The sequence below is a fragment of the Vogesella sp. AC12 genome (assembly GCF_024437575.1).
Lineage (GTDB): Bacteria > Pseudomonadota > Gammaproteobacteria > Burkholderiales > Chromobacteriaceae > Vogesella > Vogesella indigofera.
The window spans coordinates 60,549-154,516 of record NZ_JANFNU010000006.1; the positions used below are offsets into that span (position 1 = coordinate 60,549).

Annotated in this window: 91 protein-coding genes and 1 tRNA gene (1 of these 92 only partly in view); 62 read left to right on the forward strand and 30 right to left on the reverse strand. The window is 64.9% G+C overall.

Features of this window, described 5'->3' with window-relative positions:
• Window positions 1-2,373: the 5' end (the start) of an NAD-glutamate dehydrogenase gene (locus NOM55_RS11020; protein WP_255908614.1), read on the reverse strand. 2,430 nt of this gene lie to the left of the window's left edge; the window shows 2,373 of its 4,803 coding nt (coding positions 1-2,373); it begins with the start codon at window positions 2,371-2,373; its stop codon lies off the left edge, out of view.
• A gap of 532 nt (window positions 2,374-2,905) precedes the next feature.
• Between NOM55_RS11020 and NOM55_RS11025 the strand changes: the two genes are divergently transcribed.
• The 11 genes from NOM55_RS11025 (at window position 2,906) to NOM55_RS11075 (ending at window position 11,336) form a co-directional block, all read left to right on the forward strand.
• Window positions 2,906-3,670: an ABC transporter substrate-binding protein gene (locus tag NOM55_RS11025; RefSeq protein ID WP_047966141.1), complete on the forward strand. Its 765-nt coding sequence runs from the start codon at window positions 2,906-2,908 to the stop codon at window positions 3,668-3,670.
• Window positions 3,671-3,740: 70 nt separating this feature from the next.
• On the forward strand, window positions 3,741-4,505 hold the full coding sequence (locus NOM55_RS11030; RefSeq protein ID WP_047966142.1) for an ABC transporter substrate-binding protein: 765 nt from the start codon (window positions 3,741-3,743) through the stop codon (window positions 4,503-4,505).
• Between the two features lie 81 nt (window positions 4,506-4,586).
• Window positions 4,587-5,276 (forward strand): ABC transporter permease, encoded by a 690-nt coding sequence (locus tag NOM55_RS11035; RefSeq protein WP_047966143.1) that lies wholly within the window; start codon window positions 4,587-4,589, stop codon window positions 5,274-5,276.
• A complete protein-coding gene (locus tag NOM55_RS11040; RefSeq protein WP_255908615.1) occupies window positions 5,273-6,004 on the forward strand; it encodes an ABC transporter permease in 732 nt (243 codons plus the stop codon). Before NOM55_RS11035 ends, NOM55_RS11040 begins: the two co-directional genes overlap by 4 nt.
• A 9-nt stretch (window positions 6,005-6,013) precedes the next feature.
• Window positions 6,014-7,141, forward strand: coding sequence for a succinylglutamate desuccinylase/aspartoacylase family protein (locus NOM55_RS11045; protein WP_255908616.1), 1,128 nt, complete (start codon window positions 6,014-6,016; stop codon window positions 7,139-7,141).
• Window positions 7,138-7,953 carry an ABC transporter ATP-binding protein gene (locus NOM55_RS11050; protein ID WP_047966145.1) on the forward strand — a complete coding sequence of 272 codons (816 nt, stop codon included), beginning with the start codon at window positions 7,138-7,140 and terminating at the stop codon, window positions 7,951-7,953. Before NOM55_RS11045 ends, NOM55_RS11050 begins: the two co-directional genes overlap by 4 nt.
• Before the next feature lie 103 nt (window positions 7,954-8,056).
• Window positions 8,057-9,031, forward strand: a complete 975-nt coding sequence (locus NOM55_RS11055; RefSeq protein WP_047966146.1) for a GlxA family transcriptional regulator — start codon at window positions 8,057-8,059, stop codon at window positions 9,029-9,031.
• Between the two features lie 153 nt (window positions 9,032-9,184).
• On the forward strand, window positions 9,185-9,646 hold the full coding sequence (locus tag NOM55_RS11060; RefSeq protein WP_238377256.1) for a MarR family winged helix-turn-helix transcriptional regulator: 462 nt from the start codon (window positions 9,185-9,187) through the stop codon (window positions 9,644-9,646).
• Window positions 9,647-10,183, forward strand: a complete 537-nt coding sequence (locus NOM55_RS11065; protein ID WP_255908617.1) for a cytochrome b — start codon at window positions 9,647-9,649, stop codon at window positions 10,181-10,183.
• A gap of 20 nt (window positions 10,184-10,203) precedes the next feature.
• Window positions 10,204-10,746, forward strand: a complete 543-nt coding sequence (locus NOM55_RS11070) for a YceI family protein (RefSeq protein WP_047966149.1) — start codon at window positions 10,204-10,206, stop codon at window positions 10,744-10,746.
• Window positions 10,747-10,766: 20 nt separating this feature from the next.
• Window positions 10,767-11,336: a YceI family protein gene (locus tag NOM55_RS11075; protein WP_120812017.1), complete on the forward strand. Its 570-nt coding sequence runs from the start codon at window positions 10,767-10,769 to the stop codon at window positions 11,334-11,336.
• A gap of 69 nt (window positions 11,337-11,405) precedes the next feature.
• Here the strand turns inward: NOM55_RS11075 and NOM55_RS11080 are convergent, their stop codons facing one another.
• Both NOM55_RS11080 and NOM55_RS11085 read right to left on the reverse strand, forming a co-directional pair.
• Window positions 11,406-13,226: a HAMP domain-containing sensor histidine kinase gene (locus tag NOM55_RS11080; RefSeq protein WP_255908618.1), complete on the reverse strand. Its 1,821-nt coding sequence runs from the start codon at window positions 13,224-13,226 to the stop codon at window positions 11,406-11,408.
• Window positions 13,223-14,869, reverse strand: a complete 1,647-nt coding sequence (locus tag NOM55_RS11085; protein ID WP_255908695.1) for an EAL domain-containing response regulator — start codon at window positions 14,867-14,869, stop codon at window positions 13,223-13,225. The genes NOM55_RS11080 and NOM55_RS11085 overlap by 4 nt, the downstream gene beginning before the upstream one ends.
• 300 nt (window positions 14,870-15,169) lie before the next feature.
• On the opposite strand from NOM55_RS11085, the gene queC reads away from it, so the two are divergent.
• Genes queC through queE form a run of 3 tightly spaced genes read left to right on the forward strand, consistent with a single transcriptional unit; the run spans window position 15,170 to window position 17,520 of the window.
• A complete protein-coding gene (gene queC / locus NOM55_RS11090) occupies window positions 15,170-15,862 on the forward strand; it encodes a 7-cyano-7-deazaguanine synthase QueC (protein ID WP_255908619.1) in 693 nt (230 codons plus the stop codon).
• 1 nt (window position 15,863) lies between these two features.
• Window positions 15,864-16,874: a 6-carboxytetrahydropterin synthase gene (locus tag NOM55_RS11095; protein ID WP_255908620.1), complete on the forward strand. Its 1,011-nt coding sequence runs from the start codon at window positions 15,864-15,866 to the stop codon at window positions 16,872-16,874.
• A 10-nt stretch (window positions 16,875-16,884) separates the two neighbouring features.
• On the forward strand, window positions 16,885-17,520 hold the full coding sequence (gene queE / locus NOM55_RS11100) for a 7-carboxy-7-deazaguanine synthase (RefSeq protein WP_255908621.1): 636 nt from the start codon (window positions 16,885-16,887) through the stop codon (window positions 17,518-17,520).
• A 73-nt stretch (window positions 17,521-17,593) separates the two neighbouring features.
• Here the strand turns inward: queE and phhA are convergent, their stop codons facing one another.
• Window positions 17,594-18,484, reverse strand: coding sequence for a phenylalanine 4-monooxygenase (gene phhA, locus NOM55_RS11105; protein ID WP_255908622.1), 891 nt, complete (start codon window positions 18,482-18,484; stop codon window positions 17,594-17,596).
• Between the two features lie 135 nt (window positions 18,485-18,619).
• Here phhA and NOM55_RS11110 point away from each other — a divergent pair, with 135 nt between their 5' ends.
• The gene (locus tag NOM55_RS11110) at window positions 18,620-19,099 is read left to right on the forward strand and encodes an Lrp/AsnC family transcriptional regulator (RefSeq protein WP_238377257.1); all 480 of its coding nucleotides are present in this window, start codon (window positions 18,620-18,622) and stop codon (window positions 19,097-19,099) included.
• 1 nt (window position 19,100) lies between these two features.
• Here the strand turns inward: NOM55_RS11110 and NOM55_RS11115 are convergent, their stop codons facing one another.
• The 3 genes from NOM55_RS11115 to NOM55_RS11125 form a co-directional block, all read right to left on the reverse strand.
• Window positions 19,101-19,991, reverse strand: a complete 891-nt coding sequence (locus tag NOM55_RS11115) for a DMT family transporter (protein WP_255908623.1) — start codon at window positions 19,989-19,991, stop codon at window positions 19,101-19,103.
• Between the two features lie 83 nt (window positions 19,992-20,074).
• Window positions 20,075-22,708 carry an aminopeptidase N gene (gene pepN / locus NOM55_RS11120; protein ID WP_255908624.1) on the reverse strand — a complete coding sequence of 878 codons (2,634 nt, stop codon included), beginning with the start codon at window positions 22,706-22,708 and terminating at the stop codon, window positions 20,075-20,077.
• A 79-nt stretch (window positions 22,709-22,787) separates the two neighbouring features.
• On the reverse strand, window positions 22,788-24,575 hold the full coding sequence (locus NOM55_RS11125; protein WP_255908625.1) for a M61 family metallopeptidase: 1,788 nt from the start codon (window positions 24,573-24,575) through the stop codon (window positions 22,788-22,790).
• A gap of 442 nt (window positions 24,576-25,017) precedes the next feature.
• On the opposite strand from NOM55_RS11125, the gene ccoN reads away from it, so the two are divergent.
• The 7 genes from ccoN to NOM55_RS11160 all read left to right on the forward strand — a co-directional run bounded on the left by ccoN (window position 25,018) and on the right by NOM55_RS11160 (window position 30,688).
• Window positions 25,018-26,442, forward strand: a complete 1,425-nt coding sequence (gene ccoN, locus NOM55_RS11130) for a cytochrome-c oxidase, cbb3-type subunit I (protein WP_047966160.1) — start codon at window positions 25,018-25,020, stop codon at window positions 26,440-26,442.
• 18 nt (window positions 26,443-26,460) lie between these two features.
• Entirely contained in the window at window positions 26,461-27,075 is a 615-nt protein-coding gene (ccoO, locus tag NOM55_RS11135; protein WP_047966161.1) for a cytochrome-c oxidase, cbb3-type subunit II, read from the forward strand.
• A gap of 3 nt (window positions 27,076-27,078) precedes the next feature.
• Entirely contained in the window at window positions 27,079-27,264 is a 186-nt protein-coding gene (locus NOM55_RS11140) for a cbb3-type cytochrome c oxidase subunit 3 (RefSeq protein ID WP_047966162.1), read from the forward strand.
• Window positions 27,261-28,175 (forward strand): cytochrome-c oxidase, cbb3-type subunit III, encoded by a 915-nt coding sequence (ccoP, locus tag NOM55_RS11145; protein ID WP_255908626.1) that lies wholly within the window; start codon window positions 27,261-27,263, stop codon window positions 28,173-28,175. Before NOM55_RS11140 ends, ccoP begins: the two co-directional genes overlap by 4 nt.
• 151 nt (window positions 28,176-28,326) lie before the next feature.
• A complete protein-coding gene (gene ccoG, locus NOM55_RS11150; RefSeq protein ID WP_120812045.1) occupies window positions 28,327-29,751 on the forward strand; it encodes a cytochrome c oxidase accessory protein CcoG in 1,425 nt (474 codons plus the stop codon).
• Window positions 29,752-29,753: 2 nt separating this feature from the next.
• Window positions 29,754-30,275, forward strand: coding sequence for a FixH family protein (locus NOM55_RS11155; protein WP_255908627.1), 522 nt, complete (start codon window positions 29,754-29,756; stop codon window positions 30,273-30,275).
• Window positions 30,272-30,688: a YbaY family lipoprotein gene (locus NOM55_RS11160; RefSeq protein WP_255908628.1), complete on the forward strand. Its 417-nt coding sequence runs from the start codon at window positions 30,272-30,274 to the stop codon at window positions 30,686-30,688. The genes NOM55_RS11155 and NOM55_RS11160 overlap by 4 nt, the downstream gene beginning before the upstream one ends.
• A gap of 75 nt (window positions 30,689-30,763) precedes the next feature.
• Here NOM55_RS11160 and NOM55_RS11165 read toward each other — a convergent pair whose 3' ends face one another.
• From NOM55_RS11165 to NOM55_RS11185, 5 genes are all read right to left on the reverse strand, one after another.
• On the reverse strand, window positions 30,764-31,867 hold the full coding sequence (locus NOM55_RS11165) for an alpha-hydroxy acid oxidase (protein WP_255908629.1): 1,104 nt from the start codon (window positions 31,865-31,867) through the stop codon (window positions 30,764-30,766).
• Between the two features lie 112 nt (window positions 31,868-31,979).
• Window positions 31,980-32,369 (reverse strand): hypothetical protein, encoded by a 390-nt coding sequence (locus tag NOM55_RS11170; protein ID WP_047966167.1) that lies wholly within the window; start codon window positions 32,367-32,369, stop codon window positions 31,980-31,982.
• 118 nt (window positions 32,370-32,487) lie between these two features.
• Window positions 32,488-33,249 carry a hypothetical protein gene (locus NOM55_RS11175; RefSeq protein ID WP_255908630.1) on the reverse strand — a complete coding sequence of 254 codons (762 nt, stop codon included), beginning with the start codon at window positions 33,247-33,249 and terminating at the stop codon, window positions 32,488-32,490.
• An 84-nt stretch (window positions 33,250-33,333) separates the two neighbouring features.
• Complete coding sequence (locus NOM55_RS11180) at window positions 33,334-34,722, reverse strand: tryptophanase (RefSeq protein ID WP_255908631.1); 1,389 nt, start codon at window positions 34,720-34,722, stop codon at window positions 33,334-33,336.
• A 434-nt stretch (window positions 34,723-35,156) separates the two neighbouring features.
• Window positions 35,157-37,976: an EAL domain-containing protein gene (locus NOM55_RS11185; protein WP_047966170.1), complete on the reverse strand. Its 2,820-nt coding sequence runs from the start codon at window positions 37,974-37,976 to the stop codon at window positions 35,157-35,159.
• A gap of 348 nt (window positions 37,977-38,324) precedes the next feature.
• Here NOM55_RS11185 and NOM55_RS11190 point away from each other — a divergent pair, with 348 nt between their 5' ends.
• The 6 genes from NOM55_RS11190 to NOM55_RS11215 all read left to right on the forward strand — a co-directional run bounded on the left by NOM55_RS11190 (window position 38,325) and on the right by NOM55_RS11215 (window position 43,263).
• Window positions 38,325-39,644 (forward strand): TRZ/ATZ family hydrolase, encoded by a 1,320-nt coding sequence (locus NOM55_RS11190; protein WP_255908632.1) that lies wholly within the window; start codon window positions 38,325-38,327, stop codon window positions 39,642-39,644.
• Window positions 39,645-39,653: 9 nt separating this feature from the next.
• Window positions 39,654-40,352, forward strand: a complete 699-nt coding sequence (gene ubiG, locus NOM55_RS11195; protein WP_047966172.1) for a bifunctional 2-polyprenyl-6-hydroxyphenol methylase/3-demethylubiquinol 3-O-methyltransferase UbiG — start codon at window positions 39,654-39,656, stop codon at window positions 40,350-40,352.
• A 53-nt stretch (window positions 40,353-40,405) separates the two neighbouring features.
• Window positions 40,406-41,149: a tRNA adenosine(34) deaminase TadA gene (tadA, locus tag NOM55_RS11200; RefSeq protein WP_255908633.1), complete on the forward strand. Its 744-nt coding sequence runs from the start codon at window positions 40,406-40,408 to the stop codon at window positions 41,147-41,149.
• Window positions 41,149-41,763 (forward strand): L,D-transpeptidase, encoded by a 615-nt coding sequence (locus NOM55_RS11205; protein ID WP_255908634.1) that lies wholly within the window; start codon window positions 41,149-41,151, stop codon window positions 41,761-41,763. The genes tadA and NOM55_RS11205 overlap by 1 nt, the downstream gene beginning before the upstream one ends.
• Window positions 41,764-41,765: 2 nt before the next feature.
• Entirely contained in the window at window positions 41,766-42,182 is a 417-nt protein-coding gene (locus tag NOM55_RS11210) for a DUF2721 domain-containing protein (protein ID WP_047966174.1), read from the forward strand.
• Window positions 42,183-42,591: 409 nt separating this feature from the next.
• The gene (locus tag NOM55_RS11215; protein WP_255908635.1) at window positions 42,592-43,263 is read left to right on the forward strand and encodes a GntR family transcriptional regulator; all 672 of its coding nucleotides are present in this window, start codon (window positions 42,592-42,594) and stop codon (window positions 43,261-43,263) included.
• Between the two features lie 58 nt (window positions 43,264-43,321).
• Here NOM55_RS11215 and NOM55_RS11220 read toward each other — a convergent pair whose 3' ends face one another.
• Complete coding sequence (locus tag NOM55_RS11220) at window positions 43,322-43,816, reverse strand: dihydrofolate reductase (RefSeq protein ID WP_255908636.1); 495 nt, start codon at window positions 43,814-43,816, stop codon at window positions 43,322-43,324.
• Window positions 43,813-44,607, reverse strand: coding sequence for a thymidylate synthase (locus NOM55_RS11225; RefSeq protein WP_255908637.1), 795 nt, complete (start codon window positions 44,605-44,607; stop codon window positions 43,813-43,815). Before NOM55_RS11225 ends, NOM55_RS11220 begins: the two co-directional genes overlap by 4 nt.
• A gap of 139 nt (window positions 44,608-44,746) precedes the next feature.
• Between NOM55_RS11225 and flhB the strand changes: the two genes are divergently transcribed.
• From flhB to NOM55_RS11255, 6 genes are read left to right on the forward strand one after another with little or no spacing between them, the layout of a single operon-like run.
• Window positions 44,747-45,910, forward strand: a complete 1,164-nt coding sequence (gene flhB, locus NOM55_RS11230; RefSeq protein ID WP_255908638.1) for a flagellar biosynthesis protein FlhB — start codon at window positions 44,747-44,749, stop codon at window positions 45,908-45,910.
• Between the two features lie 24 nt (window positions 45,911-45,934).
• Window positions 45,935-48,016, forward strand: a complete 2,082-nt coding sequence (flhA, locus tag NOM55_RS11235; RefSeq protein WP_255908639.1) for a flagellar biosynthesis protein FlhA — start codon at window positions 45,935-45,937, stop codon at window positions 48,014-48,016.
• 6 nt (window positions 48,017-48,022) lie between these two features.
• Window positions 48,023-49,468, forward strand: coding sequence for a flagellar biosynthesis protein FlhF (flhF, locus tag NOM55_RS11240; protein ID WP_255908640.1), 1,446 nt, complete (start codon window positions 48,023-48,025; stop codon window positions 49,466-49,468).
• A complete protein-coding gene (locus NOM55_RS11245) occupies window positions 49,465-50,328 on the forward strand; it encodes a flagellar synthesis regulator FleN (RefSeq protein WP_255908641.1) in 864 nt (287 codons plus the stop codon). The genes flhF and NOM55_RS11245 overlap by 4 nt, the downstream gene beginning before the upstream one ends.
• Window positions 50,329-50,330: 2 nt before the next feature.
• Complete coding sequence (locus NOM55_RS11250; RefSeq protein WP_255908642.1) at window positions 50,331-51,071, forward strand: RNA polymerase sigma factor FliA; 741 nt, start codon at window positions 50,331-50,333, stop codon at window positions 51,069-51,071.
• A gap of 29 nt (window positions 51,072-51,100) precedes the next feature.
• A complete protein-coding gene (locus tag NOM55_RS11255; protein WP_047966182.1) occupies window positions 51,101-51,850 on the forward strand; it encodes a flagellar motor protein in 750 nt (249 codons plus the stop codon).
• A 123-nt stretch (window positions 51,851-51,973) separates the two neighbouring features.
• On the opposite strand, the gene NOM55_RS11260 is transcribed toward NOM55_RS11255, so the two are convergent.
• From NOM55_RS11260 to NOM55_RS11300, 9 genes are all read right to left on the reverse strand, one after another.
• Window positions 51,974-53,170, reverse strand: a complete 1,197-nt coding sequence (locus NOM55_RS11260; protein WP_255908643.1) for a tryptophan--tRNA ligase — start codon at window positions 53,168-53,170, stop codon at window positions 51,974-51,976.
• A gap of 34 nt (window positions 53,171-53,204) precedes the next feature.
• Window positions 53,205-53,843, reverse strand: coding sequence for a site-2 protease family protein (locus NOM55_RS11265; RefSeq protein WP_255908644.1), 639 nt, complete (start codon window positions 53,841-53,843; stop codon window positions 53,205-53,207).
• Window positions 53,844-53,861: 18 nt separating this feature from the next.
• Complete coding sequence (locus tag NOM55_RS11270) at window positions 53,862-54,482, reverse strand: L-threonylcarbamoyladenylate synthase (RefSeq protein WP_047966185.1); 621 nt, start codon at window positions 54,480-54,482, stop codon at window positions 53,862-53,864.
• A gap of 3 nt (window positions 54,483-54,485) precedes the next feature.
• Window positions 54,486-55,358 carry a 3',5'-nucleoside bisphosphate phosphatase gene (locus NOM55_RS11275; RefSeq protein WP_255908645.1) on the reverse strand — a complete coding sequence of 291 codons (873 nt, stop codon included), beginning with the start codon at window positions 55,356-55,358 and terminating at the stop codon, window positions 54,486-54,488.
• Between the two features lies 1 nt (window position 55,359).
• On the reverse strand, window positions 55,360-55,554 hold the full coding sequence (locus NOM55_RS11280) for an oxidoreductase-like domain-containing protein (protein ID WP_255908646.1): 195 nt from the start codon (window positions 55,552-55,554) through the stop codon (window positions 55,360-55,362).
• Window positions 55,551-55,766 carry an RNA-binding S4 domain-containing protein gene (locus NOM55_RS11285; protein ID WP_120812230.1) on the reverse strand — a complete coding sequence of 72 codons (216 nt, stop codon included), beginning with the start codon at window positions 55,764-55,766 and terminating at the stop codon, window positions 55,551-55,553. Before NOM55_RS11285 ends, NOM55_RS11280 begins: the two co-directional genes overlap by 4 nt.
• A 201-nt stretch (window positions 55,767-55,967) precedes the next feature.
• Window positions 55,968-56,513 carry an ATP-binding protein gene (locus NOM55_RS11290; protein WP_255908647.1) on the reverse strand — a complete coding sequence of 182 codons (546 nt, stop codon included), beginning with the start codon at window positions 56,511-56,513 and terminating at the stop codon, window positions 55,968-55,970.
• A 275-nt stretch (window positions 56,514-56,788) separates the two neighbouring features.
• Window positions 56,789-57,787, reverse strand: a complete 999-nt coding sequence (locus NOM55_RS11295; RefSeq protein ID WP_255908649.1) for an asparaginase — start codon at window positions 57,785-57,787, stop codon at window positions 56,789-56,791.
• Between the two features lie 107 nt (window positions 57,788-57,894).
• A complete protein-coding gene (locus tag NOM55_RS11300; RefSeq protein WP_255908650.1) occupies window positions 57,895-59,217 on the reverse strand; it encodes a sodium-dependent transporter in 1,323 nt (440 codons plus the stop codon).
• Window positions 59,218-59,615: 398 nt separating this feature from the next.
• Here NOM55_RS11300 and NOM55_RS11305 point away from each other — a divergent pair.
• A tRNA-Gly gene (locus NOM55_RS11305) sits at window positions 59,616-59,689 on the forward strand.
• A gap of 41 nt (window positions 59,690-59,730) precedes the next feature.
• A complete protein-coding gene (locus NOM55_RS11310; RefSeq protein ID WP_120812092.1) occupies window positions 59,731-61,905 on the forward strand; it encodes an AsmA family protein in 2,175 nt (724 codons plus the stop codon).
• Between the two features lie 301 nt (window positions 61,906-62,206).
• On the opposite strand, the gene NOM55_RS11315 is transcribed toward NOM55_RS11310, so the two are convergent.
• Window positions 62,207-64,174, reverse strand: coding sequence for a cation:proton antiporter (locus NOM55_RS11315; protein WP_047966191.1), 1,968 nt, complete (start codon window positions 64,172-64,174; stop codon window positions 62,207-62,209).
• 98 nt (window positions 64,175-64,272) lie between these two features.
• Between NOM55_RS11315 and NOM55_RS11320 the strand changes: the two genes are divergently transcribed.
• From NOM55_RS11320 to NOM55_RS11400, 17 genes are all read left to right on the forward strand, one after another.
• Complete coding sequence (locus tag NOM55_RS11320) at window positions 64,273-65,253, forward strand: KpsF/GutQ family sugar-phosphate isomerase (RefSeq protein WP_255908651.1); 981 nt, start codon at window positions 64,273-64,275, stop codon at window positions 65,251-65,253.
• 8 nt (window positions 65,254-65,261) lie between these two features.
• Window positions 65,262-65,786: a 3-deoxy-manno-octulosonate-8-phosphatase KdsC gene (gene kdsC, locus NOM55_RS11325; protein WP_255908652.1), complete on the forward strand. Its 525-nt coding sequence runs from the start codon at window positions 65,262-65,264 to the stop codon at window positions 65,784-65,786.
• Window positions 65,783-66,346: an LPS export ABC transporter periplasmic protein LptC gene (gene lptC, locus NOM55_RS11330; protein ID WP_255908653.1), complete on the forward strand. Its 564-nt coding sequence runs from the start codon at window positions 65,783-65,785 to the stop codon at window positions 66,344-66,346. The genes kdsC and lptC overlap by 4 nt, the downstream gene beginning before the upstream one ends.
• Complete coding sequence (gene lptA, locus NOM55_RS11335) at window positions 66,336-66,845, forward strand: lipopolysaccharide transport periplasmic protein LptA (protein WP_047966195.1); 510 nt, start codon at window positions 66,336-66,338, stop codon at window positions 66,843-66,845. The genes lptC and lptA overlap by 11 nt, the downstream gene beginning before the upstream one ends.
• Window positions 66,842-67,570 carry an LPS export ABC transporter ATP-binding protein gene (gene lptB, locus NOM55_RS11340; protein ID WP_047966196.1) on the forward strand — a complete coding sequence of 243 codons (729 nt, stop codon included), beginning with the start codon at window positions 66,842-66,844 and terminating at the stop codon, window positions 67,568-67,570. The genes lptA and lptB overlap by 4 nt, the downstream gene beginning before the upstream one ends.
• A gap of 3 nt (window positions 67,571-67,573) precedes the next feature.
• Window positions 67,574-69,019, forward strand: coding sequence for an RNA polymerase factor sigma-54 (locus tag NOM55_RS11345; RefSeq protein ID WP_255908654.1), 1,446 nt, complete (start codon window positions 67,574-67,576; stop codon window positions 69,017-69,019).
• A gap of 62 nt (window positions 69,020-69,081) precedes the next feature.
• Window positions 69,082-69,402, forward strand: coding sequence for a ribosome hibernation-promoting factor, HPF/YfiA family (gene hpf / locus NOM55_RS11350; RefSeq protein ID WP_047966198.1), 321 nt, complete (start codon window positions 69,082-69,084; stop codon window positions 69,400-69,402).
• A gap of 162 nt (window positions 69,403-69,564) precedes the next feature.
• Window positions 69,565-70,029, forward strand: coding sequence for a PTS IIA-like nitrogen regulatory protein PtsN (gene ptsN / locus NOM55_RS11355; RefSeq protein ID WP_047966199.1), 465 nt, complete (start codon window positions 69,565-69,567; stop codon window positions 70,027-70,029).
• Entirely contained in the window at window positions 70,022-70,978 is a 957-nt protein-coding gene (hprK, locus tag NOM55_RS11360) for an HPr(Ser) kinase/phosphatase (protein ID WP_047966200.1), read from the forward strand. The genes ptsN and hprK overlap by 8 nt, the downstream gene beginning before the upstream one ends.
• Window positions 70,959-71,801: an RNase adapter RapZ gene (gene rapZ / locus NOM55_RS11365; RefSeq protein ID WP_255908655.1), complete on the forward strand. Its 843-nt coding sequence runs from the start codon at window positions 70,959-70,961 to the stop codon at window positions 71,799-71,801. Before hprK ends, rapZ begins: the two co-directional genes overlap by 20 nt.
• Window positions 71,802-71,808: 7 nt before the next feature.
• Complete coding sequence (locus NOM55_RS11370; protein WP_255908656.1) at window positions 71,809-72,171, forward strand: NusG domain II-containing protein; 363 nt, start codon at window positions 71,809-71,811, stop codon at window positions 72,169-72,171.
• A complete protein-coding gene (locus NOM55_RS11375) occupies window positions 72,152-72,679 on the forward strand; it encodes a Gx transporter family protein (RefSeq protein WP_047966203.1) in 528 nt (175 codons plus the stop codon). Before NOM55_RS11370 ends, NOM55_RS11375 begins: the two co-directional genes overlap by 20 nt.
• Entirely contained in the window at window positions 72,666-73,292 is a 627-nt protein-coding gene (locus NOM55_RS11380) for a flavin prenyltransferase UbiX (RefSeq protein ID WP_120812112.1), read from the forward strand. The genes NOM55_RS11375 and NOM55_RS11380 overlap by 14 nt, the downstream gene beginning before the upstream one ends.
• A complete protein-coding gene (locus NOM55_RS11385) occupies window positions 73,279-74,778 on the forward strand; it encodes an NAD(P)H-hydrate dehydratase (RefSeq protein ID WP_255908657.1) in 1,500 nt (499 codons plus the stop codon). The genes NOM55_RS11380 and NOM55_RS11385 overlap by 14 nt, the downstream gene beginning before the upstream one ends.
• On the forward strand, window positions 74,775-75,674 hold the full coding sequence (locus NOM55_RS11390; protein ID WP_120812118.1) for a DMT family transporter: 900 nt from the start codon (window positions 74,775-74,777) through the stop codon (window positions 75,672-75,674). Before NOM55_RS11385 ends, NOM55_RS11390 begins: the two co-directional genes overlap by 4 nt.
• Window positions 75,675-75,752: 78 nt before the next feature.
• A complete protein-coding gene (locus NOM55_RS11395; protein ID WP_170152175.1) occupies window positions 75,753-77,282 on the forward strand; it encodes a sensor histidine kinase in 1,530 nt (509 codons plus the stop codon).
• Between the two features lie 15 nt (window positions 77,283-77,297).
• Window positions 77,298-78,878, forward strand: a complete 1,581-nt coding sequence (locus NOM55_RS11400; protein ID WP_047966208.1) for a DUF3369 domain-containing protein — start codon at window positions 77,298-77,300, stop codon at window positions 78,876-78,878.
• Window positions 78,879-78,948: 70 nt separating this feature from the next.
• On the opposite strand, the gene adk is transcribed toward NOM55_RS11400, so the two are convergent.
• From adk to NOM55_RS11430, 6 genes are read right to left on the reverse strand one after another with little or no spacing between them, the layout of a single operon-like run.
• Window positions 78,949-79,605: an adenylate kinase gene (gene adk, locus NOM55_RS11405; RefSeq protein ID WP_255908658.1), complete on the reverse strand. Its 657-nt coding sequence runs from the start codon at window positions 79,603-79,605 to the stop codon at window positions 78,949-78,951.
• Between the two features lie 32 nt (window positions 79,606-79,637).
• Window positions 79,638-80,408, reverse strand: a complete 771-nt coding sequence (gene kdsB, locus NOM55_RS11410) for a 3-deoxy-manno-octulosonate cytidylyltransferase (protein WP_255908659.1) — start codon at window positions 80,406-80,408, stop codon at window positions 79,638-79,640.
• The gene (locus NOM55_RS11415) at window positions 80,405-80,587 is read right to left on the reverse strand and encodes a Trm112 family protein (protein ID WP_047966211.1); all 183 of its coding nucleotides are present in this window, start codon (window positions 80,585-80,587) and stop codon (window positions 80,405-80,407) included. Before NOM55_RS11415 ends, kdsB begins: the two co-directional genes overlap by 4 nt.
• A complete protein-coding gene (lpxK, locus tag NOM55_RS11420; RefSeq protein WP_255908660.1) occupies window positions 80,568-81,542 on the reverse strand; it encodes a tetraacyldisaccharide 4'-kinase in 975 nt (324 codons plus the stop codon). The genes NOM55_RS11415 and lpxK overlap by 20 nt, the downstream gene beginning before the upstream one ends.
• A gap of 38 nt (window positions 81,543-81,580) precedes the next feature.
• On the reverse strand, window positions 81,581-82,003 hold the full coding sequence (locus NOM55_RS11425) for a biopolymer transporter ExbD (protein WP_047966212.1): 423 nt from the start codon (window positions 82,001-82,003) through the stop codon (window positions 81,581-81,583).
• 11 nt (window positions 82,004-82,014) lie between these two features.
• Window positions 82,015-82,626, reverse strand: a complete 612-nt coding sequence (locus tag NOM55_RS11430) for a MotA/TolQ/ExbB proton channel family protein (RefSeq protein WP_047966213.1) — start codon at window positions 82,624-82,626, stop codon at window positions 82,015-82,017.
• A gap of 363 nt (window positions 82,627-82,989) precedes the next feature.
• Between NOM55_RS11430 and xseA the strand changes: the two genes are divergently transcribed.
• The 9 genes from xseA to NOM55_RS11475 all read left to right on the forward strand — a co-directional run bounded on the left by xseA (window position 82,990) and on the right by NOM55_RS11475 (window position 93,895).
• Window positions 82,990-84,345, forward strand: coding sequence for an exodeoxyribonuclease VII large subunit (gene xseA / locus NOM55_RS11435; RefSeq protein WP_255908661.1), 1,356 nt, complete (start codon window positions 82,990-82,992; stop codon window positions 84,343-84,345).
• Window positions 84,346-84,481: 136 nt separating this feature from the next.
• Window positions 84,482-84,952, forward strand: a complete 471-nt coding sequence (locus tag NOM55_RS11440) for a DUF4442 domain-containing protein (RefSeq protein ID WP_120812140.1) — start codon at window positions 84,482-84,484, stop codon at window positions 84,950-84,952.
• A gap of 107 nt (window positions 84,953-85,059) precedes the next feature.
• On the forward strand, window positions 85,060-86,586 hold the full coding sequence (gpmI, locus tag NOM55_RS11445) for a 2,3-bisphosphoglycerate-independent phosphoglycerate mutase (RefSeq protein WP_255908662.1): 1,527 nt from the start codon (window positions 85,060-85,062) through the stop codon (window positions 86,584-86,586).
• Window positions 86,583-87,881, forward strand: coding sequence for a peptidoglycan DD-metalloendopeptidase family protein (locus tag NOM55_RS11450; protein ID WP_255908663.1), 1,299 nt, complete (start codon window positions 86,583-86,585; stop codon window positions 87,879-87,881). Before gpmI ends, NOM55_RS11450 begins: the two co-directional genes overlap by 4 nt.
• Before the next feature lie 23 nt (window positions 87,882-87,904).
• A complete protein-coding gene (locus NOM55_RS11455) occupies window positions 87,905-89,308 on the forward strand; it encodes a S41 family peptidase (RefSeq protein ID WP_047966217.1) in 1,404 nt (467 codons plus the stop codon).
• 213 nt (window positions 89,309-89,521) lie between these two features.
• On the forward strand, window positions 89,522-90,829 hold the full coding sequence (gene argA, locus NOM55_RS11460; protein ID WP_255908664.1) for an amino-acid N-acetyltransferase: 1,308 nt from the start codon (window positions 89,522-89,524) through the stop codon (window positions 90,827-90,829).
• A gap of 88 nt (window positions 90,830-90,917) precedes the next feature.
• Complete coding sequence (locus NOM55_RS11465) at window positions 90,918-91,187, forward strand: oxidative damage protection protein (RefSeq protein ID WP_047966219.1); 270 nt, start codon at window positions 90,918-90,920, stop codon at window positions 91,185-91,187.
• Window positions 91,188-91,250: 63 nt separating this feature from the next.
• Entirely contained in the window at window positions 91,251-93,308 is a 2,058-nt protein-coding gene (gene ppk1, locus NOM55_RS11470) for a polyphosphate kinase 1 (RefSeq protein WP_255908666.1), read from the forward strand.
• A gap of 101 nt (window positions 93,309-93,409) precedes the next feature.
• Complete coding sequence (locus NOM55_RS11475) at window positions 93,410-93,895, forward strand: DUF456 domain-containing protein (protein WP_255908667.1); 486 nt, start codon at window positions 93,410-93,412, stop codon at window positions 93,893-93,895.
• Window positions 93,896-93,968: the final 73 nt, after the last annotated feature.

Consider the following 93,968-nt stretch of genomic DNA (forward strand, 5'->3'; position numbering starts at 1 on the left):
GTACACCCAGATCTCGAACATCGGGCGCGGCTGCGGCAGGAACGGAATGGCGTTGGATTCCAGCTTGAAGGAGATATAGGACTTGAACGCGCCCTGGGCATCCTTCTGCCAGAAGTTGGTACGGCGCGTGGCCAGGATCACCTGCAGGAAGCCGTTCAGGATGCGGTCTTCGTCGAGGTTGGCAACGTCGTTGAGCAGGTCTTTCAGCTCGGCCTGCAGGTTGGCCGCAGCGGGGTCATCAAACGCGCTCGGGTGCAGGCGTGCGGCGAACAGCTTCACCAGACGGCGGGTGATCTGCGGGTAGTGCGCGACGCAGTTTTCGATGTAGGCCTGGCTGAAGGTGAGGCCGCCCTGGCGCAGGTATTTCGCCAGTGCGCGCACCAGCGTGATCTCGTGCCAGTCGAGGCCGGCCACCAGTGCCAGACGGTTGAAGCCGTCGTTTTCCACGTCGCGGGCAAACACGCGGGCCAGCAGCGTCTGGAAGTTCTTCTGGACAGCCTCGTCCTGCATTGCCTCGGCGTGTGCGCCCAGCTCCAGGCCGAAGTCGCTGATCCAGACGGTCTCGCCGTTGCGCTCCACCAGATACGGATGCTCGTCACGCACCTGCACGCCCATGTTTTCCAGGATAGGCAGGCTGGCGGACAGGCCCAGCGGCTGGCCGGCATGGAACAACTTCAGGTTGTAACCCTGGCCGCGGTGGAAGGCACGATACAGTTTCATGGCCAGACCGTGCTGTACGGCGGCATCCTCGATCAGCTGGATGTCCAGCACCGCGTTGCGGGCCGCGAACTCTTCACGGTAGGCCACCGGGAAGGCGCCGCGGTAGCGGTTGAACAGCAGGTTGCCCTTCTCTTCGCCGTGCGCTTCCAGCAGCTGCTGGTGCAGTTCTTCTTCCCAGCCGCGTACCACGCGGGCGATGTCTTTTTCCAGCTCGTGCTCGTGGAACTGTGGCAGCTGGCCGCCCTGCACGCGGATGATGTAGTGCACGCGCGCCAGCGGGCTGTCGCTGATCTGCACGCTGAACTCGGCCGCGGCGCCGTTGAAGGCACTCATCAGCACTTTTTCGATCTTGAGGCGGATCTCGGTATTGAAGCTGTCACGCGGCACATACACCAGGCTGCTGACATAACGGTGGTAGCGATCGGCACGGGTGAACAGGCGCACGCGCGGGCGCTCCTGCAGGCTGACAATGCCTTCCACGATCGGCTGCAGCGTTTCCACCGGAATCTCGAACAGCTCGTCGCGCGGGTAGCTTTCCAGCACGAAGGCCAAGGTCTTGGCCTTGTAGCTGTTGTCGACGTAGTCGCAGGCATTGACGACCGATGCCACCTTCTGACGCAGCAGCGGAATGTCCTTCGGTGCCGCCTGGTAGGCGCTGGCGGTGTACAGGCCGAGGAAGCGGCGCTCGCCGATCACTTCGCCCTTGCTGTTGAAACGCTTGATGCCGACAAAGTCCATGTAGGCCGGACGGTGCAGCACGGAGCGCGATTGCGACTTGTTGAGGATGATCAGCTGCGGCTGGTGCGCCAGTTCGCGCAGCGCCGGCGGCAGTGCCTCGAAGCTTTCCGAGTATTCCTTGCCGCCCTGATCCTTCAGGAAGCCGAGACCGGAATCCTTGACGATGCGCAGGCTGTCCTGACCATCGCGCTTGACCAGGTCGTAGTCGCAATAGCCCATGAAGATGAAGTGGTTGGCGCCCATCCAGTCGAGGAAGGCGACGGCTTCGGCCGCTTCGGCGGCACGTTCGCCCTTCACGTTGTCGAGGTCGGCACGCAGCTGCGCCAGCACTTCGCGCATTTGCGGCTCGTCGTTGACCACGCAACGCAGATAGGTCAGCACCTGCTCCAGGTCCTGCTGCAGCGCATGCAGTGCGTCCGGATCGCTGATGCGGTCAACCTGCACGTGGATGAAGGACTCCAGCGGCAGCGAACGGTCTTCGGTACGCTTCAGCGCATCGATCACGCCGTTCGCGTCGCGGCCAACCGACAGCACCGGATGCACCAGCAGGTGCAGGTTCAGGTTGTGGCGGGTCAGCAGCATGGCGATGGAGTCGATCAGGAACGGCATGTCGTCGTTGACGATCTCGATCACGCTGTGGGTGCTCTGCCAGCCGTCCCGCTCGAAATCGGGATTGTAGATACGAGACTTCATCTGGCCCGGCGCACGCTTGAGCGCGAATTCCAGATGTGCATTGGCCGCACCGAACAAGTCCAGGGCGGAGAAGATCTTCAGATCTTCCGATTCGGTCTCTTCAAAGTAGAGGGGAATAAAACTACTGAGGCGGGCACTTTCCGTATCGGCCAGTTTTTGCTCTGCCACAGCTTGGATATCGGCGATCAGGCCAACAAATTCGGTCTTATTCGTAAGCGACATGTTGCTTCTCGTTTGTTATGAGGACACAGGTGTTGTGTGGACGCATTGTAAGAGCCACCACAGACAAGGCATTTCCATATTGCGACATCCCCGTACAGATTCATTGGCTGCACTGCAGCATAGAAGCGTCGGGTGATTGTCGGACAGGGTGCCAGTTGCACATTTTTCATTACAGCAATGCGACGGCAAATTACACAATGGCCCTGAGGCACCCGCCGTCATTTTCGCCAAAAAACCCAATCAAGTCCTTGATATTGCTAACATTTCCAAAACAATCAAAAACCCGGTAGAATGCGCCCCCTTGCCGCTTCGGCCCCCGGTATGACAGGTGGTGGATTGTACGTCGCCGCGTTGCGTGCCAACATTTGCCTGCCTCCCGACAGAGGGGGCGGTAAAACAACAAAACGTTATCCAGCACCAAAGGGAAGGGCCGCGACCGGCTCGAATGTCCAGGATGAGCGGTAACACGCAGCCACCTGGACACGATTCTCCTGCCCGGGGAATCCTTCATCTTTCAGAGAGATAGAGACACATGAAAAAAGCATTTGTTCTGGCCGCACTGGCCATGACCGCTTCTGCTTTCACCGCCCAGGCCGACACCGTCCGCTTCGGCATCGACGGCAACTACCCGCCGTTCGCCAAGCAGGGTGCCGACGGCAAGCTGCAGGGCTTCGACGTGGACATCGCCTACGCGCTGTGCGCCGCGATGAAGGCCAGCTGCGAAATCGTGCCGCAAGACTGGGACGGCCTGATCCCGGCGCTGAACGCCAACAAGTTCGATGCCATCCTGTCGTCGATGTCGATCACCGACGAACGCAAGAAGGCGGTCGACTTCACCAACAAGTACTACAACACCCCCAGCCGCATGATCGCCAAGGCCGGCACCAAGGTTGACCAGGCCGCGTTCAAGGGCAAGAAAATCGGTGCGCTGCGCGCGTCCACCCAGGAAAAGTTCGCCAAGGACTTCTGGGGCAAGAGCGGCGCCACCATCGTTTCCTACGGCAAGGCACCGGAAGGTTTCCTCGACCTGAAATCCGGCCGCATTGACGGCATGTTCGTCGACTCCGTGGTCGGCGATGCCGACTTCCTGAAAACCGGACAAGGCAAGGGCTTTGCCTTCGTCGGCCCGGAGTACAGCGAGAGCAAGTACTTCGGCTACGGTGCCGGCATTGCCGTGAAAAAAGGCAACAAGCAGCTGACCGAGCGCCTGAACCAGGCCATCGCCCAGATCCGCAAGGACGGCAGCTACAAGAAAGTACAGGACAAGTACTTCAGCTTTAACGTGTACGGCAACTAAGCCACCCCTACCCCGCCCTCAGCCGAAGGCGGGGTTTTCACACCTATAAAAATATCCTGTCGGAGAATCCATGAAGAAGCCTTTGCTCGCGCTAGGCACGCTTGCCCTTGCCCTGTCCGCAACCGTGTCCGCAGAAACCCTGCGTTTTGCCACCGATGCCAGCTACCCGCCGTTTTCGAAACAGGGTGCCGACGGCAAGATGACCGGTTTTGATCCCGACATCGCCCAGGCGCTGTGCGCGGTGATGAAGGCGAAATGCGAGATCGTGCCCCAGGATTTCGACGGCATCATTCCGGCACTGCAGGCGAAGAAATTCGACGCCGTGATCGCGTCGATGAACATCACCGAAGAGCGCAAGAAGGCGGTCGACTTCTCCGACAAGTACTACAACATGGCCAGCCGCCTGGTGGCCAAGCAGGGCACTCAGGTCAACGCGGCCTGGTTCAAGGGCAAGAAGATCGGCGTGCTGCGTTCCTCGATCCAGGAAAAATACGCGCGTGACACCTTTGCCAAGCAGGGTGCGCAGCTGGTGAGCTACGGCAAGGCACCGGAATCGTTCATGGACCTGAAGGCCGGCCGTGTCGACGCCGCCTTCGTCGATGCCGCCGTCGGTGACGTGGACTTCGTCAAGACCCCGAACGGCAAGGGCTTTGCCCTGGTCGGCCCCGACTACAACGAAGCGAAATACTTCGGCGTCGGCTCCGGCATTGCCGTACGCAAGGGCGACAAGGCGCTGCTGACACGCATCAACGCCGCGCTGAAGCAGATCCGCGCCGATGGCAGCTACGACAAGATCCAGAAGAAGTACTTCAGCTTCGACATCTACGGCAAGTAAGCGCCAGCAGGCAATACCGTGCAAGGTGCGGCCAGCCCAGGGTTGGCCGCAGCGTCCAGACGCAAAAACCGGAGTAATACCATGTTTCTACAGGGCTACCTGCCCAGCATCATGGAAGGCACCATTCTGACCCTGCAGGTTGCAGTGTCGGCATTGCTGGTGTCCGTGGTACTGGGCCTGATCGGGGCGATGTTCAAGATGTCGCCATCCAAGCCACTCGCGTGGCTGGCAGAAGTCTATTCCACCGTGGTACGCGGCGTACCCGACCTGGTATGGATGCTGCTGCTGTTCTTCGGCGTGCAGATGCTGATCAACGAGCTGTTCGCGCAACTGGGCTGGGAAGCACCGGAGATCAATTCCTTCTTCGCCGGCGTGATGACCATCGGCTTCATCTTCGGCGCCTACATGACCGAAACCTTCCGCGGCGCCATCATGGCGGTACCGAAAGGCCAGATGGAAGCCGGCCTCGCCTACGGCATGAGCCCGCTGCGCGTGTTCCTGCGCATCACCTTCCCGCAGATGGTGCGCTTCGCACTGCCGAGCTTCTCCAACAACTGGCTGGTGCTGGTGAAATCCACCGCCCTGGTGTCGGTGATCGGCCTCAACGACGTGATGTACCGCGCCGATACCGCCAAATCCATCACCCAGGAACCGTTTACCGTCTACGCCGTGGTCGGCTGTATTTTCCTGGCCATCACCAGCGTGTCCGATCTTGCCCTCAAGCGTCTGGAAAAGCGCTACTCCACCGGCGTACGGGAGACTGAACTGTGATCGACGTAAACCTGATTATCGAACGCTTTCCGGCTTTCCTCGGCGGCACCGACGGCGCCCCGATCATGTCCACCTCCGACGGCCTGCAACTGACGCTGGAGCTGCTCGGCCTGTCGCTGGTGTTCGGCCTGCTGCTGGCGGTGCCGATGGCGCTGATGCTGGTATCGCGCAACAAGTGGGTCGCGCGCCCGGTGTGGCTGTACACCTACGTGTTCCGCGGCACCCCGCTGCTGGTGCAGCTGTTCATCATCTACTACGGCCTGTCGCAGTTCGACTGGGTGCGCGACAGCTGGGCGTGGGAATACCTGCGCGAAGCCTACGTCTGCGCCATCCTGGCGTTCACGCTGAACACCGCCGCCTACACCACCGAGATCCTCGCCGGCCAGATCCGCAACACCCACTACGGTGAAATCGAGGCGGCCAAGGCGATGGGCATGGGCAAGTGGCTGATGATGCGCCGCATCGTGATCCCGTCCGCACTGCGCCGTGCACTGCCGGCCTACAGCAACGAAGTGGTGATGATGATGCAGTCGACCTCGATCGCCGGCCTGGTGACGCTGGCCGACCTGACCGGTGTCGCCCGCCGCGTGTTCAGTGATACCTACATGCCGTTCGAGCCGTTCCTGACCGTGGCCGGCATCTATCTGGTGATGACCTTTGCCCTGGTCTGGCTGTTCAAGAAGGCCGAGCAGCGCTGGCTGGCCTACCTGGCGCCGCGCAAGCACTAAGGAGTCGTCATGCACAGAATCGATCATCCGCTGCCGCCCATCAGCCTGAACACTGCGCGCCAGATCAGCAGTTTTCACTTTGGCCACGCCGGAGAGGGCGAGAAGGTCTACATCCAGGCCAGCCTGCATGCTGACGAACTGCCAGGCATGCTCACCGCCTGGCAGCTGAAGCAAAGGTTGGCCGCACTGGAGGCCGAGGGCCGTATCCAGGGCGAAGTGGTGCTGGTGCCGGTCGCCAACCCGATCGGCCTCGACCAGAACCTGAACAGCGTGATGCTGGGCCGCTTCGAGCTGGCCAGCGGCCAGAACTTCAACCGCCACTACCCGGCCTTTGCCGCCGACATCTTTCACGAGCTGAAAGCGGAACTGGGTCAGGACGCGAAGGCCAACACCCGCCTGATCCGCGATCGGCTGCGCCGCAAGGTCGCCGCCATCGAGCCGGCGAGCGAGCTGGCCGCGCAGCGCAAGACGCTGATGCTGCTTGCCTGTGACGCCGACGTGGTGCTGGACCTGCACTGCGACTGCGCCGCGGCGATGCACCTGTACACCGGCACGCCGCTGTGGCCGCAGTGCGAACCGCTGGCACGCTATCTCGGTGCCGCCGCCACGCTGCTGGCCGAGGAATCCGGCGACAACCCGTTCGACGAAGCCTGCAGCCAGCTGTGGTGGCAAGTGCGCGACATGGCGGCTGCGGCCAACCTTGACGCCGCCATCGACATGGCCTGCCTCGCCGTCACCATCGAGCTGCGCGGCCAGGCCGATGTCAGCCATGCGCTGGCGGCACAGGATGCCGACGCCATCATCGCCTTCCTGCAGCACCGCGGTGTGATTGCCGGCACCGCCCCGGCCCTGCCGGAACTGCGCTACCCGGCGACGCCGCTGGCCGGTTCCGACAGCCTGCTGGCGCCGCATCCCGGCGTGGTGCACTACCACTTGCAGTCCGGCACCATCGTGGCCGCCGGCGATGCCATCGCCGACATCATCGACCCGGTCAACGACCGCGTCACCACCTTGCGCGCCAGCCGTCCCGGCATGCTCTACGCCACCGAAAGCCGCCACTACGCCATTACCGGCCAGTGGCTGGCCAAAGTGGCCACCCCTGAATCCTTTAAAACCGGAAAGTTGCTATCAGCATGAAACCGCTAGAACATGATCTCGCCGTCGGCGCCGCCGCTGATGGCAACACCAAACTGAACGTCATCGACCTGCACAAGAGCTACGGCAGCCACGAGGTGCTCAAGGGCGTCTCGCTGACCGCCCACGCCGGCGACGTGATCAGCATCATCGGCTCTTCCGGCTCCGGCAAGAGTACCTTCCTGCGTTGCATCAACATGCTGGAACAGCCGCACAGCGGCACCATCGCCGTCACCGGCGAAACGCTGAAGCTGATCACCGACAAGCGCAACGGCGCGCTGAAGGCGGAAGACCCGAAACAGCTGGCGCGCCTGCGCACCAAGCTGGCGATGGTGTTCCAGCACTTCAACCTGTGGGCGCACATGACGGTGCTGGAAAACATCATCGAGGCACCGATCCACGTGCTGGGCGTGCCGAAGGATGAAGCCATCGCCCGTGCCCGCAAGTACCTGGACAAGGTCGGCCTGAAGAACGTCGAGGACAAGTACCCGTCGCACATGTCCGGCGGCCAGCAGCAGCGCGTGGCGATCGCCCGCGCGCTGGCAATGGAGCCGGAAGTGATGCTGTTCGACGAGCCGACCTCGGCGCTGGACCCGGAACTGGTCGGCGAAGTGCTGCGCGTGATGCAGGATCTGGCGCGCGAAGGCCGCACCATGGTGGTGGTGACCCACGAAATGGGCTTCGCCCGCGAGGTGTCCAACCATGTCATCTTCCTGCATCAGGGCCGCATCGAAGAACAGGGTCATCCGAAGGAAGTGCTGACCAAGCCGAAAAGCGAACGTCTGGCACAATTCCTGTCCGGCAGCCTGAAATAAGCCGTACAATCGCCGCTTGACAAGCACGCGCCATGCTGACGATAAAGTCGGCATGGCGCCTTCTTATTTGCATCGCCCTTCGCCCCATCACCAGATTGCAGACATGGTCAACGTAACTTCCGGCACCAAACCCGTCCGCTACGGCTTCTTGCTGCTGCCCAACGCGTCGATGGCCGATTTTGCCATCGCCACCGAGGTGCTGACCCGCGCCAACCAGCTGGCGGAAAAAAAGTGCTACGAGTTCCTGCCACTGTCGCTGGACGGCCTGCCGGTCACGCTCAGCAACGGCCTGCGCCTGGCGGTAGACCTGCCGCTGGCCCACGCGCCGAAGCTGGACGTGCTGGTGGTGCTGGCCGATGAAGTCGGCGTCGACATCGCCGCCGACGAGCTGGCGCGCGTGATCGGCACCCAGCTCAACGAACACACCATGCTTGCCGGCATCAACTGCGGCAGCTACTGGCTGGCACGCGCCGGGCTGCTGGCCGGCCACCGCGCCACCATCCACTGGCAGGAAATCAGCCGCCTGTCGGACGAATTCCCCGACGTGATCGTGTCGTCCAACCTGTACGAGATCGACGGCAACCGCCTGACCAGCACCGGCGGCGCCGCCACCTTCGACTTCATGATGGCACTGGTTGCGGCCAACCTTGGCCAGGAATTCGCCGCGCAGCTGTCGGAAGTGTTCAGCATGGAACGGCTGCGCCCCGGCAGCGAACGGCAGCGCATCCCGCTGGCCACCCGCATCGGCGGTAGCCAGCCGAAGCTGACCGAGGCGGTCAGCCTGATGGAAGCCAATATCGAGGAACCGCTGACCACCGACGACATCGCCTACTACGTCGGCGTATCGCGGCGCCAGCTGGAACGGCTGTTCAAGCAGTACCTCGGCACCGTGCCGTCGAAATATTATCTGGAGCTGCGTCTGAACCGCGCGCGCCAGCTCCTGCAGCAGACCAGCAAGTCCATCGTGCAGATCGGCCTCGCCTGCGGCTTCTCCAGCGGCCCGCACTTCTCCAGCACCTACCGCAGCCACTTCAACATCACGCCGCGCGAAGAGCGCGCGCAGCGCACCCAGGGCTGAGCGTCACCGCCTTGCCGCGCCGGCCCCGGCGCGGCCACCACACCCCGCGAACAGCCCCCATTTCACTCATTCAGTTTTTCTGAATAGATACTCAGAAATGCTGTGTTTTATTTTGTACTAACTAAAACTATCCTGACGAGAACCAAATCCGCGATGAACACTCCTATGCAACAGCGCAGTGTGACCCGTTCGATGGCGCTGGTACGCGAGCTGGTGCGCACCTACCAGGCGTTCGAGCAGCTGAGCAGCAGCCGCATCCGCAGCCACGGCCTGACACCGCCGCAATTCGACGTGATTGCGACGCTGGGCAACACCGCGGGCATGAGCTGCAAGGAACTCTCCAGCCGTACCCTGATCACCAAGGGCACGCTGACCGGCGTACTGGACCGGCTGCTGGACAAGGGGCTGATCAGCCGCCGTGTCGATGCCAACGACCGGCGCAGCCTGTTCGTGGCGCTGACCAGCGAGGGTGACAGCGTGTTCCGCGCCACCTTCCCGGATGTCACCGGCCACTGCGATGGCGCCTTTGCGGCACTGAGCGACGAAGAACTGAAGCAGATCACGGCCACGCTGGCCGGCCTGCGTTTGGCCATTACGGCAAAACTGGAGCCCTGAATGAAGATGAACCAACGTTACCACCCTAGCCAGATCCTGCTGCACGCGGTGATCGGCCTGCTGATCGTGCTGACCTTTGCCTTCGGCAAGTACGTGGCCGGCCTGCCGCTGTCGCCGGCCAAGTTCCAGCTGATCAGCTACCACAAGTGGGGCGGCATGCTGGTGCTGCTGCTGGTCGTGCTGCGCATCGTGCTGCGCCTGCTCAAGGGAGCGCCGCCACTGCCGGCCACCATGTCGCCGCTGGCCAGACTGGCCGCCCACGCCGGCCACCTGGCGCTGTACGTGCTGATGCTGGCGGTGCCTCTGTCCGGCTGGCTGATGAGCTCGGCCTACGGCATCCCGGTGGTGCTGTTCGGCGTGCTGCCGCTGCCGGACCTGATTGCGGCCAACCCTGCGCTGGGCGAACAGCTGGGCGAGGTGCACGAGCTGCTCAACCAGCTGCTGCTGATCACCGTGATCCTCCACGTGCTGGCGGCACTGAAACACCACTTTATTGATCGCGACGGTCTGCTGCAGCGCATGAGCCTGCGTCGTTAACCCGAAGGACGAAAGCCCCGATGAAAGCCCTGTTGATCTCCGCCGGCCTGCTGCTGGCCAGCCCGGTGTTTGCCCAGAATGTCGACCTTGGCAAAAGCCAGCTCGTGTTCACCATGAAACAGATGGGGGTGCCGGTATCCGGCAGCTTCAAGAAATTCGCCGCCAAGGTCAGCTTCGACCCGGCCAAGGCCGACAAGGGCAGCGCCGACATCACCATCGACGTGAACAGCATCAGCCTGCCCACCGCCGACGCCAACGCCGAAGCCCGCAAGAAGGACTGGTTCAACACCGCCCAGTTCGCCCAGGCCCGTTTCGTGTCCAGCAGCATCAAGCCGCTGGGCGGCAACCGTTACCAGGTCAGCGGCAAGCTGACGCTGAAAGGCATCACCCGCGAGCTGAGCGCGCCGTTCACCGCCACCAGCCAGGGCAAGGCCGTCAGCATCGACGGTACCCTGCCGATTTCCCGGCTCGCCTTCAAGATCGGTGAAGGCAGCTGGAGCGACACCGGCACCGTTGCCGACAATGTCGACCTGCGTTTCCGTCTTGTAGTAGCCAACCCTTGATCCACCCCGGAGTGATAACCATGATCCGTACCACCCTGTTTGCGACCCTCATTGCGTCTGCCGGTCTGGCATTTGCGGCCCCGGCCAGCTACACCATCGACCCGAGCCACACCTACGCCGCCTACGAAGTCGGCCACCTCGGCCTGTCCAGCCAGAGCGGCGTGTTCACCAAGATCAGCGGCAACCTGAGCGTGGACGAAGCGGCCAAGAGCGGCAACGTCGACATCACCATCGACGCCGCCTCGCTGCAGACCTTCCTCGCCGATCGCGACAAGCACCTGAAGAGCGCCGATTTCTTCAATGTCGAGAAATTCCCGACGCTGACCTACAAGTCGGACAAGGTCGTGTTCAAGGGCAACAAGCCGGCAGCGGTAGAAGGCAAGCTGACCCTGCTGGGCGTGACCCGCCCGGTCACCCTGCAACTGGTCAACGTCAACAAGGCCAAGCACCCGATGACCGGCAAGGAAAGCTGGGGCGCCAACGCGGTGGCCACCATCAAGCGCAGCGAGTTCGGCATGAAGACCTTCATCCCGGCCGTCAGCGACGAAGTGAAACTGACCATCGCACTGGAAGCCAGCAAGGCCGAATAAGCCTGCAGGTAATGGAAAAGATGAAGCCGCCAGCATGCTGGCGGCTTTTTTATTGCGGCCAACCTTGCGCTAGTGGCGCTCGTCCAGAGCGGGCAACAGCGGCAGGCGCACGGTAAAGCGCGTGCCCTCGTCTTCGCTGCTGTCCACCGCGATGCTGCCGCCGTGACGCTGTACCAGCTCCCGCACCAGCGCCAGCCCCATGCCGCTACCGGGAATGCCCAGCGCGGTACTGGCGCGGAAAAAGCGGGTGAACAGCTTGTCCTGCTCGTCCGCCGGGATGCCCACCCCCCAGTCCTGCACCGTGACGTGCACCTCGCGCCCGGCGACCGTGCAGCGCAGCGCCAGCCGCTGCCAGCGCGGCGAATACTTGATGGCGTTGGAGATCAGGTTGCCGAACACCACGCGCAGCAGCTCGGCGTCGCCATCGACGATCAGCACGTCATCGGCGGCAAACGACACCTCGATCTGGCAATCGGGATGGATGTCCTGGCTCTGCTCCACCAGCTCGGCCAGCAGCGGCACCAGCCGCACCGGCCCCTGCTGCACCACCAGCTGTCCTTCTTCCAGCCGCGTCAGCGTCAGCACGCTGTCGGCGAGGCTGACCATGTGCTTGACCATGTCGCGCAGGCGCTGGGCGCGGCCTTGCAGCTGCTCGCCGTGGAACAGCTCCGGCTGGCGCTGCAGGCGCTGCGCGATGCCGTCGATCACCGCCAGCGGGGTGCGGTACTCGTGCGACACCATGCTGACGAAGCGGCGCTGCATCTCGGCCAGCTCGCGCTCGTGCTGCAGCGTGGCTTCCAGCGCGTGCTCGCGTTGCAGGATGTGGCTGATGTCGAGGATGCTGGCCAGCACGCAGGGGATGCCGCGGTAGTCGATCAGGCAGCCGGTGAGGCTGGCGTCGAACGGACGCTGCTCGCGGTCGCGCAGCACCGCGTGAAAGTCGATCACCTGCCCTTCCTGCTGCAGGATTTCCAGGAAACGCTTGCGCTCCGCCGCGTGCTCGTACAGCGCGGCCGAGGTCGGCGTGAACTCGCTGCTGCTGCCCAGCCACATGCCGTAGCGCTCGATCGCCAGCCGGTTGGCGTAGCGGATGCGCTCCGACGCCAGCTCGGAAATCACCATCGGCAGCGGCAGCGCATCGAGAATGCCCTGCAGCTCCTCGCTGCGTTCGCGCTGCAGCTGCAGCAGCTTTTCGCGGTCGCTGACATCGTGCTGGCTGATCAGCATCGCGCTCTCGCCGGTGGCCGGATCGCGGATGCGGAACAGCTGCACCTGATGGCGCACCATGCTGCCATCGGCCAGCCGCACGTCTACCACCCGGCGCACGCCGCGGCTCTCCATCGCCGCCAGCCGCAGCTCGGCCAGCAGCTTGGGGTCCGGCAGCGAGGCCAGCAGCGCATCGCCCTCCGACGGCGGCAGCGCCAGCGCGGCGGCCGGGTTGCGCTGCAGCACCATGCCGTTGTCGTCGTACAGCGACACCATCTCGCGCACGTGGCGCAGCATCTCCACGCTGCGCACGGTATCGGCGTCGACCGACACCGGCACCGCCTCCACCTTCATCAGCTCCGGCCAGTCGTTATCGAAGCGGGCGCAGTGGCAGCGCACCTGCAGCGGCAGGCCGTGCGGGTACAGCGTCCAGTTTTCCTCCACCGCGCGCTGCTCGGCAAAGGCGGCCTGGTACACGGCAAGGCGGGTGCGCAGCACCTCGCTGCTGATGGAGAAGTCGCGCTCCTGCAGCGACGCCAGATCCGCCGCGTCCCACAGCTGCAGCGCCTGGCGGTTGGCCCACACGATGCTCTGCCGGCGCATGTCGAAAAACCAGACCGCCAGATGCAGGCGTTCCAGCAGCGGCATGGCCGCGGTCAGTGATGGCGGCAATTCGGTACTCATGGCGTCCCCAGTAACGACAGCAGTTCGGCCAGCGGCATCGGCCGGTAAAAGTGATAGCCCTGCGCAAAGCGGCAGCCCAGCTCCGCCAGCAGCGCCGCCTGCGCCGCGCTCTCCACCCCTTCGGCCACCACCACGCAGCCCATGGCGCGGCCGAGGCTGATCAGCCCTTCGATGATGCGCGCGTCGATGCTGCGGCGGCTGATGTCCATCACGAAGCTGCGGTCGATCTTGATCACCTCGGCGTGCAGCCGCTTCAGGTAGTCCAGCGACGCGTAGCCCATGCCGAAATCGTCGACCGCCAGCTTCAGCCCCAGCGCGCGCAGCGCGGCGATGTCGGCCTCGATGGCGGCGGTCAGGTAGGTCATCGAGGTCTCGGTGACCTCGATTTCAAGGTTGGCCGCCAGCGCCAGCCTTCCTGCCTGCAGCTGGGCGTTGAGAAAGGCCGGCACCCCGCGACCGAGGCTTTGCGCCGAGATGTTGAACGACAGGATGAAGTCCGGGCGCAGGCTGACCAGCTCGGTGACCGCCTCCAGCGTCTGCGCGATCACCCAGTGGTCGAGATCGGTGGCCAGCCCGCTGCGCTCCGCCGCCGGCACGAAGGCCCCCGGCGACAGCGCACCGATATCGGCATGCGGCCAACGTACCAGCGCCTCGGCGCCGACGATGCGGCCGCTGAGCAGGTCGACGCGCGGCTGGAACAGCAGGGTCAGCTCGCCGGATTTCAGCGCCTGCCCCAGGTAGCGCTCGGCATGGCGCGCCGCCTGCAGCGCCTGGTAGTCGCCGCGGCCCAGCTCGATGAAGCGGCGCGGATTGCCGGCGCTCTCGAAATTGAGATGCAGCGCGCAGGACTCCACCAGCGTGGCGGCCTCGAAGTGGCGCAGCGCCGGTGCGCGCCAGTCCAGATGGATGCACAGCGCACTGCAGGTATAGGCGACGCTGACACCGCCGACCTCGAGCGTCATCCTTTGCGCCAGCACCGCCGCCGCCTGCGGCGCGGCATCCTCCGCCAGCAGTAGCGCCCAGCAGCCGTCGGACCAGGTAAACACCTGCCCGCTGCCGGCCAGCGGCGCGAGACAGGCCAGCATATTGTGTTGCAGCAGCGGCTGTTCGGCGGGCGCCAGGCGCATGGTCAGCGCCAGATAGGTATCGACCTTGACCAGCAGCAGCGTCTGCGACGCCTGCGCCGTGCGTGCCGCGGCCACCTGCGCCAGCAGCAGCGCCCGTCCCGGCACCGCCGGTGGAGGCGGCAGGCTGTCGCCACGGCGGCGGCGCTTGACCTTGGCGGCGATGGCGGCCAGCAGCAGGTCGAAGTCGACCGGCTTGACCAGATAGTCGTCGACCTCCAGCAGGCGACCGCGCACCTGGCTGTGGCTGTCTGCCAGCGCGGTGAGCAGGATGAACGGCAGCTGCGCCAGCTCGCCACCCTGCGCCGCCATCGTTTCCACCAGCTCGAAGCCGTCCATGCCCGGCATCGACACGTCGCTCAGCACCAGATCCGGCAGCTGCTGCGCCATCAGCGCCAGCGCGGCGTGGCCGTCCACCGCCTCCAGCACGCGGTAGCCGGCGCTGAGCAGCTCCTCGCTGATCAGCTGCCGCAGGTTGGTATCGTCCTCGACACACAGAATGGTGTACACATCCGACATAGGCACTCGTCTTTTCCTTGCTGGAGCCGGCCGCGAGGCCAGCGGCCATGCATCCTGCTAATAATTCATCATATGCAACAAGCCGGCCGCGCGCCGGCTTTCTCACCGTACCACAGCCCCGTCACCCGCATACAGCGCACTGGCCGCGCCAGTGCCCGCCGCAGCGCGGCGATGCGGTGTCGCCGCAAAATGCTGCGCAAAAACGGCTTATAGTGGGTTAAAATGGCGGGTTAACCATGCCGGGAGAGACCGATCCCGTGTGTGCCATCCTACTCACCTCGACTGTTTCTCGACGGAATCATGAACAAGACATCCAAAGCCCTGGTCGTCCTTTCGGGCGGCCAGGACTCCACTACCTGCCTGTTTTGGGCGCTGCGCGAATTCGGCGCGGCCAACGTTGAGGCCGTGACCTTCGACTACGGCCAGCGCCACCGCATCGAGCTGGACGCCGCGCGCAAGGTGGCCGAGCTGGCCGGCGTGCGCCAGACGCTGCTGCCGATCGACACCTTTGCCGCCATCGGCGGCAACGCGCTGACCGACGACAGCATCGCGCCGGAACAAGGCGCGCGCGACGACGGCGACAGCACCATCCCCAACACCTTCGTGCCCGGCCGCAACCTGATCTTCCTCAGCTTTGCCGCCGCCTTTGCCTATGGCCGCGGCATCGAGCACGTGGTCACCGGCGTGGCGCAGACCGACTACTCCGGCTACCCGGACTGCCGCGAGAACACGCTGAAGGCACTGGAGCTGGCGCTGCGCCTGGGCATGGACAGCCGCGTCACCCTGCACACGCCGCTGATGTTCATGAGCAAGGCGGAAACGGTGCAGCTGGCGCAAGAGGTCGGCGCCATGGACGCGATGGCGTGGAGCCACACCTGCTACAACGGCGCCGTGCCGCCCTGCGGCCACTGTGCCGCCTGCGAGCTGCGCGCCAAGGGCTTTCTTGAGGCCGGTGTCGCCGATCCGCTCGTCGTGCGCTGCGGGGGACACTGACATGAACAGCAGCCATATCCTGGCCGGTGCCAGCTTCGAAGCGGCACGCAACCTCGCCGGCATCGGCGAGCACGGTCACAGCTTCCGTGTGCTGGCGCGCGCCGATGCTCACCCCGGTAGCGAGGCAGTACTGCATGCCGATCTGGCCGCCGCGGTGGCGCCGTTCCATTACGCCCACGTTAACGCCACGCTGGCCGACGGCAGCGACTTGTCGATCGCACGTTATCTCGCGTCGCAGTGTGGCCAAGCGGTCAGCCTGCAGCTGGCCAGCGCCGCCGATCGCGGCGTGCTGCTGGCGGAAGACGGCAGCGAGTACGTCTATGTCGATACCCGCTTCGAGGCCGCGCACCAGCTGCCGCACGTGGCGCCCGGCCACAAGTGCGGCCGCCTGCACGGCCACGGTTTCGGCGTGCGCATCGTCGCCGATGCCAGCCGCAGCAGCCTCAACGACATCCTGCTCAAGGCGTGGCCGCCGCTGTTCGCGCGGCTGAACCACAAATACCTGAACGACATCGCCGGCCTCGACAACCCGACCAGTGAGGTGATGGCGGCATGGCTGTATCGCGAACTTGCGGCCAACCTTGCCGGCCTCGCGTGGGTGGAAGTGCGCGAGACGCACACCGCCGGCAGCCAGTTCGACGGCCAGACCTACCGCATCTGGAAGGAACAGCACTTCGAGAGCGCGGTGCCGTTCGACGCCGCCGGCAACTACACCGGCCACAGCTACCTGATCCGCCTGCTGCTGCAGGGCAGCGTCGACCGGGTGATGGGCTGGGTGCTGGACTTTGGCGACGTCAAGGACCGCTTCAAGCCGGTCTACCGCCAGCTGGACCACAACCCGCTGGACAAGCTGCCCGGCATCCGTGCCGCCGACGCCGCCAGCGTGGCGGAGTGGGTGCACGGCGAGCTGAAGCCGCTGGTGCCGGAGCTGGCCCGCATCGACCTGATGGAAACCCCGCAACGCGGCGTGTCGCTGACCTTCCGCGGCGACATGCAGTGGCCGCTGCTGTAAGGAGGCGACAATGACCATCTATACCGTCAAGGAAATCTTCTACACGCTGCAGGGCGAAGGCCGCCAGGCCGGCCGCGCCGCGGTGTTCTGCCGCTTCTCCGGCTGCAACCTGTGGTCCGGCCGCGAGGAAGACCGCAGCAAGGCGATCTGCCAGTTCTGCGATACCGACTTTGTCGGCACCGGTGACGACGGCGGCAAGTTTGCCGGCGCCGCCGCGCTGGCCGCGCGCATCGCCGCCGAATGGCGCGGCACCGGCGGCCAACCTTATGTGGTGTTCACCGGTGGCGAACCGCTGCTGCAGCTGGATGACGCGCTGGTCGCCGCCATGCACGCGCAGGGCTTCGAAGTCGCCGTGGAAACCAACGGCAGCCTGCCGGCACCGGCCGGCATCGACTGGATCTGCGTCAGCCCCAAGGCCGGCGCCGACTGGGTGCAGAAAAGTGGCCACGAGCTGAAACTGGTGTTCCCGCAGCCGACGCTGCTGCCGTCGGAACTGCCGGACGACCTGCAGTTCGAGCACTACTACCTGCAGCCGATGGACAGCCCGCTGCAGAGGCAGAACACGCAGGAAGCCATCGCCTGGTGCATGGCGCACCCGGCGTGGCGGCTGTCGGTGCAGACGCACAAGGTGGTCAACATCCGCTGAGCTCGGCGACGCATGAAAAAAGCCACGACCTCGGTCGTGGCTTTTTTGTGCACTACGTTGCGGCCAACCTTGCTCAGATATCGTCGGTCTCGGCCCAGCCGGCGCGCGAGCCGCGCTGGAACACGCGGTCCTGCGGCAACACGTCGCCGGCAGCGTGCGCCGCCACCCCGTGCAGCTGCCGGTAGTAGGCGGTGAAATCGGGCGCGGTGGCGTCGAACAGCTGCTGGAAGCTGTCGATGACGAAGTAAGTCTTCTGGAAGGTGTCGATGCGGTAGCGCGTGTTCATGATGCGCAGCAGGTCGAAGCCGATGCGGTTCGGGCTGTCGCTGTCCAGGCTGTACACCGATTCCGACTTGCTGGACACGATGCCGGCACCGTAGATGCGCAGCCCCTGCGGCGTGTCGATCAGGCCGAATTCCACCGTGTACCAGTACAGCCGCGCCAAGAGCGGCAGCGCGCCGAGGTCTTTCGCCTTCATGCCGCCGAGGCCGTAGGCCTGCAGGTAGTCGGCAAACACCGGGTTCATCAGCAGCGGCACGTGGCCGAACAGGTCGTGGAACACGTCCGGCTCCTGCAGGTAGTCCAGCTGCTGCGGCTCGCGCAGCCACCAGGTCACCGGGAAGCGGCGGTTGGCCAGATGCTCGAAGAACACCTCGTCGGGAATCAGCCCCGGCACCGCCACGATCTGCCAGCCGGTGGCGGCCGCCAGTTTCAGGTTCAGCCGCGCGAAGTCCGGCACCCGGTCGGCATCGATGGCCAGCGCCTCCAGCCCGGCGAGGAATTCGTCACAGACACGGCCGGGCAGCATCTCGCACTGGCGGCGGTACAGCGTGGCCCAGGTCTGGTGGTCTTCGGCGCTGTAGCGCTCCAGCGGTTGCGGCAGGGTGAAGTCGGCGGCGTGGTCGAGGCCGACATTCTTGCGGACGGTGATGTCCGGCACGGTAAACGAGGTTGTCTCCATCATCGATCTTCTTGTGTAGGCGGCAGCAAGGCCAGAGCCAGCAGTGTAGGCGCGCTAAGCTGCGGCTTGGCCGCAACATTTGCCATCGGCACGGTTTATTTGCATACTTCCCGCACCAAAAACCGGAATATGCACAAAATGCGCAATATCGACTTCGACCGTTTCGATTACCAGATTCTGGAGGCGCTGCAAAAAGACGCGCGCGCCACCCACCAGAAGCTGGCGCAGGACATCGCGCTGTCGCCGTCGCAGATCGGCCGCCGCATCCAGCGGCTGGAAGAGTGCGGCGTGATCCAGGGCTACCATCTGGCGCTGCGTCCCGACCTGCTCGACCTGTCGGTAACGGCCTTCGCTAATGTCAGTCTAGAACGTCACGGCGAGGCGTCCATCCGCGAATTCGCCGCCGCCATCACCGACCTGCCGGAAGTGCTGGAATGTTACGCGGTGGCCGGCGAGGCCGACTACTGGCTGCGCATCGTGGTGCCGGACCTGCCGTCGCTGTCGCGTTTCGTGATGAACAAGCTGATGACGCTGCCGCTGGTGCGCAGCGTGAAATCGACGGTGGCGCTGGAGCCGATCAAGCACACCACGCGCCTGCCGCTGCCGGAGCGGCGTTAGGCTAGCGCCGCCACTCGCGCCTTAGCGCGTACAACGAGATCAGGATCAGCGCAGCGGCGATCAGCAGCATGCCGAGCGCCTCGGCGTGGCTGGGCACCTCGGCCAGTAGCAGCCATGCCATCAGCACCGCCACCGCCGGTATCGCCAGGATGCTCATGCCGGCCATGCCGGCCGACAGCCTTGAGAGCAGCAGCATCCACACCAGCCAGCCCAGGCCGCCAGCGAGCACGCCGGAGAACAGCAGCACGCCCAGCAGCGGCCAGCCCCACTGGATGTCGCGCCCGGGGAACAGCGGCAACAGCAGCGCCAGCACCAGCGTGCCCCACACCATCTGCCAGAAAGTCAGCGCCAGGGTATCGACCTGGTGCTGCGCGCGCAGCTTCTTGGCGATGATCGCCGAGCTGGCCCACACCAGGCCGCCGGTGATCGCCAGCGCGTCCGACAGCCAGTTGCCGCCGAGATCCCACGGCTCGAGGATCGCCAGCAGCCCGACCAGCGCCAGCGCCACGCCCAGCCACTGCAGCGGCGCCAGCTTTTCGTGCAGGAACAGCCGCGCCAGCAGCAGCGTCCAGAACGGCATGGTGTAGCACAGCACCGACACCTTGCCGGCACCGCCGGCCACCAGCGCCAGATTGGTGAACACCACGAAGCCGGCGGTCTGCGTCAGCCCCAGCCAGAAGGTTGGCCGCATCGGCGTCGGCGTGAAGCGGCGACCGGTGGCGCGCATGATCAGCGCCAGCGTGGCGATGGCGAGCACGGTACGGCCGAGGCCGAGCTGGAAGGCGCTGGCGTAGGCCAGCCCGAGCTTGGTGACCACCCAGTTGGCACCCCAGGCGAACCACAGCGCCAGCAGCATCAACACACTGGAAGTACGGTCAGAAACAGCAGACATGATGGATAAGGTTGGCCGCAAGGAAACAGGAAACAAAAACGGGCCGGAAGCATCCGGCCCGCGTCAGTACAGCATGGTACGCTTTATGCCGAAAGGTTTTTCGACACAATCTCGAACACATCGTTCGACAGCCCCGGTTTGGCCAGGATCTGCTGCAGGGCGGCGGTCATCTGCTGCTGGCGTTGCGGCTCCAGCTTGCGGCGGCGGTTGAAGGCCGCCACCAGCCGGCTGGCCACCTGCGGGTTGATGTCGTCCAGCAGCATGATCTGCTCGGCCAGAAAGCGGTAGCCGGAACCGTCGGCGGTATGGAAATGCAGCATGTTGCGGCCGAAGCTGCCCAGCAGCGCGCGCGCCTTGTTCGGGTTCTTGAGGGTGAACGCCGGGTGCGTCATCGCGTTCCGGACGTGGTCCAGCGTGCACGGCAGCTGGCTGCTGGCCAGCAGGCTGAAGTACTTGTCCATCACCAGCGCGTTGTCCTGCCAGCGCTCGGCAAAGGCGAGATAGCAGTCGGTGCGGACATCGCCGTCGCGGTCGCGCAGCGCCAGCAGCGCGCCCATCTGGTCGGTCATGTTGTCGGCGTTCATGCACTGCTGCTCGGCCGCTTCCTCCGGCCAGGCGTCACTGAGGCGCGTCAGCATCGCCAGCGCCAGGTTCTTCAGCGCACGGCGGCCGGCATCGTCCGGCTGGTAGTCGGCACACTGGTTGATGTCGAAGGCCTCGTGCCATTCACCGCGCAGTGCCTGCGCCAGCGCCGCCAGCACGAATTCGCGCACCGCGTGGATACGCGCCGGATCGGCGGCGTCGACCATTTCCAGGATCTCGGCTTCCGACGGCAGCGTCAGCATCAGCGCCTTGAACGCGGCATCGGCCTCGTGGTCGCGCAACACCGCGCGCAACGCCTCGACAAAGCCCTCGGCCAGCTGCAACGGGCGGCCGGCGGCGTGATCGGCGATCAGCTGCTTGAACAGGCGCTCGGCGTAGGCCTGGCCGGCCTCCCAGCGCGCGAACGGGTCGCTGTCGTTGGCCATCAGGAAGGCCAGTTCGTCGTCGCGCCAGTCGAACACCAGCTTCACCGGCGCCGAGAAACCGCGCAGCAGCGACGGTACCGGCTGCTGGCTAACGTTGACGAAGGTGAAGCTTTGCTCGGCGGCACGCACGTCCAGCACGCGGGTGGTGGCGCCGGCCTCGGCCTCGCCCTCCAGTTGCAGCGGCAGGTCCTGGCCGTCGCGGCCAACCAGGCCCAGCGCCAGCGGAATGTGGAACGGCTGCTTGTCGCCCTGCCCCGGCGTCGCCGGGCAGTGCTGCACCAGATGCAGGGTGTAGCTGAGCGCGACCGGATCGTAGTCGCCGCGCACCGTCAGCTGCGGCGTGCCGGCCTGGCTGTACCACAGCGCGAACTGCGTGAGGTCTACCCCGTTGGCGTCGGCCATCGCGGCGCGGAAGTCGTCGCAGGTCACCGCCTGGCCGTCGTGGCGCTTGAAATACAGTTGCATGCCCTTCTGGAAGCCGGCTTCGCCGAGCAGGGTATGGTACATGCGCACCACTTCGGCGCCCTTTTCGTACACCGTCATGGTGTAGAAGTTGTTCATCTCGATGTAGCTGTCCGGGCGGATCGGGTGCGCGGTCGGGCCGGCGTCTTCCGGGAACTGCAGCTGGCGCAGGTTTTTCACGTCCTGGATGCGCTGCACCGCGCGGCTGTGCAGGTCGGAACTGAACTCCTGGTCGCGGAACACGGTCAGGCCTTCCTTCAGCGACAGCTGGAACCAGTCGCGGCAGGTGACGCGGTTGCCGGTCCAGTTGTGGAAGTACTCGTGGCCGATGATCGCTTCCACGCGCTCGAAGTCGGCGTCGGTAGCGGTATCCTGCCGCGCCAGCACCGCCGAGGTATTGAAGATGTTGAGGCCCTTGTTCTCCATCGCGCCCATGTTGAAGTCGCCGACGGCGACGATCATGTAGATGTCAAGGTCGTACTCCAGGCCGAAGCGCTGCTCGTCCCACTGCATCGAACGCTTCACCGCGCCCATCGCGAACGCCACCTTGTCCTGGTCGGCCGGCACGGTCCAGATTTCCAGCGCCACGCGACGGCCGCTGGCGGTGATGTAGCTGTCCTTCAGCGCCGACAGCCGGCCGGCCACCAGTGCGAACAGGTAGGACGGCTTGCGGTACGGGTCGACCCACTTCACCCAGTGCCGCTTCTTGTCGGCCATGCCCTCGCCCACCTTGTTGCCGTTGGACAGCAGTACCGGGTACTTCTGCTTGTCGGCGATGATGGTGGTGGTGAACTTGGCCATCACGTCCGGACGGTCGGGATAGAAGGTGATCTTGCGGAAGCCTTCCGGCTCGCACTGGGTATACAGGTTGCTGCCGCCGGAGGCGTACAGCCCCATCAGGCTGCTGTTGGCTACCGGATCGATCTCGGTTTCCACATCCAGAATGAAGCTGTCCGGCACGTTGGCGATGCAAAGGCCGTCCTCGCGCAGGCTGTAGGCGTCGGCGGCCAGCACTTCGCCGTCCAGCTGCAGCGACAGCAGCGTGGCCGAGCCGTCCAGCTGCAGCACGTTGGCCGCGGTGGCCGCCGGATTGCGGTGCATGATCAGGCGCGAACGCACGCGCACCAGATTGTCGTCGAGGATGTCGAAGGTCAGGTCGACCTTGTCCACCAGATAGGACGGCACTTGATAGTCTTGCCGGTACTTGATTTGGGCTTGTTGGCTCATGCCATGTTTCCTGTGTAGGGTACGGGGCGGGTCAGCGCACTGCCCGCCCTCCTTGTTGTCTACGCGAAAGCGTCCCCGGTTAATGCGTCGGCCAGCCGGCGCCGTTGTCCTCCAGGCGCAGGCGGCAGGTATCGGCGGCGGTGGCGGCCAGCGTTACCTTGTAAGTGTTCAGTTCGTCGCGGCGGAAGGCGTGGATCTTCACCGTGTCGCCGATGCGGCAGCGGCTGATCGCCTTGTCCAGGTCGCTGACCTTCAGCCCGTTGACGGCGATGATCACGTCGCCGCCGGCCAGCCCGGCCGCCTGCGCCGCGCCGCCGTCCAGCACGCTGACGAGGCGCACGCCGAGGGCGTCGGGCGCGCTCTTCACGCCCAGGGTTGGCCGCAGTGGCGCGGCACGGAATTCGTCGACCACGCTGCCGCTGTCGGCCGGGGCGTCGGCAGGCACCATCTGCATCTGAACCCCCTGCGTGGCGAGGAGTTCCGCCAGCGGCAAATCGGCGGTGGAACGGATCGCCATGTCGAAGAACTTGCCGAGCTTGAGGCCAGTCACCTCTTCGGCCACGCGCTCCCACTCGTCTTCCGCCAGGCCCTGGCCATCGGCCAGCCACTTCTGCCATAGCGCCAGCATCACCGTGTCCAGGCTCTTGGCGCCGCCGGTTTCACGGCGGATGTGCAGGTCCAGCGCCAGCGCCGCCAGCGCACCCTTGGTGTAGTAGCTGACGATGCTGTTGGGGCTGTTCTCGTCCTGGCGGTAGTACTTGGTCCACGCGTCGAAGCTGGAGTCGGCCAGCGTCTGCCTGGTGCGGCCATTGCCGCGCGCGACGCCGGTAATGGTCTTGGCCAACAGGCCGAGATAGCGCTTTTCGTCGATCAGGCCGCAGCGTAGCAGCGCGAGGTCGTCGTAGTAGGAGGTGATGCCCTCGAACGCCCACAACAGCGTGGTGTGGCCTTCGCGGTTCAGGTCGTAGGGGGTGAACACCGCCGGCTTCATGCGCTTCACGTTCCAGCTGTGGAAGTACTCGTGGCTGATCAGGCCCAGCAGCTTGAGGTAGCCGTCGCCGATCTCGCCGTCAGCCAGGCCCGGCGCCGGCAGGTCGTCTCGGCTGGCCACCAGCGCGGTGGAGGCGCGATGCTCCAGCCCGCCGTAGATGTCGCCGCCGACGAACAGCATGAACACGTAGCGCTCGAACGGCGCCGGCTCGCCAAAAAAGCGGATCTGCCACTCGCAGATGCGCTTGGTGTCTGCGGCCAACCTTTTCAGGTCAGCCCGGTACTGGCCGGAGACGATGAACTCGTGCGGCACGCCGCAGGCCTTGAAGCGGATGCGCTCGAACTCGCCCAGTTCCACCGGATGGTCGATCAGTTCGTCGTAGCTGGCCGCCTGGTAGCGGCCGAAACCGGATTTCTTGACGTCGAGCGCCGGCAGGCTGGTGGCCACCTGCCACTTGGCCAGCGCCTTGTCCGGAGGCGGCAGCAGTTCCACTTCGCACGGCTCGTGCTCGAAGCCGTCGGCCTGCAGGAACACGCTGGTGCCGTTGTAGAAGCCGCGCTGCTGGTCCAGGTAGGCGCCGCGCACGGACAGGTCGAAGGCATACACGGTGTAGTGCAGCGTCAGTGCGCCCGTCACCGGCGCCGCCTGCCAGCTGTGTTTGTCCAGTTTCTGCAGCGCCACCGCCTTGCCGCCGCTCTCGGCGCGGATGGCCACGATGTGGCGGGCGAACTCGCGAATCATGTAGCTGCCGGGAATCCACGCCGGCAGCCGCAGCACTTGTCCTGTGGCGGCGGGCTGGCGAATGGTCTGCGAGACTTCAAACAGGTGCGCCTGCGGATCAAGCGGGCAGAGACGATAGCGGACGGCAAAGCTCATGACACAACCCCGGACTGGAAGGGAAAGTGGGGGATTCTAGCACCATGTCCTGTCTGGCGCAGGCAGGGTGGCCGCTTGATCTTCATCAAAATGGGCAAAGGCAATGACAATATAATCGCAGTGGGCAAAAAGGGCTTTTCAGCCTGACACGCCGCGACAGACAGCGCAAAAAGCCGGGTTCACCGGCGCTGTCGTCTGGCCGCTGACACCCGATTTGATTTAGAATGCCTGATTGAATAAATGGGGATTCGGGGCGCTTTCACAGCGACTGGAATAACACCGATACCGTGCACCACCAATGTGGTCACCCGGTCTTATGCCATCCACGGCCCTATGCCATCCCCGCGACTTGCCCGACTTCATTTTCATATGGGGTTACGCACCGGGGTTTCAAGTCGCTACGGTTTTACGTTCTAGTTCGCAACCTTGGAGAAAACCCTAAATGGAAACGCAATCCACTTATAACTATAAGGTGGTGCGCCAGTTCTCGATAATGACCGTAGTCTGGGGCATTGTCGGCATGCTGGTTGGCGTCATTATTGCGGCCCAGCTGGTGTGGCCGGAGCTCAATTTCGGGCCCTGGTTCCACTACGGCCGTCTGCGCCCGCTGCACACCAACGCCGTGATCTTCGCATTCGGCGGCTGCGCGCTGTTCGCCACGTCCTACTACGTGGTACAGCGCACCTGTAACGTCCGTCTGCTGTCGGACAAACTGGCTGCCTTCACCTTCTGGGGCTGGCAGGCCGTCATCGTGCTGGCTGCCATCACCCTGCCGCTGGGCCTGACCGCCGGCAAGGAATACGCCGAGCTGGAGTGGCCGATCGACCTGCTGATCACCGTGGTATGGGTCACCTACGCCATCGTGTTCTTCGGCACCATCGCCGTGCGCAAGGTCAAGCACATCTACGTGGCCAACTGGTTCTACGGTGCCTTCATCCTGGCCGTGGCGCTGCTGCACGTGGTGAACAGCCTGGCGATCCCGGTATCGATGTGGAAGTCCTACTCCGTTTACGCCGGCGCAGTCGATGCCATGGTGCAATGGTGGTACGGCCACAATGCGGTAGGCTTCTTCCTGACCGCGGCCTTCCTCGGCATGATGTACTACTTCGTACCGAAACAGGCCGGCCGTCCGGTGTACTCCTACCGTCTGTCGGTGGTGCACTTCTGGGCACTGATCTTCACCTACATGTGGGCCGGTCCTCACCACCTGCACTACACCGCCCTGCCTGACTGGACCCAGTCGCTGGGTATGGCGTTCTCGCTGATCCTGTTCGCGCCAAGCTGGGGCGGCATGATCAACGGCATCATGACCCTGTCCGGCGCGTGGCACAAACTGCGTACCGACCCGGTACTGAAGTTCCTGGTGGTATCGCTGTCGTTCTACGGCATGTCCACCTTCGAAGGCCCGATGATGTCGATCAAGACCGTCAACGCGCTGTCCCACTATACCGACTGGACCGTTGGCCACGTGCACTCCGGTGCCCTGGGCTGGGTTGCCTTCATCTCCATCGGCTCGCTGTACTACCTGCTGCCACGCCTGTTCGGCCGTGACGGCATGCACAGCACCAAGCTGATCGAAGCCCACTTCTGGCTGGCCACCGTCGGCGTGGTGCTGTACATCGCCGCACTGTGGATCTCCGGTGTGATGCAAGGCCTGATGTGGCGTGCGCTGAACGCGGACGGCACCCTGACCTACGCCTTCGTGGAAGCGGTAAAAGCAACCTATCCGTACCACTTCGTCCGTCTGCTGGGTGGCCTGCTGTTCCTGTCCGGCATGCTGATCATGGCGTACAACACCTTCCGTACCGTTGCCGCTGGTCGTCCGGTTGATGCCAAGATCCCGGCCGTTGTCGCTCACGCGCACTAAGGGACAGAAAGAACCATCATGGAAAAAATCCAGAAACTGATTGAAGAAAACGTCGCCTACCTGATCGTGCTGACCCTGCTGGTGATCAGCATCGCCGCACTGGTCGAGATCGTGCCGCTGATGTTCCAGAAGTCGACCACCCAGCCGATCGCCGGCGTCAAGCCGTACAACGCTCTGCAGCTGACCGGCCGTGACCTGTACATCCGCGAAGGCTGCTACGGCTGCCACTCGCAGATGGTGCGTCCGTTCCGTGCCGAAACCGAACGCTACGGCCACTACTCGGTCGCCGGCGAATCGGTGTACGACCATCCGTTCCAGTGGGGCTCCAAGCGTACCGGTCCGGATCTGGCTCGCGTTGGTGGCCGCTACTCCGACGAATGGCATCGCGTGCATCTGGTCAACCCGCGTGACGTGGTACCGGAATCCAACATGCCGGCATTCCCGTGGCTGGCACGCAACCTGGCCGATGCCGAGGGTGTCGCCGCCAAGATGACCGCGCTGCGCAAGGTGGGTGTACCGTACAGCGACAAGGAAATTGCCGAAGCCCAGGCCATGGTCGAAGGCAAGTCCGAAATGGACGCGATCATCGCCTACATGCAAGGCCTTGGTCTTGCGCTGAAGAACGCGCGCTAAGTCATGGACTTGACCAATCTGGCCCGCATCCTGTTCACGGTATTCTGTTTTGTGACGTTTATCGTGATCCTGATCGGTGCCTTCGGTAAAAAATCGCAGAGGCGTTATGACGATGCGGCCAACCTTGTCTTCAATGGCGACGAGGAAGAGCAGCACGGGATTGACGCCGCTAACGGAGCGAAGAAATGAGTGATTTCGTGAGTGATTTCTGGAGTATCTACATCACGGTGATCGTGATTGTAGGTATCGTCGGTTTGACGTACTTGCTGTTCAGCCAGTCGAAGACCACGGTACAAAAAGGGGAAGAAGTAAAAACCATGGGGCACGTCTGGGATGACGACCTCGAGGAATACAACAACCCGCTGCCGCGCTGGTGGATGCTGATGTTCTACATCACCCTGATCTTCGGCGCCGTCTACCTGGTGCTGTACCCGGGTCTGGGTACCTGGAAAGGCATCCGTGGCTGGACTTCCGTTGGCCAGTACAAGGAAGAAAAAGCCCAGGCGGAAGCCAAGTACCAGCCGCTGTACGACAAGTTCATGAAAATGGACGTGAAAACCGTGGCGGCCGATCCGGAAGCGCAGGCGATGGGCAAGCGCCTGTTCCAGACCTACTGCGTCCAGTGCCACGGCTCTGACGCACGCGGCGCCAAGGGCTTCCCGAACCTGACCGACAACGACTGGCTGTACGGCGGCACCCCGGAAATCATCAAGACCACGCTGGATGGTGGCCGTCACGGCCAGATGCCGGCCTTCGGCGCCGCCTTCGGCGAAGAAAAGGTCAAGGATGTGGCCAACTATGCGATGTCGCTGTCCGGCAAGAAGCATGATGCCGAACGCGCCAGCCGCGGCAAGGAAACCTTTACCGCGGTGTGCGCAGCCTGCCACGGCGCCGACGGCAAGGGTAACCAGGCACTGGGTGCTCCGAACCTGACCGACAACGTCTGGCTGTATGGTGGTACCGAGAAGACCATCATCGAAACCGTGACCAACGGTCGCAACAACCAGATGCCGGCCTGGAAAGACTTCCTCGGCGACGGCAAGGTTCACCTGCTGACCTCTTATGTCTGGGGCCTCTCCAACAAGGCCAAAGCAGAGTAATTGATGCTGCTCAATACTGCCCGCGCAAGCGGGCAGTATCTTTTGCGGCATACAATATATCTATTGGTAAAATAAATCGCCATTCAGAACAGTTCGCACAGTACATAATGAATTGTGTATTTCGCGAAATTTTCTAGCCAGGAACCGCAGCATGAGCCAAAAGCTGAAAGACATCCCGGTCAGGGTCGAGCCGGCCAAACCGGAAATGCAGACCGTGTCGCTGTACGAGGCACAGAAAAAGATCCATCCGCGCAGCGTCAGCGGCCTGTTCAACAACTGGCGCATCCTGTTCGTGGTCGCCACCCAGCTGTTCTACTTCGGCCTGCCATGGCTGCAATGGAACGGGCGCCAGGCGGTGCTGTTCGACCTGGTCAACCGCAAGTTCTACCTGTTCGGCCTCACCATCTGGCCGCAGGACTTCGTCTACCTCGCCGCCCTGCTGATGTGCTGCGCCTTTGCGCTGTTCGCCTGGACCACCATCGCCGGCCGACTGTGGTGCGGTTACTCCTGTCCGCAGACCGTCTACACCGAAATCATGATCTGGATCGAGCAGCTGGTGGAGGGCGACCGCAACAAGCGCCTCAAGCTCGACAAGGAGGCGATGGGGCTGCGCAAGCTGCGCCTGCGCGCCACCAGCCAGGGCCTGATGATCGTGTTCTCGCTGCTGACCGGCTTTACCCTGGTCGGCTACTTCACGCCGATGCTGGATCTGGTCGCCGCGCTGCCGAGCTTTAACTACGGCTCGTGGGAAATCTTCTGGATGTTCTTCTACGCCGGTTTCACCTATCTGCTGGCCGGCCACATGCGCGAGCAAGTGTGCAAGTACATGTGCCCGTATGCCCGCTTCCAGAGCGCGATGTTCGACGAAGACACGCTGATCATCTCCTATGACGAAAAGCGCGGCGAACCACGCGGCGCGCGCAAGAAGGGCCAGGACAATACCAATCTCGGCGACTGCATCAACTGCGGCATCTGCGTGCAGGTGTGCCCGGTCGGCATCGACATCCGCAACGGCCTGCAGTACGAGTGCATCGGCTGCGCCGCCTGTATCGACGCCTGCGACGAGGTGATGGTCAAGGTCGGCAGCCCGAAAGGCCTGATCCGCTACACCACCGAGGCGGCACTGGAAGGCAAGTATCCGGAAAGCGAATTCTGGTCGCGACTGAAGCGGCCGCGCGTGGTGCTGTACCTGCTGCTGCTGGTCATCATTTTCGGTGCCGCGGTCACGTCCTTGGTGATGCGCAAACCGTTCAAGGTCGACATCCTGAAGGACCGCGCCTCGCTGGTGCGCGAGACCGACGACGGCTGGCTGGAGAACAACTACAGCGTGCGCATCATCAACGTGTCGGAAACGGAACAACACTTCCGCATCACGGTCGAAGGCCTGCCGGACCTGAAACTGGTTGTCGACCGCAAGGACATCGTGGTCAAGGCCACCGAGAACGAACAGATCGACGTGCGGGTGCAGGCTGATCCACAATACGCGACCAAGGGCAGCCACAAGATCTACTTCCGGGTCGAGTCGCTACCGGATGGCACCGCCATCGAGGAAAAATCGAGCTTTATCGGAGAATGACGATGCAGAAACAAACAGGGGCGGCGCGCCCCTGGTACAAGGAGCGCTGGTTCTGGCTGTTGATGTCGGGGCCGCTGCTGGTGGTGATTGCCGGCTTTGTCACCTTTGGCATCATCGTGCGCGGCGCCGACGACATGGTCAACGACGACTACTACAAGCAGGGCAAAGACATCAACCTTGAGCTGAAGCGCGACCTGGCCGCCCAGTCGCTGGGCATCAACGCCCAGGTGATGTTCAGCGACGACATGCGCAGCGTGCGCGTGGTCGACACCAGCGCCAAGCCGCTGACTGGCACGCCGGAACTGTTGCTGCTGCACCCGACCCGGCAACAGGGTGACCAGCGCATCGCACTGCAACGCGTTGGCGACAAGCTGTACCAGGGCGTACTGAAACCGGACCAGGTCAGCCACTGGTATGTGCGGCTGCAGGACAAACAGGGCAGCTGGCGGGTACAGAGTGAATGGTTACCGGCGGAAGGCGCGATGGTCACCCTCGGCAAGGCCAGCAAGGAGCCAACCCCATGATGTACACCCCGCTTCCGCGCCGTCAGCTGCTGCTGGCACTGTCGGCCGGCCTCTTGGCCGCCTGCGCCACCCCGCTGCGACCAACCCTGGCCTATCTGAACGGCACGGTGTCGTACCGCGAGAAAATACTGTGGCCGCAGGACAAGACCCTGCTGCGCGTGCGCCTGCTGGCACTGGGCGACAGCGCGGATGCCGCGGCGGTGATCGCCGAGCAATCGCTGGAAAAGATCAGCTTTCCGGCCACCTTCGCGCTGTGCTACGACCCGCAGGCCATCGACGCCGGCCAGCGCTACGCCGTAGATGTGCGCCTGTTCGTCGACGGCGAGCTGCGCATGCACAGCGCCCGCCCCTATCCGGTGCTGGATGGCGGCACGGCGGCGCCGGACATCACTCTGCAGATGATCTCCGCCTAAAGAAACCGGCCCGCGATTGCGGGCCGCTTTGCTTTAACGCGACGGATTATTGGGGCCCACCTTGGCCGCAACGCGTCACTCCGGCCACAGCACCTCCGGTGAGATGTCGGCCAGCGTGCGGCAACCGGTCAGCGCCATCGCCACCTCCAATTCCTCCTGCAGCGTGCGCAGCAAGTGCGCCACCCCCAGCGCGCCGGCGGTCGCCAGCGCGTGAATATAGGGACGGCCGATCAGCACCGCCGAGGCCCCCAGCGCCAGCGCCTTCAGGATGTCGCTGCCACGGCGGATGCCGCCGTCCAGCAGCAAGGGCAGCGCACCGTCCACCACCTCGGCGATGCGCGGCAGCGCGTCGAGACTGGCCGGCACCGAATCCAGCACCCGCCCGCCATGGTTGGACACGATCAGGCCGTCCACGCCCTGCTGCATGGCCCGCCGCGTATCGCGTGGCGCCAGCACCCCCTTCAGCAGCAGCGGCAAGCGCGTCTGTTGCCGCAGCCAGTCGATATCCGCCCAGCCTGGCGCCACCGCCATCAGCCCGTCAAACACCATGCTCTGCCCCGCCGCCAGCGCAGGCTGATACGGCGCCATGCCCACCAGATTGGCGGCCTGTACCCGCGGCGGCAGCTGGAAGCCGGCGCGTGCCTCGGCATTGCGCACCCCGGCCAGCGGCGCATCCACCGTCAGCACCAGCGCGCGGTAACCGGCGGCCTCGGCGCGTTGCACCAGTTCCGCCACCACTGCGCGGTCATGCTGCCAGTACAGCTGGAACCACAACGCGCCCTGCGCCGCGGCCGCGACCTCCTCCAGCGGCGTGCTGGCCAGGGTGCTGACCAGCATGCTGCTGCCCATCGCGGTAGCGGCGTAGGCGGCCGCCCGCTCGCCGTCGGCATGCACCAGCTTCTGGTACGCCACCGGCGCCAGCAGCAGCGGATGGCTCAGCGACAGCCCGAACAGCTCGCTACGGCAATGGCCGCCGTGGACATCGGCCAGTACCTGCGTCTGCAACTGCCATCGCGCGAAGGCGGCAAGGTTGGCCGCATGGCTCAGCTCGTCCGCGGCGGCGCTGTCGACATAGGCACGGGCATTGGCGCTCATGTGGCGCGCGGCGTAGCGCTGGTAGTCGGCCGCGGACACCAGATCGGCGGGGATGTGATCGAGAGGGGGCAACTGGGCGGTCATGGCGCGGCGCGGGGAAAGTGAAAACCGCACCATAGCCAAATCGAGAATTACTATCAACTACAAGATGCGCGCAAGCGGCTGCACCACCAGCCAGCACCGCCGATAGCCCCGGCTAGTTGCCGGCATTGCGGAACACGTTGAGGGCAAACAGCAGCACCGCGATGCCGAGCACGATGGACGCCACGCCGGCAACCGGCTCCATGGCACGGTAGCCGCGATGGATAGCCGCCACCGCCAGCATCAGCAGCGGCAGGCCGAGGTTGTACAGCCAGAACTGGATGCGCGCCAACGGCGACGCCCCCATGGCCGGAAACTTGCGGAACAGGATGCCGAACAGCGCCATCGACACCCAGCCCAGCAGGTTGAGGTGGGCGTGCACCGGATACAGCGAGCGGTCACCGGAGGCGCCCATGTAGATGCCAAGCCAGACTCCGACCACGAAATACACGGCGGCCAGCCGCAGCCAGACGGTGCCGTGCGGATTGTTCAGCTTGATTTCCATGCTGGCAGCTCCCGGAAAACCTGCTCTGGCCCACAACTGTCGGCCGGAGCAACACTCTTGCCTAACCATAGAACAGTCCAGAGCAACATCAAACCCGGCCCGCATCGGCAACAGCACGTCATGACGCGCTGGCACAGTCCAGCAGCCGGTCGATCGCCATGCCCGGCGCAATGCAGCCAAAGCGGCCTGGCGCCTCGATCAGCAACAGGCCATGCTTGGCCGGGCGCGGAAACCAGCGTTCGCCGCTGCTGACGCGGATATCGCGCACGCCGAATTGCGCCAGCATGGCCAGCGAATAAGTCCACGACGGATAGCGCGCCAGGGCGGTGCGATACGGCGTCTGATAGGCATAGGAGGTGATGCGCTGGTCCACGCCGATGTCGCGGAAAAAACGCGTTTCGCGCTGCAGGCCGTCGCGCAGATAGCGTTCCAGCCGCGCCTGCGCCGTAGCCGGGCTACCCGGTGCAAGCTGCGCCTGCAGCTGCGCGCGGCGGTCGGCCGTGTCCGTCATGCCGCCATGAAAGGCGACGATGGCGTAATCGCCCAGCTCGCGACTTTTCGCGGCGGTGAACACGTAATTGGCACAGGCGGAATTGCAGTACGACGGCACATGCAGGTGCAGCGGCTGACGATGCAGCCATGTGCCCAGCTCCAGACCGTGCGCGAAATGACCGCCGGCACTGCTGATGACCAGCGTCGCCGGCTTCACCGTCGCCACGTCATAGAGGGCGAACAGGCGGCGATTGGCGGCGGCGGTCAGCTCGCCGTCGTAAATCAGCGCGCGGCCGGAATAGGACAGCGTCACGGTGGTGACGGCCTCGGCCGGAACCGACCAAGACAGGCTGCTGGCAAGCAGGGCAACGACTAGGGACGCTTTCATCGCACTATCGTCGCCCGATAAGCAAAAACGGACAAGCCGCACGTCATGATGAACGCCGGACTTGTCCGTTTGGGGGCGACCGCGTTAGACCGGCTTCAGCCGCGCGGTGAAGTGACGCAGGATCGGCGGCTCGTAATCGAAAGCGAGGCCGCGAATGCCGGCGGCACGCGACTGGATGTCGATCAGGCAGTCGGCGATGTAGTCCATATGGTCATTGGTGTACACCCGGCGCGGGATGGTCAGCCGCAACAGCTCGAACGGCGACGTTTCCTGCTCGCCGGTGGCCGGATTGCGCCCCAGCAGCAGCGAGCCGATCTCCACGCCGCGGATACCGCCTTCCAGATACAGCTCGCAGGCCAGCGCGTGCGCCGGGAACTGCTCGGCCGGGATGTGCGGCAACAGCTTTTTGGCATCGACGAACACCGCGTGACCGCCGGTCGGCGTCTGGATCGGGATGCCGCCGGCCGCCAGCCGTTCGCCCAGATACGCCACCTGGCCGATGCGGTAGGCGAGATAGTCTTCGTCCATGCCCTCCCGCAGACCGATTGCCATCGCCGCCATGTCGCGGCCGGCGAGGCCGCCGTAGGTGATGAAGCCTTCCATCGCCACGCAGCGCACCTGCACCGTGCGGAACAACTCGACGTCGTCCTTGAAGCAGCACAGGCCGCCGATGTTGACCAGCGCGTCCTTCTTCGACGACATGGTGAACATGTCGCCGTGGCTGAACATCTCGCGCACGATGGCCGGTACCGGTACGCCGGCGTAATCCGGATCGCGCTGCTGGATGAACCAGGCGTTCTCGGCAAAGCGCGCGGCGTCGATGATCACCGGGATGCCGTGCTGGCGCGCCAGCGCCGCCGCCTCGCGGATGCTGGCCATGCTCACCGGCTGGCCACCGGCGCTGTTGCAGGTGACGGTGACGATCAGGCCGGCGACGTTGGCCGCACCGACTTCTTCTATCGTTGCGGCCAACCTTGGCAGGTCGAAGTCGCCCTTCCAGTCGTACGGCGTGGTGGTATCCAGCGCCTTGGGCGTCAGCACATTGATGGCGCGGGCACCGGCAATCTCGACGTGGGCCTTGGTGGTGTCGAAGTGGTAGTTGGACAGGAATACCGGGCTGTCGCCCTGGCAGCGCTTGACCAGCTCTGGGAACAGGATCTGCTCGGCGCCGCGGCCCTGGTGGGTCGGCAGCGTGTACTGGTAGCCGAACACCTCTTTTACGGTATCGGCCAGCTGGTAGTAGTTGCGGCTGCCGGCGTAGGCCTCGTCGCCGGTCATGATGCCGGCCCACTGCCGGTCGGACATCGCGCCGGTGCCGCTGTCGGTGAGCAGGTCGATATAGACATCCTCGCCACGCAGCAGGAACGGGTTCCAGCCGGCCTCGGCCAGTGCCTGGCGGCGGAATTCCGGGGTGGTCTGCTTGATCGGCTCTACCATCTTGATGCGGAATGGTTCGGGAATGCGTCGTGCCATGATGATGCTCCTTGCCTTGCGGCCAAGCTTCAGGCGCACGCCGGCATGCTGCCGGAGCGGGATCGCGCGCAGGCAGGCGGCGTGGCAGCGAGGGCCGCAAGCGTCAATTCAATTGTAGGAAAGGAAAAGCAGGGGCAGCCGGATGGCTGCGGCAGGCATCAGGCGCGCGGGAAGTCGTAGGCAAGAACGATGTCGAGGGTGTACCAGTGTTCCGTCAGGCAGCCGGACATGGCGGCAGCCCGGAACGAGCAAGCGTTGCGCTTCATCGGGCAGTTTCTCCAGGGCTTGGCAACAGGTCGTGCCCATGCACGACAGACAACAGGCTACACCCGCCATCCGTCGTCAGCAAGCTGCGCTGCAACATGCGACGATAACAAAAACGCCACGAGGCAGACTCGTGGCGTGGCGGCGAAGCCGGGGCAAGACGCGACCGCTTACTCCAGTCGCGGCAGCAGGCACTTCTGCCTCAGCAGCGGCTCCACCGCCTCCGCCGACACCGGCTTGGACAGCAGGTAGCCCTGCACCTGGTGGCAGCCTTCCTGGGCCAGGAACTGCCACTGTTCTACTGTTTCCACCCCTTCCGCCACCACCTGCATGTTGAGGTTTTTCGACATGTTGATGATGGCGCGGGTAATCGCGGTATCGTCCTGATCGCCCGGAATGTCGCGTACGAAGGAGCGGTCAATCTTCAGCTTGTCGGCCTTGAAGCGCTTGAGGTAGGCCAGACTGGAGTAGCCGGTGCCGAAGTCGTCGATCGACATGCGGATGCCCATCGCCTGGATGGCGCGAATGGTCTGCACCGTCGACTCCAGGTCGTCCATGATCACGCTCTCGGTCACTTCCACATCGAGGCAGCTGCCCGGCAACTGGTATTCGGCCAGCGCGTCCTGCAGCAAGCCGACCAGATCCTGGTGACGGAACTGCAGCGCCGACAGGTTGACCCCCACCGTCATCAGCGGCAGCCCCTTGCCGTGCCATTCCGCGATCTGGCGGCAGGCTTCGCGGATCACCCAGTTGCCGATCTGCACGATATAGCCGCGTTCCTCGGCGACATCGATGAAGTGCAGCGGCCCCAGCAACCCCAGCGTCGGATGGTTCCAGCGGATCAGCGCCTCGGCGCCGATGATGTTGCCACTGCTCATCTCCACCTGCGGCTGGTAGTGCAGCACGAACTCGTGACGGTCGACGGCGTGGCGCAGCTGGCTTTCGATGGCCAGGATCTCGCGCGCACGGGCATTGAGATCGGCGGTGTAGAACTTGTAGTTGTTGCGCCCGCTGGACTTGGCGTGATACATCGCCGCGTCGGCATTGCGCACCAAGGTGTCGAAATCGCGGCCATCGTCCGGGAACAGGCTGATACCGATACTGGCGGTGATCGCCAGCGAGTGGCTGTAGACGTCGATCGGCGCGGCGAACTCGGCGAGGATGCTTTCCGCCACATGCACCGCATCGGCGGCATCGTTGATCAGCGGCAGCAGCACCAGGAATTCGTCACCGCCCTGCCGCGCCACCACTTCGCCGGCGCCCAGCACGCGGCGGATGCGCTCGGAGGCGATCTTCAGCAGGATGTCGCCGGCGGCGTGGCCCAGCGATTCGTTGATGGTCTTGAAGCGGTCGAGATCGAGCAGCAGCACGCCAAGCTTGCCGTTGTCGTGGGAGGCGTTCTGGATCGCCAGCAGCGCGCGATCCTGCAGATGACCGCGGTTGGGCAGGCCGGTGAGCACGTCGAAGTGGGCCAGGAACTGGATGCGTTCGTCGGCGGCCTTGCGCTCCGACTGGTCGCTGAAGATCGCCACGTAGTGCGTCACTTCGCCGGCCAGACTCTTCACCGCATTGATCGCCAGCCACTCCGGGTACACCTCACCGTTCTTGCGGCGGTTCCACACTTCGCCCTGCCACTGTCCCTGCTCGTTGAGCACCGACCACAGGCTGTCGTAGAACTCCTTGTTGTGGCGGCCGGAGCTGAGCACCGTTGGCCGCTGGCCCAGCACTTCGTCTTGGCCGAAGCCGGTAATCTCGGTAAAGGCGCGGTTGACGCTGCGGATGCAGACCTGCGCATCGGTGATCATGATGCCCTCGGCAGTGTTCTCGAACACCTTGGCCGCCAGCTGCATGCGCTCTTCCGCAGCACGGCGCTCGGAGATGTCACGCACCATGCGCCACACTGCGGTGATGCGGCCGTCGGCGTCGCGCATCGCCACCGTCTTGACGCTGACCGGGATGGCGCTGCCGAGGCGGTTGATGTACTCGACCTCGAACTCGTCGCAGAAACCGAAGCGCATCACCTTGTTGTCGAGGTTGTAGCGCTCCACCGCCTCGCTGTTGTCGGAGACCACCTTCCAGAAGTTCTGCAGCTTGAGCTGGTCGAGGCTGTAGCCGATCAGGCTGAGGAAGGCGGGGTTGGCGTCGATCACCTGCCCTTCCAGCGAGCTGATCACAATGCCGTCCAGATTGGACCAGAACAGCTCGCGGTACTTGTTTTCGGAGCGGCGCAGCGCGTCTTCCACTTCGCGGCGGCGTTCGATGTCCGCCTCCAGCGCCAGCGTCTTGGCCTTCAGCTCGTCGATCAGCCGCTTCAATTCGGCGCGCATCCATTCCAGATGCTTGCCGACGGTGCCGATCTCGTCCTGGCGTCCCCACTGGAACGGCTGGTCGAGCTTCAGTGCGGCCAACTGCGTGGCCTGCTCCGACAGCTGGCGGATCGGCTTCAGGAAGCGCGAGTTGAGAATGCTCATGATCAGCACGATGGACAGCAGCAGCTGCGCCGCCACGATCAGCAGCAGGTCTTTCAGCTGGTTTTTCTGGGCAATGCCCAGATGCTCGGTATCGAACTCGATATTTACCTGGCCGATTTCCTCACCGCGATAGACCACCGGTTTCTGCACGAAGGCCACGCCGCCGATACGGCGTTCGCTACGCAGCGCGGACAGGAAGATGGTATTGGACTGGGTGTCGGAAACGCGGACCGAAATGATGCGTTCGTCGTCCATTACCGACGATACCAGCGGTGCACCGGCCTGGCGGCTGAGGTTCCACAGCGGCTCCTGCATCCCCAGCGCCACGATCTCCAGCAGCCGGTTCTGGTCGACGGCCAGCTGCGTCTCCATCTTGTCGCGCTGCAGGTTGAAACTGAGGAAGCTGATCAACAGGGCGGGAAACAGCAGGCCGAGCACAACGGCAATCAGGAATGCCTGGCGCAGCGACAATCTGCCGCCAGGCTGGGAGTAATCAAACGTTTCTGCTTGTCTTGTCATATATCGGGTTGCCGCAGGGCTGCCACATTATTTTATTTTTAAGAAAAGCCTGACTGTTACCAAGCCAGTTCATTTGCCGCTCGCCACGGGTGGGGCGCTTGCAGGCCTGCAGTGACGACTGCAACGTGAATCCGCTTATGCGCCTGCGCTACAATCGTCGTACCGGATCATTGTGTCTCAGCGGCAAAGCGACTGCAAATGTTTGCCATCGCGCAGCGCAGCACGAGCCAGCTGCCGCTTTGCCTTACAATCATGCTTTATCGCGCGCGCCGGCAGCCGCAGGCGGGTTGTCGAAAGCGCACGGCACTGCCTACAATCGCCGGCAATTATTTACAGGGTCACACACCAATGTCGCATCGTCATTACGACCAACTCATCACCGCACGCTGGATTATTACAGTAGAACAAGATGGTGTCATTCTTGACAACCACTCGCTGGCGATCAGCGATGGCCGCATTGTTGCCATTCTGTCGCCGGCAGAAGTCGCCGGCGTCAGCGCCAACGAACACCTGAACCTCGACAATCACGTGCTGATGCCGGGCCTCGTCAACCTGCACGGCCACTCGGCGATGACCCTGTTGCGCGGCATGGCCGACGACAAGGCGCTGATGGACTGGCTGCAGAACCACATCTGGCCGGCAGAGGGCAAGCACGTCAGCGATGCCTTCGTGTTCGACGGTGCGCTGCTGGCGATGGGCGAGATGTTCCGCAGCGGCACCACCACCATCAACGACATGTACTTCTTCCATGCCGCGATGGCGCGCGCCGCGCTGGCCGCCGGCATGCGCACCTTTGTCGGCTGCTCGATCCTGGAATTCCCTACCGTCTACGGCCAGAACGCCGATGACTACATCAGCAAGGCGATGGCCGAGCGCAGCCAGTTCCTCGGCGAGGAGCTGGTGACCTTCACCCTGGCACCGCACGCACCGTACACCGTGGCCGACGACACCTTCCGCAAGGTCGTGACGCTGGCCGAGCAGCAGGACATGCTGATCCACTGCCACATCCACGAGACCATGGATGAGGTCAACGGCAGCGTCGAGCAATACAAGCAACGGCCGCTGGCACGGCTGGCCAATCTCGGCCTGCTGTCGCCGCGCCTGATCGCCGCCCACATGGTGCACCTCACCGACGCCGAAATCGCGCTGGTGGCCAAGCACGGCGTGTCCATCGCGCACAACCCGACCTCCAACATGAAGCTGGCGTCCGGCATCGCCCCGGTACAGAAACTGTTGGCCGCCGGCGTCAACGTCGGCATCGGCACCGACGGCGCGGCATCGAACAACAAGCTGGACATGCTGTCCGAGACCCGCATGGGCGCGCTGCTGGCCAAGGTCGGCACCCTCGACCCGACTGCGGTGCCGGCCGCCACCGCCATCCGCATGGCGACGCTGCACGGCGCGCGCGCGCTGGGCATCGAGCACAAGGTTGGCAGCATTGCCGTCGGCAAGCAGGCCGACCTGATCGCCGTCGATCTGGCACAGATCGAGACCAGCCCCAACTTCGACCCGATCTCGCACATCGTCTATGCCGCCGGCCGCGAACAGGTCAGCCATGTGTGGGTCAATGGTCGCAATGTCCTGCGCGAGCGCAAGCTGACCACGCTGGACGAAGCAGAACTGAAAGCCCGCGCCGACAGCTGGCGCGTCCGCATTCTCGGTAATTAAGGAACCAGCATGAGCAACGTTGACGAACAGGAACTCGACAAATTCAGCCAGATCGCCCACAAGTGGTGGGACATGGACAGCGAGTTCAAACCGCTACATGAGATCAACCCGCTGCGCCTCGACTTCATCGACCAGCATGCGGCACTGGCCGGCAAGGCGGTGCTGGATGTCGGCTGCGGCGGCGGCATCCTGTCTGAAAGCATGGCCCACTACGAGGCCAGCGTCACCGGCATCGACCTCGCCAAGAAATCGCTGAAAGTGGCGCAGCTGCACAGCCTGGAATCCGGCGTCAGCGTCAGCTACCGCTGTGTCGCGGTGGAAGACCTCGCCGCCGAGGCGCCGGCCAGCTTCGACGTGGTGACCTGCATGGAAATGCTGGAACACGTGCCGGACCCGCAAAGCATCGTGCGCGCCTGCGCGCAGCTGGTGAAGCCGGGCGGCTGGGTGTTCTTCTCCACCCTCAACCGCAATGCCAAGTCCTACCTGCTGGCGGTGCTGGGTGCCGAGTACGTGCTGAACATGCTGCCGAAAGGCACCCATGAGTACGCACGCTTCCTCAAGCCGTCGGAGCTGTCGCGCATGGCGCGCAACGCCGGACTGGGCGTGGAGACGCTGGCCGGCATCGGCTACAACCCGCTGACCCGCGTCTACAGTCTCAATGACGACACCGACGTCAATTACCTGATGGCCACCCGCCGCCTCGCCTGAGGCCGCACCGGCCTGCGGCCAACCTCAAGGTTGGCCGCAACCGTCTGGATAACATGACCACACCCCTGCTCTCCCCACCGCTCCCCCCCGCCGCCATCCGCTGGCTGCACGCGCTGGACATCAGCGACCGCCCGACGCTGGCGCAATGCGGCGCCGCGCGCGCCTATGCCCTGCTCAAGGCCGCTGGCCACACCGTGACACTGAAGCTGCTGTACGCGCTGGAAGCGGCGATCCGCGGCGTGCACTGGTCGCAGCTGGACGACGACGACCGCCTGCGGCTGCGCACGGCGCTGGCACAGCTGCCGCCGCAGCGACCGTTGCCGCCGCTGGCCGAGCGGCAGCGTTTCATGGCGCTGGCGCGCGAACTGGCGCAGCAGGCGGCAGCGGAAGGCGAGGTGCCGGTCGGCGCGGTGGTGGTCAGGAATGGCGAGGTGATCGGCCGCGGCTACAACCGCCCCTGCGCCAGCCACGATCCGTCGGCGCACGCCGAGATGCTGGCGCTACGCGACGCTGCGGCCAACCTTGGCAACTACCGGCTGGCCGGCTGCCAGCTCTACGTCACGCTGGAGCCATGCCCGATGTGCAGCGGCGCCATCCTGCACGCGCGCATCGACCACGTGCTGTTCGGCGCCAATGACGCCAAGACCGGCGCCGCCGGCAGCGTGCTGAACCTGTTTGCCGAGACTAAACTGAATCATCAGACCGCAATCGATGGCGGCATCGACGCCGAAAGCTGTGCCGGACTGCTGGCCGACTTTTTCCGCCAGCGCCGCCACACCGCCAGGAAGGACGCGTGATGAAACGGCTATTGCTACTGCTGCTGTGCTGCAGCGGCAGCCTACTCGCCAGCCCGGCCGACTTCATCCTGCAGCAGCAGGACGGGGCGCTGGTGGCCGCCCATGCCAACCGCCTCAACCCCGGCCAGCCGTGGCTGCATGTCAGCGTCGCCGAGCAGTCACTCACCCTTTACGACCAGCGCGGCCTGCCGCAGAAACGCTACACCGTGTCCACCGCCAAAAACGGCGTCGGCGAGCGCGTCAACAGCTACCAGACCCCGCGCGGCTGGCACCGGGTGTGCGAACGCATTGGTGATGATGTTGCCGCCGACACCATCATCTACCGGCGCAAGGTGACACCGTGGAAGTACACTCCACAACTGGCCGCCGAAAACCCGGACAAGGACTGGATCCTGACCCGCATCCTGTGGCTGTGCGGCCTGGAGCCGGGCAAAAACCAGGGCGGCGAGGTCGACAGCTATGACCGAGCCATCTACATCCACGGCGCCGGCCAGCACGTGCCGTTCGGCACGCCGACCTCGCGCGGCTGCGTGCGCATGCGCAACGAAGACGTGATCGAACTCTACAACCTGACCGCCAACGGCATCGACGTGCTGATCAGCGAAGAAAACTAGCCATGCTCAACCTGACTACCCCGGCCCTGCTGTTTCCGGCCATTTCCCTGCTGCTGCTCGCCTACACCAACCGCTATCTGGCCTTGGCCAGCATCATCCGCAATCTGTATGACGACTATCAACAGACCCCCAGCGACAAGCTGGTCCGGCAGATCGGCAATCTGCGCCGCCGCATCGCGCTGATCAAGTGGATGCAGAGCATGGGCGTGGGCAGCCTGTTCCTGTGTGTGGTGGCCATGTTCCAGATCTACACCGGTTGGCCGCAGGCGGCACAGATCACCTTCGGCACCAGCCTGCTGCTGCTGATCAGCTCGCTGGGCATGTCCTTGCTGGAGTTGCGCATGTCGACCGATGCGCTGAATATTCTGCTGTCCGATTTGGTTGCCGCCGAACGCGCGCGCGACAAGAGCCCACGCTGACGCGGCGGACAGGCAAAAAAAAAACCTCCCCAGTCTAGTGGGGAGGTAACACCCGTGTCGTACCTGCAAGGTTCCCGATGGAACACGCAATAACAAGCGACGTTATTGCTCTTGAAGCAGCTGTCTCAACCATTTCCTTGCGAGCCACTTATGATGTTAGCCCCTCATGATCCTCGCCCGGCTCTGATTTAAACAAGCGTTTGAATCGTAAGGTGAGGTGCGTTTTCACGCAAGTGCTTTTTTGGCGCCGGCGGCGAAAACGGGTGATTTTGCAACACGCGGCGCGTGCGGCGCTGCCGCGCCGGGGCGCCGGTTTGATGCTAGAATGCGGATACAGTCCGATTGCCGGACAATATAAAGTTTACAGCGCGTACCGCAACGTCCCCCGTCGAATTCATCAGGAGCTTTAATGAGCTTCAAGGCCAACGATTCCCTCACCGAACAGATTGCCCGCTTTCTCGGCAACCAGATCATCACCGGCAACATGCTGCCCGGCGAACGCATCCAGGAACTGCGCATTGCCGCAGAACTGAACGTCAGCCGCGGCTCGGTGCGCGAGGCCTTGCTGATCCTGCAGCGCCGCCACCTGGTCGACATCTATCCGCGTCGCGGCGCCATCGTCGCCAGCATGACCGCAGGCGACGTGCGCGATTTCTTCGAGCTGTGGTTCGTGCTGCTGGAACAGGCGGTATCGCATCTGGCGCACAACTGGCAGAACGACGACCTCGCCGACTTCTTCGAGCTGATGACCGCGCTGGGCGAGAGCAACCGCACCGACGATCTTGACGGCTTCTACCGCCACGGCGTCAGCTTTCTCGGCGCGCTATACCAGCATGCCGGCAACCGCTACCTGGCACAGACGCTGCACGACCTGCTGCCGCTGTCACAGCGTTGCCTGTTTGCCATCCTGCGCGCCGGCAAGAGCCGCATCGAACAGACCCACGACTTCCTCGACGGCCTGCTGCAGGCGATCATCGCCCGCGACCAGACCAGGCTGCGCCAGATGATCCAGCAGTTCGGCCACGACTACAGCCAGCTGGCGCAAGCCTCGGCCACGGCACTCGGTGCAGACGGCAGCTAAGCCGCAGCAGCCATGAAAAAGGCGGCCTCGCGGCCGCCTTTTGCTTGCACATGCCGTGTCAGGCACGGCGCCGGTAATCGACAAAGCGGTACACCAGCCCGTTGGCCGCGGTCTGCGCCGGCTGCGACGTGGCCTGCCACTCCTCGTCACGCCACGCCGGGAAAGTGGCATCGCCGACCACCTCCAGCTCGATATGGGTCAGTCGCAGCTGGTCGGCCAGCGGCAGCGCCTGGCGGTACAGCTCGGCGCCGCCGATCACGCACACCTCGTCAACGTTGGCCGCCAGCGCCAGCGCCTCCTCCAGCGAATGCGCCACCGTCACGCCCTCGTGCTGCCAGTCGGGCTGGCGGGTAATCACGATGTTCAGGCGACCGGGCAACGGCCGGCCGATGGAGTCGAAGGTCTTGCGCCCCATGATCACCGGTTTGCCCAACGTCACCGCCTTGAAGTGTTTCAGGTCTTCCGGCAGGTGCCACGGCAGGGTGTTGGCGATGCCGATCACGTTGCCGCACGCCATCGCCGCCACCAGGGTCAGGGTTGGCCGCACGCTCATACCGCCACCTCCGCCTTGATATGCGGATGCGGGTCGTAGCCTTCCAGCGTGAAATCCTCGAACTTGAAGGCAAACAGGTCGCTGACATCCGGGTTGATGCGCATCGTCGGCAACGGCCGCGGTTCGCGCGTCAGCTGCAGTTGCGCCTGCTCGAAGTGGTTGCTGTACAGGTGGGCATCGCCCAGCGTGTGCACGAAGTCGCCCGGCTTGAGGCCGCACACCTGCGCAACCATCATGGTCAGCAGCGCGTAGCTGGCGATATTGAACGGCACGCCGAGGAAGATATCGGCCGAGCGCTGGTACAGCTGGCACGACAGCTTGCCGTCGGCCACGTAGAACTGGAACAGGCTGTGGCACGGCGGCAGCGCCATCTCGTCCACCAGTGCCGGGTTCCACGCCGACACCATCAGCCGGCGCGAGTCCGGATTGCGCCGGATCATGTCCAGCAGGTTGGCGATCTGGTCGATATGGCGGCCATCCGGCGCCGGCCAGCTGCGCCACTGGTAGCCGTACACCGGACCCAGGTCGCCATTTTCATCGGCCCACTCGTCCCAGATGCGGACGCCGTTTTCCTGCAGGTAGCGGATATTGGTGTCGCCGGACAGGAACCACAGCAGTTCGTGAATGATGGAGCGCAGGTGGCACTTCTTGGTGGTCACCAGCGGAAAACCGGCGGCGAGGTCGAAGCGCATCTGGTAGCCGAATACCGAACGGGTGCCGGTGCCGGTGCGGTCGGACTTGTCAACGCCGTGCGTCAGCACGTGCTGCATCAGGTCGAGATACTGTTTCATGACAGCGCCTGTAAATTGAATGCGCCAATTCTACTCTCAACCGCAGGCGACGACACCAGCCGCGCGGCGCGCAGAGCACAGGCAAATGCGCTACCATCGCGCATCGAATCACTAATCCACAGGGTCACATCACCGCGCCATGGCTGAAGACTCAGACAAGGAAGACCGCACCGAGTCACCCTCGGCGCGGAAACTCGAACAGGCGCGCGAGGACGGCAACGTCCCGCGCTCGCGCGAGCTGAACACCTTTGCCGTCACCATGGCAGGCCTGGCCCTGCTCATCGCCACCGGCGGCCAGCTGTTCGCCGCCATGAAGGAAAGCATGATCGCCTGGTTTACCTTCAACCAGGAAAGCCTGCGCGACCCGTTGGTCATCATGGAGCGGCTGCGGCAGAGCGTGCAGGACACCCTGCTGCAAATGGCACCGCTGCTGGGCGGGCTGTTGCTGGTGGCGGCGCTGACACCGCTGCTGATCGGCGGCTGGAACTTCACCAGCAAGGGCTTCATGCCCAATTTCGGCAAGCTCAACCCGCTCAGCGGCATCAAGCGGCTGTTCTCGGTCAATGCCGCCACCGAAGGGCTGAAGGCGGTACTGAAAAGCGCATTGATCGGCGGCGTCGCCACCTGGGCAATCTGGAACGAGCGCGACGAGCTGATGGGGCTGATCAGCATGCCGCTGGATGGCGCGCTGCTGAAACTGGTGGCACTGATGGAGCACACCTTTCTGATGGTGGTCGGTGCCATGCTGCTGCTGGTGGTACTGGATGTGCCGTTCCAGCTGTGGCAGTACCACAAGAACCTGCGCATGACCAAGGATGAAGTGAAACAGGAATACAAGCAGCAGGAAGGCTCGCCCGAGGTCAAGGGCCGCATCCGCCAGCTGCAGCGCGAGGCGGCACGCAAACGCATGATGCAGGAGATTCCCAACGCCAACGTTATTGTTACCAACCCGACTCACTACGCCGTTGCATTCAAGTATGATGAAGAGATGGCCGCGCCGGTGCTTATCGCCAAGGGCAGCCTGAAGCTGGCCGAACGCATCATCAACGCCGGCCAGGAACACCGCATCGCCATCCTGCGCGCACCCAGTTTTGCCCGCGCGCTGTACTTCAACGTCGAGCTGGGCGAGCAGATTCCGTCGCAGCTGTATACCGCTGCCGCACAGGTGCTGGCCTATATTCACCAGCTGAAACACTTCGAGCAAAGCGGCGGTCTGGCCCCGGTGTTCCCCGAGCAGCTGGACGTCCCTGCCGAACTTGACCCCGAAAGCAAACGCCAGCAACATACGCCGCCAAAAACCTAACGCAGCACGTCATCGCAACGAGGCATGAACACACTGCAGGACTTCCTGAAAAAGATTGATCTGAACACCTTGGCAGGCCCGGTCCTGATCATCCTGGTTCTGGCCATGATGGTGTTGCCGCTGCCGCCGGTGCTGCTGGACATCTTCTTTACCTTCAATATTGCCGTCTCCATCATCGTGCTGATGGTGGGTATCAACACGCGCGAACCGCTGGAATTCTCCTCCTTTCCCTCGGTGCTGCTGATCACCACCCTGCTGCGCCTGTCGCTGAACGTGGCCAGCAGCCGGGTGATCCTGCTGGAAGGCCATAACGGCTCCGCCGCCGCCGGCGCGGTGATCGAATCCTTTGCCCACTTCCTGATCGGCGACAACGTTACCATCGGCATCGTGGTGTTCATCATCCTGACCATCATCAACTTCGTGGTGATCACCAAGGGTGCCGGCCGTATCGCCGAAGTCTCGGCCCGCTTCGCGCTGGACGCGATGCCCGGCAAGCAGATGGCGATCGATGCCGATCTCAACGCCGGCCTGATCGGCGAGGACGAGGCGCGCACCCGCCGCGCCAAGATCGGCGAAGAAGCCAACTTCTTCGGCTCGATGGACGGTGCCTCCAAGTTCGTGCGCGGCGATGCCGTGGCCGGCATCATGATCATCGTGATCAACATCGTCGGCGGCCTGATCATCGGCATCGTGCAGCACGACCTGCCGGTGGCCGAGGCCGCCGAAACCTATACCCTGCTCACCATCGGCGACGGCCTGGTGGCACAGATCCCGGCGCTGATCATCTCCACCGCCGCCGGCATGGTGGTGGCACGCGTCGGCACCGAAAAAGGCTTGTCGGAACAGCTGCTGGGGCAGATGTTCGCCAACCCGACGGTGCTGTACCTCACCGCTGCGGTGATCGGCATGCTGGGACTGATCCCGAACATGCCGCACGTCGCCTTCCTGATGATCGCCGCCATCCTCGCCGGCAGTGCCCGCTGGCTGGAAATCAGCGCCGCGCGCCGCGCCACGCAGCCGGCCGAAATCGAAGTGCTGCCACCGGCGGTGCTGGACCAGCCGCTGACCGAAGTCAGCTGGAAAGACGTGCAGCCGGTCGATGCCCTCGGGCTGGAGGTCGGCTACCGCCTGATCCCGCTGGTCGATCGCGAGCAGGACGGCGAGCTGCTGCGCCGCATCCGCGGCATCCGCAAGAAAATGGCGCAGGAACTCGGCTTCCTGGTGCCGCCGGTACACATCCGCGACAACCTGGAAATCCGCCCCAATGCCTACCGCATCCTGCTCAAGGGCGTGGAGGTGGGCAGCGGCGAGGCCTTCGTCGGCCAGTTCATGGCCATCAACCCCGGCCAGGTCAGCGGCGACCTGCCCGGCACCCCGACAACCGATCCGGCCTTCGGCCTGCCGGCGATCTGGATCGACGCCAGCAAACGCGACGAGGCGCAGACGCTGGGCTATACCGTGGTCGACGCCAGCACCGTGGTTGCCACCCACCTGTCCAACCTGCTGCAGACCCACGCCGCCGAGCTGCTCGGCCGCGAGGAAGTGCAGGCGCTGATCGACCATCAGGCCAAGGAAGCACCGAAGCTGATCGAGGATCTGGTGCCGAAGGTGGTGCCGATCGGCACCCTGCAGAAAGTGCTGCAGCAGCTCTTGACCGACGGCATCCACCTGCGTGACTTCCGTACCATCATCGAGACACTGGCCGATCACGTCGGCGTCACCGCCGACATCGACGAGCTGACCTCGGCGGTGCGTACCGCGCTGTCACGCGCCATCGTGCAGCAGCTGTTCCCCGGCGAACAGGAGCTGCCGCTGATGACGCTGGACCCGCAGCTGGAAGGCATCCTGCTGCAGGCGGTACAGAGCAAGGGCGGCGGTCTGGAGCCGGGGCTGGCGGAAAACCTGCTGGCCAATGCCGCGGAACAATCGGAACAAGTCGAAAACCAGGGCTTTAATCCCGTATTATTGACCCCACCGGCATTACGGCCTTTGCTGGCACGCTTTCTGCGCCGCGCCCTGCCGCAGCTACGCGTGATTTCGCATAATGAAATACCGGACAGCAAATCCATTCGTATAATTGCGGTGATCGGGGGGAGCAAAAGCTAACGCATCATGGTGGTCAGAAAGTTCTACGGCAAAACAACACGGGATGCGCTACGCCAGGTTCGCGAAGAACTGGGCGCCGATGCGCTGATCCTGTCCAACCGCCCTACCCTGGGCGGTGGCGTAGAGATCATGGCCGTCGCCGATGCCGATGTTTCCGCGCTGGCCACCACGCTGACACCGCCGTCGCAGCCGAAACACCCGCCGCGCAATGCGCCGACACCTTCTCCGGTGCCCGCGCCCGCCGCCACTGGCGGCAGCATGAACCGCGCCATCGCCCGCACCTACGCGATGCCGGTGGAGCCGCTGGAAGCGCCTGCGGTGCCGACACCGCCGCCACCACCGCAGGCGAAAGCCAGCACCGAGCCGAAACCCTTCCTCGCCCACGTGCAGGGCAACAGCCCGCCACCGAAGGCGGCGCCACAGCCGCAAGCGGCACCGGCCCGGCCTGCGGCCAACGTTGCCAGCAGCAACGTTGCCAGCAGCAACGATGCCGAGCGCGAGCAAATGGCGCAGGAACTGAAACAGATCGGCGACGAGATCAAGCAGCTGCGCAGCCTGCTGCAAAGCCAGCTGGCCGGTTTTGCCTGGTCGGACATGGAGCAGCGCACGCCCAACCGTGCCGAGCTGTTCCGCCACCTGCTCACCGCCGGCTTCAGCTCGACGCTGATCCGCCAGCTGACACAGAAGCTGCCGCCGCAGTACGAAGGCGATGTCGCGCAGAAGTGGGCGCGCTCGGCGCTGATCCACAACCTGAAATGCATGGACCCGCAGCACGACCCGATCGAGCGCGGCGGCATCTATGCGCTGGTCGGCCCCACCGGCGTCGGCAAGACCACCACCGTCGCCAAGCTGGCCGCCCGCGCCACCATGCGCCATGGCGCACAGAACGTGGCGCTGATCACCACCGACACCTACCGGATCGGCGCCCAGGACCAGCTGCGCATCTACGGCAAGATCCTCGGCGTGCCGGTGTTCTCGGTGCAGAACGAAGGCGACCTGCAGCTGACGCTGGCCGATCTGGCGCAGCGCAAGATCGTGCTGATCGACACCGTCGGCATGGGCCAGCGCGACGCGCGGGTACAGGCACAGCTGGACATGTTCAACCAGACCGGCCGCCCGGTGGAGCGCCTGCTGTTGCTGGCCGCCAACGCTGACGGCCACACGCTGGAAGACGTGGTGCGCCACTATCGCGGCGACGGCCTCGCCGGCGCTATCCTGTCCAAGATCGACGAGGCGCTGATGCTGGGGCCGGGGCTCGACGTCGTCATCCGCCACCGCCTGCGCCTGTTCTACGTCACCAACGGCCAGCGCGTGCCGGAAGACATCCACGCCGCCCATGCCGAGCTGCTGATCGACCGCGCGCTGCGCGCCGCGCAGCTGGCCTCGCCGTTCAATCCGGAAAGCGATGAAATGGCGATGCTCAATGCCGCGCAGTCCGGCTGGCTGTCATGAGCGTGCTGGATCAGGCTTCCGGCCTGCGCCGCCAGGCGCTGCACGACTACCCGCCGTCCTTCGCCTTTTTCGGCGCCGACCACTGCGGCCAGAGCACCGTCGCCGGCGAGCTGGCGGCGGCACTGGCGCTGCAACGGCAACGCCCGCTGCTGATCGAGCACCGCAACGGCCAGCAACTGGCGCGCCGCCTCGGCTTGCCGGCCGCCGGCACGCTGGGCAGCGTCGCGGTCAGCCTCGGCGATCTCAACGAGCTGATGGTCAGCAACCGCCACGGCCTGACCCTGGTCAACCTCGCCGCCAGCGTCGACGAGCGCACGCGGCTGTCGCCGCGCATCTGGCGCCGCCTGATCAACGAATTCGCGTCGGTGGAACAGGACGCGGCGCTACTGCTGCTGGATACCCCGCCGCTGAACGAAGATCCCGGCCCGTGCTGCATCGCCGACAACCTGGTGCTGGTGCTGACCCCATCCTCCGACAGCCTGATGGGCGGCTACGCACAACTGAAACGGCTGGCGCAGGACTACGCGCGCCGCCGCTTCAACGTGCTGGTCAACCGTGCGGCCAACTTTGACGAGGCGCAGGCGATCTTCAGCCGCCTGCAGCGCGTGGCCGGCGACTACCTGCCGGTCGGCCTGCGCTGGGTCGGTTTCGTCCCTGATGACAACACCATCAGAAAGAGTCAGACTTTACGGCGCCCGGTGGTGGAGGCGTTTCCGGACAGCGAGGCGGCGCACGCCTACCTGCAGCTGGCGCAGATGCTGCCGCAGTGGCACGCGCCCGACGACGACACCCCGCGCGGCACTTATCTCGAACATCTTTTAATGACAAGCAAAGCGCTTGCAGATTTGACAGGTCATTAAATATGGCAGTAGCAAACAAATGGCAGGCCTATCAGCTGCATAGTCAATCCGACGCGATCGACATCAACCAGCACGCGCCGCTGGTCAAGAAGCTGGCCAGTATGATGATGGCGCGCCTGCCAGCCAGCGTTGACATCAACGACCTGATCCAGGTCGGCACCATCGGCCTGATCGAGGCCGCGCGCCAGTTCGACAGTGCGCAGGGCGTGCTGTTCGAAACCTTCGCCAGCCAGCGCATCCGTGGCGCGATGCTGGACGAGCTGCGTCGCGAGGACTGGCTGCCGCGCCAGGCGCGACGCAATGTGCGCCAGATCGAAAGCGCCATCCACCAGCTGGAACAGCAGCTGGGACGCAGTCCGGCGGAAAGCGAGATCGCCGACAGCCTGTCGCTGCCGCTGACCGACTACCAGGCGATGCTGGCGGAGTGCAAGGGGCTGACCCTGGTGCACTTCGAAGACTTTCACGATGACGAAGGCAATGGCAGCAGGCAGATCGACAACATCGTCGACGGCGACGCCGCCACCCCACTGGACAACCTCGCCGAAGACCACTTCCGCAGCGCGCTGATCGATGCCATCAAGCTGCTGCCGGAGCGCGACCAGCTGGTGATGAGCCTGTACTACGAGCAGGACCTCAACCTGAAAGAAATAGGCGCCGTGCTGGGCGTCTCCGAATCCCGCGTCTCGCAGCTGCACAGTCAGGCCATCGCGCGCCTGCGCACGCGCCTGCGCGACTGGACCTGAACCCGCCACGCCTACGGAAACCATAGCCTGTGGATAAAATTAGCCTCATTGCCATCATCGGCGGCCTGACCGCCATCCTGGCCGGACAAGCGCTGGAAGGCGGCCACATCGGCTCGCTGATCCAGGTCACCGCCTTCATGATCGTCATCGGCGGCACCTTCAGCGCGGTGATGCTGCAGTCGACGCCGAAGCAGTTCCTCACCGGCCTGCGCATGGCCGGCTGGGTGCTGCGCCCGCCGGTGCACGACCAGGAAAAACTGATCCGCGACCTGGTCAGCTGGAGCCAGGCGGCGCGGCGCGGCGGCCTGCTATCGCTGGAAGGCTATATCAACAACCAGAAGGACCCGTTCGTGCGCAAGGGGCTGCAGATGCTGGTTGACGGTGCCGAGCCGCAGATCATCCGCGACGTGCTGGAAACCGAGATCGGCATCTTCGAGCACGCGCGCAAGCAGGCGGCCAAGATCTGGGAATCCGCCGGCGGCTACGCGCCGACGATGGGCATTCTTGGCGCGGTACTGGGCCTGATCCATGTGATGGAGAACCTGTCCGACCCGTCCAAGCTCGGCGGCGGCATCGCGGTGGCCTTTGTCGCCACCGTGTACGGCGTCGGCATCGCCAACCTGTTCCTGCTGCCGATCGCCAACAAGCTGAAAAACCTGATCAGCCTGGAGGTCAACCTCAAGGAGCTGACGCTGGAAGGGCTGATCGCCATCGCCAACGGCGAGAATCCGCGCATCATCGAGGCGCGCCTGCGCAGCTTCCTCGGCCTCAACGACTGAGCAGTTGGTCGCAATGTTGCGGCCAACCTTGTGCCGCATGGCCGACAAAAACCCCCGCCGGTTTCCACCGACGGGGGTTTTGTGTTGCAAGGTTGGCCGCAACGAGGCGGCCTGTGGCGGCGATCAGTAACCCAGCCCCATCGCCTCGCGCACTTCCTTCATCGTCTCGCGCGCCACCAGTTCCGCCTTGTGGCAGCCTTCGAACACGATCTCCTTGACCAGGTTCGGGTTGGCCAGATACTTCTCGGCGCGCTCGAACATCGGCTGCTGCTCGCGCACCACCGCCTCGATCACCGGCTGCTTGCAGTCCAGGCAGCCGATGCCGGCGCTGGTACAGCCGGCCTTCACCCACTGTTTGGTGTCGTCGCTGCTGTACACCTCGTGCAGCTGCCACACCGGGCACTTGTCCGGGTTGCCGGCGTCGGTGCGCCGTACCCGCGCCGGGTCGGTCGGCATCGCGCGGATTTTCTTGCTGACCTCTTCCGGCGTCTCGCGCATGGTGATGGTGTTCTTGTACGACTTGGACATCTTCTGGCCATCCAGCCCCGGCATCTTCGACGCCTCGGTCAGCAGGGCCTCGCTCTCCGGCAGGATGATCTTGCCCTTGTTTTCCAGATAGCCCTGCAGCCGCTCGCGGTCGCTGTTGCCGAGGTTCTGGCTGGCGGCCAGCAGCTCGCGCGCGGCCAGCAGCGCCTCGCCGTCGCCGTCCTGCAGGTAGCGGGTACGCAGCTGCTCGAACTGCTTGCCGGCCTTGCCGATCTTCTTCACCGCCGCGCGGGCCAGTTCCTCGAAGTTCGGCTCGCGGCCGTACAGGTTGTTGAAGCGGCGCGCCACTTCGCGTGTCAACTCGATGTGCGGCACCTGGTCTTCGCCGACCGGCACCAGACCGGCCTTGTACACCAGGATGTCGGCGGCCTGCAGCAGCGGATAGCCGAGGAAGCCGTAGGTAGCCAGATCCTTGTGGTTCAGCTTGTCCATCTGGTCCTTGTAGGTCGGCACCCGCTCCAGCCAGCCCAGCGGCGTCACCATCGACAGCGCCAGGTGCAGCTCGGCGTGCTGCGGCACCTTGGACTGGATGAAGATGGTGGCCTGTTCCGGATCGACACCGGAGGCCAGCCAGTCGATCACCATTTCCCAGATCGACTTCTCGATGATGGCGACTTCGTCGTAGTTGGTGGTCAGCGCGTGCCAGTCGGCGACCATGAAGTAGCAGTCGTGGCGGGTTTGCAGCTCGACCCAGTTCTTGATCACGCCGTGGTAGTGGCCCAGATGCAGGCTGCCCGTCGGGCGCATGCCGGAAAGAATGCGGTTGGCAAACATGGTGTGTCGGGTTCCGTGAGTGACAGGTTAAGGCTCAGAGCAAAAAGCCGAGCAGCTCGTAAACCATGGTGGTAAAGGGACGCAGGATCGGGGACAGCAGGCCGGTAAACACCAGCGCCAGCAGGATCCACATGCCGTACGGCTCCAGCCGCGAGAAGTTGTAGGCCAGCCGGCGCGGCAGCAGGCTCTCCACGATGCGGCCGCCGTCCAGCGGCAGGATCGGCATCAGGTTGAGCACCATCAGCACCACGTTGATGCCGATACCGGCCTGGCTCATCAGCGCCAGCGGCCGGCTGTAGTCGTTGTCCATCACGATGGCGAGCTTGAGCAGCAGCACCCACATGATGGCCATCAAAAGGTTGGCCGCAGGCCCGGCGGCGGCCACCCAGCGCATGCCGACACGCGGATTGCGCAGCGCGCCGAAATTGACCGGCACCGGCTTGGCCCAGCCGAACAGGAAACCGCCGATCACGACCGACAGCAGCGGCAGCAGCACGGTGCCGACCGGGTCGATGTGTTTCAGCGGGTTGAGCGTCATGCGCCCCATCATGTAGGCGGTGGCGTCGCCAAAGCGCTTGGCGGCGTAGGCGTGGGCGGCTTCGTGCAGGGTGATCGCCAGCAGCACCGGCAGTGCGTAGATGGCGATCTTCTGGATCAGGTTCAGTTCTTCCAAGAGGGTTTCCTTGTCGGGTTACAGGCCCAGCAGCGCCGGGTCGCCCTTGCCGCGGCGGATCAGCTCGATGCCGTCGGTCATGTCGATCACGGTGGTTGGCTCGGTGCCGCACCAGCCTCCATCGATCACCAGATCGACCAGATGTTCCAGCCGTTCGCGGATTTCGTAGGGATCGGTCAGCGCCTCGGCGTCACCCGGCAACAGCAGGGTACAGGACAGGATAGGCTCGCCCAGTTCCTCCAGCAGCGCCAGCGTCACCGGATGATCCGGCACGCGCAGGCCGATGGTGGCGCGCTTGGGGTGCAGCGTGCGCTTGGGCACCTCGCGGCTAGCCTGCAGGATGAAGGTGAAACTGCCCGGCGTCGCCGCCTTCAGCTGGCGGAACTGCGCATTGTCCACCCGCGCGTAGTTGGCCAGCGCCGACAGGTCGGCGCAGACCAGGGTCAGGTGGTGCTTGAGGTCGAGCTGGCGGATCGCCAGCAGCCGCTCCATCGCCTTCTTGTCGCCAAGATGACAACCCAGCGCGTAACAGGAGTCGGTGGGATACACCACCACCCCGCCTTCGCGGATGATCTTGGCCGCCTCGCGGATCAGCCGCGCCTGCGGCGTTTCCGGGTGGATCATGAAAAATTGCGACATCGGCTACTCCTCAACGTTGGCCGCAGCGCGGTGGATGCGTGGCGCCAGCGCCTGCCAGATCGGCTGGCAGATCGGCGGCAGGTCGGTGGTACTGCCGACATCGCGGCCGCCCTCGCCCGGGGCATGGAAATCGCTGCCGGCGCTGGCGTACAGGCCGTGCTTCTGCGCCACCAGCGCGAAGCGCAGCATGTCGTCCAGGCTGTGGCTGCCGCTGACCACTTCCAGCGCCTCGCCGCCGGCGGCCTTGAAATCGGTCACCAACCGCTCGATCAGGGTGCGGCCCATGTCGTAGCGGCCGGGATGGGCGATCACCGCCATGCCGCCGGCGCCGCGGATCCAGCCGACCGCGTCTTCCAGCGTCGCCCACTCGTGCGCCACGTAGCCGGGCTTGCCGGTGGTCAGGTATTTGCGGAACACGCTCTTGACGTCCTTCACCTCGCCGCTTTGCACCAGGTAGCGGGCAAAGTGGGTACGGCCGATCATCTCCGGATTGGCCGCCAGCCGCATCGCGCCGTCGAAGACGCCGGGAATGCCGATCTTGGCCAGCGATTCGCCCATCTGCCGCGCGCGCTCGACGCGACCGTCGCGGATCGACTGCAGCCCGGCGCACAGCGCCGCGTTGTCCGGGTCGATGCCGAGGCCGAGGATGTGCACGGTGTGACGCGCGTTCCACGTCACCGACACCTCGACGCCGTCGAGGAAATCGACGCCGGCGGCCAGCGCCGTGGCGCGCGCCTCGGCCAGCCCAGCGGTGCAGTCGTGGTCGGTCAGCGCCAGCAGGCTGGCCTCGCGCGCCGCGGCACGCTGGATCACCTCTGCCGGCGGCAGGCCGCCGTCGGAGGCGGTGGAATGAAAGTGCAAGTCGATGCTCGCCATGTCAGTTACCGGGCTTGGCCGCCTGGCGTGTCGCTTCGCGCACCTGCCAGTCCGCCAGTTGGCGGCGGTAAAGCTGCACCGCCGCATTGTAGGTGTCCCACACGCAGGGATCGCAGCCGCTGCCGCAGCACATGTCGTCGCTCGGCGCTTCCGGTGCCTCCGGCATCGGGTCGAACACGTCGTCCGTCACGCTCACGCCGCGATCACCTTGATCTCGAAACCGTCGCCGGACACCACTTGCCCGGCGCGGATCTTGTTGGTCTTGCGCAGCTCGACCTGGCCGTCGACCAGCACATTGCCCTCGGCAATGAACTGCTTGGCGATGCCGCCGGTCTCCATGATGCCGGTGGTCTTGAGCAAATCACACAACGCGATGTATTCACCGCGCAATTCAAAGATTTCGTTCATGTTCTGCACACTGTCTTTTGACAGCCTTGTGAGTGGCCTGTGCATAAGCGGCACAAGCCATTGATCAAATTAGTCATTTTTACGCTGCCCATTTTTTGGGCAATCACGCCAGACTTTCCACACCGCGACGGGACAGGGCTGTTGAGTGGCTGTGGACAAGCGCCACAAGCTCCTGATCAGACAGGGAAAAGTCGCGGCTGTTCAAAAATTGGGCAGCTGCGGCAGCCACTGCTGCAGCGCGCGCCACGCTGCGGCCAACCTTGCCTGCCGCGTCCCGGCCAGCAGCAGCGGCGTGACGCCGGCGTCGGCCAGCGCCTGTTGATACAGGCCGAACAGCCAGTCGCGCTGCTGCGGATGGCTGCGCAGCGGGTCCGGCTGCCACGGGATGTCAGGACAGGCCAGCAGCGTCAGCGCGTAGTCCTGCGGCCGGTCCAGCGCCCGCAGCGCCGGCTCGGCCTTGCCGAACGCCACCTCGGCCCAGATGCGGCAGGTCAGCACCGTGGTGTCGCACAGCAACACGCGGGCACCACTGGCCGCGGCGGCGGCTTCGGCCGCCAGCTGGCCGCGGGCAATCGCCAGGATGTCGGCGGGGCTGACCTGGTAGGCGCGCGCGGCGTAATACTCGCGCGCGTACTCCGGCACCCACGCGGCGGCGATGCCCTGCGCCTGCAAGGCGGCACACAGCTCGGCGGCCAACGTGCTCTTGCCGCAGGACTCCGGCCCGACAATGGCAAGCCGTAACGGCACGGGATAAGTCGGCAACATAAGCCACCATTATACGCTGTGCACCGGCCACACGGAAAACGCCCACACGCTGCGGGGACAGCAGTGTGGGCGGCATGTGTACGCGCTGTGGACAACTGCGCTAACTGACTGATGGCAAAGGGCAAACCGCGCACTGCACAAAAAACAGGCAGTGGCGGCGATTTACCCACGGCCGGACTGCATAGCGCTGTGGGCGGCCTGTGGACAAATACCGCAAGCCATTGATCCGACAGGCAGAAAAAGCCGTCGCCTGTTTTTTAGGCAGCCGGCGTCAGCTCGCCGCGGCAGTCTTCCGCCAGTCGCGCGCGGACTTCTGCGGGACTCAGCGGCTGCGACAGCAGCCACAGCAGCTTGGCCTGCGCCGCCTCCGGCGTCATGTCGCCACCGGCCACCGCACCGGCCTGCGCCAGCGGCTGGCTGGCCGCGTAGGCGCCGACCGCCACCGCACCGCGCACGCACTGCGTCAGGTTCAGCACCACGCAGCCCTTGGCGCTGGCGGCCTGCACCCCGGCCAGCAATTCTGCGTCGGCCGGGGTGTTGCCGTTGCCGTAGCTGAGCAGGATCGCCGCGTCGGGCGTGTCCTGCGCCAGCCAGCGGCCGAATGCCGCCGCCATCGCACCGGGCAGCAGCATGCCGCAGCGGATGTCGGGGCTGACCGGCAGCTGCGGCCGGAACGGACCGCTGGCCTGGCGCCAGCTGGCGCGGTGCCACTGCGGCTGGATGCCGAACTGCGCCAGCGGCGGCGCATTGGGGCTGTCGAAGCCGGCAAAGCTGGCGGCGTCCAGCTTGCGCGCACGCACGCCGCGCAGCAGCAGGCGGTTAAAGCTGATCGCCACCTCGTGCAGCTCGCTCTGGCAGGCGGCCTCGATCGCGTCGGCGAGGTTGCCCCAGCCGTCACTGCGCGGGTGCACCAGTGGCAGCTGCGAGCCGGTGACCACCACCGGCTTGGCCAGCCCCTGCAGGCAGAACGCCAGCACGCTGGCGGTATAGGCCATGGTGTCGGTCCCGTGGATCACCACGAAGCCGTCGAAGGCGTCATGGTTGGCCGCAATATCGGCCACCAGCCGCTGCCAGTCGGCCAGCGTGATCGCCGACGAGTCCAGCAGCGGCGCGTATTCGCGCACCTCCCAGCTCACCCCGTCGCGTGCCAGCCGCGCCAGCTGTTGCGGCAGGAAGCCGGGCACCGGCGCCAGCCCCTCTGGGGTGTGGTCCATGCCGATGGTGCCGCCGGTATAGAGAATGAGCAGTCGCTTCATCACAGGTACTCCTGACAACAATGACTAAATGATAGGCGTCGCCCGCGATGGCGGGCAGACGGAAAAACGGCGTGGCTCCGAGCCGGAGGCCACGCCGCAAGAGACGGTTACAGATTGTGCACCAGGATGCCGGCGATCAGCGCCGGCGCCACGTAGCGGCAGAAGCCGCGCATCGCCCGCAGCCAGGCCGGCACCCGCTCGCCGGCTGACAGCTCGGCCTCGATCACCGGCCACACCTTCCAGCCGACGAAGATCGCCAGCAATACCTCGCCCACCGGCATCAGCAGCTTGGAGGTGAGGAAGTCGAGCAGGTCGAAGAAGCCGAGGCCAAACACGGTGTACTCGCTCCAGATGCCCAGCGACAGCGACGCCGGGATGCCGAGCAGGAACACCAGCAGCGACACGCCCAGCGCCGCCGCCTTGCGGCCAACCTTGAACTCGTCGATCACGAAGCTGACCACCACCTCCAGCAGCGACACCGACGAGGTCAGCGCCGCCACCAGCAGCAGGAAGAAGAACAGCACCGCAAACAGCTGGCCGCCCACCATCTGCGCGAACACCGCCGGCATGGTGATGAAGGTCAGCCCCGGGCCGGCCGACGGATCGAAACCGAAGGCGAACACCGCCGGCAGCACCATCAGTCCGGCGAGGAAGCAGGTCAGCACCGTCAGCGCGATCACCCACAGCGAGGAGCTGAGCAGGTTGGCCTCCTTATCGACGTAGGAGCCGTAGGTGATCATGATACCCATGCCCAGCGACAGCGAGAAAAACGCCAGCCCCATCGCATCGACCAGCATGCTGCCGCTGACCTTGGAGAAGTCCGGGGTCAGGAAGTACAGCAAGCCTTCCATCGCACCGGGCAGGGTCAGCGCGCGCGCGATCAGCACCAGCATCAGCACGAACAGCGCCGGCATCAGGAATTTCGACAGGTTCTCGATGCCCTTCTGCACGCCGCCGATCACCACCGCCAGCGTCAGGCCGGCAAACAGCCCGTGATACAGCAGCGGCTGCGCCGGATCGGTGATGAAGCCGTTGAAGATATCGCCCAGCACCTTGGCGTCGGAAGTCAGGATCTCGCCGCCGAACGACTTGCCGATATAGGCGATGGTCCAGCCGCCGACCACACTATAGAAAGAGTAAACCAGGAAACACACCAGCACGCCGACGAAGCCGACCAGCGGCCAGCGGCCGCCGCGCAGATCGCGGAAGGTGCCGACCGCGCTGTTGCCGGCGGCGCGGCCGAGTGCCATTTCGCCCAGCATCAGCGCGAGGCCGACACTGAGACAGATCAGGAAGTAAATCAGCAGGAACGCCCCGCCGCCATTGGTGGCGGCCACGTAGGGGAATTTCCAGATTGCGCCCAGGCCGATGGCCGAGCCGGTTGCCGCCAGGATGAAACCGAGGCGCGAGCCCCATTGAGATCTAGCCATACACCACTTCTTTTCAAAAACGGAACGAAAACCGCCGGCGGATAGCCGGCTGCGCAAGAAACCGCCGGGTCGGTGAACCGGGCGGCTCGTCTGGCGCTCGTTGCAGCCGCCAGCCGGCATGATTGCTGCCGGCAAGCGGATGACTGCAGCCGGGTAGGCTGTCCGTCGCGGGCCAGGCAGGCGCAGTACCGGTTGACTGCGCGCCGCCGCCCGCTCAGGAAAGAACGCATGGCCTTGTCAGAAAGCCACGACCGCCCACGGCCATGTCGGCTGGGGCGGTCCTGTATACGGAATACAATCGGCGAAAATACCATGTCTTCCGGCGCAGGGAAACCGCTGGCGGCCACGGCTGCGTTGCAAGGCGCACCCGCTATGCGTATACTCTGCGCTCGCCTTGTGCGGGTGTAGCTCAATGGTAGAGCAGAAGCTTCCCAAGCTTACGACGAGGGTTCGATTCCCTTCACCCGCTCCATGACCGCCCTCCCCCTTTGACCGTCCCAGAACCGCACGCCCATGAACTGGAACTCCGGCCGGCTATGGCTCAAAATCTCCGTCTATACGCTGCTGACACTGGGCATCCTGTTCGTTGCCATCCTGACGCTGTTCTTTACCCGTTTTGACGCCGACAGCGCGCGCCGCAACCTGGAGCGTTCGCTGGCCGACAGCGGCCGCACGCTGAGCATCGGCGGCACCATTTCGCCGATGCTGTTGCCGTCGCCGGGGCTGGAAATCAGCGAGGTACGCGTCAGCGAACAGGACGGCAAGACCCCGTTTGCCCACGTCGCGCAGATCGAGGCGCGGCTGGCATGGCTGCCGCTGCTGTTCGGCCGCCTGGAAATCACCCATGTCGCGCTGCACGACGCGCAGCTGACCGTGGTGCGGCAGACTGACGGCAGCCTCAACTTTGCCGACCTGCTGCGCAGCCGCCCGTCGAGCAAGTTCATGTTCAACCTCGATTCGCTGGCCATCAACGGCACCCGCCTGGAATACCAGGATCGCGTCAACGGCCAGCTGCTGAAGCTGGAGGACGCCAGCCTGCTGGCCGACGAACTGCGCGCCAATGCGCAGATGGCGTTCGGCGGCCGCCTGCAAAGCGGCGGCCGGCTGGTGAACCTGTCGCTAACCGCGCCGTTCACCCGCAACGACGACCAGATCGACATTCCGCAATTCAGCGCCACCGCCATCAGCAGCAGCGAAGAGCTGGGCGAGATCCGCGTCAACGCCAGCGGCAAGCTGCAGCTGAACCTGGCCACGCTGCTGGCGCAGGGCGAAGCGCTGAAGGTCGCCATCGACACCACCAAGCCGAGCAGCCACAGCGAGATCCTGATCCCCACCGTCAGCGCCAGCCTCAGCGAACTGAGCACGCCGGCGGCCAGCCTCAGCGGCAACATCAGCTACCAGCGCACGCAGTACCGTTTCAGCAGCCGGCTGGCACAGCTGCAGCTCAACCAGAACGGCCTGTTCGCCGCCAGCAGCAATAACGACTTCTCGTGGAGCGTCGGCCCGCACTCGCTGAACATGGTGGTGCAGGCGCCGTTGAAGCTGGCGCAGTTCAGCCTGCTCAGCATGAGCCCGCTGACGCTGTCGGCACACCTGAAAACGCCGGAGCTGCCGCGCGGCCAACTGCGCGCCACGCTGCAGGGCGCGCTGGAAGGCGACCTCGCCGACAGCCGCCTCAACCTGCGCGTCAGCGGCGAGCTGGACGGCGCCAAGCTCGCCTCCACCATCACCCAGTACGGCTTTGTCGCGCCGCGCCACGAGGCGACGCTGTCGATCGGCAAGCTCGACCTCAACCGCTACCTGCCGGAACAGAAGGCGGAGCAGGCGGTGGCGCTGTTCCAGAACGACAAGCCGTTCCGCCTCGACTGGATGGACTTCATCAATGTGCAGGGCAAGCTCGCCATCGGCGAGCTGGCGGTCGGCAATTTCCGCGTCAACGGCATCAACGCGGATGTCACCGGCACCCCGCAGCAGCTGCAGCTGGACAACCTCACCGCCGACATCTACGAAGGCCACCTCACCGGCCGTGCCACGCTGTTCCGCGAGCGCATCCCGCGGCTGACGTTGCAGCAGGAGCTGACCGGGATGCAGATCCGGCCGCTGATGCTGGACCTGTTCGCCTTCAGCCGCATCGAAGGCAGCGGCAACGGCTGGGTGCAGCTGGAGGCGAAGGGGCAGTCGCTGCAGGCGCTGCGCAATACCCTCAACGGCAAGGTCGCCGCGCGGCTGGAGCGCGGCGCGCTGACCGGTATCGACCTCGTCGCCGCGCTGCGCGACCTGCCCGGCGAGAGCGAACGCTGGAACGGCCCGGTCAGCACCGCGCCGGACCAGAAAACCACCTTCTCCGCGCTGTCGGCACAGTTCGAGCTGCAGGACGGCGTGGCGCGCAACCAGGACATGAAGCTGGCGTCGTCGCTGGTCAATGTCCGCGGCAGCGGCAAGTTCGACCTGACGCAGAGCATCATCGACTACACGCTGGACGTGCAGGCCAACCCCAGCGCCTTCGCCAGGCTGGGCGGCATCAGCATCCCGCTGAAGATAACCGGCCCGCTGCAGCAGCCGGTGTACTCGCTGGATTTCAACGCCATGGTCAAGGGCAAGAAAACCGAGGGCGAGAAACAGCAGGTGCTGAAGCAGGAACTGGGCAAGCAGATCACCAGCATCCTGCCGGTCAAGCCGGCACCGTAGACGCAGCCGGGCACGAAGCATTGATTGCGGCCAACCTTGGCATCAAGGTTGGCCGCAATGCTTTGTACCGCAGGCAGACGAGGCCATCCGGCTCACCATGCTGACAGCTGCAGGCCCATCGGTACCGCGGGGTGAGCACTGGGCACGCTGCTGCTGTCGACGCTCAGCAACCGCCCGCCCGCGCCATGCGCACCGCCCTCCGCCGTCAAACCCGGCGTCGCGACGCCGCACCGCCCCTAAAAAAATGGCGGCCAACCCTGAGACCAAGGTTGGCCGCCATCTCCGGCAACAGTCCGTGCCACTAGCCCTGCAGCAGCAGCGCCTCCGCCTGCGCCAGCGCCGCCGGCCGGCCGAGCAGCACCAGCACGTCGCCTTCCTGCAATTCCGAATCCGCCGCCACGTGGGCGAGACGGACGTTGCGACGGCGGATGCCGCGCACCCCGACGCCGAGGCTGTCCAGCTTCACCCCGCCCAGCGGCATGCCGATGGCGTGAGCACCGGCCACCAGTTGCACACTGAGCAGACGCGGCTGATCGCTGTCGTCGATGCCGTCCAGTTCGTCGCTGGCGCCGCGGAAGAAGCCGGTGAACAGGCTGTAGCGCTGTTCGCGCACGGTGCGGATGCGGCGCAGCACGCGGCTCATCGGCACCCCCATCACCATCAGCGCGTGCGAGGCCAGCATCAGACTGCCCTCCATCACCTCGGCCACCACCTCGTCGGCGCCGGCTTCGCGCAGGCGGGTGATGTCGGAATCGTCGATGGTACGCACGATCACCGGCAGGTCGCGGCGCAGGTCGTGCACCATGTGGATGATGCGCTCCGAGGCATGGGTATCGGCAAAGGTGATCACCACCGTCTTGGCGCGCATCGCGCCGGCCGCCATCAGCACCTCGCGCTTGGCGGCATCGCCGAACACCACCGGGTCCCCGGCCTCGCCCGCCTCACGCACCCGCTCCGGATCCATGTCCAGCGCGAAAAAGGAAATGCCCTCCGCCTCCAGCAGGCGCGCCAGCGACTGGCCGCTGCGGCCATAGCCGCAGATGATCACGTGTTCGTCCTTGGCCATGCTCTGCACCAGCACCTGGTGCAGGTCCACCGCCTGCAGCGCCCAGTCCTGCTTGATCAGGCGGCTGCAGATGCGCTCGGCGTGCTGGATCAGGAACGGTGCCACCAGCATCGACAGCACGATCGCCGCCAGCGCCGACTGCTCCACCGGCGACGAGATCAGCCCCAGGTTGCCGGACAGCGCCAGCAGCACGAAGCCGAATTCGCCGCCCTGCGCCAGCGCCAGCGCGCCTTTCAGGCTGTCCCTGGCACGATGGCCGAACAACCGCGCCAGCAGGTACACCACCGCCAGCTTCACCGGCAGCAACAGCAGCAGCATCACGCCGATGTCGCCGGCACGGTCGAGCAGCACGCCGATGTCCAGCTTCATGCCGACGGTGACGAAGAAGAAACCGAGCAGGATGTCGCGGAACGGCTTGATGTCCTCCTCCACCTGGAAGCGGTACTCCGTTTCCGAGATCAGCATGCCGGCGACGAAGGCACCCAGCGCCAGCGACAGGCCGGCCAGCTGGGTGAGAAAGGCGATGCCCAGCGTCACCAGCAGCACGTTGATGGTGAACAGCTCGCCGGAGCGCTGCCGCGCCACCAGATGGAACCACGGTCGCATCAGCCGCTGGCCGAACACCAGCAGCAGGCTCATCACCACCACCACCTTGACCAGCGCGAGGCCGAGGTCCATCCACAGCCGGTCAGAGTTGGCCGCAAACGCCGGCAGCAGGATCAGCAGCGGCACCACCGCCAGGTCCTGGAACAGCAGCACGCCGATCGCCAGCTGGCCGTGCGGCTGCGCCATTTCCAGCCGCTCCGACAGCAGCTTGCTGACGATGGCCGTCGACGACAGCGCCAGCGCACCGCCGACGGCAAAGCCGGCCAGCGGGCTGCCGGTCAGCCACCACACGATGGCGCCGATCAGGAACAGGGTCAGCAGCACCTGCGCGAGGCCGATGCCGAACACCAGCTGCCGCATCGCCTTCAGCTTGGCCAGCGAGAACTCCAGCCCGATGGAGAACATCATGAACACGATGCCGATTTCGCCGAGGAACTCGGTCTCCTCGCCCTGCGGGATCAGGCTCATCACGCCGGGGCCGGCCATGAAACCGACCACCAGGTAACCCAGCATGGGTGGTACGCGCAGACTGCGGCACGCGGTCACCGCCAGCACGGCGACCAGCAATACCAACACGATGGGAGACAGGGAGTGCATCGAAAAAACGGCTCCAGAAGAGAATTGAATGGCGCTCAAGCAAAACTTGCACCTGCCAGGCAGTGCCCGGCGATTATAAGCTGATATAATTGCGCATTATGAAAAATGACCAAAAACAATCCTGCCTCGCGCTGGCGCGCGACGTCCTCGCCATCGAGGCCGCAGCCATTACCCGGCTGGCGTCGCGACTGGACGAGAGCTTCAGCGCGGCAGTCGCCCTGATCCTGGCCTGCGAAGGCCGGGTGGTGGTCAGCGGCATGGGCAAGTCCGGCCACATCGGCAACAAGATCGCCGCCACGCTGGCCAGCACCGGCACGCCGGCGTTTTTCATGCATCCGGCAGAAGCCGCCCACGGCGACCTCGGCATGCTGACCGAACGCGACATCCTGCTGGCGCTGTCCAACTCCGGCGAGAGCGACGAGTTGCTGGCGCTGTTGCCGGCGCTGAAGCGCAAGGGCGTGCCGATCATCGCGCTGACCGGGCGTCCGCAATCGACGCTGGCGACCGAGGCCAGCATCCACCTCGACGCCGGCGTGGAGAAGGAAGCCTGTCCGCTGGGGCTGGCGCCGACCGCCAGCACCACCGCGGCGCTGGCGCTGGGCGACGCGCTGGCGGTGGCGCTGCTCGACGCACGCGACTTCAAGCCGGAAGACTTCGCGCTGTCGCATCCCGGCGGCAGCCTGGGCCGCAAGCTGCTGGTCCACATCAGCGACCTGATGCACGGCGGCGAGGCGCTGCCGCGGGTCAACAGCGGCAGCAGCCTGAAGGACGCGCTGCTGGAGATGACGCGCAAGGGCCTCGGCATGACCGCGGTCTGCGCCGCCGACGGCCAGCTGCTCGGCATCTTCACCGACGGCGACCTGCGCCGCACGCTGGACAAGAGCCTGGATCTGGCCGGCCTGCGCATCGACGACGTGATGGCACGCCAGCCGCGCACCATCGAGTCACACCGTCTGGCCACCGAAGCGGCCAACGAAATGGAACACCACAAGATCAACGGCCTGCTGGTCACCGACCGCGCCGGCAATCTGGTGGGCGCCCTGAACATGCACGACCTGCTCAAGGCAGGCGTGGTCTGAGAGACACCATGCAAACCATTACCGAACTGGCCAAACGCACGCGACTGCTGATCATGGATGTGGACGGCGTGCTGACCGACGGCCGCATCTTCATCACCGCCAGCGGCGAAGAGCTGAAAGCGTTCAACACCCTGGACGGCCACGGCCTGCGCATGCTGCAGTCCACCGGCGTGCAGCTGGCGATCATCACCGGCCGCGACGCCCCCGGCGTCGCCCACCGCGCCCGTGGCCTCGGCATCGACCACTACTACGCCGGCGTGCACGACAAGCGCACCGCGTTTGCCGAACTGCTGCAAAAAACCGGCCTCGCCGCCGAAGACTGCGCCTACATCGGCGACGATGTCATCGACCTGCCGGTGATGAGCCGCGTTGGCCTCGCGGTGGCGGTACCGGACGCGCCCAGCTTCGTGCGCCAGCACGCCCACTTCGTCACCGGTTGCAGCGGCGGCCAGGGCGCGGTGCGCGAGCTGTGCGAGCTGATCCTGCAGGCGCAGGGCAACTACGACCGCCTGATGGCCGGCTACCTGGCATGAACCGCGCCGCCCGCCTGTTTCCGCTGGGCCTGACGCTGGGCATGGCCCTGCTCGCCTTCTGGCTCAACGTGCTGACCATGCAGCGCGGCGATGCGCCGGGCAAGATCGACCTGAGCCGCCCGGAGTACACCATCAACCGGCTGACGGCAAAGCGCTTCGACACCCAGGGCCGGCCGCAGCAATACCTGCAGGCGGCCCAGATGTGGCAACTGCCGCGCAATCCGAATGTCTATCTCAGCAAGCCGCGCATCGAAGTCTTCCTGCAGGGCATCCCCGACTACACGGTGACAGCCGCGGCCGGGCGCTACCACAAGCAGCAGAAAACGGCGGACTTCAGTGATAATGTGCGCTGGGAGCGCAAGGCCACCGCCGACGCCCCGGCCATCCTGCTGCAGACCTCGGTGCTGCATGTCGACACCGTGGCGCGCAGCGCCAGCAACCGCGCGCCACTGGTGGCCGACTACGGCACCTCGCAACTGAAATCGACCGGCTTCATTTACCAGCAGGACAGCGGCCAGCTGAACCTGCTGTCCAACGTAAGGATTACCTATGCGCCATAGTGTGCTGATCGCGCTGACCGCCCTCGTGCTGAGCGCCCCTGTCATGGCTGAAAAGGCCGACAGCGAAAAACCGATCGAACTGTCTGCCGACCGCGGCTCGCTGGACCAGAAAAAAGGCGTGACGGTATGGGAGGGCAATGTCGTGGTGGTGCAGGGCACGCTGAACTTGAAGGCGCAGCGCGTGACCGTGACCCGCGACGCGCAGGGCAACCAGCAGCTGCAGGCGCAGGGCAGCCCGGTCACCTTCCGCCAGAAGGTCGACGGTAGCAATGAATACGTCGAAGGCAGCGCCAGCAACGTCAACTACAACACTGCGGCCAACCTTGCCACCCTGACCGGCAACGCCCGCGTCAAGCGCGGCCAGGATTCGGTCAGCGGCGCCGTCATCGTCTACAACACCGCCACCGAGACCTATCAGGCCAGCGGCGGCACCGCCGCCAGCGGCAACAGCGGCCGCGTGACGGTGATCCTGCAGCCCAAAGCACAGGGCACGCCATGACCCCGAGCCAGCTTTCCATCCAGCACCTGAAGAAGACCTTCAAGAAGCGTACCGTGGTGCGCGACGTGTCGCTGGAGATCGCCAGTGGCGAGGTGGTCGGCCTGCTCGGCCCCAACGGCGCCGGCAAAACCACCAGCTTCTACATGGTGGTCGGCCTGATCGCCGCCGATGCCGGCGAAATCCGCCTCGACGGCCAGACCATCACCCACCTGCCGATCCATCAGCGCGCACGGCTCGGTCTCGGCTATCTGCCGCAGGAAGCGTCGATCTTCCGCAAAATGACGGTAGACGAGAACATCCGCGCGGTACTGGAAATTGCCGGGCTGAAGGACGAGGAGCTGGAAAACGAGCTGACCCTGCTGCTGGACGACCTCAATATCAGCCACCTGCGCGACAGCAACGCGCTGGCGCTGTCCGGTGGCGAGCGCCGCCGCGTGGAAATCGCCCGCGTGCTGGCCACCCGCCCGCGCTTCATCCTGCTGGACGAGCCGTTTGCCGGCGTCGACCCGATCGCGGTAATCGATATCCAGAAGATCATCGCCTTCCTCAAGGAACGCGGCATCGGCGTGCTGATCACCGACCACAACGTGCGCGAAACGCTGCGCATCTGCGATCGCGCCTACATCATCTCCGAAGGCAGCGTGCTCGCCTCCGGCCTGCCGGAAGCGCTGGTGCTGAACGAACAGGTCCGCCAGGTGTACCTGGGCGAACACTTCCACTTGTAAGCCATGAAACAGACCCTCCAGCTCAAAACCAGCCAGCAACTCACGCTCACCCCCCAGTTGCAGCAATCGATCAAGCTGCTGCAGATGTCGACGCTGGATCTCAGTACCGAGCTGGAGCGCTACCTGCTGGAAAACCCGCTGCTGGAACGCGCCGACAGCAGCGACAGCCCCGACGAGTCCGACAGCCCGTTGCCGGTGCTGGCGCCCAGCGGTGACACGCCGGCGTCGGACAGCGGCAGCGAGCCGGAGCGGCCGGAAGCGGAAAGCAACCGCGACGACGGCGAGCTGCTCGGCGACTGGGGCAGCAGCGGGAGCGGCAGCAGCCGCAACGATGACGACGACGAGTTCGACCCCATTCTCAACACCCCGTGCCGGCCGTCGCTGCGCGAGCACCTGACCGCGCAGATGGGTGAAACCCAGCTCAGCCAGCGCGACAAGGCGCTGATGTCGCTGCTGATCGACGAGCTGGATGACGACGGCTATCTGCCGACCTCGCTGGACGACATCGCCGCCGAGCTGCCGCTGGAGCTGGAAGTGGAAGGCGACGAGCTGGAGTGCCTGCGCAAGCTGCTGACCCAGTTCGAGCCGACCGGCATCGGCAGCCGCAATCTCACCGAATTCCTCAGCCTGCAACTGCAGCAGCACGCGGCACCGGCCGCGGTGCGTCAGCTGGCGCTGGACATGGTGCAGCAGCACCTGCCGCTCCTGGGCAACCGCGACTTCACCAAGCTCAAGAAGCTGCTCGCCATCGACGAACAGCAGCTGAAAACCGCCCACGCCCTGCTCGCCAGCCTGCGACCGCGCCCCAGCAGCGGCTTCGACCAGGGCGAGACCCACTACGTCGCCCCCGACATCCTGGTGGTGAAACGCCAGCAGCGCTGGGTGGCGCGCCTCAACCAGGGCACGCTGCCGAAGCTGCGCGTCAACCAGATGTATGCAGGCATGCTACAGCAGAAGGGCAGCAGCCATAATCTGGGCGGCCAGCTGCAAGAGGCGCGCTGGCTGGTAAAAAACATTCAACAACGGTTTGACACCATCCTGAAAGTGGCAGAATCTATTGTTGACAGACAGCAAGCGTTCTTTGAACAAGGTGAAGTGGCCATGCGCCCGCTTATCCTGCGAGACATCGCGGAAGAACTGGGTCTGCATGAGTCAACCATCTCCCGCGTCACCACGCAGAAATACCTGCTGTGCAGCCGTGGCTTGTTCGAACTCAAATATTTCTTTGGCAGTTCGGTCGATACTGACAGTGGTGGCGAATGTTCCGCCACCGCGATCAAGGCACTGATCCGGCAGATCATCGATGCGGAAGACCACAACAAACCGCTGTCTGACAGCGCCATTGCCGACAAGCTGATCGCTCAAGGTATTCAGGTTGCAAGACGTACCGTAGCCAAGTATCGTGAAGCCATGCAGATACCACCGGTCAGCCAGCGCAAGACTTTTTAGGTTGTTCATAACAAGATCGCCATGCCCAGTCCGGATATGGCACCAACAGAAGGAGTTAGGGTATGAACCTCAAGATTACCGGCCTCCACCTCGACGTTACCCCGGCGCTTCGTGACTACATCGAAAGCAAACTGGAACGCATTACCCGCCATGTCGATAATGTGATCGGTGTCAACGTGACACTGTCTGTCGACAAACTGGTACAGAAAGCCGAAGTCAATGTTCATCTGGCAGGCAAGGATATCCATGCCGAAGCCACCGAAGCGGACATGTACGCGGCCATCGACCTGCTGACTGACAAACTGGATCGTCAGGTACTGAAATTCAAGGAAAAACAGGTCGAGCATCGCGCACCGGTACCGCAAGAGCAAGCGTCGCTCTGATCAGGATTTGCCGAACAAAAACGGATAATGCAAGCACTGCTTGCTTATCCGTTCTTTTTTTGGCTACCGCTTTTTCTCCTGACGATCATCCTGCGCTTTCCACTATGGTATTCCGTGGACTCGGCGTAGAATGGCCCTCGATTTTTTCGGGCAAATGGCATTATGGGCTTGATCAGTAAAATACTCTCCGTGGACAACGTCATTGCTGACATGGACGTTTCCAGCAAAAAACGACTCTTCGAACAAGTCGGCCTGATGGTCGAAAACAGTCACGCCATCGCACGCAGCGATGTCTTCGACAGCTTGTTTGCCCGGGAAAAACTCGGCTCCACCGGCCTGGGACAAGGCGTCGCCATACCGCATGGCCGCATCAAGAGCCTGAAGGAAGCCACCGGCATCTTCATCCGCCTGAAGGCGCCGATTCCGTTCGATGCCCCCGATGGCAAACCGGTCTCGCTGCTGTTCGTGCTGCTGGTGCCGGAGCAGGCCACCGACATCCACCTGCAGGTATTGTCCGAGCTGGCGCAGCGCTTCTCCAGCAAGGCGCTGCGCGAACAGATGAACGATCCCGCCTGCGATGCGCAGAAGCTGTTTGAACTGATTTCCGACACCCCAGACCATGCCTAATATCAGTGTTCGCCGCCTGTACCAGGACAATCAGCACAAGCTCAACCTGAGCTGGGTCGCCGGCCGTTCCGGCTCCGACAACCTGATTTCGAATGATGAACAGCGGCCAACCCAGGCACTGGTCGGTCACCTCAACTTCATCCACCCCAACCGGGTGCAGGTACTTGGCCTCGCGGAAGTGGAATACCTGAACAAGCTGGAGCAGGCTGCGGCACGGACCGCCCTCGACCAGCTGTTCCACCGCACCATGGCGGTGGTGATCGTCGCCAATGCGCAGCCGGTGCCCAACCTGCTGCGCGACTACTGCCAGAGCCACAATGTGCCGCTGATGAGTACGCCGCTGGAAAGCCCGTACCTGATGGACGTGCTGCGCATCTATCTGGCGCGCGCGCTGGCGGTCTCCACCGTGATGCACGGCGTGTTTCTCGACGTGCTGGAAATCGGCGTGCTGATCATGGGCGATTCGGCGATGGGCAAGAGCGAACTGGCGCTGGAGCTGATCTCGCGCGGCCACGGCATGGTTGCCGATGACGCAGTCGAGCTGTACCGCATCGGACCGGAAACGCTGGAAGGCCGCTGCCCGGCGCTGCTGCGCGACTTCCTCGAGGTGCGCGGCCTCGGCATCCTCAATATCCGCACCATTTTCGGCGAAACCGCGGTACGCCCGAAGAAGGTGCTGAAGTTGATCATCCACCTGATGAAGGCCAACGACCAGGCGATGCAGACGCTGGACCGCCTCAACATCCAGTCCGAAACGCAGGACATCCTCGGCGTCACCGTGCGCAAGGTGATCCTGCCAGTGGCCGCCGGTCGCAACCTGGCGGTACTGGTCGAGGCCGCGGTGCGCAACTACATCCTGCAGCTGCGCGGCATCGACAGTACCCGCGAATTCATCGATCGCCACACCAACCTGCTACGGGACCAGGAACATGCAGCTGATTCTGATTAGCGGCCTGTCCGGCTCCGGCAAGTCCGTCGCCCTGCGCCTCTTGGAAGACAACGGCTACTACTGCGTCGACAACCTGCCGGCCACCATGCTCACCGACGTGGTGGCGCTGTACAGCGAACAGGGTTACCAGCACGTCGCCATCAGCGTCGACACCCGTTCCGCACCAACGTTGGCCGCATTGCCGGAGGTGATGGCCAGCCTGAAAGCGATGCGGGTCGACGTGCGCCTGATCTATCTGGAAGCCACCACCGAAGTGCTGGTCCAGCGTTTCTCGGAAACGCGGCGCCGCCACCCGTTGTCCGGCAACGGCCTGACGGTGGAGGAATGCATCCGCCTCGAGCGCGAGATGCTGGAGCACATCCACGAGCTGGGCCACCGCATCGACACCAGCCACCTGTCCGCCAACGCGTTGCGAGCCTGGGTCAAGGTACTGGTCGACGCCGATGCCGACTGCCTGACCCTGGTGTTCGAATCGTTCGGCTTCAAGCACGGCCTGCCGCTGGACGCCGATTTCGTGTTCGACGTGCGCTGCCTGCCCAACCCCTACTACGAAGTCGCGCTACGGCCGCTGACCGGCCAGGACGAAGCGATCTGCCGCTTCTTCGAAGGCGAAGCCAGCGTGGCGCAGATGCTGGCCGACATCCGCCAGCTCCTGCAAAACTGGCTGCCGCGCTTCCGCCAGGACAACCGCAGCTACGTCACCGTCGCCATCGGCTGCACCGGCGGCCAGCACCGCTCGGTCTACCTCGCCGAACAGCTGGCCAAGGCCTTTGCCGGCGAACAGGTCCTGCTGCGCCACCGCCAGCTGCCCGCCAAAAAATAAGCCGGCCATGTTCAAGGCCGGGGACTATCTGGTGCTGCTGGCACTGTGCGCGCTGCTGCTGGCGGCCTTCCTGCAGCTCGGCCGCCACGCCGGCGAGGCCGACAGCGTCATCGTGCGCCAGAACGGCACCGAAACCATCCGCCTGCCGCTGCGCCTGAACCGGCGCCATGTCGCCCACGGCCCGCTGGGGCTGACCGAAATCGAGATCCACAACGGCCAGGCCCGCATCCGCCGCGATCCGAGCCCGCGCCAGTACTGCGTGCAGCAGGGCTGGCTGCGCCACAGCGGCGACATCGCCGTGTGCCTGCCCAACCGCGTCAGCATCGAGCTGGCCGGCACGCGCCAAGCCCATGACTCGCTCGCCTACTGAACGCACGCTGCAAGCCAGCGCCGACGATCACCGCATCGCCAGCCTTGCCGCGCTGGCCATCGCGCTGGGCATGGTCGATGCCGCCATCCCGTCGCCACTGCCCGGCGTCAAGCCGGGGCTGGCCAACATCATGACCCTGTTCGCGCTGCACACCCTGGGCTGGCGTGCCGCGGTGTGGGTCACGCTGCTGCGTGTCGTCGGTGCCGGCCTGCTGCTGGGCAGCCTGTTCACCCCCGGCTTCTGGCTCAGCCTCGGCGGCGCGCTGGCCAGCCTGCTGCTGCTGGGCGCCTGCCGGGCGCTGCCCGCCCGCCATTTCAGCCTGGTCAGCCACAGCCTGCTGGCGGCGCAGGCCCATCTGCTGGGACAATTGCTGCTGGTCAGGCTGTTCCTGATTCCATACGACAATATACTGCTACTGTTCCCGCCGCTGGCGCTAGCCGCCCTGCTCGGCGGCATCGCCAACGGTCTGATAGCAAGCCATCTGGTACAAGCGCATGACAAAGATTGACACCGTTACCGTCGCCCTCACCGGCGCCTCCGGCCTGCCCTACGGCCTGCGCCTGATCGAATGCCTGCTGCGCGCCGGCAAGCGGGTGTGGGTGATGTACTCGCAGGCGGCACAGGTGGTGGCGAAACAGGAGATGAACCTGACGCTGCCGTCGCGGCCGGAAGGCTTCCAGCAGTGGCTGCAAGAGCGCTACCAGGCCGCCGACGGCCAGCTGGCGGTGTTCGGGCGCGAGGCCTGGTTTGCACCGCCCGCCTCCGGCTCCAATCCGGCCGACGCGATGGTGATCTGCCCGTGCTCGATGGGCACCCTCGCCGCGGTGGCGCACGGCATGAGCGACAACCTGATCGAACGCGCCGCCGACGTGATGCTGAAGGAACAGCGCAAGCTGGTACTGGTACCGCGCGAGGCGCCGCTGTCGGTGATCCACCTCGAAAACATGCTCAAGCTGGCCCGCCTCGGCGTCTGTATCCTGCCGCCGTCACCCGGTTTCTACACCCACCCGCAGACTATCGACGACATGGTCGACTTCGTGGTCGCGCGCATCCTCGACCAGCTGGCGGTGCCGCACCAGCTGCTGCCGCGCTGGGGAGAGAGTCACCATGCCGGAGAATGAACGCGCGCTGATCGACGCCGCCGCGCTGCGGCAGTGGGAGCAGCAGGCGGCACAAGCCGGCCTCGACCTGATGGCCCGCGCCGGCGCCGCCATCGCGCACTGGCTGCGCCAGCACTACCCGCCGCCACGCCAGCTGCTGTTCGCCGCCGGTAGCGGCAACAACGGTGGCGACGCGCTGATCGCGGCGCGACTGCTGCTGGCCGATTACGCGGTCAGCGTGTGGCAGCCGCAGCCGCCGGCCACCGCCGCCGCGCAGGCGGCAGAACAACAGTACCTCGCCGCTGGCGGCCGGCTCGACAGCACGCTGTCAGCACTGCCCCCAGCCGAACTGCTGATCGACGGCCTGTTCGGCGCCGGCCTGAACCGGCCGCTGGATGTCGGCTGGCTGGCGCAGATCGCGGCGCTGGACGCCCTGCTCTGCCCGCGGGTGGCACTGGACGTGCCCAGCGGCCTCGACGCCTGGAGCGGCTGCGTGCAGGGTGCCGCCCTCCCCGTCGACCATACTCTGGCGCTGCTGTGCCACAAGCCGGGGCTGTTCACCGCCGACGGCCGCGACTACAGCGGCCGCGTCGAGCTGCTGGACCTCGACTGCCCGCCGGCGCTGGTACCGGCGGCACAGGGCGAGCTGCTTGCGGCCAACCTTGCGCCGCTGCGGCGCCGTCACAACAGCAACAAAGGCAGCTTCGGCAGCGTCAGCATCATCGGCGGCTGCGCCGGCATGGGCGGCGCCGCGCTGCTCGCCGGCCGCGCCGCGCTGGCACTGGGTGCCGGCAAGGTGCGCATCCACAGCCTCGATGCGCGGCTGTCACTGGATCCGCTGTGGCCGGAGCTGATGATTGCGCCGCTGGGCAACACCAGCAGCCTGGCCGCCGACGAGGTGGTCGCCATCGGCCCCGGCCTCGGCCAGAGTCCGCAGGCGCACCGCATCCTCGCCAGCGTGCTGGCCCATCCCGGTGCGCTGCTGCTCGACGCCGACGCGCTCAACCTGCTGGCCGGCGACAGTGCCTTGCAGCAACAGCTGCGACAGCGCCCGCGCCCGGCGGTGATCACCCCGCATCCGGCCGAGGCGGCACGCCTGCTCGGCTGCAGCACCGCCGCCGTGCAACAGGATCGCCTCGCCGCGGTACGTCGCCTTGCAGCCGACCTTGGCGTGATCGCCGTGCTCAAGGGCGCCGGTTCGCTGCTCTGCGGCCCCGACGGCTACTACCGGCTGTGTGCGGCCGGCAACGCCGCGCTGGCCAGTGCCGGCCAGGGCGACATCCTCAGCGGCAGCATCGCCGCGCTGCTGGCACAGGGCCAGGACGAAACCACCGCCGCCGGCAACGCGGTGTGGCTGCACGCCAGCGCCGGCGACCGCTATCTGGCCGACGCCGGCGGCCCGATCGGCCTGCGCGCCAGCAGCACGCTGCCGCTGATGCAGCAGCTGCTCAACCAGCAACTCGCCAGCAGCGACCACGACCACCCCCACAGAAAGCCCCCGTTTTGACCTCGCAACAAAAAGCCTACCTCTACGGCCTCGGTGCCGTACTCGCCTGGTCCACCGTGGCCACCGCCTTCAAGATCAGCCTGCAACACCTCAGCCCGGCGCAGCTGGTGCTGTACGCCAGCGCCTTTTCGCTGCTGTCGCTGCTGTCCATCCTCGCCTGGCAGGGCCGCCTCGGCGAGCTGCTGCCGGCGCTGCGCCAGCACTGGCGGCGCTCGCTGCTACTGGGCGCGGTCAATCCCTTCGTCTACTACCTGATCCTGTTCCAGGCCTACCACCTGCTGCCGGCACAGGAAGCGCAGGCGATCAACTACACCTGGGCGCTGACCATGACCCTGCTCGCCATCCCGGTGCTGAAGCAGAAACCGCGACCGCAGGACGCGCTGGCGGCGCTGGTCTGCTATGCCGGCGTACTGGTGATCGCCACTCGCGGCCAACCTTTGGCGCTGGAGTTCAGCAATCTCGCCGGCGTCGGCTATGCGCTGGTCTCCACCGTGCTGTGGGCCGGCTACTGGCTGTTCAATACCCGCGACCAGCGCGAGCCGGTGCTGGGGCTGACGCTGAACTTCCTGTTCGCTCTGCCGCTGGCCTGGCTGTGGTGCCTGTGGCGCGGCGAGCTGGGCCCGGTGGCATGGCAAGGCATCGCCGGTGCCGCCTATGTCGGCGCGCTGGAGATGGGCTTCACCTTCGTACTGTGGCTGGCGGCGATGAAACTGACCAGCAGCACCGCGCGCATCGCCAACCTGATTTTCCTCGCGCCGCTGCTGTCGCTGCTGCTGATCTACCTGCTGATCGGCGAGCAGATCCTGTCCTCCACCCTCAACGGCCTGGCGCTGATCCTGGGCGGCCTGATCCTGCAAAAAATCCCGTTGCCGCGTCGCCCCGCCACCGGCGGCTGAAAAAACCGCTGCGCCGGCACACCTGGCGCCAGCGGCTGCGTTACCATGACCAATGCCTTATCTGTGCAGGGTGACGACATGAGCAGCATAAAAAGCCGGCTGGCGATCTGGATCATTTCGGTGCTGTCCGTCGTGATGGGGCTGACCGGTTTTCTCAGCTACGAAGCCGCCCGCGATGCCGAGGAACGCGACTACCTGCTGCTGAAGCAGGGCCTGCAGGAGCGGCTGGCGCTGTCGCTGCCGCATGGGGTGTGGCAGCTGGACGACCAGTTCATCCGCCTGACGCTGGACGCGGAGCTGAAATCGGCGGCGGTGGTCGGCCTGATGGTGGAAGGCGATGCCGGGTTGTTCTTCGGCCGCATGCGCAGCGCGGACGGCCGCATCACCTCGCTGGCCAGGGCGGCCCCGCCGCCGCACGACGAAACCCTGCTGCTGCCCATCCTTTACCAGCAGCGCAACAACCTCGGCCAGATCACGGTGTATCTGTCGCGCGACAAGATCACCACCCGGCTTGCCCACGAGCTGACGCGCCAGATCGTGCAGGTGCTGCTGATCAACCTGCTGCTGTTCATCATCCTGATCGCCGGTCTCAAACGCTACGTGTTCTCGCCGCTGCGCGAGCTGCAGCAGGCGCTGTACGGCGCCGCCCGGCTGGAAGCGGAGGCCGACCTGCAGCTGCCGAAAAGCCGCTTCAGCGAATACGCCGAGCTGGTCGGCGGCGTCAACCTGATCATCCACAAGATCAGCCGCGAGCTGGGCCTGCGCCGTGACGCGGAGCGGACCGCCATTGCGGAAAAGGAACGCGCCGAAGTCGCCTACCGGCAACTGCTGGACACCCAGAACACGCTGGTGGAAACCGAAAAACTGGCGTCGCTGGGCAGCCTGGTGGCCGGCGTGGCGCACGAGATCAACACCCCGGTCGGCATCACCCTCACCGCCGCCTCGCACCTGGCGCTGATCACCGGCCAGGTCGGGCAGCAGTTCCAGAGCGGCCAGATCAGGAAAAGCGAGCTGGAACGCTATCTCGACGACGCCCGCGAATCCACGGCGCTGATCCTGAGCAATACCGAGCGTGCGGCCAACCTGATCCAGAGTTTCAAGCAGGTCGCCGTCGACCAGACCAGCGAGGCGCGCCGCCAGTTCGACATCGCGCACTACATCGGCGAAATCATCACCAGCCTGCGTCCCAAGCTGCGCCACAGCAAGGTGGTGATCGATGTCGACTGCCCGCCGGAGCTGCAGATGGACAGCTACCCCGGCGCCTTGTCGCAGGTGCTGACCAACCTGCTGATGAATGCGCTGCTGCACGGCTACGACGACGGTGCCGAGGGCAGCATCCAGATCCGCGTCGACGCGATGGCCGAGCAGAAAATCCGGCTGTCGGTGACCGACGACGGCAAGGGCATTCCGCCGGAAAACCTGAAACGCATCTTCGAGCCGTTCTTCACCACCCGCCGCGGCAATGGCGGCAGCGGTCTGGGCCTGCACATCGTGTTCAATATCGTGTTCAAACGCCTGGGCGGCACGATTCGGGTTGACAGCACCGTCGGGGAAGGCACATCTTTTATTCTGGTGCTGCCATGCACGGCACCGGAAACGGCCAACTGAAGGGGGCGGCACGTGATGAATCTCGACAATAACAACGACTGGCTGATCGACGACAGCAGCAGCGTGCAGGACAGCCATCCGGCGCTGCGGCCATGGAAAGTACTGATCGTCGACGACGAAAAGGATGTCCACACCGCCACCCGGCTGGCGATCCAGGACCTGCGCTACAAGGAGCGCCCGCTGACGCTGCTCAATGCCTACAGCGCGCAGCAAGGCTTCGAGCTGGTGCGCGAGCATCCCGACGTCGCGCTGATCCTGCTCGACGTGGTGATGGAAACCGACAATGCCGGCCTCAAGCTGGTACGGCGCATCCGCGAGGAGCTGGGCAACACCTTGGCGCGCATCGTGCTGCGTACCGGCCAGCCGGGGCAGGCGCCGGAACAGGACGTGATCCTCAATTACGACATCAACGACTACAAGACCAAGACCGAGCTGACGGTGCAGAAGCTGTTCACCGTGGTCATCGCCTCGCTGCGCGCCTATGAAAACCTGGTCGCCATCGAGAAAAACCGCCAGGGGCTGGGCAAGATCCTGGAAGGCGCCAGCGACCTGTACCAGCTGCGCTCGCTGAAGGAATTCGCCTCCGGGGTGCTGAAACAGATCAGCGCCATTCTCGATGTCGGCACCGACGGCGTGCTGTGCATGGAGAACACCCCCGCCAGCGCCGGGCGGCCGAAGCTGGAGGTGCTCGCCGCCACCGGCGAGTTCGAGGTGCTGCTCGGCGGCGCACCGCTGGCCACCTTTCCGCAACTGCAGCAAGCGATCAACGACGCGCTGGCGGAAAAGCGCACCATCTACCGTCACCCCTACGACGTGCTGTACATCACCGCGCAGAACGGCCGCGAATTCGTGGTCCACTTCGAGCCGCCGTGGCCGCTGGAAGACGTGGAGCGCAACCTGCTGGAGGTGTTCTGCCAGCGCATTTCCTCCGCCTACGACAACCTGTACCTGTACTCGCAGCTGGTCAGTGCCCAGGAAGCCACGGTGGTGGCGCTGGCCGACCTCGCCGAATTCCGCGACAGCGACACCGGCGAACACGTGCTGCGCGTGCAGCGGCTCAGCGATGCCATCGCCAGGGAGCTGCAGCGCATGGGCGCCTATCCGGAGCTGCTGACGCCGCAGTTCATGGAGATGATCGGCATGGCCAGCATCCTGCACGATGTCGGCAAGGTCGGCACCCCCGACCACATCCTGTTCAAGCCCGGCAAGCTGGATCCGGAAGAGCGCGTCATCATGGAGCAGCACGCCGCCATCGGCGCCAACATCCTGCGCAAGGCCAGCAAGCTGGTGGAAGGCACCAGCTACCTGTCGCTGGGCGCCGACATCGCCGGCGGCCACCACGAATACTTCGACGGCAGCGGCTACCCGCAGCGCCTGGCGGGGCAGGACATCCCGCTGGCGGCGCGCATCGTCGCCATCGTCGACGTGTTCGACGCGCTGCTGCACAAGCGGCCGTACAAGGAGCCGTGGACGCTGGGCGACACCATGAGCTACATCAACGGCCGCTGCGGCACCCAGTTCGATCCGCTGGTGATCGAGGCGCTGGACCGGCTGGTGCGCGACAAGCGCATCCCGATCAGGCTGCCGGAACAGTAAACTGCCGTATGGCAGGCGACAAAAAAGGCAGCCTGAGCTGCCTTTTTGCTTGCCTGCGAGGCGATCGGACTCAGGCGCCCAGTGCCGCCAGCACGTTATCGCGCACGGTTTCCACCGCCTGGGTGCCGTCGATCTTCACGTACTGTGGTGCCTTGGCATCGCCGGAGGCGGCCATCTGCGAGTAGAAGCCGACCAGCACTTCGGTCTGTTCGTGGTAGACGTCGAGGCGCTTCTTCACGGTTTCCGCCTTGTCGTCGTCACGCTGCACCAGCGCTTCGCCGGTTTCGTCGTCCACGCCCTCCACCTTCGGCGGATTGTACTTGACGTGGTAGGTGCGGCCGGAAGCCACGTGCACGCGGCGGCCGGACATGCGGTCGATGATGTTTTCATCCGGCACGTCGATTTCGACCACGAAGTCGATATCGACACCGGCTTCCTTCATCGCTTCCGCCTGCGGAATGGTGCGCGGGAAACCGTCGAACAGGAAACCGTTGGCGCAATCCACCTCGGTGATGCGTTCCTTGACCAGACCGATAATGATGTCGTCGCGCACCAGGCCACCGGCGTCCATGATCTTTTTCGCTTCCACACCCAGCGGGGTACCGGCCTTCACCGCGGCGCGCAGCATGTCGCCGGTCGAGATTTGCGGAATGCCGAATTTCTCGCGGATGTAGTTGGCTTGGGTACCTTTACCGGCGCCAGGAGCGCCCAACAGAATCAATTTCATCTCTCTAAACTCCCATCGTTAACTTCGTTGTGTTATCCGGAAAGGTTGGCCGCAAAGTAGGCGCGCACCCGGGCCAGATCCTCCGGCGTGTCGACGCCGGCAGGTGGCGCCTCGGCCACGCACTCCACGACGATGTCGTATCCGTGCCACAGCATGCGCAGCTGCTCCAGCGCCTCGAACTGTTCCAGCGGCGCCGGGGCCAGGCTGCCGTAGGTGTGCAGCAGGCTGGCGCGGTAGGCGTACATGCCGATGTGGCGATACACCGGCAGGCCGGGCGGCAGCTGCGCCTTGTCGGCGGCAAAGGCATCGCGGGCATAGGGAATCGGTGCGCGGCTGAAATACAGCGCCTTGCCGTGGTGGTCGAGCACCACTTTCACCACATTCGGATTGAACATCTCGGCGGCGTCGTGGATCGCGTGCGCCACGGTGGCCATCGGCACCGCGCGGGCCGCCATCAGCGCGGCGAGGCGGTCGATCAGCGCCGGGTCGATCAGTGGCTCGTCGCCCTGCACATTGACCACGATCGCGTCGTCCGGCAGCGCCAGCAACGCGGCGACCTCGGCCAAACGGTCGGTGCCGCTGGGGTGATCGGCGCGCGTCAGCAGCACCTCGACGCCGTGCTGGCGGCAAGCAGCCTCGATACGGGCATCGTCGGTAGCCACGATCACGCGGCTGGCGGCCGATTGCGCGGCACGCTCGGCAACGCGGACCACCATCGGCTTGCCGCCGATGTCCGCCAGCGGTTTTTCCGGCAGCCGGCTGGAAGCCAGTCGCGCCGGAATCACCACCACAAAACCGTTCATTTCACTTCTTCCTCGGCGGCCAGCTCGCGGGCTTCGCCTTCCAGCATCATCGGGATGCCGTCACGGATCGGGTAGGCCAGGCGGTCACCCTTGCAGATCAGTTCCTGCGCGCCCTTGTTGTAGACCAGCGGGCCTTTGCACAGCGGGCAAACCAGGATTTCAAGAAATTTTGCGTCCATTTTTTCGTTCCAGTTGGGACAGAATCCACGCGGACAGGTCCGGCTCCAGCCGGGCCGAAACCGGCAGAACCCATAGTCTAGCATGATTGATGCACTGCAACTTAACCGCATCCTTGGTGGTGACGATCACCGCATCGGCATCCTGTGGCAGATCGGCAGCGACGAACTGGTGGTGGTCGGGAAAGGCGTGCGTGGCCGCCAGTTCCACGCCCAGCTCGCGCAGGGTGCGGAAGAAGCGCTCCGGGTGACCGATGCCGGCCACCGCCACCACGCGCAGGCCGGCAAAATCGGCGGCCGTGCGCGGCGGCAGCTGGCCGGCGGCATGCACAAAATCGCCAGCCTGCAGCTGCTGGCGAAATTGCGGTACCGCAGCCGGCAGGCGCAGGCCGGTGCGCGACTCGCCATTGATCACCAGTGCATCGGCTGCGGCCAACCTTGACACCGGTTCGCGCAGCGGGCCGCCGGGCAACAGGTGACCATTGCCGACGCCGCGAGCGCCGTCGAGCACGACGATCTCCAACGTGCGCGCCAGCGCGTAGTGCTGCAGCCCGTCGTCGCTGAGGAGGAAACGGGTCTGCGGATACAGCGCCAGCAAGTGACGGCCGGCGGCGACGCGATCGCGCCCCACCACCACCGGCGCACCGCTGGCGGCCAGCAGCAAAGGCTCGTCGCCGACCTCGGCGGCGCTACTGAGCGGCGTCACCAGCGTCGGCTGCCGGTGCGCGCCGCCGTAGCCGCGGCTGATCACCCCCACCGGCACGCCCAGGCGGGCAAAGTCCTGCAGCAGCGCCAGCGTCAGCGGCGTCTTGCCGACGCCGCCGACATTGATGTTGCCGATCACCACCACCGGCACCGGCAAGCGATTCGTACGACACCAGCCCAGCCGATAGGCCGTGCGACGCAAGGCCGCCAGCAGCGCAAACAGCCCTTCCGGCAAGGCCAGAAGGGCTGTCATCCACCAGGTCGGCTGATACCAGTGCCGCTCCAGCCGGGTCACGGCGTCCCCTGCTGGGTGGCAAAGGTCAGCTGCAGCAGCCCGGCGAGGCGGGCCGCCTCCATCACCGTCACCACTGCCTGGTGGCTGGCCTTGGCGTCGGCATTGATCACCACCACCGGTGCCGGGGACTTGCCACTGGCCTGGTGCTTCAGGCGCTCGCCGAGTTGCGTCACGTCGCTGCCGGCCACGGCCTCGCCATCGACCGCGTAACTGCCGCTGGCGCTGATGTCGACGCGCAGGCGGCTATCCTTCTGCATTTCCGCCGGTCCGCTGGCCTGCGGCAGATTGACTTCCAGTTCGGAAAAGCGGGCGTAGGTGGTGGTCACCATCAGGAAGATGAGGATGACCAGCAGCAAGTCGATCAGCGGAATGAAGTTGATTTCCGGCTCTTCGCGATGACGGTGACGGCGAAAGTTCATGATTATCCGCCTCAGTCGCCGCGACGCTCGCCGTGCACCGCTTCCAGCAGGTGCACCGCCTGCGCTTCCATCTCGACCAGCAGGCCGTCGATCTTGGCGCGGAAGTGGCGATAGAAGAACATGCTGGGGATGGCCACGATCAGGCCGAAGGCGGTGTTGTACAGCGCCACGGAAATGCCGTGCGCCAGTGCGCGCGGGTCGGTGCCGCCCGGCGCCTGCGAGCCGAAGATCTCGATCATGCCGATTACGGTGCCGAGCAGGCCCAGCAGCGGCGCCATCGCGGCGATGGTGCCCAGCATGGTCAGGTAACGCTCCAGCAGGTGGGCCACCACGCGACCCTCGTCCTCGATCGCCTCTTTCATCACCACACGGCTGCTGCCAAACTGGCGCAGCCCGGCGGCGAACAGCCGTCCCAGCGGCGAATGGTCGCGCAGTTCGGTCAGCATGCTCTGGCTCACCGCGGCACGGCGATACTCTTGCAGCGTCTGCGACAGCAGGTTTGGCGGTATGATCAGCGCCGCGCGCAGACTGTAAAAACGCTCCAGTACGATGGTCGATGCCACCACCGACGCGAGAATGATGGTCCAGATCGGCCAGCCGGCCGCTTCAATGATTGACCACACGGGCAATTCCTCAGGCGTTATCCAAGGCCGAGACTTTATCGGCTCAGGCTGCCGCCTGCAACCGCCACGCTTGGCCGGCGCCATGATGTTGCGCTTTAAACAAAAGCGCTAAGTCGCGAATTTACAAGGGAATTACCCGCCCGCCCACAGCGCCTGTGCATAACTTTGTGGACAACCCCGCCGCCGGCACGGCAAAGCCTTGCTCTTGCTGGCCGGACATTACGGCAACATTATTGCCACAAAATCACTAAACTACTGATTAACAACAATTTTTAGTTTATCTATTTATGTGCCGGCTGCGTATTAAGATAAACAATCGACGCCAGCCGCTGCCCCAACCTGCCTGTGGATGACTTGACAAGCATGCTTTTCAGCCAACACCAAAACGACGTCATTAGCGTCACCTCGCTCAACCGCATGGCGCGGGATCTGCTTGAAAGCGGCCTGCCACCGATGTGGATTGCCGGCGAAATTTCCAATCTGACCCTGGCCGCATCCGGCCACGCCTACTTCTCGCTGAAGGACGAGCGCGCGCAAATCCGCTGCGTGATGTTCCGTAACCGTCTGAGCGGACTGGGATTCCGGCTGCAGGAAGGCATGCAGGTCGAACTGCGCGGCACGGTGTCGCTGTACGAGGCGCGCGGCGACTACCAGATCAACGTCGACATGATGCGCTCGGCCGGTCTGGGCCGCCTGTACGAGGCCTTCGAACAGCTGAAGGCAAAACTGGCGGCGGAAGGATTGTTCGACAATCGCCACAAGAAAGCGCTACCCGGCCACCCCGCCGCCATCGGCATCGTCACCTCGCCGGCCGCCGCCGCGCTGCGCGACGTGGTCACCACCCTGCGCCGGCGCATGCCCAGCATCCCGCTGATCCTGTACCCGACGCCGGTACAGGGCGACAGCGCCGCGGCGCAGATCGCCGCCGCCATCGATGCGGCCAACCTGCGCCGGGAGGTCGAGCTGCTGATCGTCTGCCGTGGCGGCGGCAGCATCGAGGACCTGTGGGCGTTCAACGAAGAGGTAGTCGCCCGCGCCATCGCCCGCTCCACGCTACCGGTGATCAGCGGCGTCGGCCACGAAACCGACACCACCATCGCCGATTTCGTTGCCGACCACCGCGCGCCGACCCCGACCGCCGCCGCCGAGCTGGCCTCGCCCAGCCGCGAGGCGCTGCAGCAAGGCGTCGACTACGCGCAGCGCCGGCTGGAACGGGCGCTGGGACGGCTGCTGACCGACAAGTCGCAACAGCTGGACTTCCTCGGCCGCCGCCTGCAGCACCCCGGTGAACGCCTGCAGCGCCAGCGCCAGCTGTTGCAGGCGCAGCAACAACGCCTGGCACGTGCCAGCGCCCAGCTGCTGCAAGCGCGGCAGCGGCGGCTGGAACAGTGCCAGCACCGGCTGCAGCGCATCCGTCCTGACCTCGCGCGCTGGCAGCAAGTGCTGGCCCGGCGCGGCGACCAGCTGCGACAGCTGATACACCGGCACTGGCAGCAGCGGCAACTGGTGCTGGCGCGGCATCAGGCGACGCTGGCCGCCATCAATCCGGAGGCGGTGCTGCAGCGCGGCTACGCCATCGTGCAGCAGCAAGATGGCAGCGTGGTGCGCTCCGCGGCGCAGCTGCGCGCCGGCGAGCTGCTGCACATCCGGCTGGCGGAAGGCGAAACCACGGCCGTGGTCGGCCAGCAGCAGGGCCGGCAAAGCGAGCTGCCGTTCTGATGCGGATCCGCTGCCGCGGCGCCCGGCCGTGACCCGGCGTCCTGCGGCGGGCACATGTGAGCATGGGGCGACGGCTTGACGGCGGCGGCCGTTGCCGCGACGATAGCCCGATTCAAACAATCGTTTTACCCTCACCATGAACCATCGTCTCGCCAAGCTCGTCTTCAATCTGTGGCCGCCCTTTCTCGGCGCCGGAGTCAAGGTGCGCCGCATCAGCCCGGACTGGAAGGAAGTCGACGTCCAGCTGCGGCTGGGGCTGACCAACCGCAACTATGTCGGCGTCCACTTTGGCGGCAGCCTGTATTCGATGACCGACCCGTTCTACATGCTGATGCTGCTGAAAAACCTCGGCAAGGACTACATCGTGTGGGACAAGGCCGGCAGCATCGACTACCTCAAGCCCGGCCGCGGCGTGGTCTGCGCCCGCTTCCGCATCGACGACGACCTGCTGCAGCGCGTGCGCGATGCCACCGCCGGCGGCGACAAGCATCTGCCGGCGCTGCACGTCAGCGTCTACGACGCCGAAGGGGCCGAAGTGGCGCGTATCAACAAGACGCTGTACATCCGTCGCAAGCCGCCGCGCAGTAGTCGCCAGGCTACAAGCTGAGGCACTGACAGCCAGCGTCCGATGCTTTACTATCTTGATTGCTCGCCGTGGCCGCCCGCTGCCACGGCCTCGGGTTTTCCTGCTCTCACCACAGATAATTGGACATCATGGCTACTGTTACGCCGGTTTTGCTACTCATCCTTGACGGTTTCGGTCACCGCCTCGAAGGCGACGATAATGCCATTCTGGCAGCAAACACCCCGAACTGGGACGCGCTGAAAGCGCGCTATCCCTACAGTACGCTGGACGCCTCCGAGCACAATGTCGGCCTGCCCGCCGGCCAGTTCGGCAACTCCGAAGTCGGCCACCTCAATATCGGCGCCGGCCGCATCGTGCAGCAGGACATCAGCCGCATCGACTGCGACGTCGAGGCCGGCACGCTGGCCGCCAACCCGGTGCTGGCGCAGGCGATCGCGACCGCCAAGCAACAGGACAGCACCCTGCACCTGATGGGCCTGCTGTCCGATGGTGGCGTGCACAGCCATGAGAACCACATCCACGCACTGATCGAAGGCGCACAGGCGGCCGGCGTTGGCCGCATCGCCCTGCACGCCTTCCTCGACGGCCGCGACACGCCGCCGCGCAGCGCCGAAACCTACCTCGACCGCCTCGACGCGGTGCTGGCACGCTGCCCGAATGCGCGCGTCGCCACCGTCTGCGGCCGCTACTGGGCGATGGACCGCGACAAGCGCTGGGAGCGCATGGCGGCACCGTACCAGGCACTGGTGGAAGGCGAAGCCGAATTCCACGCCGCCAGCAGCCACGACGCGCTGGCCGCCGCCTACGCCCGCGACGAGAACGACGAATTCGTCAAGGCCACCATCATCGGCGAGCCGCTGAAGATGCAGGACGGCGACGTGGTGGTGTTCATGAACTTCCGCGCCGACCGCGCGCGCCAGCTGACCACCGCGCTGACCGATCCGGCGTTTGACGGCTTCAGCGCCCGCCAGCCGAAGCTGGCGCTGTTCACCAGCCTGACCTCCTACGGCGAGGCCTACAGCCACCCGGTCGCCTACGCACCGCAGAAGATCCGCAACGGCCTCGGCGAATACCTGTCCGGCCTCGGCCTGAAACAGCTGCGCATCGCCGAAACCGAGAAATACCCGCACGTCACCTATTTCTTCAACGGTGGCGAGGAGCAGGTCTACCCCGGCGAAGACCGCATCCTGGTGCCGTCGCCGAAAGTGGCCACCTACGACCTGCAGCCGGAAATGAGCGCACCGGAAGTGACCGACAAGATCGTCGAAGCGATCAACAGCCGCCAGTACGCCGCCATCATCTGCAACTACGCCAACTGCGACATGGTCGGCCACACCGGCATCTTCGACGCCGCGGTCAAGGCGGTGGAAACGCTGGATGCCTGCGTCAAGCGCTGCGTCGACGCGATGCAGGCCATCGGCGGCGAAGTGCTGATCACCGCCGATCACGGCAACTGCGAGCAGATGAACGACGAAATCCACCAGCAGGCGCACACCCAGCACACGCTGGAAAAAGTGCCGCTGCTGTACGTTGGCCGCAACGCCACGCTGCAGGACTGCGGCGCGCTGCGCGACATCGCCCCGACCCTGCTGGCGATGATGGGGCTACCGCAACCGGCCGAAATGACCGGCCGCTCGCTGATCGAGCTCCAGTGAAAGCACGTCTGACGCTCAGTCTGCTCGGCGCACTGTACGGCGTGGCGCAGGCCGCCCCGCCGGCGGCCGCGCCGCAGCAGGACCTCAACAGCGTGCGCAAGGAAATCAGCAGCCTGCAGCAGGACATCGCGCGCAAGGAAGCCGAGCGGCAGCAGACCGCCGGCGAAATCGCCAAGTCCGAGCAGGCGCTGCAGGCCACGCATCAGGTGCTGAACGAGCTGGAGAAGAAGCAGGATGCCAGCAGCAGCCAGCTGGATACGCTGCAGGCCGAGCTGCAGACCATCCGCATCAAGGTGGCCGAGACGCGGCAGCGCGTCAGCCGCCTGCTGGCGGCGGAGTACAAGCGCGGCCAGCAGGACGCGATGGCCATCATGTTCAACACCCAGGACCCGAACCAGAGCGCGCGCGATCTCACCTACTACACCCACATCCACCGCGCGCAGCAAAGTCTGATCCAGACGCTGCGCGACCAGGAAGTGCAGTTGCAGGCGATGAGCGAGCGCATCGAGGACGAACTGGTGCGGCTGGGCCGAATGTCCAGCGCCAAGGTGCAGGAAAAACGCCAGCTGCAGCAGGCGCGCAACCAGCACAGTCAGCAAGTCAGCCAGCTGGACAGCGCCATCCGCAACCAGCAGCAAAAACTGCAGCAGCTGAAGGAAGACGAGCGCGAGCTGAGCGCGCTGATCGCCCGCATCAACGCCGACATCCGTCGCCGCCAGCTCGCCGCCGCCGCCAAGGCCGCACAGGCGAAAAAGGCCCGTGAACAGGCGACCAGGTTGGCCGCAGAGAAACGCCGCCAGCAGGTCGCCGACGCGAAAAAACAGGGCAAACCGCTGCCGGCAGAACCGAAAGCCCCGGCCAGGGTCGAAACGGTGGATGAGGTGGCCGATGCCAGCCTGTCCGGCAACGCCTTCCGCAGCCTGCAAGGGCGGCTGAAACTGCCGGTGGCCGGCGAAATCGGCGGCCGCTTCGGCGCGCGCCGCGGCGAGGGCGCCAGCTGGAAGGGCATGTTCATCAAGGTCGCCCCCGGCAGCCCGGTACGCGTGGTCGCCGACGGCACCGTGGTCTATGCCGACTGGTTGCGCGGTTTCGGCAATGCGATGATCATTGATCACGGCGGCAACTACATGACGGTCTATACCGGCTTTGCCACCATGGTGCGCGGCAACGGCGCCACGGTCCGCGGCGGCGACGTACTTGGCGCCAGCGGCAGCCTGGAAAGCGGCGAAACCGGGCTTTACTTCGAGCTGCGCTATATGGGCCGGCCAATCAATCCACAGTCCTGGGCGCGATAGCCCGTACGAACGGAACACACACCATGAGCTCTCCCCGCTTACGCAAACTTGCCTTGCTGACCACCGGTGCCCTGGTGGGCGGTGCGCTCACCATCAGCATCCAGGCTTTTGCCGACAAGAATAACGGCATCCTGCCGCTCAACGAGCTGCGCACCTTTGCCGAGGTGTTCGGCCGCATCAAGCAGGACTATGTCGAGCCGGTCGAAGACAAGAAGCTGATCAACGAGGCGATCAAGGGCATGCTGTCCGGCCTGGATCCGCACTCCGACTACTACGATCCAGAAGCGTTCAAGGAATTCCGCGAAGGCACCCAGGGCGAGTTTGGCGGCCTCGGCATCGAGATCGGCACCGAGGACGGTCTGGTCAAGGTGGTGGCGCCGATCGAGGACACCCCGGCACAGAAGGCCGGCATCAAGAGCGGCGACCTGATCGTCAAGATCGACGACACCCCGGTGCGCGGCCTGTCGATCAATGACGCGGTGAAAAAGATGCGCGGCGCGCCGGGCAGCAAGGTGACGCTGACCATCGCGCGCAAGACCGAATCCAAGCCGCTGGTGTTCACCCTCACCCGCGCGGTGATCAAGACCAAGAGCGTGAAGTCGCGTCTGCTGGAACCGGGCTTCGGCTACGTCCGTGTCGCCCAGTTCCAGGAACATACCGTCGAGAACTTCGCGCAGGCACTGACCCAGCTGTACAAGGACAACAAGACACCGCTGAAGGGCATGGTGCTGGACCTGCGTGACGATCCGGGCGGCGTGCTGCACGGTGCCGTCGGCGTCTCCGCCGCCTTCCTGCCGCAGGATGCGCTGGTGGTGTACACCGAAGGCCGCGCCAGCGACTCCAAGATGCGCCTGTACGCCAACCCGCGCGACTACCAGCGCGGCAAGGGTGCCAGCGACTATGCCAAGGTGCCGCCGGCGATCAAGAACGTGCCGCTGGTGGTGCTGGTCAACGCCGGCTCCGCCTCCGCCTCGGAGATCGTCGCCGGTGCGCTGCAGGATCACAAGCGGGCGCTGATCGTCGGCACCCAGACCTTCGGCAAGGGCTCGGTGCAGTCGGTACTGCCGCTGGCCAACAACGGCGGCATCAAGATGACCACCGCGCGCTACTTCACCCCCAACGGCCGCTCGATCCAGGCCAAGGGCATCGTGCCGGACATCGTGGTCGAGGAAGGCAACGAGACACTGGCCTCGCTGCGCGTGCGCGAAGCCGATCTGGAACGCCACCTGCAGAACCCGAACGATCCGGCGGAAAACGCCAAGCCGGTGGCCAAACCGGCCGCCAAGCCGGCCGGCAACGGTGACAAGCCGAAAAACGGCGACAGCAACGGCAATGGCAACGGCGATGCCGCCAACGACGTGCAACTGAACCAGGCGCTGAACATCCTCAAGGTGCAGCAGATCATGCTCAAGAAGACCCCGTCCTGAGCGTTTGCCACGGTCCGCCATGGCCGGGTCGCCGCAAGGTGCCCGGCCATTGTCATTGTCATTGTCGCGGCGGATGCGCGTTGCGGCCAACCCTGGCCTGCGGCCGCACCCCGGTGGTGGGCAGCGTCCGTGCCGCCGGCGCCGGCACTGTCTATAAAGCCATCATTCCTGCTAATCTTGCGTTTTTGTGGCTGTCTACCTGTGGGGCCCATCATGCTGCACCCTGATTTTGTGCTCGCCTTTCGCGAGGCGGCGCCTTACATCAACGCCTTTCGTGGCAAAACCTTCGTCGTCGCCGTCAATGGCGAGAGCCTGGCGCGCGGCAACCTGTACGGTCTGGCGCAGGACCTGAACCTGCTGGTCAGCCTCGGCGTGCGCATCGTGCTGGTGCACGGCGCGCGGCCGCAGATCGACGAACAACTGCGCCTGCGCGGCATTGCGCGCCACTTCCACCAGGGCCGCCGCGTGACCGACGGCCCGACGCTGGAGGCGGTGAAATCGGCGGTCGGCGGCTTGCGCCATGATCTGGAAGCCTTCCTGTCCATGGGGATGCCCAATTCGCCGATGCACGGCGCGCACCTGCGCGTCGCCGGCGGCAACTTCGTCACCGCGCAGCCGCTGGGCGTGATCGACGGCGTCGACATGCAGTATAGCGGCCGCGTGCGCAAGATCGACACCGAGGCCATCAACGAGCGCCTCAACCGCGGCGAGCTGGTGCTGACCTCGCTGATCGGCTACTCGCCGACCGGCGAAGCCTTCAACATGACCATGGAAGAAGTCGCCTGCCATACCGCCATCGAGCTGAAGGCGGAGAAGCTGATCTTCCTGGTGCAGGGCCACGGCCTGGTTGATGCCGACGGCGTGCTGCACAACGCCATCTCCGCCGACCAGGCAGAGGCGATCTACCAGCGCGGCATCAGCAGCGAGGAATGCCGCCTCAGCCTGCCCTACGCCATCCGTGCCACCCGCGAGGGCGTGGTGCGCTCCCACCTGGTCAGCCACGACGACGACGGCGCGCTGCTGGTGGAGCTGTTCACCGACTACGGCACCGGCACCATGATCGCGCGCGATTCGCTGGTCAAGATCCGCGAAGCCAGCATCGAGGACGTCGGCGACATCCTGGCGCTGATCCGCCCGCTGCAGGAACAGGGCATCCTGATCAAGCGCAGCCGCGAACACCTGGAAATGCAGATCCGCAACTACTCGGTACTGGAACACGACGACCGCATCGCCGCCTGCGTCGCGATGCTGCCGTTCCCGGAAGACGGCATGGCCGAGCTGGCCTGCCTCGCGGTCAGCACCGACCGCCGCAACAGCGGCTTCGGCGACCTGCTGGTACAGCACGTGGAGCAACGCGCAAGGCTATACGGCTACAAGGCACTGTTCATCCTCACTACCCAGACCGCGCACTGGTTTGCCGAGCGCGGCTTCGTTGCGGCCAACATCGAGCAGCTGCCGCAGTCACGCCGCGAGCTGTACAACCACAACCGCCGCTCCAAGGTGCTGATCAAAGCCTTGTAAACGGCGGCGGCGGCACAAAGTTTGGTGACCTGTCATCTCTGTGACACAATTAGTCTCTATCGTTTCGACACTTCTCAAGGAATTCACCATGGCACGAATGGTCAACTGCGTTAAGCTCGGTCGCGAAGCCGAAGGCATGGACTTCCCGCCGCTGCCCGGCGCACTGGGTCAGCGCATTCAGGAAAACGTCTCCAAGGAGGCGTGGCAGGGCTGGCTGCGTTACCAGACCATGCTGATCAACGAAAACCGCCTCAGCCTGGCCGATGCCCGCGCCCGCCAGTACCTGGCCGCACAGCTGGAAGCCTACTTCTTCGGCCAGGGGGCCGATCAGGTCGCCGGCTTCACGCCGCAGCAATAAGCACCGGCCGCGCCCTCCCCGTGAGGGCTTTTTTTACCTCCCGCACTAGTACCAATGCATAAAATGCCGACAACACACGAAAACCTGCTTAACCGCGAACTGGCTCTGATCGAATTCAACCGCCGCGTGATGGCGCAGGCCGAAGAGGAACGCCTGCCATTGCTGGAGCGCCTGAAATTCCTCTGTATCGTGTCGTCGAACATGGACGAGTTTGCCGAGGTGCGGGTGGCGTGGCTGAAGGAAGCGGCGCAGCTGACACCGGATCGCATCCTCGCCGACGGCAGCAAGCCGGCGGAAGTGCTGACCCGGCTGTCCGAGGCCGCCCATGCGCTGGTGCGCGAACAGTATCGCCTGCTGCGCGAGGAGATCTTCCCGGCGCTGCGTACCGAAGGCATCATCTTCATGCGCCGCAACGAGTGGGACAGCGAACAGAAAGCCTGGGTCCGCGACTACTTCTTCCGCGAACTGATGCCGATCCTGACCCCGATCGGGCTGGATCCGTCGCATCCGTTCCCTAAATTGCTCAACAAGAGCCTGAACTTCATCATCGAGCTGGAAGGCGCCGACGCCTTCGGCCGCGAATCCGGCATCGCCATCGTGCAGGCGCCGCGCATCCTGCCACGCGTGATCAAGCTGCCGGCCAAGCTGTGCGGCGGCAACCAGCACAGCTTCGTGTTCCTGTCCTCCATCCTGCACTCGCACGTGCAGGAGCTGTTCCCCGGCATGACGGTGAAGGGCTGCTACCAGTTCCGCGTCACCCGCGACAGCGACCTCAACGTCGACGACGACGACGTCAAGAACCTGCGCACCGCGCTGCAGGGCGAACTGCGCCAGCGCCAGTACGGCGACGCGGTGCGGCTGGAGATCGCCGATACCTGCCCGACGCACATGGAAGAATTCCTGCTGCACACCTTCAACCTGCAGCAGCAGGACATCTACCGCGTCGACGGCCCGGTCAACCTGGTGCGCCTGATGCAGGTGCCGGACAAGGTCGACCGCCCGGACCTGAAATTCGCGCCGTTCGAGGCCACGCTGCCGCCGGTGCTGGCCAAGAAGACGCCGCTGTTCGAGGCCATCCGCAAGAACGACATCCTGCTGCACCACCCGTTCCAGTCGTTCCAGCCGGTGATCGACATGCTGGTCAACGCCGCCACCGATCCGGAGGTGGTGGCGATCAAGATGACGGTGTACCGCACCGGCACCGACTCGGTGCTGATGGAATCGCTGATCGCCGCCGCCCGTGCCGGCAAGCAGGTGACGGTGGTGGTGGAGCTGATGGCGCGCTTCGACGAAGAGGCCAACATCAGCTGGGCATCGCGGCTGGAAGACGCCGGCGCGCACGTGGTGTACGGCGTGTTCGGCTACAAGGTGCACGCCAAGATGCTGCTGGTAGTGCGCCGCGAGGAAGGCCAGCTCAAGCGCTACGTGCATCTGGGCACCGGCAACTATCATCCGCGCACCGCGCGGCTGTATACCGACTTCGGCCTGCTGACCTGCAACGAGGACATCGTCAGCGACGTCAACGACCTGTTCGTGCAGATCACCGGCCTCGGCCGTGCCGGTGAGCTGAAGCACCTGTACCAGTCGCCGTTCACGCTGCACAACATGATCATCAGCGCCATCGACCGCGAGATCGACCACGCCCAGGCCGGCAAGCCGGCGCAGATCATCGCCAAGATGAACGCGCTGCTGGAGCCGCAGGTGATCCAGGCGCTGTACCGCGCCAGCCAGGCCGGGGTCAAGATCAGCCTGATCATCCGCGGCGTGTGCGCGTTGCGCCCCGGCGTGGAAGGGCTGTCGGAGAACATCACCGTGCGCTCCATCGTCGGCCGCTTCCTCGAGCACACCCGCGTGTTCTACTTCTACAACGACAAGGCCGAGGACATGTACATCGCCAGCGCCGACTGGATGGGGCGCAACTTCTTCCGCCGCATCGAAACCTGCGTGCCGATCCTCGACGTCAAGCTGAAGCGCCGCATCATGAAGGAAGGGCTGCGCATCTACCTCGACGACAACACCAACGCCTGGGAAATGCAGGCCGACGGCAGCTATCGCCGGCGCATGGCGCGCGGCAAGGGCCGCTGCGCGCAGGAAACCCTGCTGCAGGAATACAGCAGCTGAACGGCTGCCAGCCGCAAGGTTGGCCGCAATGCACGGCGCAGGCGGAACTTCTGCCTCGCGCCGTTTTCTTTGTTTCTTCCCCTGTTGCCTTCGGAGACCCCATGGACCTGTCCCTGCTCTGGTATCTGCTGTCCATCCTGCTGGTGCTGGTCGGCCTCGCCGGCACCATCTATCCCGCCCTGCCCGGCCTCGGCCTGCTCGCCGCCGGCTTCCTGCTGGCAGCGTGGAACGGCAACTTCGTGCAGGTCGGCTTCTGGCCGCTGACCACCATCGTGCTGCTCGCCGTGGCCGGCATGGTGATCGAGAGTGTCGCCAGCCTGCTCGGCGCCCGGAAAAGCGGTGCCAGCCGCGAGGCGCTGATCGGCGCGTTGCTCGGCGGCCTGGTCGGGCTGTTCTTCGGCCTGTTCGGCGCCATTGCCGGGCCGGTGCTCGGCGCCGTCATCGGCGAGCTGATCGCGCGCCGCAACCTGCCGCAGGCCAGCCGCGTCGGCGCCGCCACCTTCCTCGGCTTTCTGGCCGGCACCGTCGCCAAGATCGCCTGCGCCTTCGCCATGCTCGGCGTGTTCATCCTCGCGCTGCTGTTCTGAGCCGTTGGGGGCCACCGTTGCCCCCCCGCCCCGCCAACCCCCAATTTGTAAAAATTCCCCGGTTAAATACCAA

What these genes read in the sequence shown, in the direction of transcription:
- NOM55_RS11025 (WP_047966141.1), top strand. Translation starts at nt 2,906, where the DNA reads ATGAAAAAAGCATTTGTTCTGGCCGCACTGGCCATGACCGCTTCTGCT.
- NOM55_RS11030 (WP_047966142.1), top strand. Translation starts at nt 3,741, where the DNA reads ATGAAGAAGCCTTTGCTCGCGCTAGGCACGCTTGCCCTTGCCCTGTCC.
- NOM55_RS11035 (WP_047966143.1), top strand. Translation starts at nt 4,587, where the DNA reads ATGTTTCTACAGGGCTACCTGCCCAGCATCATGGAAGGCACCATTCTG.
- NOM55_RS11045 (WP_255908616.1), top strand. Translation starts at nt 6,014, where the DNA reads ATGCACAGAATCGATCATCCGCTGCCGCCCATCAGCCTGAACACTGCG.
- NOM55_RS11050 (WP_047966145.1), top strand. Translation starts at nt 7,138, where the DNA reads ATGAAACCGCTAGAACATGATCTCGCCGTCGGCGCCGCCGCTGATGGC.
- NOM55_RS11055 (WP_047966146.1), top strand. Translation starts at nt 8,057, where the DNA reads ATGGTCAACGTAACTTCCGGCACCAAACCCGTCCGCTACGGCTTCTTG.
- NOM55_RS11060 (WP_238377256.1), top strand. Translation starts at nt 9,185, where the DNA reads ATGAACACTCCTATGCAACAGCGCAGTGTGACCCGTTCGATGGCGCTG.
- NOM55_RS11065 (WP_255908617.1), top strand. Translation starts at nt 9,647, where the DNA reads ATGAAGATGAACCAACGTTACCACCCTAGCCAGATCCTGCTGCACGCG.
- NOM55_RS11070 (WP_047966149.1), top strand. Translation starts at nt 10,204, where the DNA reads ATGAAAGCCCTGTTGATCTCCGCCGGCCTGCTGCTGGCCAGCCCGGTG.
- NOM55_RS11075 (WP_120812017.1), top strand. Translation starts at nt 10,767, where the DNA reads ATGATCCGTACCACCCTGTTTGCGACCCTCATTGCGTCTGCCGGTCTG.
- NOM55_RS11080 (WP_255908618.1), bottom strand. Translation starts at nt 13,226, where the DNA reads ATGAGTACCGAATTGCCGCCATCACTGACCGCGGCCATGCCGCTGCTG.
- NOM55_RS11085 (WP_255908695.1), bottom strand. Translation starts at nt 14,869, where the DNA reads ATGTCGGATGTGTACACCATTCTGTGTGTCGAGGACGATACCAACCTG.
- queC (WP_255908619.1), top strand. Translation starts at nt 15,170, where the DNA reads ATGAACAAGACATCCAAAGCCCTGGTCGTCCTTTCGGGCGGCCAGGAC.
- NOM55_RS11095 (WP_255908620.1), top strand. Translation starts at nt 15,864, where the DNA reads ATGAACAGCAGCCATATCCTGGCCGGTGCCAGCTTCGAAGCGGCACGC.
- queE (WP_255908621.1), top strand. Translation starts at nt 16,885, where the DNA reads ATGACCATCTATACCGTCAAGGAAATCTTCTACACGCTGCAGGGCGAA.
- phhA (WP_255908622.1), bottom strand. Translation starts at nt 18,484, where the DNA reads ATGATGGAGACAACCTCGTTTACCGTGCCGGACATCACCGTCCGCAAG.
- NOM55_RS11110 (WP_238377257.1), top strand. Translation starts at nt 18,620, where the DNA reads ATGCGCAATATCGACTTCGACCGTTTCGATTACCAGATTCTGGAGGCG.
- NOM55_RS11115 (WP_255908623.1), bottom strand. Translation starts at nt 19,991, where the DNA reads ATGTCTGCTGTTTCTGACCGTACTTCCAGTGTGTTGATGCTGCTGGCG.
- pepN (WP_255908624.1), bottom strand. Translation starts at nt 22,708, where the DNA reads ATGAGCCAACAAGCCCAAATCAAGTACCGGCAAGACTATCAAGTGCCG.
- NOM55_RS11125 (WP_255908625.1), bottom strand. Translation starts at nt 24,575, where the DNA reads ATGAGCTTTGCCGTCCGCTATCGTCTCTGCCCGCTTGATCCGCAGGCG.
- ccoN (WP_047966160.1), top strand. Translation starts at nt 25,018, where the DNA reads ATGGAAACGCAATCCACTTATAACTATAAGGTGGTGCGCCAGTTCTCG.
- ccoO (WP_047966161.1), top strand. Translation starts at nt 26,461, where the DNA reads ATGGAAAAAATCCAGAAACTGATTGAAGAAAACGTCGCCTACCTGATC.
- NOM55_RS11140 (WP_047966162.1), top strand. Translation starts at nt 27,079, where the DNA reads ATGGACTTGACCAATCTGGCCCGCATCCTGTTCACGGTATTCTGTTTT.
- ccoP (WP_255908626.1), top strand. Translation starts at nt 27,261, where the DNA reads ATGAGTGATTTCGTGAGTGATTTCTGGAGTATCTACATCACGGTGATC.
- ccoG (WP_120812045.1), top strand. Translation starts at nt 28,327, where the DNA reads ATGAGCCAAAAGCTGAAAGACATCCCGGTCAGGGTCGAGCCGGCCAAA.
- NOM55_RS11155 (WP_255908627.1), top strand. Translation starts at nt 29,754, where the DNA reads ATGCAGAAACAAACAGGGGCGGCGCGCCCCTGGTACAAGGAGCGCTGG.
- NOM55_RS11160 (WP_255908628.1), top strand. Translation starts at nt 30,272, where the DNA reads ATGATGTACACCCCGCTTCCGCGCCGTCAGCTGCTGCTGGCACTGTCG.
- NOM55_RS11165 (WP_255908629.1), bottom strand. Translation starts at nt 31,867, where the DNA reads ATGACCGCCCAGTTGCCCCCTCTCGATCACATCCCCGCCGATCTGGTG.
- NOM55_RS11170 (WP_047966167.1), bottom strand. Translation starts at nt 32,369, where the DNA reads ATGGAAATCAAGCTGAACAATCCGCACGGCACCGTCTGGCTGCGGCTG.
- NOM55_RS11175 (WP_255908630.1), bottom strand. Translation starts at nt 33,249, where the DNA reads ATGAAAGCGTCCCTAGTCGTTGCCCTGCTTGCCAGCAGCCTGTCTTGG.
- NOM55_RS11180 (WP_255908631.1), bottom strand. Translation starts at nt 34,722, where the DNA reads ATGGCACGACGCATTCCCGAACCATTCCGCATCAAGATGGTAGAGCCG.
- NOM55_RS11185 (WP_047966170.1), bottom strand. Translation starts at nt 37,976, where the DNA reads ATGACAAGACAAGCAGAAACGTTTGATTACTCCCAGCCTGGCGGCAGA.
- NOM55_RS11190 (WP_255908632.1), top strand. Translation starts at nt 38,325, where the DNA reads ATGTCGCATCGTCATTACGACCAACTCATCACCGCACGCTGGATTATT.
- ubiG (WP_047966172.1), top strand. Translation starts at nt 39,654, where the DNA reads ATGAGCAACGTTGACGAACAGGAACTCGACAAATTCAGCCAGATCGCC.
- tadA (WP_255908633.1), top strand. Translation starts at nt 40,406, where the DNA reads ATGACCACACCCCTGCTCTCCCCACCGCTCCCCCCCGCCGCCATCCGC.
- NOM55_RS11205 (WP_255908634.1), top strand. Translation starts at nt 41,149, where the DNA reads ATGAAACGGCTATTGCTACTGCTGCTGTGCTGCAGCGGCAGCCTACTC.
- NOM55_RS11210 (WP_047966174.1), top strand. Translation starts at nt 41,766, where the DNA reads ATGCTCAACCTGACTACCCCGGCCCTGCTGTTTCCGGCCATTTCCCTG.
- NOM55_RS11215 (WP_255908635.1), top strand. Translation starts at nt 42,592, where the DNA reads ATGAGCTTCAAGGCCAACGATTCCCTCACCGAACAGATTGCCCGCTTT.
- NOM55_RS11220 (WP_255908636.1), bottom strand. Translation starts at nt 43,816, where the DNA reads ATGAGCGTGCGGCCAACCCTGACCCTGGTGGCGGCGATGGCGTGCGGC.
- NOM55_RS11225 (WP_255908637.1), bottom strand. Translation starts at nt 44,607, where the DNA reads ATGAAACAGTATCTCGACCTGATGCAGCACGTGCTGACGCACGGCGTT.
- flhB (WP_255908638.1), top strand. Translation starts at nt 44,747, where the DNA reads ATGGCTGAAGACTCAGACAAGGAAGACCGCACCGAGTCACCCTCGGCG.
- flhA (WP_255908639.1), top strand. Translation starts at nt 45,935, where the DNA reads ATGAACACACTGCAGGACTTCCTGAAAAAGATTGATCTGAACACCTTG.
- flhF (WP_255908640.1), top strand. Translation starts at nt 48,023, where the DNA reads ATGGTGGTCAGAAAGTTCTACGGCAAAACAACACGGGATGCGCTACGC.
- NOM55_RS11245 (WP_255908641.1), top strand. Translation starts at nt 49,465, where the DNA reads ATGAGCGTGCTGGATCAGGCTTCCGGCCTGCGCCGCCAGGCGCTGCAC.
- NOM55_RS11250 (WP_255908642.1), top strand. Translation starts at nt 50,331, where the DNA reads ATGGCAGTAGCAAACAAATGGCAGGCCTATCAGCTGCATAGTCAATCC.
- NOM55_RS11260 (WP_255908643.1), bottom strand. Translation starts at nt 53,170, where the DNA reads ATGTTTGCCAACCGCATTCTTTCCGGCATGCGCCCGACGGGCAGCCTG.
- NOM55_RS11270 (WP_047966185.1), bottom strand. Translation starts at nt 54,482, where the DNA reads ATGTCGCAATTTTTCATGATCCACCCGGAAACGCCGCAGGCGCGGCTG.
- NOM55_RS11275 (WP_255908645.1), bottom strand. Translation starts at nt 55,358, where the DNA reads ATGGCGAGCATCGACTTGCACTTTCATTCCACCGCCTCCGACGGCGGC.
- NOM55_RS11285 (WP_120812230.1), bottom strand. Translation starts at nt 55,766, where the DNA reads ATGAACGAAATCTTTGAATTGCGCGGTGAATACATCGCGTTGTGTGAT.
- NOM55_RS11295 (WP_255908649.1), bottom strand. Translation starts at nt 57,787, where the DNA reads ATGAAGCGACTGCTCATTCTCTATACCGGCGGCACCATCGGCATGGAC.
- NOM55_RS11300 (WP_255908650.1), bottom strand. Translation starts at nt 59,217, where the DNA reads ATGGCTAGATCTCAATGGGGCTCGCGCCTCGGTTTCATCCTGGCGGCA.
- NOM55_RS11310 (WP_120812092.1), top strand. Translation starts at nt 59,731, where the DNA reads ATGAACTGGAACTCCGGCCGGCTATGGCTCAAAATCTCCGTCTATACG.
- NOM55_RS11315 (WP_047966191.1), bottom strand. Translation starts at nt 64,174, where the DNA reads ATGCACTCCCTGTCTCCCATCGTGTTGGTATTGCTGGTCGCCGTGCTG.
- NOM55_RS11320 (WP_255908651.1), top strand. Translation starts at nt 64,273, where the DNA reads ATGAAAAATGACCAAAAACAATCCTGCCTCGCGCTGGCGCGCGACGTC.
- kdsC (WP_255908652.1), top strand. Translation starts at nt 65,262, where the DNA reads ATGCAAACCATTACCGAACTGGCCAAACGCACGCGACTGCTGATCATG.
- lptC (WP_255908653.1), top strand. Translation starts at nt 65,783, where the DNA reads ATGAACCGCGCCGCCCGCCTGTTTCCGCTGGGCCTGACGCTGGGCATG.
- lptA (WP_047966195.1), top strand. Translation starts at nt 66,336, where the DNA reads ATGCGCCATAGTGTGCTGATCGCGCTGACCGCCCTCGTGCTGAGCGCC.
- lptB (WP_047966196.1), top strand. Translation starts at nt 66,842, where the DNA reads ATGACCCCGAGCCAGCTTTCCATCCAGCACCTGAAGAAGACCTTCAAG.
- NOM55_RS11345 (WP_255908654.1), top strand. Translation starts at nt 67,574, where the DNA reads ATGAAACAGACCCTCCAGCTCAAAACCAGCCAGCAACTCACGCTCACC.
- hpf (WP_047966198.1), top strand. Translation starts at nt 69,082, where the DNA reads ATGAACCTCAAGATTACCGGCCTCCACCTCGACGTTACCCCGGCGCTT.
- ptsN (WP_047966199.1), top strand. Translation starts at nt 69,565, where the DNA reads ATGGGCTTGATCAGTAAAATACTCTCCGTGGACAACGTCATTGCTGAC.
- hprK (WP_047966200.1), top strand. Translation starts at nt 70,022, where the DNA reads ATGCCTAATATCAGTGTTCGCCGCCTGTACCAGGACAATCAGCACAAG.
- rapZ (WP_255908655.1), top strand. Translation starts at nt 70,959, where the DNA reads ATGCAGCTGATTCTGATTAGCGGCCTGTCCGGCTCCGGCAAGTCCGTC.
- NOM55_RS11370 (WP_255908656.1), top strand. Translation starts at nt 71,809, where the DNA reads ATGTTCAAGGCCGGGGACTATCTGGTGCTGCTGGCACTGTGCGCGCTG.
- NOM55_RS11375 (WP_047966203.1), top strand. Translation starts at nt 72,152, where the DNA reads ATGACTCGCTCGCCTACTGAACGCACGCTGCAAGCCAGCGCCGACGAT.
- NOM55_RS11380 (WP_120812112.1), top strand. Translation starts at nt 72,666, where the DNA reads ATGACAAAGATTGACACCGTTACCGTCGCCCTCACCGGCGCCTCCGGC.
- NOM55_RS11385 (WP_255908657.1), top strand. Translation starts at nt 73,279, where the DNA reads ATGCCGGAGAATGAACGCGCGCTGATCGACGCCGCCGCGCTGCGGCAG.
- NOM55_RS11395 (WP_170152175.1), top strand. Translation starts at nt 75,753, where the DNA reads ATGAGCAGCATAAAAAGCCGGCTGGCGATCTGGATCATTTCGGTGCTG.
- NOM55_RS11400 (WP_047966208.1), top strand. Translation starts at nt 77,298, where the DNA reads ATGAATCTCGACAATAACAACGACTGGCTGATCGACGACAGCAGCAGC.
- adk (WP_255908658.1), bottom strand. Translation starts at nt 79,605, where the DNA reads ATGAAATTGATTCTGTTGGGCGCTCCTGGCGCCGGTAAAGGTACCCAA.
- kdsB (WP_255908659.1), bottom strand. Translation starts at nt 80,408, where the DNA reads ATGAACGGTTTTGTGGTGGTGATTCCGGCGCGACTGGCTTCCAGCCGG.
- NOM55_RS11415 (WP_047966211.1), bottom strand. Translation starts at nt 80,587, where the DNA reads ATGGACGCAAAATTTCTTGAAATCCTGGTTTGCCCGCTGTGCAAAGGC.
- lpxK (WP_255908660.1), bottom strand. Translation starts at nt 81,542, where the DNA reads ATGACAGCCCTTCTGGCCTTGCCGGAAGGGCTGTTTGCGCTGCTGGCG.
- NOM55_RS11425 (WP_047966212.1), bottom strand. Translation starts at nt 82,003, where the DNA reads ATGAACTTTCGCCGTCACCGTCATCGCGAAGAGCCGGAAATCAACTTC.
- xseA (WP_255908661.1), top strand. Translation starts at nt 82,990, where the DNA reads ATGCTTTTCAGCCAACACCAAAACGACGTCATTAGCGTCACCTCGCTC.
- NOM55_RS11440 (WP_120812140.1), top strand. Translation starts at nt 84,482, where the DNA reads ATGAACCATCGTCTCGCCAAGCTCGTCTTCAATCTGTGGCCGCCCTTT.
- gpmI (WP_255908662.1), top strand. Translation starts at nt 85,060, where the DNA reads ATGGCTACTGTTACGCCGGTTTTGCTACTCATCCTTGACGGTTTCGGT.
- NOM55_RS11455 (WP_047966217.1), top strand. Translation starts at nt 87,905, where the DNA reads ATGAGCTCTCCCCGCTTACGCAAACTTGCCTTGCTGACCACCGGTGCC.
- argA (WP_255908664.1), top strand. Translation starts at nt 89,522, where the DNA reads ATGCTGCACCCTGATTTTGTGCTCGCCTTTCGCGAGGCGGCGCCTTAC.
- NOM55_RS11465 (WP_047966219.1), top strand. Translation starts at nt 90,918, where the DNA reads ATGGCACGAATGGTCAACTGCGTTAAGCTCGGTCGCGAAGCCGAAGGC.
- ppk1 (WP_255908666.1), top strand. Translation starts at nt 91,251, where the DNA reads ATGCCGACAACACACGAAAACCTGCTTAACCGCGAACTGGCTCTGATC.
- NOM55_RS11475 (WP_255908667.1), top strand. Translation starts at nt 93,410, where the DNA reads ATGGACCTGTCCCTGCTCTGGTATCTGCTGTCCATCCTGCTGGTGCTG.